Origin of the sequence: Paenibacillus sp. 2TAB19, assembly GCF_052115185.1 — a bacterium.
In the GTDB taxonomy this organism is placed as follows: domain Bacteria; phylum Bacillota; class Bacilli; order Paenibacillales; family Paenibacillaceae; genus Pristimantibacillus.
This window is the reverse complement of record NZ_JBFRGE010000022.1, coordinates 1-90,378: the sequence shown is the minus strand read 5'-3', so window position 1 is coordinate 90,378 and position 90,378 is coordinate 1. Positions and strand designations below refer to the sequence as shown.

Annotated in this window: 85 protein-coding genes; 23 read left to right on the top strand and 62 right to left on the bottom strand. The window is 50.0% G+C overall.

From position 1 onward, the window contains the following. Nucleotides 1-439 precede the first annotated feature (439 nt). Both AB4Z33_RS12445 and AB4Z33_RS12440 read right to left on the bottom strand, forming a co-directional pair. Complete coding sequence (locus AB4Z33_RS12445) at nt 440-841, bottom strand: hypothetical protein (protein ID WP_442050243.1); 402 nt, start codon at nt 839-841, stop codon at nt 440-442. A gap of 443 nt (nt 842-1,284) precedes the next feature. After that, nucleotides 1,285-1,866, bottom strand: coding sequence for a TetR/AcrR family transcriptional regulator (locus AB4Z33_RS12440; protein WP_442050242.1), 582 nt, complete (start codon nt 1,864-1,866; stop codon nt 1,285-1,287). A gap of 336 nt (nt 1,867-2,202) precedes the next feature. Between AB4Z33_RS12440 and AB4Z33_RS12435 the strand changes: the two genes are divergently transcribed. Continuing rightward, nucleotides 2,203-3,387 carry an MFS transporter gene (locus AB4Z33_RS12435; protein WP_442050247.1) on the top strand — a complete coding sequence of 395 codons (1,185 nt, stop codon included), beginning with the start codon at nt 2,203-2,205 and terminating at the stop codon, nt 3,385-3,387. Nucleotides 3,388-3,400: 13 nt separating this feature from the next. Here the strand turns inward: AB4Z33_RS12435 and AB4Z33_RS12430 are convergent, their stop codons facing one another. Further along, entirely contained in the window at nt 3,401-4,369 is a 969-nt protein-coding gene (locus AB4Z33_RS12430; RefSeq protein ID WP_442050241.1) for a helix-turn-helix transcriptional regulator, read from the bottom strand. Nucleotides 4,370-4,460: 91 nt separating this feature from the next. On the opposite strand from AB4Z33_RS12430, the gene AB4Z33_RS12425 reads away from it, so the two are divergent. Both AB4Z33_RS12425 and AB4Z33_RS12420 read left to right on the top strand, forming a co-directional pair. Continuing rightward, nucleotides 4,461-4,934 carry a hypothetical protein gene (locus tag AB4Z33_RS12425; RefSeq protein ID WP_442050240.1) on the top strand — a complete coding sequence of 158 codons (474 nt, stop codon included), beginning with the start codon at nt 4,461-4,463 and terminating at the stop codon, nt 4,932-4,934. A gap of 34 nt (nt 4,935-4,968) precedes the next feature. Beyond that, a complete protein-coding gene (locus tag AB4Z33_RS12420) occupies nt 4,969-5,445 on the top strand; it encodes a GyrI-like domain-containing protein (protein WP_442050239.1) in 477 nt (158 codons plus the stop codon). A gap of 196 nt (nt 5,446-5,641) precedes the next feature. Here the strand turns inward: AB4Z33_RS12420 and AB4Z33_RS12415 are convergent, their stop codons facing one another. The 15 genes from AB4Z33_RS12415 to coxB all read right to left on the bottom strand — a co-directional run bounded on the left by AB4Z33_RS12415 (nt 5,642) and on the right by coxB (nt 18,893). Next, complete coding sequence (locus tag AB4Z33_RS12415; RefSeq protein WP_442050238.1) at nt 5,642-6,877, bottom strand: CynX/NimT family MFS transporter; 1,236 nt, start codon at nt 6,875-6,877, stop codon at nt 5,642-5,644. A gap of 220 nt (nt 6,878-7,097) precedes the next feature. Next, nucleotides 7,098-7,664, bottom strand: a complete 567-nt coding sequence (locus tag AB4Z33_RS12410; protein WP_442050237.1) for a helix-turn-helix domain-containing protein — start codon at nt 7,662-7,664, stop codon at nt 7,098-7,100. A 109-nt stretch (nt 7,665-7,773) separates the two neighbouring features. Next, nucleotides 7,774-8,430 (bottom strand): DUF4085 domain-containing protein, encoded by a 657-nt coding sequence (locus AB4Z33_RS12405; RefSeq protein WP_442050236.1) that lies wholly within the window; start codon nt 8,428-8,430, stop codon nt 7,774-7,776. Nucleotides 8,431-8,644: 214 nt separating this feature from the next. After that, entirely contained in the window at nt 8,645-8,824 is a 180-nt protein-coding gene (locus AB4Z33_RS12400; protein WP_442050235.1) for a hypothetical protein, read from the bottom strand. Nucleotides 8,825-8,862: 38 nt separating this feature from the next. Continuing rightward, on the bottom strand, nt 8,863-10,182 hold the full coding sequence (locus AB4Z33_RS12395) for an ABC transporter permease (RefSeq protein ID WP_442050234.1): 1,320 nt from the start codon (nt 10,180-10,182) through the stop codon (nt 8,863-8,865). Beyond that, nucleotides 10,175-11,080, bottom strand: a complete 906-nt coding sequence (locus AB4Z33_RS12390) for an ABC transporter ATP-binding protein (protein ID WP_442050233.1) — start codon at nt 11,078-11,080, stop codon at nt 10,175-10,177. The genes AB4Z33_RS12395 and AB4Z33_RS12390 overlap by 8 nt, the downstream gene beginning before the upstream one ends. Nucleotides 11,081-11,097: 17 nt before the next feature. Next, nucleotides 11,098-12,012 carry an ABC transporter ATP-binding protein gene (locus tag AB4Z33_RS12385; RefSeq protein ID WP_442050232.1) on the bottom strand — a complete coding sequence of 305 codons (915 nt, stop codon included), beginning with the start codon at nt 12,010-12,012 and terminating at the stop codon, nt 11,098-11,100. A gap of 17 nt (nt 12,013-12,029) precedes the next feature. Beyond that, entirely contained in the window at nt 12,030-12,416 is a 387-nt protein-coding gene (locus AB4Z33_RS12380; protein ID WP_442050231.1) for a GntR family transcriptional regulator, read from the bottom strand. A 30-nt stretch (nt 12,417-12,446) separates the two neighbouring features. Continuing rightward, nucleotides 12,447-13,175 carry a hypothetical protein gene (locus AB4Z33_RS12375; protein ID WP_442050230.1) on the bottom strand — a complete coding sequence of 243 codons (729 nt, stop codon included), beginning with the start codon at nt 13,173-13,175 and terminating at the stop codon, nt 12,447-12,449. Between the two features lie 170 nt (nt 13,176-13,345). Continuing rightward, the gene (locus tag AB4Z33_RS12370; RefSeq protein WP_337099964.1) at nt 13,346-13,807 is read right to left on the bottom strand and encodes a DUF420 domain-containing protein; all 462 of its coding nucleotides are present in this window, start codon (nt 13,805-13,807) and stop codon (nt 13,346-13,348) included. Between the two features lie 59 nt (nt 13,808-13,866). Further along, on the bottom strand, nt 13,867-14,766 hold the full coding sequence (ctaG, locus tag AB4Z33_RS12365; RefSeq protein ID WP_442050229.1) for a cytochrome c oxidase assembly factor CtaG: 900 nt from the start codon (nt 14,764-14,766) through the stop codon (nt 13,867-13,869). A gap of 211 nt (nt 14,767-14,977) precedes the next feature. Continuing rightward, a complete protein-coding gene (locus tag AB4Z33_RS12360; RefSeq protein ID WP_442050228.1) occupies nt 14,978-15,295 on the bottom strand; it encodes a cytochrome C oxidase subunit IV family protein in 318 nt (105 codons plus the stop codon). A gap of 3 nt (nt 15,296-15,298) precedes the next feature. Next, entirely contained in the window at nt 15,299-15,916 is a 618-nt protein-coding gene (locus AB4Z33_RS12355; protein WP_442050227.1) for a cytochrome (ubi)quinol oxidase subunit III, read from the bottom strand. After that, nucleotides 15,913-17,760, bottom strand: coding sequence for a cytochrome c oxidase subunit I (ctaD, locus tag AB4Z33_RS12350; protein WP_442050246.1), 1,848 nt, complete (start codon nt 17,758-17,760; stop codon nt 15,913-15,915). Before ctaD ends, AB4Z33_RS12355 begins: the two co-directional genes overlap by 4 nt. A gap of 80 nt (nt 17,761-17,840) precedes the next feature. Next, nucleotides 17,841-18,893, bottom strand: a complete 1,053-nt coding sequence (gene coxB, locus AB4Z33_RS12345; RefSeq protein WP_442050226.1) for a cytochrome c oxidase subunit II — start codon at nt 18,891-18,893, stop codon at nt 17,841-17,843. Nucleotides 18,894-19,260: 367 nt separating this feature from the next. Here coxB and AB4Z33_RS12340 point away from each other — a divergent pair, with 367 nt between their 5' ends. Beyond that, complete coding sequence (locus AB4Z33_RS12340; RefSeq protein ID WP_442050225.1) at nt 19,261-19,998, top strand: hypothetical protein; 738 nt, start codon at nt 19,261-19,263, stop codon at nt 19,996-19,998. Nucleotides 19,999-20,130: 132 nt separating this feature from the next. Here AB4Z33_RS12340 and AB4Z33_RS12335 read toward each other — a convergent pair whose 3' ends face one another. Then, nucleotides 20,131-21,108 (bottom strand): aldo/keto reductase family protein, encoded by a 978-nt coding sequence (locus tag AB4Z33_RS12335; RefSeq protein ID WP_442050224.1) that lies wholly within the window; start codon nt 21,106-21,108, stop codon nt 20,131-20,133. 150 nt (nt 21,109-21,258) lie between these two features. Between AB4Z33_RS12335 and AB4Z33_RS12330 the strand changes: the two genes are divergently transcribed. Beyond that, nucleotides 21,259-21,594: a winged helix-turn-helix transcriptional regulator gene (locus AB4Z33_RS12330; RefSeq protein WP_337099971.1), complete on the top strand. Its 336-nt coding sequence runs from the start codon at nt 21,259-21,261 to the stop codon at nt 21,592-21,594. Between the two features lie 63 nt (nt 21,595-21,657). Here AB4Z33_RS12330 and AB4Z33_RS12325 read toward each other — a convergent pair whose 3' ends face one another. The 3 genes from AB4Z33_RS12325 to AB4Z33_RS12315 form a co-directional block, all read right to left on the bottom strand. Next, nucleotides 21,658-22,530 (bottom strand): DUF421 domain-containing protein, encoded by an 873-nt coding sequence (locus AB4Z33_RS12325; protein WP_442050223.1) that lies wholly within the window; start codon nt 22,528-22,530, stop codon nt 21,658-21,660. A 454-nt stretch (nt 22,531-22,984) separates the two neighbouring features. After that, entirely contained in the window at nt 22,985-23,725 is a 741-nt protein-coding gene (locus AB4Z33_RS12320; protein WP_442050222.1) for a GTP cyclohydrolase II, read from the bottom strand. A gap of 101 nt (nt 23,726-23,826) precedes the next feature. Next, on the bottom strand, nt 23,827-24,579 hold the full coding sequence (locus tag AB4Z33_RS12315; protein ID WP_442050221.1) for an SDR family NAD(P)-dependent oxidoreductase: 753 nt from the start codon (nt 24,577-24,579) through the stop codon (nt 23,827-23,829). 412 nt (nt 24,580-24,991) lie between these two features. Between AB4Z33_RS12315 and AB4Z33_RS12310 the strand changes: the two genes are divergently transcribed. Beyond that, entirely contained in the window at nt 24,992-26,320 is a 1,329-nt protein-coding gene (locus AB4Z33_RS12310; RefSeq protein ID WP_442050245.1) for an FAD-dependent oxidoreductase, read from the top strand. Between the two features lie 339 nt (nt 26,321-26,659). On the opposite strand, the gene AB4Z33_RS12305 is transcribed toward AB4Z33_RS12310, so the two are convergent. Next, complete coding sequence (locus tag AB4Z33_RS12305) at nt 26,660-27,631, bottom strand: glycoside hydrolase family 43 protein (RefSeq protein WP_442050220.1); 972 nt, start codon at nt 27,629-27,631, stop codon at nt 26,660-26,662. Nucleotides 27,632-27,905: 274 nt separating this feature from the next. Here AB4Z33_RS12305 and AB4Z33_RS12300 point away from each other — a divergent pair, with 274 nt between their 5' ends. Further along, nucleotides 27,906-28,823, top strand: coding sequence for an ArsR/SmtB family transcription factor (locus AB4Z33_RS12300; RefSeq protein ID WP_442050219.1), 918 nt, complete (start codon nt 27,906-27,908; stop codon nt 28,821-28,823). Between the two features lie 82 nt (nt 28,824-28,905). Here AB4Z33_RS12300 and AB4Z33_RS12295 read toward each other — a convergent pair whose 3' ends face one another. The 13 genes from AB4Z33_RS12295 to AB4Z33_RS12235 all read right to left on the bottom strand — a co-directional run bounded on the left by AB4Z33_RS12295 (nt 28,906) and on the right by AB4Z33_RS12235 (nt 46,497). Further along, entirely contained in the window at nt 28,906-29,889 is a 984-nt protein-coding gene (locus tag AB4Z33_RS12295) for a carbohydrate ABC transporter permease (RefSeq protein WP_442050218.1), read from the bottom strand. A gap of 5 nt (nt 29,890-29,894) precedes the next feature. Further along, on the bottom strand, nt 29,895-30,773 hold the full coding sequence (locus AB4Z33_RS12290) for a carbohydrate ABC transporter permease (RefSeq protein WP_442050217.1): 879 nt from the start codon (nt 30,771-30,773) through the stop codon (nt 29,895-29,897). Nucleotides 30,774-30,775: 2 nt separating this feature from the next. Beyond that, nucleotides 30,776-33,148 (bottom strand): DUF5696 domain-containing protein, encoded by a 2,373-nt coding sequence (locus AB4Z33_RS12285; RefSeq protein ID WP_442050216.1) that lies wholly within the window; start codon nt 33,146-33,148, stop codon nt 30,776-30,778. A 9-nt stretch (nt 33,149-33,157) separates the two neighbouring features. After that, nucleotides 33,158-33,775 carry a YIP1 family protein gene (locus AB4Z33_RS12280; protein ID WP_442050215.1) on the bottom strand — a complete coding sequence of 206 codons (618 nt, stop codon included), beginning with the start codon at nt 33,773-33,775 and terminating at the stop codon, nt 33,158-33,160. Next, entirely contained in the window at nt 33,759-35,261 is a 1,503-nt protein-coding gene (locus AB4Z33_RS12275) for a hypothetical protein (protein ID WP_442050214.1), read from the bottom strand. Before AB4Z33_RS12275 ends, AB4Z33_RS12280 begins: the two co-directional genes overlap by 17 nt. A 13-nt stretch (nt 35,262-35,274) precedes the next feature. Beyond that, nucleotides 35,275-36,141 (bottom strand): carbohydrate ABC transporter permease, encoded by an 867-nt coding sequence (locus AB4Z33_RS12270; protein ID WP_442050213.1) that lies wholly within the window; start codon nt 36,139-36,141, stop codon nt 35,275-35,277. Between the two features lie 3 nt (nt 36,142-36,144). Beyond that, a complete protein-coding gene (locus AB4Z33_RS12265; RefSeq protein WP_442050212.1) occupies nt 36,145-37,110 on the bottom strand; it encodes a carbohydrate ABC transporter permease in 966 nt (321 codons plus the stop codon). Next, nucleotides 37,107-40,103 (bottom strand): extracellular solute-binding protein, encoded by a 2,997-nt coding sequence (locus AB4Z33_RS12260; protein ID WP_442050211.1) that lies wholly within the window; start codon nt 40,101-40,103, stop codon nt 37,107-37,109. Before AB4Z33_RS12260 ends, AB4Z33_RS12265 begins: the two co-directional genes overlap by 4 nt. A gap of 201 nt (nt 40,104-40,304) precedes the next feature. Beyond that, nucleotides 40,305-41,744: an ABC transporter substrate-binding protein gene (locus tag AB4Z33_RS12255; RefSeq protein ID WP_442050210.1), complete on the bottom strand. Its 1,440-nt coding sequence runs from the start codon at nt 41,742-41,744 to the stop codon at nt 40,305-40,307. Nucleotides 41,745-42,611: 867 nt separating this feature from the next. After that, nucleotides 42,612-43,538, bottom strand: coding sequence for a hypothetical protein (locus AB4Z33_RS12250; protein WP_442050209.1), 927 nt, complete (start codon nt 43,536-43,538; stop codon nt 42,612-42,614). Between the two features lie 21 nt (nt 43,539-43,559). Continuing rightward, nucleotides 43,560-45,818 (bottom strand): heavy metal translocating P-type ATPase, encoded by a 2,259-nt coding sequence (locus tag AB4Z33_RS12245; RefSeq protein WP_442050208.1) that lies wholly within the window; start codon nt 45,816-45,818, stop codon nt 43,560-43,562. Nucleotides 45,819-45,895: 77 nt separating this feature from the next. Beyond that, on the bottom strand, nt 45,896-46,096 hold the full coding sequence (locus tag AB4Z33_RS12240; RefSeq protein WP_442050207.1) for a copper ion binding protein: 201 nt from the start codon (nt 46,094-46,096) through the stop codon (nt 45,896-45,898). A 17-nt stretch (nt 46,097-46,113) separates the two neighbouring features. Continuing rightward, a complete protein-coding gene (locus AB4Z33_RS12235; RefSeq protein ID WP_442050206.1) occupies nt 46,114-46,497 on the bottom strand; it encodes a metal-sensitive transcriptional regulator in 384 nt (127 codons plus the stop codon). 247 nt (nt 46,498-46,744) lie between these two features. On the opposite strand from AB4Z33_RS12235, the gene AB4Z33_RS12230 reads away from it, so the two are divergent. Together AB4Z33_RS12230 and AB4Z33_RS12225 are read left to right on the top strand one after the other, a co-directional pair. Next, complete coding sequence (locus AB4Z33_RS12230) at nt 46,745-47,491, top strand: glycerophosphodiester phosphodiesterase (RefSeq protein ID WP_442050244.1); 747 nt, start codon at nt 46,745-46,747, stop codon at nt 47,489-47,491. 5 nt (nt 47,492-47,496) lie between these two features. Beyond that, nucleotides 47,497-48,699: an SLC45 family MFS transporter gene (locus AB4Z33_RS12225; protein ID WP_442050205.1), complete on the top strand. Its 1,203-nt coding sequence runs from the start codon at nt 47,497-47,499 to the stop codon at nt 48,697-48,699. A gap of 61 nt (nt 48,700-48,760) precedes the next feature. Here AB4Z33_RS12225 and AB4Z33_RS12220 read toward each other — a convergent pair whose 3' ends face one another. The 6 genes from AB4Z33_RS12220 to AB4Z33_RS12195 form a co-directional block, all read right to left on the bottom strand. Beyond that, nucleotides 48,761-49,627 carry a YitT family protein gene (locus tag AB4Z33_RS12220; RefSeq protein WP_442050204.1) on the bottom strand — a complete coding sequence of 289 codons (867 nt, stop codon included), beginning with the start codon at nt 49,625-49,627 and terminating at the stop codon, nt 48,761-48,763. Nucleotides 49,628-49,985: 358 nt separating this feature from the next. After that, entirely contained in the window at nt 49,986-51,089 is a 1,104-nt protein-coding gene (locus AB4Z33_RS12215; RefSeq protein WP_442050203.1) for a GerAB/ArcD/ProY family transporter, read from the bottom strand. Between the two features lie 41 nt (nt 51,090-51,130). Further along, the gene (locus AB4Z33_RS12210; RefSeq protein ID WP_442050202.1) at nt 51,131-52,348 is read right to left on the bottom strand and encodes a Ger(x)C family spore germination protein; all 1,218 of its coding nucleotides are present in this window, start codon (nt 52,346-52,348) and stop codon (nt 51,131-51,133) included. Nucleotides 52,349-52,351: 3 nt separating this feature from the next. Then, nucleotides 52,352-53,770, bottom strand: a complete 1,419-nt coding sequence (locus AB4Z33_RS12205) for a spore germination protein (RefSeq protein ID WP_442050201.1) — start codon at nt 53,768-53,770, stop codon at nt 52,352-52,354. 193 nt (nt 53,771-53,963) lie between these two features. Continuing rightward, on the bottom strand, nt 53,964-54,257 hold the full coding sequence (locus AB4Z33_RS12200; protein WP_442050200.1) for a hypothetical protein: 294 nt from the start codon (nt 54,255-54,257) through the stop codon (nt 53,964-53,966). Between the two features lie 72 nt (nt 54,258-54,329). Continuing rightward, nucleotides 54,330-55,157 carry an alpha/beta fold hydrolase gene (locus AB4Z33_RS12195; RefSeq protein ID WP_442050199.1) on the bottom strand — a complete coding sequence of 276 codons (828 nt, stop codon included), beginning with the start codon at nt 55,155-55,157 and terminating at the stop codon, nt 54,330-54,332. Between the two features lie 148 nt (nt 55,158-55,305). Between AB4Z33_RS12195 and AB4Z33_RS12190 the strand changes: the two genes are divergently transcribed. After that, the gene (locus AB4Z33_RS12190) at nt 55,306-55,740 is read left to right on the top strand and encodes an Lrp/AsnC family transcriptional regulator (protein ID WP_442050198.1); all 435 of its coding nucleotides are present in this window, start codon (nt 55,306-55,308) and stop codon (nt 55,738-55,740) included. A 169-nt stretch (nt 55,741-55,909) separates the two neighbouring features. Then, the gene (locus AB4Z33_RS12185) at nt 55,910-56,863 is read left to right on the top strand and encodes a TRM11 family SAM-dependent methyltransferase (RefSeq protein WP_442050197.1); all 954 of its coding nucleotides are present in this window, start codon (nt 55,910-55,912) and stop codon (nt 56,861-56,863) included. A gap of 11 nt (nt 56,864-56,874) precedes the next feature. On the opposite strand, the gene AB4Z33_RS12180 is transcribed toward AB4Z33_RS12185, so the two are convergent. From AB4Z33_RS12180 to AB4Z33_RS12170, 3 genes are all read right to left on the bottom strand, one after another. Continuing rightward, entirely contained in the window at nt 56,875-57,690 is an 816-nt protein-coding gene (locus AB4Z33_RS12180; RefSeq protein ID WP_442050196.1) for an alpha/beta hydrolase, read from the bottom strand. Nucleotides 57,691-57,729: 39 nt separating this feature from the next. Next, a complete protein-coding gene (locus tag AB4Z33_RS12175; protein ID WP_442050195.1) occupies nt 57,730-59,655 on the bottom strand; it encodes a methyl-accepting chemotaxis protein in 1,926 nt (641 codons plus the stop codon). 140 nt (nt 59,656-59,795) lie between these two features. Then, nucleotides 59,796-60,260, bottom strand: coding sequence for a divergent PAP2 family protein (locus AB4Z33_RS12170; protein ID WP_442050194.1), 465 nt, complete (start codon nt 60,258-60,260; stop codon nt 59,796-59,798). A 205-nt stretch (nt 60,261-60,465) separates the two neighbouring features. On the opposite strand from AB4Z33_RS12170, the gene AB4Z33_RS12165 reads away from it, so the two are divergent. Further along, nucleotides 60,466-61,158 carry a Crp/Fnr family transcriptional regulator gene (locus AB4Z33_RS12165; protein WP_442050193.1) on the top strand — a complete coding sequence of 231 codons (693 nt, stop codon included), beginning with the start codon at nt 60,466-60,468 and terminating at the stop codon, nt 61,156-61,158. Nucleotides 61,159-61,224: 66 nt separating this feature from the next. Next, nucleotides 61,225-61,653, top strand: coding sequence for a DMT family transporter (locus tag AB4Z33_RS12160; RefSeq protein ID WP_442050192.1), 429 nt, complete (start codon nt 61,225-61,227; stop codon nt 61,651-61,653). Between the two features lie 40 nt (nt 61,654-61,693). On the opposite strand, the gene AB4Z33_RS12155 is transcribed toward AB4Z33_RS12160, so the two are convergent. The 6 genes from AB4Z33_RS12155 to AB4Z33_RS12130 form a co-directional block, all read right to left on the bottom strand. Then, nucleotides 61,694-62,536, bottom strand: a complete 843-nt coding sequence (locus AB4Z33_RS12155; protein ID WP_442050191.1) for an MBL fold metallo-hydrolase — start codon at nt 62,534-62,536, stop codon at nt 61,694-61,696. Nucleotides 62,537-62,544: 8 nt separating this feature from the next. Then, nucleotides 62,545-63,306 carry an ABC transporter permease gene (locus AB4Z33_RS12150; RefSeq protein WP_442050190.1) on the bottom strand — a complete coding sequence of 254 codons (762 nt, stop codon included), beginning with the start codon at nt 63,304-63,306 and terminating at the stop codon, nt 62,545-62,547. A 3-nt stretch (nt 63,307-63,309) separates the two neighbouring features. Beyond that, nucleotides 63,310-64,047: an ABC transporter ATP-binding protein gene (locus tag AB4Z33_RS12145; protein ID WP_442050189.1), complete on the bottom strand. Its 738-nt coding sequence runs from the start codon at nt 64,045-64,047 to the stop codon at nt 63,310-63,312. Between the two features lie 65 nt (nt 64,048-64,112). Further along, on the bottom strand, nt 64,113-65,030 hold the full coding sequence (locus tag AB4Z33_RS12140; protein ID WP_442050188.1) for a DUF4275 family protein: 918 nt from the start codon (nt 65,028-65,030) through the stop codon (nt 64,113-64,115). A 212-nt stretch (nt 65,031-65,242) separates the two neighbouring features. Then, nucleotides 65,243-66,955, bottom strand: coding sequence for an ABC transporter ATP-binding protein (locus AB4Z33_RS12135; protein ID WP_442050187.1), 1,713 nt, complete (start codon nt 66,953-66,955; stop codon nt 65,243-65,245). Beyond that, nucleotides 66,939-68,783 carry an ABC transporter ATP-binding protein gene (locus tag AB4Z33_RS12130; protein WP_442050186.1) on the bottom strand — a complete coding sequence of 615 codons (1,845 nt, stop codon included), beginning with the start codon at nt 68,781-68,783 and terminating at the stop codon, nt 66,939-66,941. Before AB4Z33_RS12130 ends, AB4Z33_RS12135 begins: the two co-directional genes overlap by 17 nt. Before the next feature lie 222 nt (nt 68,784-69,005). On the opposite strand from AB4Z33_RS12130, the gene AB4Z33_RS12125 reads away from it, so the two are divergent. After that, entirely contained in the window at nt 69,006-69,539 is a 534-nt protein-coding gene (locus AB4Z33_RS12125; RefSeq protein WP_442050185.1) for a GNAT family N-acetyltransferase, read from the top strand. Between the two features lie 456 nt (nt 69,540-69,995). On the opposite strand, the gene AB4Z33_RS12120 is transcribed toward AB4Z33_RS12125, so the two are convergent. The 3 genes from AB4Z33_RS12120 to AB4Z33_RS12110 are packed head-to-tail and all read right to left on the bottom strand — an operon-like array spanning nt 69,996 to nt 74,071. Continuing rightward, complete coding sequence (locus AB4Z33_RS12120) at nt 69,996-71,009, bottom strand: zinc-binding alcohol dehydrogenase family protein (protein WP_442050184.1); 1,014 nt, start codon at nt 71,007-71,009, stop codon at nt 69,996-69,998. A 50-nt stretch (nt 71,010-71,059) separates the two neighbouring features. Next, nucleotides 71,060-72,580 (bottom strand): UxaA family hydrolase, encoded by a 1,521-nt coding sequence (locus AB4Z33_RS12115; protein ID WP_442050183.1) that lies wholly within the window; start codon nt 72,578-72,580, stop codon nt 71,060-71,062. Nucleotides 72,581-72,583: 3 nt separating this feature from the next. Next, nucleotides 72,584-74,071, bottom strand: a complete 1,488-nt coding sequence (locus tag AB4Z33_RS12110; protein ID WP_442050182.1) for a tagaturonate reductase — start codon at nt 74,069-74,071, stop codon at nt 72,584-72,586. A gap of 188 nt (nt 74,072-74,259) precedes the next feature. Between AB4Z33_RS12110 and AB4Z33_RS12105 the strand changes: the two genes are divergently transcribed. The 3 genes from AB4Z33_RS12105 to AB4Z33_RS12095 all read left to right on the top strand — a co-directional run bounded on the left by AB4Z33_RS12105 (nt 74,260) and on the right by AB4Z33_RS12095 (nt 75,652). Continuing rightward, nucleotides 74,260-75,114, top strand: a complete 855-nt coding sequence (locus AB4Z33_RS12105; protein WP_442050181.1) for a helix-turn-helix domain-containing protein — start codon at nt 74,260-74,262, stop codon at nt 75,112-75,114. A 118-nt stretch (nt 75,115-75,232) separates the two neighbouring features. Continuing rightward, entirely contained in the window at nt 75,233-75,400 is a 168-nt protein-coding gene (locus AB4Z33_RS12100; protein WP_442050180.1) for a hypothetical protein, read from the top strand. 57 nt (nt 75,401-75,457) lie between these two features. After that, nucleotides 75,458-75,652: a hypothetical protein gene (locus tag AB4Z33_RS12095; RefSeq protein WP_442050179.1), complete on the top strand. Its 195-nt coding sequence runs from the start codon at nt 75,458-75,460 to the stop codon at nt 75,650-75,652. A gap of 82 nt (nt 75,653-75,734) precedes the next feature. On the opposite strand, the gene AB4Z33_RS12090 is transcribed toward AB4Z33_RS12095, so the two are convergent. Next, nucleotides 75,735-76,646: an EamA family transporter gene (locus tag AB4Z33_RS12090; protein ID WP_442050178.1), complete on the bottom strand. Its 912-nt coding sequence runs from the start codon at nt 76,644-76,646 to the stop codon at nt 75,735-75,737. A 164-nt stretch (nt 76,647-76,810) separates the two neighbouring features. Here AB4Z33_RS12090 and AB4Z33_RS12085 point away from each other — a divergent pair, with 164 nt between their 5' ends. Beyond that, complete coding sequence (locus AB4Z33_RS12085) at nt 76,811-78,010, top strand: acyltransferase (RefSeq protein WP_442050177.1); 1,200 nt, start codon at nt 76,811-76,813, stop codon at nt 78,008-78,010. Nucleotides 78,011-78,310: 300 nt separating this feature from the next. On the opposite strand, the gene AB4Z33_RS12080 is transcribed toward AB4Z33_RS12085, so the two are convergent. Next, nucleotides 78,311-78,997 carry an SIMPL domain-containing protein gene (locus AB4Z33_RS12080; protein ID WP_442050176.1) on the bottom strand — a complete coding sequence of 229 codons (687 nt, stop codon included), beginning with the start codon at nt 78,995-78,997 and terminating at the stop codon, nt 78,311-78,313. 164 nt (nt 78,998-79,161) lie between these two features. Between AB4Z33_RS12080 and AB4Z33_RS12075 the strand changes: the two genes are divergently transcribed. Beyond that, the gene (locus AB4Z33_RS12075) at nt 79,162-80,145 is read left to right on the top strand and encodes a CapA family protein (RefSeq protein ID WP_442050175.1); all 984 of its coding nucleotides are present in this window, start codon (nt 79,162-79,164) and stop codon (nt 80,143-80,145) included. Here the strand turns inward: AB4Z33_RS12075 and wsfD are convergent. Continuing rightward, nucleotides 80,120-81,565 carry a glycan biosynthesis hexose transferase WsfD gene (gene wsfD / locus AB4Z33_RS12070; RefSeq protein WP_442050174.1) on the bottom strand — a complete coding sequence of 482 codons (1,446 nt, stop codon included), beginning with the start codon at nt 81,563-81,565 and terminating at the stop codon, nt 80,120-80,122. The genes AB4Z33_RS12075 and wsfD overlap by 26 nt on opposite strands. Before the next feature lie 168 nt (nt 81,566-81,733). On the opposite strand from wsfD, the gene AB4Z33_RS12065 reads away from it, so the two are divergent. Beyond that, nucleotides 81,734-82,621, top strand: coding sequence for a VOC family protein (locus tag AB4Z33_RS12065; protein ID WP_442050173.1), 888 nt, complete (start codon nt 81,734-81,736; stop codon nt 82,619-82,621). Nucleotides 82,622-82,635: 14 nt separating this feature from the next. On the opposite strand, the gene AB4Z33_RS12060 is transcribed toward AB4Z33_RS12065, so the two are convergent. After that, nucleotides 82,636-83,493, bottom strand: coding sequence for an AraC family transcriptional regulator (locus tag AB4Z33_RS12060; RefSeq protein WP_442050172.1), 858 nt, complete (start codon nt 83,491-83,493; stop codon nt 82,636-82,638). Between the two features lie 148 nt (nt 83,494-83,641). Here AB4Z33_RS12060 and AB4Z33_RS12055 point away from each other — a divergent pair, with 148 nt between their 5' ends. Next, nucleotides 83,642-85,726: a beta-galactosidase gene (locus AB4Z33_RS12055; protein ID WP_442050171.1), complete on the top strand. Its 2,085-nt coding sequence runs from the start codon at nt 83,642-83,644 to the stop codon at nt 85,724-85,726. A 442-nt stretch (nt 85,727-86,168) separates the two neighbouring features. On the opposite strand, the gene AB4Z33_RS12050 is transcribed toward AB4Z33_RS12055, so the two are convergent. The 3 genes from AB4Z33_RS12050 to AB4Z33_RS12040 form a co-directional block, all read right to left on the bottom strand. Next, complete coding sequence (locus AB4Z33_RS12050) at nt 86,169-86,693, bottom strand: YfiT family bacillithiol transferase (protein ID WP_442050170.1); 525 nt, start codon at nt 86,691-86,693, stop codon at nt 86,169-86,171. 376 nt (nt 86,694-87,069) lie between these two features. Beyond that, nucleotides 87,070-87,201: a hypothetical protein gene (locus AB4Z33_RS12045; RefSeq protein WP_442050169.1), complete on the bottom strand. Its 132-nt coding sequence runs from the start codon at nt 87,199-87,201 to the stop codon at nt 87,070-87,072. Nucleotides 87,202-87,394: 193 nt separating this feature from the next. After that, complete coding sequence (locus AB4Z33_RS12040; RefSeq protein WP_442050168.1) at nt 87,395-87,796, bottom strand: zinc ribbon domain-containing protein; 402 nt, start codon at nt 87,794-87,796, stop codon at nt 87,395-87,397. 74 nt (nt 87,797-87,870) lie between these two features. On the opposite strand from AB4Z33_RS12040, the gene AB4Z33_RS12035 reads away from it, so the two are divergent. Both AB4Z33_RS12035 and AB4Z33_RS12030 read left to right on the top strand, forming a co-directional pair. Further along, nucleotides 87,871-88,812 carry a ribose-phosphate diphosphokinase gene (locus tag AB4Z33_RS12035; protein ID WP_442050167.1) on the top strand — a complete coding sequence of 314 codons (942 nt, stop codon included), beginning with the start codon at nt 87,871-87,873 and terminating at the stop codon, nt 88,810-88,812. A 153-nt stretch (nt 88,813-88,965) separates the two neighbouring features. Further along, the gene (locus tag AB4Z33_RS12030; protein WP_442050166.1) at nt 88,966-89,859 is read left to right on the top strand and encodes a hypothetical protein; all 894 of its coding nucleotides are present in this window, start codon (nt 88,966-88,968) and stop codon (nt 89,857-89,859) included. 78 nt (nt 89,860-89,937) lie between these two features. On the opposite strand, the gene AB4Z33_RS12025 is transcribed toward AB4Z33_RS12030, so the two are convergent. Continuing rightward, nucleotides 89,938-90,243, bottom strand: a complete 306-nt coding sequence (locus AB4Z33_RS12025; protein WP_442050165.1) for a hypothetical protein — start codon at nt 90,241-90,243, stop codon at nt 89,938-89,940. Nucleotides 90,244-90,378: the final 135 nt, after the last annotated feature.

Below are 90,378 nucleotides of genomic sequence, written 5' to 3'. Positions count from 1 at the left end.
GATCTTGCAGTTCAGTACGTATCGAATCCAGAAATTAAAAGATAATAATTTCGTTAATGTGCTAATTGCTCTTAGTAAACGCACTTCTCCCCGGAGGTTTCTCTATCTAATTACGATACGCATGTAACCTAATACAAATAAAGACGGACAATCCCCAGAATTGACCGTCTTCACTAATACGCTATCATTTTTTTGCTAACCCTTTCTCTGTTGTATGAACAGACTTTGAACAAGGTCATATCCCAGGGCTTCCTGCAAAGGTAAAATGGCTGCTGAATCTGCTGCTGTAACTGAAGTATGAACCTTAGTTCCAAGTTTGCACAACATTATTGACGGCCGCAAAAAGGACTCCGCAGTTTTTTCCGCGGAGTCCTTAAGGATTGCCTTGTTATATTTTTTTACTGTGGTTGTAGCTGATTACGTACTATTCTCGTCTTATTTAAAGTGAATCTATATCTTTCCTGACTCGAATATCAATTAATTCGRAGTTTTCGTTAAAACCAAAATAGATTGTTACATCTGCTACAAAAAAATATAAATTCAAAAGACTACGATAATCTCCAGCATGAACTGAAAAGTGTTTTTCACCTACAGTTGTCTTTATGCCCAATTCACTATTATAACCATTTGCATCATCTATTTTGATATCTGACCATCCTTTCTTTCTCTTTGCAAAATCGATAGCTTCGTTCATATCGGTTCCCAATGGAATTTGAGTCAACAATTTTTCTCTTATTGTGTCTTCTGACCGAGTTAATGGGTTTAACAATACCCTCATACCTTCAATAAGTATAATGCCTATAACAATTATTATTATAAATAAAATTAGTTTTTTAATCATAATCACCCCACATTCTATACTCAATTTATTCTATTTAAATCATTAAATATAATTCTCGAGTAGACCAAAAGACTCTTTCCCTTACTTACTCTATTACTAAGTGTATCACAGCGATAATTTAGGAATAGTACCATCATTTTCTAGTACCGGACTTCTGTATCGTACGATGTTCTCCTACCAGTTGCTTCAACGAAAATAAAGAAGCAGAACCATTAAGACGGTTCTGCTCCTTGGTCATTACTCTAAAGTGTGCCGTTAGCGTAATGATTTAACCAATTAATCATTACTAAGGGTATCCCCCACTATTCCCGGTCCCAGGGATGACGAATGAATAGTGATCTGAATATTCCATCCAGCCCAGGGTCGCGAAATTAGAACGAACCTTCACCAAAAAGCAGCTTACATCTTCTGTTGATAGCTTAAGGGCACTTTATTTTTTAATTCTATCTTAATAATGCAAGTATTTCCTTTACAGAGTTATCAACAAACGATCGTTCTGGACGAGATTTCATAATCACAGTGATTCCTATTAACGATATGACTAGTGTCTGTGCTAAACTCTTTGCGTTAATAGCGGTATCAAGCTCACCTGAGCGCAAACCTCGTTCAATCGTTTCTTGAAATATTACCGAAAGATACATCTGATGTTCTCTTGTTAGGATTTCAAATTTCTCATCATGGGGCGAAAGTTCCACCATCGAATTGATGCAAAAGCACCCCCAGTTCGGACCACCTTCATATTCTTTTGCCACCATATTTTCAAAGAAGGCACGGAATGCCTCTTTAACAGAAGTACTATTTTGAAAATTGGCGCGAACATAGGCAGCATGGGAACTCGTATATTTGCGCAACGCAGCTTCAAATAGTCCTTTTTTGTCTCCAAAGGTGGAGTATATGCTTGGTCGCTGAATGCCCATTCTTGATGTCAAATCGCTTACAGAGGTAGCTTCGAACCCTTTTTCCCAAAATAGTTGCATAGCTGCATCCAATGCCTTTTCCTCATCAAATTCGCGTTGTCGAGCCATAACAATTCCTCTTTTCATATCGAACGGTATGTTATAATTTTATTGTGTGAAGAGTATTCTGTCAATAAGATTAACCTTTTACAGCCCATAGACCACGAATAGTGACAGGATAAAGAGTTTTCACTCTTTTGAGTCTAGCCTTCGCAGGAGTATCTTGACAGCTATCTTTTTTAAAGTTATATTTTTCAGGAAACATTTCATACCAATCAGTATTTTATTTTATAAATCCGATAAACGTAAACGGAGGCGTTATCTTTGGGAAAGATTGTTGATGAACCGAATGTCATTACCGTGGATTTCACAGACAGACACGTTGAACCAGCTCAAGAAGCGTTTATAGCATCAGAATCAGTACCCGCATCTTTAATATCTCATAAAGTGGCACTCTTATTTGCAATCGCCTGCGGACTGGCAGTCGCCAACATCTATTACGCGCAACCGTTGCTGGACGCAATTTCAAACGAGTTCGGTATTACTCATTCATCCGTCGGCATTGTAATTACAATCACTCAAGCGAGTTACGCACTCGGACTGCTATTGCTAGTGCCGCTCGGCGATCTGTTAAATCGACGTTGGCTGATCACCGGACAGATACTATTATCCGTGTTGGCTTTGATTGTGGTTGGCACCGCCTCCACCAGCATGGTGTTATTCATAGGCATAGCTGCGGTTGGATTGCTTGCCGTAGTGACACAGACGCTCGTTGCGTTCGCTGCAACCTTGGCTGCTCCAACCAAACGTGGCAGAACTGTGGGAGTGGTGACAAGTGGAATCGTTATTGGTATTCTAATAGCGCGAACTTTCGCTGGCGTATTAACGGATTTAGCCGGTTGGCGTTCTGTCTACCTTGTCTCTGCGGTATTAACGCTAATCATGGCATGCGTATTGTATCGGGTGCTGCCGCGTGATGAGCACAAAAGAGAATCATTATCCTACCTACAGTTGCTTCGTTCGCTGCTCACGATGTTCGCACAAGAACGAATCCTGCAAATTCGTGCCGTGCTAGCTTTGATGATTTTTACTGCTTTCAGTATATTATGGACTTCTCTCGTGTTGCCTCTCAGCGCTCCGCCCCTTTCTCTTTCACATTCTGCGATTGGAGCGTTTGGTCTCGCTGGAGTTGCTGGGGCATTAGCGGCAGCGCGAGCAGGTCGTCTTGCCGATCGAGGTTTAGGGCAGAGGACCACAGGAGTGGCACTAATTCTGTTGCTATTATCATGGTTGCCAATAAGTTATACTCAACATTCGCTTCTCGCATTAATCATCGGTATTTTCCTTCTTGACCTTGCAGTACAAGCCGTTCATGTCACCAACCAGAGCATGATCCTTACATTGATCCCCGAGGCACGCAGCAGGCTCACTGCTGGTTACATGATTTTCTATTCCGTTGGAAGTGCCACCGGGTCAATCGCATCCACCAGTATCTATGCTTACTCAGGCTGGAACGGCGTGTGCTTGTTAGGTGCAATTGTCAGTGCTTTGGCTCTTCTATTCTGGGCATTAACCCGACGCATTAAATGACTTCTGTTAAAAATCAAGAAAATCTTATATTGGATAAACGACCCTCCAAAATCAAGCGCAACTCTTCAGGAATACGCTCAAACACGACTCCTTTCCCCAAAAACAAAAGCCAATCCGCGTAATAAGACAGCGCCTCAACATCGGTCACATCCAACTGAACATTGAATATCCCGCTCGATTGAAACATTCCGGTAAAGGACAAAATAATCCCCGGCGGGTGCATGCGTTTAAAGCGTTGAATCCCGGTCGTATCGAGCTTCACAACAAGATTGGACTGACGTGAACCCATTCTTTTTTTGCTTAAAATCTCTTGCTCGGAGTACTTCATATCAAGCTCAGAAATTGCAGAATCCCGCAGCAAATCAACAGGCAGATAACGAAACTCATCCGTATCAAAATCATAAACTTCGACTAGCCATTGGGCGTTCGAGTTAAAAATATGAAGCAAATAAACGTCCAGTAACTGTGGCCATCCAAGACTCGGCTCATAATTCAAGCGTAAATGCTTATCTCGTACAGCAAGCGAAATCAACTGGTTTAGCTCCGCAGGCGCTGCATCATCGAGCTCCAAAAGATTCGGATTAGCAGGATTTGTATTTTCAAAAAGCAAGATATTATTCAGCTCGATCAGCTCGTCTTGCTGAGTTTGCGACGCGATGCCGATAAGTTTTTCAGTGATTGAGCGGCGATTTTGCAGATAAGGCAGCTGTGAATTTTTCGAAGCCATAAAACTGATAAATATCGCCTTCAGCTCATCTGGCGTGAAACGTGCTGCAGGTAAATACTGATTTTGTAGGACATTGTAGCCTCCACCGCGCCCCAGTTCGGTAGTCAGTGGAAAACCCATCGCTTGAATCTCATTAATGTCGCGGATCGCCGTCGCGCGGGAAATCTTGAACTCCCGCTGAATCTCGGCAATCGTAAAATGTGCGCGGTTATTGATATAGCGCATGATTAGGTTTACTCGCTCTGTTTTCTTCATGTTTTTATTGTATCAAAAAAGTATCATTTTTTGATACATTCGGCAAATAGAATCGATCTTGTAAAAGTAAGTTCACAAAGGAGAGAACAATATGCCTAATTACTCAATCAAAACGATCTCAGAAAACTACAAAATGACTGCTTTCGGTGTTTCATTTGAGGACTTCAACGACTGGGCAGGCAATTCAGCAAAAACGGCAGCGAAAAAGGCCGAAATCACTGAAAATGGCAAGCTTGCTGAACTTCTCGCGCTGGCTGACGGGCAAGAATATCAAATCAATTATGTTATCGACGGCAAGGCTTGGCGCGGTTTCGGCGTGATAGGGGATTTCAATTTGGATGACGCGGTCGTCCTCGATTTCCTCGCTGGCGACTACCTCGTTGTGCCTGGCACAGGCTCTGACAAAAACAGCCTTGCTGATGAAATCACAGGCAAAGTTTTCGGCGGCATGCTGCAAGAATTTACAGACTACAAATACGTAGGTCCCGGTAACTCAACATTCGTCAAAGCAGCTGAAAACGGTGAATTCTACGGTGAAATGTGGCTTCGCGCAAAAAAAGTCTAAAACTAATCTTTGTGATAATTTGAAAGGAGCTCACATGGCAGAATACACAATTGAACACAAAAAATCATTCACATTGACCGCATACGGTTTTTCAATCCAGTCCAATTTTCAAGACATGACAGCTTTGCAACAGGAAAAAGCCGAGTTTTGGGGCAGACTCAAGGCTGACGGGCGGTTTGCTAAGCTCAAAGACGCTGCAAAAGATGATCGTGAATGGTCAGTGAACGAGGTTTATCAAGGCAAGCCGTGGAATTATTTCGCGGTAGAAGCTGGAAAGATAGTAGCTGACGCAACGCGCATTATCGAGTTTCCAGAGAGCGAGTACATCGTGGTCGCAGGAAATGGTGACAAGGAAACTTTGTTTGATCAGTTGACTTACCTTGCTTTTGGCGAAGTGTTAGCCCGAATCACTGATTATGCTTACATCGGCGGTCCAAATGCCACCTATCGCAAAGAAAACGGCGAGGGCACATTCTACGGCGAGTTTTGGGTGCCTGTGGTTAAAAAATAACTTTTTCCTCTATTTACTGTCCGGTTGCTAAATTACACTGAACCCTCATAAGCACATAAATTACTAACCTCTTTTTAGTTGGCAGCACGGCAGCTCATCATGTGTGAGCTGCCATGCTGTCTTATTGGCTACAGTCCTCGTTAGGATTCCTGTATCTCTGCATTTCCCAAAGGAGTTAATGCACAGTCAAACATATTTATCGTCCTTTCCGTGGCAGTTCGAAACTATTTCGGCTACCTACAAAACGGTTTCTTGCTGCTCCTATACCGACTAAATAGAGTAGGACCGTAGCGCCAAGCAGAATGAAAAGTGGCAGATTCCAACTATTTGTTGTATCATGCAGAAATCCTATAAGGGTAGGACCAATTGCGGCAAGAAGATATCCGATCGATTGCGCCATGCCAGACAGTTCAGCTGCTTGATGCGCATTTTCAGTACGTAGACCGAAAAACATCATGGACAAACTAAAGGCGCAACCTCCACCAATTCCGAGTATTATAATCCACAACAGAATGATATTGGAGCTCCCGTATAGAAGTCCGAGCATTCCCGTCAAAAGCAGAATGATTGTGATCACCACTAACAAACGTTGACTAGACATGCGCCCAGCAATAACGGGGACAATAAAGGTAAAAGGAAGCAGAGCTAACTGCATTATCGAGAGGATCCATCCTGATTGGTTTGCGTCAATTCCTTGCTGCTTTAAAATTTCAGGCAACCAAGCGATCAACACATAGAAAACCATGGACTGTATACCCATAAACAAGGTTACTTGCCAGGCAAGAGGGGATCGCCAAACATTCACGTCGTTGCTGGCCATCTGTTGACTCGTCGTGATTGTTTTCTTCGTTTGATTTCTTAATTGGGGTAGCCAACAGAGAATCGATACAAAGCTTAGAATACCCCATATTCCCAATGCTCCCTGCCATTTTAGACCTGCGTTCACGGCTAGCGGAACACTAATTCCCGATGCGATTGCTCCGAATAAACTCATAGAAATGGAGTAAATACCTGTTATGGAGCCAATTTTATTTGGGAAATCCCTTTTGATTAAACTTGGCAATAATACATTACATACGGCAATTGCGAATCCAAGAATTGCTGTCCCAATATACAGATTAGCTGCACCAGATAAAGAACGTATTACAATGCCAACAGTCAAAAAAATTAGGGCAATCACAATGATACGTTCAACCCCATACCTTCGTCCTAATTTTGGTACTAGAGGCGATAGTAAAGCAAAGGCAAGCAAAGGTACCGTTGTTATCAAACCTGCTAATGTATTTGAAATACGAACGTCATCCCTTATGTGACTCACTAAAGGACCGACCGAGGTTAAGGGGGCACGTAAATTTGCTGCAATAACAATAATGCCGAGAATTATCAGACCTATAGAGGAGGGGATGGCATTTTTATTTTGTTTATTCGGCATTCTTCATTTCTCCTTCCTGAGTTCATACTTATCATTTGTTTCCTGCTGATTGAAAAACTATGAGATAACATCCGCGCGGACAACAAAAGTATATTATACTATACTATTTTTAACAAGAAGTTTTTTATAACATACTATTTATCGTCTGAAAATAAAAATACAACTCTGAATTCCCGTCATGGAATTCGGAGTTGTATTTAATAAGTGAAATTTTCGATTTTTAGAAACCATACTTTAAGGCTATATGGAGCACTGTTTCACTATTCGTATGATTGGTATAAGAGTGAGGACAATCCGCACGAAAACTGATCGTATCATATTGATTCAATGTGTAAATCTCTCCATTGACTTGAATTTCAATGGAACCAGTCATTACTGTCGCAATTTCAGTTGTATTCACATGATGACCTTCAGGGTGATACGAGCTATTCGGCTCTAAGTAAGCCCGACACATTTCAATATCGCTGCTTGCGTTTTTAAAAACTGGTTCAATGATCCAATTTTTTTGATCGTTAGAAAACCGCAGCCCTTCGCCTGCTCGATACAAACTAACAGGATCTTCTGATTTGAACAAAGCCAATAGCGGTAAAGATATGCCTTTTGAAATTTTCCATATAATCGCCAAAGTTGGATTTGTCTCGCCACGTTCGATATTCCCCAGAGTAAGCTTGCTTACTCCCGTTAATTCCGCTAAGTCGTCTAAGTTCATGTTTTTTTCTTTTCTGTACTTTTTCAAGGCACCGCCGATTTGTAATACAAGTTGTTTTGATTCATCGATTTCGTCCATTTGATATTCACCTCAACAACTAACAATTATAGCTAGTATACTGTTTATCTAGACTCTTTTCCATACAATTAGTATTGGATGGTGGACTACACTCCTACTTAACACTGAATTATGAAATGATCTCGATCGTAACGTTTTCAGCTGTGATTGTGAACTCCATTAAAGGACCATCTACTAACACATGTAGTTCAAAACCTGTTTCTGTGAGATAAACTTCATCGTAAAGCCAGCCACTCCCAACACTTAAGTTAGTAGGTTGAACCTGCTGCACGCCTGTAAAGGTTAGCCTAATATCCGTTAAATAATGATATCCGCCCGTACAATCCAATGTCATGATAAACTTGTCCTTCAAAGGTTTCTCAATCGAAGTTACTCGTGCATCGTGTAAAGACTTTTCATACAACTGAACAACATTTTCGGGGAGTGACTTTTTTATGGAGTTATAGTAGTTCCGATATGTAATTCCTTTTGTTTTTGCTCTCTCATCATACTCCAATAGCCATTGGTCAGCCATTTTTCTAAGTTCTTGGGAAGGAAATTGTGAATTTAACGTTCCGTCTTGGATATAAGGATGAAAGAACGCAGGAAGATATTTGAGTAAATCTGCTCTGCTATATTCCAAGTTGTTCTTACATATTTCTTTGAAGTTCAATCCTTCAGATTCATACCACGCAATGTCGTCATCCCAATCCTTCTCCGTTTCACGAAAAATCAAAAAACTTCTTATTTGCGATTCTTCATACCACTCTTTAGTGAAATATTTCATTCGTTCCTCCTAGTAAAGTTTACTTATTAAACATACGGCTTTCTAACACAAATAAAGACGGACAATCCCCCAGGATTGACCGTCTTCACTAATACGCTATCGTTTTTTCGCTAGCCCGCTTGCGCTCTAGTCCAAAACGGTATAAAGCATAGCAGACAAGAACCGCGCCAACGCCAGGCACAACACCTTAGACGAAGTCGGCGACGTTGGTCATTCACTTATTTTTCGGAGGTTTGGAGGCCGAAGCACCGAATGCTGCTCCCAATGCGACGCCAATGGCAATGCCAATCGCAATATTATCCATCGCCACGCCAATGGCGATACCGATCGCTATCCCTATTCCCATTCCCGAAGCGAGCTTCTTACTGCCATTGTTCTTGTTCTCTTCACTCATGACTTCAGCCTCCTCCTATTTTAAAGAAGCGACACCCATTAAATCTTATAAGCCTTCATAGCCTTGCGAATCTCTTTCCAACTCGGACGCTTGCCGTACATGAGTACGCCCGTACGGTAGATCTTAGCCGAGATCCATACCGATACGTAGATCGATACGAGCAGGATGCCGATGGATGTGAGCACTTGCCACATTGGCGGTTCAGTCAAGCCAAGGCGAAGCATCATGACGTATGGCGAGAAGAACGGAATGTACGATGTGACTTTCACGAGCATGCTGCCCGGGCTGCTGATGCTGAAGATCGTGATATAGAAGCCCGCAAGGGAGATCATCGTGATCGGCAGCACCGCCTGGCCAAGATCCTCCGTCCGGCTTACAATCGAGCCGACCGCCGCGAACAGCGTTGCGAACAGGAAGTATCCGGTCACGTAGAAGATCAGTGCATAAACAATGAGCGATGGATCGATCAGGCTGAAGTCGATGTCCAGATCCTTCAGCGTCTTGCTGTTATGCGGAAGGCTTACGTTAATAAGGATGACCGCTACGTAAGCAAAAACTTGAATCAACCCTACAATGAACATACCTAGAATTTTACCGAACATTTGCTTCAGCGGTGCGACGCTCGTAATGAGCAGCTCCATGACGCGCGAGCTTTTCTCAGCTGTTATCTCCGAAGCAATCAATTGACCTGTAATCATAATCGTCATGAAGAGCAAGATAACAAGCACATAGACGAAGCCCATATTCATGCCTTGCTCGGCAGGTGTCTTGCCTTCTCCAATACTGCCTGCACCCTCTGTTGCAGAGATTTGAACCGTTTCAATAGCTACCGGCGTGAACAATTGCGTTTTCTGCTCGTCGGTCAGGCCTGCGCTTTGCAGCGCCGCTTCCATACGAATCGCTTGCAAGGTGCTTTGAAGCGAGCTTGTAAGCTCCATCTCCATCAGCTTCTCCGACTTGTAGGTCATGCTTGGCAAGCCGCTCTCTGCTGTAACTTCACCGAATTCCAAGTAACCTTTAATGTCTTTATCCGTGATAGCTTTCTTAAGCTCGGCTTCGTTGGCAGCAGCGTCTCCTTTGTCCTGGAAAGGAATCAACTTAATTGACGCGTCTTCTTGAGCCTCATAATAAGCCTTCAATTGATCGCCTATAGTAGAACCTGCCGCAAGCTCCGACTGTGACGACTGAATATAACCGATGTTCGTTACTTTGTTACCGCCTCCGAATAACGAGAATATATACGGAAGATTAACAACTATGGATATAATTACAGCAATAATCAAAGTTGTGATCAGGAATGCCTTGCCTCTGAATTTGTTTTTAATCGTAAAGCCAACTACTGTCCAGAAGTTATTCATGGCCGTCACCGCCTACTGTTTTGATGAAAATCTCGTTTAACGTCGGTTCTTTGATCTCGAAACGCGTAATCGTCGTTTGACCGATCGCATGGTGCAAAATAAGTCCGCCTGTCGCTTCATTCGTTATACCAATCTCATAGCCATACTCATGACGCGTAACGCCGGTTACACCTGGAATTTGTTCCAGTCCCGTCACTTCGCTCTCCGTGCTCAGGATGACGCGTTCTTTCGGGAATTGCTTCTTAATTTCCTTCAAGCTGCCCTTCAGAACGGCGTTCGAACGGTGAAGAATCGTAATGTTGCGGCATAACTCCTCGACATGCTCCATACGGTGAGTCGAGAACAGAATGCTTGTGCCGGAATCCCGCAGCTCCTTAACCGTCGACTTCAGAAGCTCCACGTTAACCGGATCGAGTCCGCTGAAAGCTTCGTCGAGAATGATGATCTTCGGATTATGGATAACGGATGCGATGAATTGAATCTTCTGCTGATTGCCCTTAGACAGCTCTTCAACCTTCTTGTTGTAGTACTCCGGCACTTCGAACCGATCGAGCCAGCGCTTCAGGTTCGCATCTGCATCCTTCTTCGACATGCCGCGCAATTGTGCTAAGTATATGATTTGGTCGCTTACGCGAACCTTTGGATAAAGACCTCTCTCTTCAGGCAGATATCCAAGTCCTTTTAATTGCTCGTTGCTATATGGCTTGCCATGATAATAGATATTGCCCTCATCGGGATAAATAAGTCCTAATACCATTCGCATTGTCGTTGTCTTGCCCGCACCGTTGGCGCCTAACAACCCGTAAATTTCCCCTTCGCTTACCTCAAAGCTAATGCCGTTTACAGCTGTTTTCTCCCCATACTGCTTGACGATCTGCTCAACCTTTAATGGATTCATGTTATTGCTCCCCTCATTTAGTTGGATCTCGCGTTCAATCTATCTTTCATTAATAGAGCGGCCATAATTTCATCCAGCTCCATCGCTTGCCTGCTAACTAACGTAAGTCCTTGCTCGGAACACCATTGCTCGGCTTGCCCGGCTTGATTCGTCGTAATGCGGTAGGTTGTTCCCCCTGCATGCTCGACACCGCATTGCCCCGGCATCTTCGCTGCCACTTCAGCCGTTAGCTCATCTCCGCTAAGGAAGTAGATGAACCAGCTGCTGAACAGCTCATCCTTTTCATACATGCCGAGCACATGTCCTTGCGACATGATGACAATGTAATCGGCAAGGCGCTTCACTTCTTCGACGATATGCGAAGTCATCAGTATCGTCCGATCGCCGCGATCCATATACCGGTGCAGCACATCGATCATCGTCTTCCAAGCGAGCGGATCAAGTCCGGAGGATGGCTCGTCGAGGAGCAGAAGCTCCGGTCCATGTGCAAGGGCCAAAGCGAATTCGAACTTGCGCCGGCTGCCTTTGGACATTTTGCCAAGCATTTGATTCGGATCAACCTCTAGAACTCTCAGCAGCTCCTGATAACGGTTCACATCCCAATTGTCGTACCAGAACCGCTGAAATTCCGCCTTCTCGGTTGCTTTCATCTTCTCTTCATGCGTCCAAGACTCTTCCGGCAAGTAACCGATCCTCTTGTTCAGCTCGATATCCACGCCATTGCCTACCTGCTGTCCCAGAAGCTCAATGCTGCCTTCGTCCGGCTTGACCAAGTCGAGCAGCAGTCTGAAGGTCGAGCTCTTGCCGCTGCCGTTCGGTCCGACAATCGCGGTAATATAGCCTTTTGGAATCATAAGATCCATCGGTCCTAGATGAAAGTTCGAGCGTTTCTGTACGACGCCCTTCATCTTAACCGCTAACTCTTCTGTCATCGCAATAGCCTCCTGCCCTAATCAAAATGCTTATTCATCGCTTCCTTGAACAACGACTGAAGCTCCTCAACCGTACATTGAACTCGTTTGCCGGCGATAATCGCTTGCTCCATCGCCTCGGTCACGGCCGATAACCGGTGTCGATCGCGCTCCTGCTCGCCAACAAGGGCTACATAAGTGCCAGTTCCTTGCCTCGTTCGCAGCAAACCTTCTGTCTCCAAGTCACTGTATACTCGCTTAACCGTTATTACGCTGCACTTCACCGTTTGTGCCAATTCTCGAATCGATGGCAGCAGCGTGCCCTCTTGCAATTGTCCGCTTACGATCAAAGCCCGCAGTTGTACTTCTATTTGATGATAGAGCGGCTCGGCGCTTTGCTCGTTAATTTGTATGGGCAACCGCATGGCTTCACCTTCTTCTTAGTTTCAATTCATCTAGACGATATAGTTGCGCTTGGCAATTCGATTCGAAAGCACACGGTAACCGAGAGGAATCGTTATTGCAGAGATTGCTGGGGTAATAAGCGCAATCCACCATTTTCCCTCTTCGATCGCTTCCAATATGCCAATGACGATATTGCCTTGACCTAGCCAAGTTATCGTAATCGCAATACCTAGGAAGAGAATCGCTACCAAGGTACAAACAACCATATAGATTTTACCGCTGTACCCCATCTCCCAGTACACATAAGAGGTTGCAATCGTAAGCGAATATCCGAACCAGAACAATGCATACAAAGCGAAGTCGCCAAAATCGATAACTACGGAAGAAGCGAAATGAATGATGACATATTGCGCTACGAAATATATGAGCTGTGCTGCGAATAAAACAATTGTTAGTTGAATAAGTCGGCCTAATGCAATCTGCTGCGGCGTGATAGGCAATGTTCGCAAGTATGCGAGCTTTTTCGAGTAGGTATCCTTCTTGAAATAATTCATCATCGTGTTATTAAGGACGAAGCCCAGACAAGGCAGCAACGATAAGTAAATGAAGTCTGTGAGCCATGACATAGAGTCCTCTTCACTCTCAGTCAGTGAATCAATGAATACCGGAAGGGTGAACAAAAGGATGTATCCGATCAACGCCACCATTATAATGCTTCTCCATCGATCCCTCACTAACTCTTGCTTGGCAAGAAACCATGCGCCTTTCCATTTGCTCACCTTATTGGCTCCCCTCGATGTGTTCAGTAAGTATACTGTATATATCTTTATACACAGTATACTCACGATATACACAGTTGTCAATGACTTCCTTTTTATTTTTTTCAGCATAAAAAAAGGCACATCAGACGGATTATCCGCCTGACATGCCTGATTCACTTACACCTATATTAGCCGAAAATAGCGTCAAAAACCGGCTTCGTATGGCCGCCCGGATACATAAGGTACAGCAATACATATACCGCCGTGCCCGTAATCGAGGTTACGAACCATACCACCGAAGTTACTCTGCCCCACTTACGATGCTTCGCGAACTTCTTGCGGTAGCCCAGCGTCAGTGTCGTGATGCCGAATACCCCGCCGACAGTCGCCGTCACGATATGGAACAGCAAGAAGACGAGATAATAAGGCTTCAATTCATCCGGTCCGCCCCACTCCGTATTCCCCTGGAACACCGAACGCGATACATAAATAATGAAGAACAGCAGCGCCGAGACAGCCGCAGCGAACATAACCTTCTGATGCTGCTCCAGCTTGCGCTTAATCGCCAGACGCCATCCAATCGCGACAAGTATGCCGCTCAGAACGATAAAGAAAGTGCTAATTGAAGGCACAATCGTAAACTTATCCATTAATACCCCACCTATTGTAATCATAATAATATTGGTTCAGCACATGCCTTATCTATTCATTAAGCGGTGCCTGGATTAGGCATCTCATCCTCGGTATGCTCTTTCTTGAACCACTGCTTGAAAATATACGCAAGGATTATACCGTACATTAGCTCCTGAACAAGCTTCATAACGATACCGCCAAGCTGTTGATCCTCAACAACGTCCATCAGGTTGAAGAACGTCGGTCCCCCGCCTATGCCGCCCAGATCAAGAAGTCTGCTAGGGTCGCCGGATACGCAATAGCCCATAGCCGTTACCCATACGCTCGGATCGCTGTAGATTGCATACATAGAGTTTTTGGCAAAAATAATAAGAGCGCACGCAGGCGTAAGCAATACGCCGTTAGCGAACACGTAAGCCATCTTTTTCAGATCCGTCAGACGGCTCCATTCCGATACCGGACTTGTAATCTGCCACCACATCATGCATGAAGTAATGAACAGAATCAAATAATAAAGGCGATGAATGGTGAAATGCGTCATGACATAGTCATGAATCATCGGTACATGATAGATAGAGAACAACATATTGAACAAAACTAGCGTAATAATAGGATGCATCAGCTTGCTGAACTTGCTCCAGAAGGCAGCAGCGAACGCTCTACGCCATAGGAAGGCCGGTATAGCCAGCAGGAACATCGGAGGAACGATCAAGTAGGATATAGACATATTGACCATATGGAACGTGAACATCATATGGCCTAGGAGACTAAGCGGGCCGCCGTGTGACAAGTAGAGAAGCACAGCAGACGTAACGAACATCGTCTTCTGCAATGCCGTTGCCGGTGGTTCGCCGGGCATATGCTTAAGCCGCCAAGGGCCGATTAGATAGAAATAGAGAATGACAATCGCAGCCATTCCGAACAAAAAAAACGGGGTCCACAACTCTTCGAATGTGAAATACTCTAAGCCTAGCATCGTGGATACTCCTTTCTTTCACTTACTATTTCGAGCTTTAGCTGCATGTCAAGCGTAAACGGCTAACGCCGACCTCTGACGGCGTGTAGCATTCGTTTCGGGGAGAAGTATAGGCGTATGAATAAGAATAAAACTTATGCTTTCCTATATTTCTAGAAAAGAGGAGGGACCCAAGCCTTGGGACCCTCCTCCGATGAAATTCAACTGCGGTTTACCACCAAGCCCAATACTCCGCCATGATGACGCAAGTAAAGACGATGAATATTCCGCCCAATATTCCGATAAGCGCGAACGTATGTCCACGATCCTTCATATGCATCCAGAACGCCATCTGTACGAATACTTGCAAGAAAGCCGTTCCCATCAAGATGATGTAGATGAAGTCTTTGTTGATTTCTCCGCCGATTACTGCCGCGAATGCGACAAGCGTAAGCGCGAGGGAGAAAATAAAGGCGATGACGTGTTTCTTCGGTCCTTCGACCTTATGACGTTTGGTGCTTTCCTCTGTGGCTGAATGATTGCTTGCCATCGATTAGCCCACCTTTCCCATCAAGTACACGACGGTGAAGATAAATACCCATACGACGTCGATAAAGTGCCAGTACATGCTGGCAATATACACTTTAGGAGCCGTCGTTGTGTTCAGACCCTTCTTCCCTAATTGAATGATTAGAAGGGTAATCCACATGATACCGAATGCAACGTGCGCGCCGTGGAAGCCGACGAGCGTATAGAACGAGGAGCTGAATGCGCTCGTTGTAAAGCCGTGACCTTCATGAACGTAATGAACGAACTCGTAAATCTCGAGGCCAAGGAAACCTGCGCCTAGAACAACTGTAATCGCTAACCACGTCATCAAAGATTTCACTTGGTTGTTATGCAGCGCTTGAACGGCGAATACGCTCGTCAAGCTGGATGTCAGCAAGATCAACGTAGCTGCTGCTACGAGACCGAGCTTGAACAGCTCCTCTGCAGGAGGCCCGCTCAGTACTTGGTGGCGAAGAGCGAGGAACGCTGAGAACAACGTTCCGAACAAGACTGTTTCGCCGCCAAGGAATAACCAGAAGCCTAATACCTTATTGCGTCCCTCGAGGGTCGCCTTTTCGGGCTCATGAGGCAATTGCCCCTCTACATGCGAGTGTGCGCTCATGCTTTCCCCCCCTTGTCTTTGAGGATTTCTTCTTCTTCGATATGGAAGCCGTGATCATCGATGACCGAACGCAAGAACATGCATCCGAACAAGATGAGAAGGCCGATAATACCAACGCCATAACCTGCTTTGAATCCATCGAACAGGTTGCCCCAATCCGGTGCATACATGAAGCCTAGTGCTGCAATAAACAATCCAAGTCCCATAAAGAACGGTAGAATCGATGGCGATGGCATGTGAATCGGGCCAAGCGGCTCAGCAGGCGTCATACCTTTGTGGCCATCCATCTTCTCTTTCCAGTAAGCATCGTAACCGCGAACAAGCGGCGTTTGAGCGAAGTTGTACTCTGGAGCTGGCGATGGAATCGTCCACTCGAGCGTACGTCCGTCACCCCATGGGTCAGCAGGTGCGTTCTTCGGTTTGAACGCTGTCGTAACAATGTTCAAGAGGAAGAAGATTGTACCTAGAGCCATCAGGAACGCGCCGATCGTACTAATCAAGTTCATTTCATTGAAGCCAAGACCGTCAAGGTACGTCCAAATACGACGCGGCATACCAAGAAGACCAAGGAAATGCTGTACGAAGAACGTCAAGTGGAAGCCGATAAAGAACGTCCAGAACGTCAACTTACCAATTGTTTCGTTCAGCGCGCGGCCGAACATCTTCGGCCACCAGTAGTGAAGACCGGAGAAGATACCCAAGATCAGACCGCCGACGATAACGTAGTGGAAATGCGCTACGACGAAGTAGGAGTCATGATATTGGAAGTCGGCAGGTGCTGCAGCCAGCATGACGCCGGTAACACCGCCCATTACGAAGGTAGGTACGAAGCCTACCGCGAACAGGTTAGCCGTGTTGAATATAATCGAACCGCCCCACATCGTGAACAGCCAGTTGAAAATTTTGATACCTGTCGGTACCGCGATCAACATCGTTGCGATGGAGAACAGCGCATTCGCAACCGGTCCAAGACCTGTCGTGAACATGTGATGCGCCCAAACCATGAAGCCTAAGAAACCGATCAGGATTGTAGCGAATACCATCGAGCTGTAACCGAACAAACGCTTACGCGAGAATGTGCTTATTACCTCGGAAATAACGCCGAAGGCCGGCAGGATGAGGATATAAACCTCAGGATGCCCGAATATCCAGAAAATATGCTCCCATAGTACGGCATTACCGCCGCCCGATGGGTCGAAGAAGTTCGCGTCGAACAATCGATCAAACATCAGTGCCGCAAGGCCAACCGTAAGAGCTGGGAATGCGAACAAGATTAGAGCGGAAGTAATGAAGATCGTCCAAGTAAACATCGGCATACGCATGAATGTCATGCCTGGCGCACGCATGTTGATAATCGTAACGAGGAAGTTAATGCCCCCGATCAATGTACCAATACCTGCAACCTGTAAGCCTAGAACATAATAGTCGACGCCATGATCGCCATTGTATGTCGTGCCGGCGAGCGGTGCATAGGCTGTCCAGCCTGCATCCGGCGCGCCGCCGGTAAACCAGCTTACGTTAAGTAGAACGCCGCCGAACAAGAATGTCCAGAAACCAAGCGAGTTCAAGAAAGGGAATGCAACGTCGCGCGCCCCGATCTGCAAAGGCACGATCGCGTTCATAAGCGCGAACAGAATCGGCATCGCTGCAAGGAAGATCATCGTCGTTCCGTGCATCGTCAGCAATTCATTGAACGTATCAGCGCTTACGAAGTCATTCATCGGCTTCCATAGTTGAATCCGAATCAATAAGGCTTCCAAGCCGCCGACTAGGAAGAAAAATCCTCCCGCGAGCAAATACAAAATTCCGATTTTTTTGTGGTCAACCGTTGTCAGCCAGTCCATTAAACCGCTGTGACGTTTGACCGCATGCGTATGAGCATGAGCATGAGCCAAAGTAGGTACCTCCTTCAATCACCGATGATTTATTGTTCGTAGTCGAGAGTTAGTTTCGATAAGTAATCTGCAATGCCTTCGAGCTCCTGATCCGTTAGATCGTATGCTCCCGACATTTGGTTGCCCGGTTTCACGGCATTCGGATCTTTGATCCAACGATACAGGTTATCGTATACGGAACCCTCATTGCTATATTGCGGATCATCGGTATTAACAAGTATACCTCCGACGCTCTCGCGGCTGCCGATACCCGTTAAGTTAGGGAAGGCCGGTCCGCCTAGATCGCCCACTGCGTGGCAAGAAAGACACTTGCTTTGGAATGCTTCAGCAATAGCCGGATCGCTTGGCAAAGCTACCGGTTCTTGAATAGCAGCCGTCCAACGGTCGAACGAGGACTCGTCTACCGCTTTAACCTTGAAGTCCATCAAGCCGTGGGAAGGTCCGCACAGCTCGGCGCACTTGCCGAGGTAAACGCCTTCTTTTGGCGCCGAGAAATACATTTTGTTCACGTTCGCGCCAGGGTTCGTATCGATCTTGCCTGCAAGCGAAGGAATCCAGAACGAGTGAAGCACGTCTGCCGATTTCGCTTCGATCGCGATCGTCTTGCCTGTCGGAATAATAAGTTCTTGCGCTGTCTTAATGCCCAGCTCCGGATATTCGAATTCCCACCAGTATTGGTGCGAAGTAACGATTACCTTAACAGCCTCTGGGTCTTTGCTGTAGTCCTTAGACAAGTTGAATACCGATTGTACAGTCGGAACGCCTAGGATAATAAGCATGATGATCGGGATTACTGTCCAGATAATCTCCAGCTTATGGTTTCCTTCAACCTGCTTCGGAATCGTGTTGTCTCCCTTACGTCTGCGGAAACGAATAATTACATACAAAGAAATCGCAAATACGATTACAATCACGATCAGCATGATTGAAATCGCCAGCTTCATCAGTCCGAATTGCTCTTCCGCTACAGGTCCCTGGGGATTCAGCGTCGACAAATCTTCCCGTCCGCATGCCGCTAACACTAGCACCATCATGGCCATGAGCGGCGCAAGCCGTTTTACAAATTGCCACCGTTTCATCATTAATCAACCCCACTTTTGACGTTTTCGCAGCTACCTAATTTCGCGTGGCAAGCGGCTAACTGCGTGTTCTCACAGATGTTATTACAACTCCTGCAACTTAAATCACTTTATTAAATATAAAGTTGAAGCACCTATTTGTCAATGTTCCACAGAGAGTTCACAAATTGTTCTCAAAGCTGTCAAAAACGCGATATATAGGCGTTTTTGAGCTCTTGCGAACGTTGCCAACAGGCTGTCTCGGATCAGTCTTCCTACCCTACATTGTGCACCAAACCCATGGTCAATTATGTATGCGCGCCGAAACGTATATTTAAAGGCTCCCGGCAGAAGCTAAAGCCAATATCGTATGAATGGGGGGCGTCCTATTATGATGAAACGAATTGCCGCTTTATTATTGTCCGCTGCCGTTCTGTCGGCTGTCGCAACCGGCTGCAACTACGAGCAATTATCGCAGAACAGCGATTCCGATTACGGCAGCAGAGAAGCCGGTGATCCGAAGATGATTGGGAACAAAGCATTCGGCACGATGTCGACCAATCCATATCAGCATGACAATGCCTTTTTTGAATACAGCTCCAAAATATCGAATCAAGTATCCAGCCTTAACGGCATAGCCTCGGGTCTTGTATTCCTTACAGATAAGAACGCCTACGTCGGTATTATGCTCGACTGGTCGGCTGTCGGCACTCGCAGCTCCGGCGGCACGGTGGAGCAGGACAATACGGGTACGACGGAAGGCGTCTACAATCATGCAACAGGCAGCAACTACACGAATAGCCGAAGGCTGGCAGGTCCGTACAACTCATATTTCACCGTCAACGATTACAATAACTTGTCCGACGAGCTAAAGCAGACGATCGCGCTGAAGATACGGAAGATGGCCCCTGCTGTGCAGGAAGTCCATATCTCAGCCAACATGGAGCTCATCAATCACTTTAATGAATATGCGAAAATCGCCTGGGGCGGACGCTCGCTTATGCCGTCGCTCGACGAGTTCAACAACCTGGTCAAATATCATTTCGCAGGCGGTACGATCATGCCGAGGTCGATCTCCGATCCCATCGTCATTCCGCATCGTCAACAACGCAATAGGGGGGAACAATAGCTTTTCGAAAAAAATCTCTTCCTATATATAAGACAAAAAATCGCACAATTAAATGGAAGCGAAAAATAAAACAAGGCTCTCAGACAGGCTTATTGCAGCCTTGTTGGAGAGCCTTGTTCGTATTCAGCTTGCCTATCTCATTGGCGCGAAGCCGCTGATCTCCGACAATATATCCTCCGTACGCGCAAGCACCTCATCGGTTAAGTCCAGATCGATCGCTTTAATATTCTCTTCGATCTGAGAAGGACGGCTCGAACCGATAATGGCCGAGCTCACATTCGACTGGCGCAGCACCCAAGCGAGCGCGAATTGCGATAACGTAGCGTCAAGCTCTGCAGCCAGCTCCTCCAGCTTAGCCGCGCAAGCGAGTACATCCTCGCGCAAATAGCTGTTAATGACGCCGTTCGTCTTGTCGTTAGCCGCCCTGCTGTCCTGCGGAATCGCTTGTCCCGGCTTGTACTTACCAGTCAGAACGCCTTGCGCAAGCGGTGAGAATACAACCTGACCCATTCCCTCCCACTCGCATTGCTGAATGACGTTCTCCTTCTCGATATAGCGCTCGAACATATTGTAGATCGGCTGATTCGAGATCAGCGGACGCAGATTCAAGTTTTTGCCGATCGATGCTGCATCTGCAATCTGACCCGCTGTCCACTCGCTAACGCCTGCGTACAATATTTTGCCCTGAGCCATTAGATCGTCAAGCGCACGTAGCGTTTCTTCCACCGGCGTATCATTATCGAAGCGATGACATTGGTACAGGTCGATGTAATCGGTACCCAGACGCTTCAAGCTCGCATCGCATTGCTCCATAATATGTTTTCGTGACAAGCCCCTATCATTCGGCCCTGCTCCCATCGGGAAGAACAGCTTCGTCGCAAGCACATAGCTGCTGCGCGAATACGCTTTCAAAGCACTGCCCATCACTTCTTCCGCAGCCCCGTTATTGTAGGCGTTAGCCGTATCGAAGAAATTAATGCCCAGATCATAAGCTTTATGAATGCAAGCCTGCGCGGTTTCCTCAGCTGTTGCCGTACCGTATGTAAGCCAGCTGCCGAGTCCGATTTCGCTCACTTTAAGCCCGCTTTTGCCAACTCTTCTGTAATTCAAATGGATTCACTCCTTCTAATCTTTCCTCGTCTCACTAGTAGTGTATAGCAGTTCTAGCGATTAATAAAGTAGTGAATGTTTATTCATTTTATTAACTACAGTATATATACTATACTAATAGTAACTGATGGTAGGAAGGGAGCTGGCTTAGTGAGCGCACATAATTATGTACCTAAAGAGCCTGTTCAGATCGAATGCAATATTGAGAAAACATTGGATGTAATCGGGGGCAAATGGGCCTTTCTCGTACTGAGGGAGTTATTTTGCGGAACGAGGCGATTCGGTGAATTGCAGAGGCTTATCCCGTCGGTTAGTCCGAGAGCGTTAACAACTACGCTGCGCCATTTGGAGGAAAAGGGTGTACTTGAACGCAAAGTATTTCCGACTGTCCCTGTAACGGTAGAATATACGCTGACGCCAAAGGGCGAGGATCTAACGCATATTTTAAAAGAAATGAAGCTTTGGGCAGCCAGATGGACTGAGTAAACGATAAAAGCCTGACGATCCTTCTCTACTATAATAGTAGGATCGTCAGGCTTATTTTTTTTGCTATGGATTAGGGTCCCGCTCAGGCATCGAAGGGCTGTATCCCGCCTGGAATCGATCAAGCGCCGACTGATAGGCGCGGCGGTCGCCCTCATTGCGTGCTAACTCGCCAAGGCGCTTAAGCTCTGATTCGAATTGTTTGGACAAGGCATCAATCCGATCCTTCGGCTTCTTGCCGGCAGTTTCCCGGTTCGACCTTCCGTCGCCAGTCTGGATGTTCAATTGTCCATCGCTGTCGATCTGGGCAAGAAAAATACTTTCCGGCGTCAGCTTCTTTTTCTTCAGCTCGTGATGCAGCCATTCCAAGCTGTAGCCGCTCTCGTCAACCATATCAGTTAGCACCTGTCCATCGATAATGACCGTCTTGGCTTCTTTCTCCTTATTAAGCTTCCAGCCGAGCATGTCCGCCGTAAGCGGCTGATGCTCCTTCTTAAGTAATACATTAAGTTCACCGCTTGGCTCCATGACTGCAAACTCGACATCGGCAACCCGGTATACATCCTTTTTGCGCAGCTGCTCCAATAGTTCATCGAGCGTGAGTCGCTCCTTATGCAGATGCTTTTTATCGAGTTGACCGTCCTGAATGATGACTGTTCCTTTGCCATCAACAAAATCGCGAATAACTCTGCTCTTCATCGTTATATATTCCATTCCTACCGAGACACTAACCCAAACGATTAACGAAACGATGCCCAAATACCACAGATTATCCAAATCAAGTGAAACATAGGCTGCGATGTTACCAATAGATATGCCTGTTATGTACTCGAACAGCGACAGTTGCGAAATTTGCCTTTTACCCAATATTTTAGTCATCGTAAATAAAATAACGACTGATGCGAACGTCCGAAGCACTATCTCTAACCAATCTGGCATGTATACATTCCCCCTTCCCTCCTATCGTGTCCAAAATGACTAATGTCATTCTTTTTTTACATTTTCCGAAAAATATATTGCTTTTCCCTAGATATCTGTGTATAGTGTAGTGAATGTGTTATATTTAACCCTCAGCATATCCCCTAGTAGGATTCAACGTTTTCCTCAGATTTTGATTTCTGTGCTGTTAATTCTCAAACCAATTTTCGTGCTAATTTCTATTTCACACTGGCGCGGTCATCGGAGCCGCAAGGACGGAAGAGAGGTAGGGCTTTCGTTGTTTTAGGATGCGTAGTTAAGCAACTAAGAGTACATTTGCTGTTTGCTGTTAACATGGGGATTCCATACGACCTGTCACTCACGCATAGGTCCGGTTAAATATAAGCAATAATCAAGGGCTGTCCCGCTAGCAGATTTACTGCTGGCAGGGCAGCCCTGTCCAATTTATACGCTGCTAATCATTCGGACAAGCCGATACCGTAGTTAGATGTCCCGACCGATTAACCTTTGTATCCAGGTAGCGCTCGTTGTATTCGGATCTGTCGCCCCATAACGGAATTAGCTCCGTTACCGCCATGCCTGCTTCCTGCATCGCATCGCGCTTGCGCGGATTATTCGTTATAAGTGAAACGGGCTTGGAACGGAGCGCTTTCAGCACCTTAATCGCATCACCGTAATTGCGTACATCATCGGCAAAACCAAGCTTGAGATTCGCATCGACAGTATCATAACCTTTCTCTTGCAGCAGATAGGCCATTGCTTTGCTGAACAGGCCGATCCCCCGCCCCTCGTGATTAGCCAAGTAGAACAGAGCGCCTGCACCCTTCTGGACGATTCTGCGCATCGACTCATGCAATTGGAACCCGCAGTCGCAGCGCATGCTGCCGAATATATCGCCGGTATGGCAGATGCTGTGCATCCGAATCCATGCCTCGTCCGCTTCCTCGAAGTCGCCATACACAAGCACGCTGGATTGCTGCATCTCGGCAAGATTTACGGACGACAGCTTCTTAATGATCTGCTCCTCGTCCTCCAGCTTCTCTTCACAGCTCAGCCAGCAATACCACTGGAAGATCGCTTCTCCTTCGCCAAGGTGAACCGGCAGTCGAATCGGTCCGACCAAATAAATCATGCCCGTATCGCTCTCGATCGCCTTAATCTTATGATCCAATATCGACAACGCTTCATTATACATAAAGGTATGCTCCTAACTCTTCATAAGTACGATATGTTCTATTATGTTCGCCGCATGCAGCCCCTATGCCAAACTATTCAGATAGCCGACAGCTTGATGAGCTACTCTTCATAGATCATTTTTCGCGTCATGCCACCGTCGATGGTTAAGCTTGTGCCTGTTATAAAATCGTTCTGAGGGTTCGTCAAGTAGAGGCATGCCCGCGCAATATCGCTAGGCCGACCAACACGCTGAGCTGGGTGCTGCGTATGGTCCTCGGAACGAAGCTGACTGTAATCGCCGTTCTCAATCCAGCCTGGACATATCGCATTCACCGTAATGCGATCGGGCCCAAGCGATACGGCCAGCGCATGGGTCAGCGACAGAATACCTCCTTTGGAAGCGGCATACGCCTCCGAATTCGGCTCGGACATCAGCGCCCTAGTCGAAGAAATATTGACAATCGAGCCGCCTCCGCTTGCACGCATCAGCTTAGCAGCTTCCCTCGCGCATACGAATGTGCCGCGAAGATTCGTATTTATAACATCATCCCATTCATCAAGCTCTAGATCATAAGGCGACTTCCAAATGCCGAATCCCGCGTTATTAATGACGATATCAATCGTTCCAAGCAGCTCGCCGATCTGGTCAATCAGGGCAACAATCTGCTCCGGCTTGCTCATATCGGCCCCGTATCGGTGTGAATCGAAGCCCTTCTCCTGAAGCAGACTCGCGGTTTCTTCAAGCTTGTCCTCCAGCTTATCCGTAATCACAACGACAGCGCCCTGCTGCGCATAGGCTAGCGCGACAACGCGTCCAATGCCGCCGCCTGCGCCAGTAATTAGCACAACCTTACCCGTGAACGCATATTCCAAATTGGACCCTCCATTTCTCTTTTACGATTCGGTTCAGCCTATCTTTATTTTATACAATTCAACTGCCAAAGCGCCATCGCCGCCAAAACTTATTATGAGAAAAACTCCTATCGGAGTACTTCGAGGATGAGCGACCGCGTTTAAGCGGAAGTTTTTATCGCCCCGCCAATCAGAATGATCTCCTTACGCTTTATCACTGTAAAGCACTAGTGCTTTCTGATGTGGAGAAAAATATGTTTGTGAATTTTGTCACAATTTATTCATTGTCATTTCGTCGCGAAAGGAATATGATAATAGCAAGAAGCGGTTGTGAATGTTTTCACATTGTATAGTTGGTTGTGAATTAATTCACGATGTTAGGAGTCTTCCCTATCGGGAAGTCTGCACCCATACAAGGAGGCGTTTGAAGATGATGAAAATTGTTGTTGTTGGATGTACACATGCCGGAACTGCTGCTATTACTGAGATGGCCCGCCTTTATCCGGAGGCTGCTATTACCGTTTATGAAAGAAATGACAACATCTCCTTCTTGTCGTGCGGAATCGCTCTGAATGTTGCCGGTATCGTGAAGGACGCTAACCAGTTGTTCTACGCTTCGCCGGACCAGCTCGCAGCAGTTGGCGTAACAACCCATATGAAGCATGATGTGCTCGCCATCAATACGGATGCCAAAACGATCGAGGTTCGCAACCTCACTACCGGTGAAGCATTCGTCGATACGTTCGATAAGCTTGTCATGACAACGGGCTCGTGGCCTATCATTCCACAGATGGAAGGTATCGATCTTGATAATATCGTCTTATGCAAAAACTACAATCATTCGCAAACGATTATCGAGAAAGCGAAACATGCGAAACACATCGCCGTCATTGGCGCAGGCTACATCGGCATCGAGCTCGTGGAAGCATTCGAGGAGCTCGGCAAGCAAGTAACGCTAATCGATAATACGGATCGTGTATTGTTCAAATATTTGGATGAGTCGTTCACTACGGTCGTTGAGCAGCAATTCGCGGACATAGGCGTTACGCTTGCGCTCGGCCAAATGGTTACATCGTTTACCGGGGAAGACGGGCGAGTAACGAAAGTGAATACAACCGCCGGCGAATATGAAGCCGATCTCGTCGTACTCTGCATCGGTTTCCGTCCGAACACCGAGCTATTGAAGGGGCAGGTCGATATGCTGCCGAATGGAGCTATTATCGTAGACAGCTTCATGCACACAAGCAAACCTGATATTTTCGCCGCTGGCGACAGCTGCGCCGTTCATTATAATCCGACTGGACAGCACGCTTACATTCCGCTTGCTACAAACGCTGTTAGAATGGGAACGCTCGTCGTGAGAAATTTGGTGAAACCTACGGTTAGGTACTTGGGGACGCAAGGAACGTCGGGCATTAAGATCTACGATAACAATATTGCATCGACAGGCATGACGGAAGCGGCGGCTGTTGCTGCGGGCTTGAATGTGAAAAGTGTCACAATCGAAGACGACTACCGTCCAGCTTTCATGCCGACGCATGAGAAAGTATTACTCAAGGTTGTTTATGAGGCAGACGGCGGCAGAATCTTAGGCGCGCAAATCCTCTCGAAGGTCGATCTGACACAAGCGATCAATACGCTGTCGGTATGTATCCAGAACGAGATGACGATGGATGAGCTGAGCTTCGTCGACTTCTTCTTCCAGCCGCATTACAACAGGCCATGGAATCTGCTTAACCGGGCAGGGCTGCAAGCGATCTAGATCGTACTCAACACTCGGCACTCGACACTCGGAACTCGGAACTGTCTAACGAATCTAGGTAACTCTATTCATCACTTCTGTGCTCCAATCACAATCTAACGAATCCATATAGCCTTATTCTTCTACTTTGAGGTCGAGTTCGTTATCCCAAGGACAAATAAGAATATCTAGATTCTTATAAAGAGCGGAATTGGTTTAATATGTACAATAAGGTTAATAGGATTCCTTGGATGTGCACTAAATGTGTGTTAGAGGTGAGTTAACAACTAAAGAAAGACCTGCCGCATCTCATGCGGTAGGTCTTTCTTACTTTAGCTTCCTTCGACGGTCAGCGCATACTTACACGTTATCTGCCTCAGGCTTGCCGAAGTCCGGCGTTCCGTCACTGCGCCACTCGATTACTTTGGCGCGCGCATGGCGGTTCGGATCGAACAGCGGGTCGCAGTCGAGCTCCTTATAGCTGCGGGCGTGATAGATTAAGATATCCTGCATGCCATCCTCCGAAACGGTAAAGCTGTTATGCCCCGGACCGTACTGACTGGCGTCCGGATTGCTTGCGAATACCGGCATTTCTGACTTCGTCCAGGAAGCCGGGTCAAGCAGATTGCTTGTTTCAGAGGCAGTCAGCATCCCCATTGCATAGTTATGGTCGGTTGCGCTCGCTGAATATGTTAAGAAAATCCGTCCGTTGCGCTTCAACACAGCAGCGCCTTCATTGACGAGGAAGCCGATCACTTCCCAATCTAATTCCGGCTTCGTAATTCGCACCTGTTCGCTCCGCAACGTCCATGGATTGTCCATCTCAGCGATATATAAGTTCGTATTGCCCGCGATTTCCGGATCCTTCTGCGCCCACACCAAGTACTGCTCGCCATTATGCTCGAAGCTCGTCGCATCAAGCGAGAAGCTGTCCCATGCCGTCTTAATCGCTCCCTTCTCTACCCACTGGCCCTCTAGCGGATTGACCGCATCATTCTCCAGCACGTACATCCGGTGCGCGAAAGGATCGTCGACTCTTCCGGCAGCGAAGTAGATGTACCATTTGCCCGCAATATAATGAATTTCCGGTGCCCAAATATTTTTGCTCATCACACCGCTGTCATGCTTCTGCCAAATATCAGTTGCCGGCGCCGCAGTGAGCCCTTCAATCGTCGTCGCTCTTCTTAATTCAATGCGATCGTACTGGGGCACGGAACCCGTAAAATAGTAATACCCGTCCGTGTGCTTAAGCACCCATGGATCGGCGCGCTGCTCGACTAGCGGATTTCGATAAACCGTCTGCGTATTTCCAATTCCCTGTGTCGTTTCCACTCTATTATTTCCTCCAATTCCGATTCCAGTTAATTATTCACAGTTTTATTAATTGATTAATATTTTATATAATATCAAAGAAAATGTGTTTGTCAATTTACCTATTTACATATAAAATATAAGTATAAAAGAAGTGTAACAACGGTGATTCGACATTTATTTTTCGTGCCATTGGGCCTTTTAGCATTTGCTTCTCCAAGCACTTTCGCCTGATGTTAATCCGAGAACAAATTAATAAATCGCTGTTCACCAATCTTAGAGTGGAGTGAAGATTATGAAGATCGATGTTACGACTGCGCACCTGCCGATCTATGAAGCTCTGGCCAGCGATGTTCGTCTGCGTATTATTCAATTATTGTCGCAGCAGGAGATGAACATTAAAGATCTGGCGCAAGCCTTGGAGCTTAGCAGCCCGATCATTACGATGCATGTGAAGAAGCTCGAGAAGGCTGGGATAATCAGCTCCGAGATGATCTCGAGCGGCGGCGGCACGAAGAAGATGTGCAAACTTATTACGGACAGCATTGAAATCGATTTTCCATCCAAGAACCGCGCCGCCATGCGTACTTACCATGAGACGATTATATCCATCGGCCACTACACCGATTTCGAGGTAGAGCCTACATGCGGGCTGTCGACAACGACGAAAGTAATCGGCATGTTCGATGAGCCTCGATTCTTCCTCGATGCCGAACGGATTAACGCCAAGATACTATGGTTCACAAGCGGCTTTATCGAATATAAAGCAGCTAACTTCCTGCTTAAGAGCGAGAAGCCGAACGAGCTTGAGATTTCATTCGAGATCTCGTCGGAAGCGCCAGATGCCAATGAAAATTGGCCGTCTGACATCAGCTTCTACTTCAACGACGTTAAGATCGGAATATGGACGAGCCCCGGCGACTTCGGCGGAACAAAACGAGGCAAGTTCACTCCCGATTGGTGGTGGGATGCCGTCAACCAATACGGCTTGCTTAAGCGCCTGAAAATCAATAACCAAGGAACCTTTATCGACGGGCAGCAAATATCCGACGTAACGCTCGATCAGCTTGATGTGACAAGGAAACAATGGAAGTTCAAAATCGCGGTAGAAGAGGATGCCGAGAACGTGGGCGGCGTTACCTTGTTCGGTTCCGGATTCGGCAACTACAATCAAGACATCATTATGCGCCTGTATTACGAAAGAAATGAATAGGAGAAATACAGCTTAAGCCGCATTTCTCCCCATGCTCCTATCGGACGGTCTTCCATTATTGAAGACCGTCTTTTGCTTGCGGCTATTCGCCTGCAATACCTGCCCGCTCCACGCTCTCTACGAAATAACGCTGCGTGAACATATACAGCAGCAGAACYGGCAATATAGTAAGCATAACGCCAGCCATGATCTGATTTTGCAGCGTCGGCGCAAGCCCGATTGTGCTCGAAACGGACGTCGTAGCTTGCTGCAGATTCAGGTTCGCATTGCCGTTGAAGAAAGCCATATTTTGCGCCAGATTGAAGTACTCCGGCACGAGCAAATACAGGTTGGGCTCGAACAGATCGTTCCAATGCCAGACGACGGAGAACAGGAACACGACGAGCATCGCCGGCTTGGCGAGCGGGAACATGATCGTCCAATAGGTGCGGAATGCGCCAGCGCCGTCGATCCGCGCCGCCTCCTCTAATACATGCGGAAGCCTGCTGTAGAACTGGATAAAGATAAGGACGAACAACGAGCCTTTTAGCCCATGACCCAGAATAGCGGGGACGATGAACGGCAGATGCGTGTTGACCCAGCCCATATCTAGAAACAGCTTGAACAACGGCACGACGAACGTCTGCGGCGGCACCAGGAAGGTAAAGACGACTAGTGCTAGGAACAGCGCCTGACCAGGAAACCTATACCGGGCAAAGCCATAGCCTATGAGCGAGCAGCTAAGCACCTGAAGAATCGCGCTCCCGAACGAAATAATGATGCTGTTCAGCAGTCCCGGCCAGAAGTTGATCGCCTCCAAGGCGATATCGTAGTTCTGCAAGCTGAACTGTCTAGGAATCCATTGAATCGTCGCATCGGCAACATCCTCCGGCCGCATAAGGGACTTAGAGACCATATAGAGCAGCGGATAGATGAAGACGAACGCCAAGCTCAAGATGACCATGTAATAAAATACCGTTCCGATAATGCCGCGGCCGCGCTTGACCCAGGTTACTTTCCAGACGTCCTTCGCCTTACTCTGCAAATCGGTATATTTGCTTGTTACGCTAGTTGAATTGATCGACATCGACTCTACCTCCTGCCTTCGCTCGCCGATAAGCTTCTGCGGAAGATAAAGAAGACTATCGCCAATATAATGGATATGACTACGAAATAAATCCAGCCCATCGCCGAACCGTACGCATAGTTGTTCGACTTGAACGCAATGTTGTTAATGTAGTCCATGATCTTATTGTCCGGCTTCGTGAATGAGTTGACGATGCTGTACAGCGTATTGACGAACAGCATCGGCATAATCATCRGGAACGTAATTTTCCAGAAGCTTTCCCACTTCGTCGCTCCATCACACTTCGCTGCTTCGTAGAGCGATGGAGAAATCGTCTGCAAACCCGCGATGAAGATTAATATCTGAACGCCGGAATCCCACATGACCATCGTCAGCGATTCCGCATACAGAAGCAGCGGTTCGAGAATATCKTCGGGGATGAAGGCGTTCAGCTTCGTATAAAGATCCGATTGATAGAAGATCGGCAACTGCGCCGYGCCTTGCTCCAGCAGCTCTCGCAAGATAGCGCCGGAAGCTATAATGACCGGCAGGAAGAAGATGCCGCGAAACAGCATCCTGCCCCGGAACTGGCGATTAAGCAGCAGCGCGCTCATCATTGAAAAGATAAGGATCAGCGGCACTTGCGTCAGCATCGTCGTTACCGTGCTCTGCAGAAATGGACGGAAATCGATATCCGTCGCGAACGCCGCCCGGTAATGCTCGAAGCCTGCATAGGTTGCAATAAGGCCGTGCTGCGTCACCTCTAGGTTATTGAACGAGTAGTAGAGCGATACGCCCAGCGGGTACAGCATGAACAGCAGAAACCCGATGATCCATATGGAAATGAACGAGTAGCCTTCCAAGATGTGACGGCCTCTCATCGAGAGCCCAAATTTTTTGCCCATGCTCATTCCCCTCCGTTCTGCATCGCGTAGCCCGCTGCCGGTACCGCTGTGCCGTCTATGGTCACAGCCGCTTGGCCGTAGTTGACAATGACCTTCGTGCCGTTCGCGTACGTCGTGCGATAGACATCCTTCGCAAGCTTCTCATGGTCCACGATCGCTTGGCCCGAGATGGCTGAGTAGATCGGCGCAAGCGCCTCATACTCCTGAACCGCCGCATCAATCCATTGCTTGTACTCGGAGCTCCATAAGCGATCCTCCATCGTTCGTTGCAGCTTGGAGGTCGATTCGTAAGTCAGCTCCAGACTCGGCAACGCTCCGTATTCYACCATGCGCAGCAGCTCATTATTCCAATCGTCGCGCAGATTCATCGCACCCGCCGTATAAGGTACCAAGCCGCGAACCGCGATTTGATAGAAAGGAACGGTCTCATCGTTGTAGATGAAATGGCTGGAATCGAGCGGCGCTCCATCGATGCTGTCGATATGGCCAAGCATATAGCCGAAGCCGTAATCGACCTTCGCGCCGCCAAGCTTCTCGCGCGCCGCATCGATAGCGTTGACCCAAGCGGAAGCCGTTTTGTCCCGCGACAACGGCGACTTGCGATCGAGATCGGAATAAAGCGTATCGCCCCAATAATCGAAGTGTACGCCGGCGACGCCAAGCTTCTTATAGCTGTCCAACTCCTTGTTCAGATGCCTAGCAATGACACGCTCAGGCTTCATCCAATAGAACATTCGGCTATCATTGTTCCATCTGCTTCCGATGAAATAATCGGTGCTCTCCGCCGCTTCGCGGTCCATGCCGCGAATGGCGTCCTTGCTTTTCTTCATGCCGTCGCTATCCGAATAAGCACGGGCATAATTGGCTTCGAGATACAGCTTCACGCCTTTGTTGGCGGCATACGCGGCTAGGTCCTTCAAATTCTTCGAACCGCCGAGCTTCTTCTCGACCGGGAAGTGGTCGGGTTGATCGCCGTACAGACCGTCCTCCGACCAGCCCGAGAACGTAAGCTCCAGATTGCGTATCCCCTTCTGCTCGAAGGTATCGATGATCACGCGCGCTTCATCGAATGTCGTCATCGAGATGAAGGTATCGCCCAGCACCTCGTCGCGCAGAATGCCGCCCATCAGCTTAACCTTGAATGGAGCTGCGCTACCGCTTGGCTCTGACGGCAGCACGCCCTGCACGTTCTGCAAGTAAGCACCGTACGCCTGCGCCATGCCGACATAACCAGCTTTCTCGTCTTGCAATAGCATGTAGCGCACTTGGCGGTCGCCTTTGATCCAATCCCCTTGGAAAAACGGAATTTGACCGGATGTGCCTATGAAAATAATATCGTCCCAGCGATATACGAACTCCGTCGACGTGCGGTAATAATCGATCGCACGGATGCCCGACGGCGTCCCATTCACCTTCGCATCGTATTGACCCTTCGTCACGATGCCGAGCGAGCCGATGCCGTTCCGGTAATTGCCGAATACAGGCAACGCAATACTCTCCTTAGGCGCTGGGCTTTGCCGCCATATTTCTTCGATGATGTTCTCGTTCGTTCGCGAGAGATAGGCCGGATCGGCACCGTAGATCATCTCGGAGTAACCTGCGAAATATTGCGGGTGCGTTTCCTTATAATTCATGAGCGCGCCGGAGCCGTCCGGCAGGAACAACGCCCCTTCGTCGGTCTTTGCCGCGGCATTCCAGAACGGCAGCGGCTCGATGCTGACGAACCGGGCAACCCCCGTTTCCTTAATCGAGCTCTCGGGAATCGTCACCTCGAAGCCGTCCTCAAGCAGCCGGTATTCCATGGCGAACTCAAGCTTTTCCTTCGTATACGTAAAGGTGATTCGAGCACCTCCGTCGATTGCCTCGATGGACAGCTTGTTCTCCTTCTCTTTCGCCAAGTACGTTTGGACGGTATCGACCCCTTCGGTGTACTTCACATGGGCGGCAGAGTCCATGAACTTCTTGTTGTTCGGCATCGTCGTACGCGGCAACTGCGGCGTACCGAGCCATTCCTTCTTCGTCTTGTTGTCGACAAGACGAATGTTGCCCGTCTTCTCGTCGATATACATCGTATACGCATCGTTCGATGCGATTTCCTTCACCGCCGATACGGGGTACAGCTTCACCTCGCCCGTATCTTCGCCTTCCACAGGCGTATCCGATGCCGTATCGGCCGGCGTATCCTCTTCCACGGGCTCTTCAGCCGGCTGTTCCTCCGCGGCCGCACTCTCGTCGCTGCCCGCGCTTGCCTCTGTGTCGCCGGCATCCTGCTCCGCCAGTACCCGGATGTCGCCTTCAGCGGCCCCGAAGTGAGGGAAGATGCTGACAACGAGCAGAAGCGCAGCCATGATGAGCCATTTTCGTTGTTTCCTCATTTCGTTCACCTACCTCCGGAAGTTGATTTCTTTGAACAGATCTACCACAAAATTAATCAGCTGATTCATCAAGCCGAACATCAATATGCCGACAAACCATATGATTAGGACGCCGACGACGCTAAGGAACGTAATCCACAGCATCTTGACGATCTCAAAGTCGTGAATGATCCTAACCTTAAGCAGCAGCAGCCAGCCGACCCAATAGATCGTGAAGTTGATCAAAAAGTTATAAATCGAATTTTCGTCCAGCGCGATAAAATTGGTCATCAGCGTAATCGGCACAATGAAGATCGCATACGGCACGAACGCGAATGCGCTGCCTACGAACACCTCTTTGAACTTACCCTCGCCTTCGAGAATGGCGCTGACCGCCCAGTTCGCAACCGTCCAGGTCAGCCACGGCGCGATCATCCAAATGAATTCATGCAGGAATGAAATTTCGTAAGGCTCTCTTGTCTCGAACGCGTAACCCGTAACGAGAATGGCAGCCATTCTTGCGATATACGTCATCGCCATGACGATGATCGCATCTCTCCACCGGATACGACCAGGCTCTTGAATGTCATGAAAAAAGTCGATCGGGTGCACGAGCACCTGCCGCATCAATCTAAACGTTGCGATCATGGGGCACCCCTTCCTTAATCAACCCGACTCTAGCGGTGCGGCGCACGGCTAGAAAAGCCGTCTGCCTTCTCCATAAGAGCGGAATCAAATACCGCAGCAGAGCGAATAACGCGATCAGAATCAGACAGATCCACCCGAAGTGCTCGCGAATATACTCTTTCCTGTATTCCTTGAATGCGAGCGAGTAATCGCCGCGGGACCTTGCCAGCTCGAAATACGTCATCGCATCCTTGTAGTTCTCCGCTTTGTAGAGCGACTTCCCAATAGCAAGGTAGGCGAGGTCGAAGTTGACGTTATAGCGCAGCACTTCATTCCACATGCCTTCCGCCTCTTTGTAGCGACCGTCGACGAACAGACGCGACGCATCGTGCACGAGATCGGCGAACGGCGTCGTGCGGAACAGATCGATCCGATTGCGCCCTTTGTCCACGACGTATACGATTCCGTCGTCCGACTGGTCAAGGCTCGACGGCGTAATGAACAAGCCGTTCTGATTGCCGAGGCCGCCGAAGACGAACAGCAGATTGCCTAACTTGTCGTATTGATACACTTTGCTTGATTGCAGATCGAGCGCCGTCATAACGCCGTCCTTGTCGACGGCAATATCGAGGAACGAAGGCACCGAGAACGGACCTGCGTCGAAGCGTCCGCCGTAACGGCGCTCTCCGATATTAAGCGTATCCACGCCTACAGGCGAGAGCCGCTTCAACTGATTCGTTTCCGTACCGAGCGTTGACGTATAGATAAAGCCTTCGGCGTCCTGGACCGCGTTCGAGAATTCGAGCGGCTTGACGACAGCAAGCTTCGCTTTCTGCTCGTCCGTCGCGATCAAATTATCGATCAAGCGCTTCCAACTGAACCCGATATGATTCGCGCCGTAGAAGCCTTTGAACTTCCCGTTCGGATCAATCTGAATGAGACCTTGCGTATTGCCGTCGCTGACGACGAACATGTAGTTCCGCTTGTCGACGAGCAGCTTGGAAGGCGAATACGAGAATGTCGCGCCAAGCAGCGGATTGTCCGGCTTGCCGTACGCCTTCATGAACTTGCCTTCTTTGTCGTAAATAGCGATGCGCTGGTTCTTCGTATCGGCGACGAAGATCGTGCCGTCCGGCTTGACGAATACGCCCTTCGGTTCATTCAGCATACCGTCGCCTTCCGGATCGCCGACAATCTTGATGACGTTATTGTCCTTATCCAGGTGGACGATACGGCTGTTGCCCGTATCAACGACGTAGACCGTACCGTCATCGCCAAGAAATACGTCTTCCGGCGCAACGAACGGCCCTGATGACAACTCATAGCCGTCTATCGAGCGCTCGTACACATAACCGTTAATCGAATGAACGTCTTGCCTTAGATTGTTGATCGTGTACCCGTCATATGGCGTAGCCGCAAATGATTGAACCGGCGGCAATGCGGTAAGCAGCATCGCTACGGCCAGCGCCGTACCGATGACGTATCGGAATTTGGTCAAATGGTTCATCCCGGTTGTCCCCCTACTCTTTCAGACCTGAATGCGCCATCGTCTGCAGCACCATGCGCTGCGTTACGACAAAGACGATAATCGTCGGGATAATCATCAGCAAACTGGCTGCTGCCAGCGTGCCGACGCGCGCAACGACGCCGTAACCGCCGCTGATCGTCTGGATCGCAAGCGGCAGCGACTTCATATCCTGATCGGTCGTGTATACCATGGCCGGGTAAGGGTCGTTCCAGGCGGAGATGAAGCTGAACAACGCAAAGGTAGCGATAGCCGGCTTCAGCATCGGCATGATGACGCTCCAGAACACCTTCCATTCGCTTGCGCCGTCGATCCTCGCCGCTTCGAGCAGCGCATCCGGAATTTGGCGCAGGAATTGCGTCATCAGGAACATGCCGATAGGCGCAGCCAAGTACGGCAATATCATCGCCCAATAGGTATTAATAAGTCCGATCTTGCTAATGAGCAAGTATTGCGGGATCTGCACGACCATCGGCGAGAACATGATCGCCAGCACAACCATATTAAAGATCGCGCCGCGGAACGGCATGTTGTGCTTAGCCAGTGGATAAGCAGCCATCGCGGAGATTAATATCCCGAAGCCGACAATGCAAGAGCTGACCAGCAGGCTGTTGAAAATAAAGCGCGAGAACGGAACGCTTGTCGTTCCGGTTATAAGCAGCAAGTCGCGAAAATTGACCAAGGTCGGATTGTTCACGAAAAACCGCGGCGGAAACAGGAATAGCTCGCTCGTGGGCTTAAAAGCCGTCGAAACCATATACACGAGCGGTGCAAGCATCAGAAGACCGAACAATGTTAGGAATAGATAGAGGAAGATGCCGCCCCAATCGATTCTCCTGCCTTTTACTGCGCCAGTCATCATGGTTCAGTCCTTTCCTAGCCATCTGAATATGAGACGGTTCAGGCCGATCATCATGCAGAACAGCACAACCGCGATCGCTGCCGCATAACCCATCTCAAATTTGATAAAGGCGTAATCGAATAAATGCGTCAATATCGTATGTCCGGCATATAGCGGGCTCGGCAAGCCGACAAGCTGTACGCTGACGTCAAATACCGTAAGCGAGGATACGACCTGAAGGACGGCTCCAAACAGCAATTGCGGCTTCACGGACGGAATCGTAATATAGAACAGCTGCTGCCATCTATACTTGATGCCGTCGATGCCGCCTGCCTCGTACAGGTCCTTCGGCACGTTCTGCAGGCCGGCAAGGAAAGCAAGGAAGCCGACGCCCATAGACATCCACAGCGACACGATAACGATGACGGGTACAATCGAATTAATATTTTGCAGGAACAAATACGGCTCGTCGATAATGCCCAACTGCGTCGCGAAATAATTCAGCAGCCCCTTGCGGTCGCCGGCGAACAGATAGAGCCAGACGACGGACATCGCCGTTGCGCTCGTAATGGACGGCGTGTAATAGCACAGCGTATAGAAAAACCGGTACTTCTGGGGTATTTGGCTTATCAGCCAAGCGAGCAGAAACGCCATCGCGTAACCGACAGGGCCGGTAATGAAAGCGAATTTGAGCGTAATGCCGATTGCCTTCAGGAAGATGTCGTCGTCGACGAACAGCAGCCGATAATTGGACAGTCCAATGAATCTCGGAGCTTCCAGGATGTTGTAATACGTGAAGCTGAGGAACACCGATGTGACGACCGGAACGATCGTGAACAGCGTAAACAATATAAGGAAAGGGGCGAGAAACAGGTACGATACCCTGTTTCTCTTCATTTCCTGCCAGAGCAGGCCGAGCTTTCCCTGCTTCTTCGGAAGGCGCTCGGCGCCGGCCGCCGGCCGGGCTGCTGTACTCGTCTCTATGCTCACGGGCTTACGCCTCCTTCTGCCGTTTTCTCTTGCGCGCTATCCTCGGTATTAAGGCCGAATTCCTCCCGCTTCTTGCGAAGCTCCTTATCGATTTCCTTAACGCCCTCTTCAACCGCTTCACGCGGAATCTTGCCATTCAATACGATTTGGTTCCAGATGTTCGCGATATGCCTTGTCGTGTAGTAGCCGCCGATAACGACCTCGCGTTCCTTGAACCATTCCCATTGCTCCAGGATGGCGTCGATGTCGGACGACTGCCAAGGCATGCGTTGCAGCGCCTCGATGTTTGCCGTGTTCCAGCGAGCCTCGACACCAAGCAGCGATTCAAGCTCCGAGCCGAAGCGCTCCTGCGTATCCGCGCTGGTCCACCATTTCAAGAACTCCCATGACTGATCTTTCATTTCCGTATCTTTGAAAATGATGCCCGTCTGAGCGAGACCGCCCGTGGAACGGTTGATCTTGCCGTCGGCCTGCTCGATGCCCGGCATCGGCTTCATGCCCCACCAGCCGGTAAGCTCTGGCGCCGCCGTCGACAGCAGCACGTAAGTCGAATAGTCCGCTACGCCGATCGGCATCTCGCCGGACCGGAAGCGGTTGTAGAAATCCGCCTGCTTCGAGATTTTGAAGTTCGTGAACAATCCCGTCCACAGCTTGAACGCTTCCATCGCCTCAGGCGAATCAAGATTCGAATATTTGCCGTCCTCACGATAGAATTCGCTGTTCTGCTGGAAAAGGAATGGAGCAAACTCATTGATTGCCAGAGCCGGATTGTTCGGCGCATGCGGGTAGAAGAAATCCATGCCRTTCTGCTGGAGCAGCGGGATGAGATCCATCACTTCCTGCCACGTATCCGGAATTTGATCCTCAGTAATGCCAAGCTGTTCCATAATGTCCTTGCGATAGAACAGCATATTGAAGTTCTGGTTCTCCGGCAGCGCATAGCTGCCGCCGTCATACTTGTAAGGGATGAGCGCTCCCGGTCTGAAGCGGCTCGCCACATCCTCGTAGTCGCTGAACTCCTCCAGATTGACGAGACCGTTACGCACCGCGTAGTCGATCGGAATCTCGCCCTCGACGCCAAGCGCTACGTCCGGCGCAAGACCCGACGTGCTCGCCAGCAACAGCACTTGCATCTGCTGTGCAGGAATCGTATTGACGTTAACCTTAATGCCCGTCTCGGTCGTAAAGTCCTCGTCGATCATCTGCTTAATGATGTCGACCCAGTCGCGTCCGCGCGCCACCCAAACCTCAAGCACCTTCTCATCCTCATACACGTTGCCTATGCCGCCGTAATTTTTCGTGAAGGAGCTCGCGAAGTCGTAAAGCATCGTTCCCGTTCTGGCGAGCGCGCCCGCATCCGGTCTAGGCCAAGCTTCGTCGGCCGACTTAACGATGAGATAGTCGAGCACCATGCTTTGCTTGCTAAGACCGTTCACCCATGTGCCGAGCGCCGCCTGCAAGTCATTGAACTGCAGCATGCGCGCAGGAATGGACTTCGTATCGCTAGCCATGCTAAGCAACACGTCGCGCGCCTCATAGAGCGTGCTCACTTCCGAGCTGCCTTCATTGACGCCAAGCTCATAGAGCCCTTTGATCGTATCGTCAAGCCGCTTCGCCATCAGTTGCAGCCTCGGAACGAGGTTGGTAATATTTTGTTCCAGACGCCAGTCACCGTTCGGATCGGGGTTCGTGCCCGTAACCTGTATAACCTCACGGCCGAGCAGCGACATCTTGCGAGTCGTATCCGTTACCGTCTCGAGCATCCGTCCAAGCGCGCCAATCTGAACTTCCATGCGGATCGTGTGCTTGCCCTGCTCCAGATAGAACAGATACGGATCGCCGTCCTTCGGTCCGAACTTCTTGACTTGCCATTCCGCCTTGTATGGGAATGACATGGCGTCCATCTCCTTGAACGGCAGCTTGCCGTCGATCTTAATGGAGCGCTGAACCGGCATTCCGTTCAGGAACCATTGTCCATACCTGGCGCCAAGCTCGTAGAGGCCGCTCTCCGGCACTTCAATCTCCCATTCCGCCCATTGCCCGCCGGTCCGCCAGCTGGCGCCGCCGAACGAGTTAAGCGCGATGGAATCCTTCTTGAACGGCTCCGTAGCCGGTTCGCGGTCTTCAATCCGCTTGAGCGTCGGATCGGATCTCAAGGTCGATAGCTCAGCCTGCGCTTTAATGAGCTGGTTCTCCATCTTCTTGTAGCCTTGCTTCTCATATGTAGCAAGCATCTCTTCATAAGTCGGCACATGCACCGGCGAGAAAATATTGATCGTGCCGATCGCCGCAGGCTCCCGCACCGCTTGGATGCGCAACGTATGCTTGCCCTTCGTCAGGTAGAAGCGGAACGGCTCGTATACCTTGCCTTCGGAATCGACGAAGTCGCGATATTGCCAGCCGGCGGTCTCCACCCTGCGCGGGTTGAACTCGTTGTCCTGGTTATCGAACCAAGGCTCGCCTTCTTCCTTCCACATCCTCTGGAACTCCAGCTTCTTCGCCTGGTAGAACGGATACTCCCCGTCGATCTGCACACTGCGAACAACGGCGGAACGCTTGCCCTCAAGCGCATAGTAGCTCATGCCCATTTGATAGTAGCCGTCCTGCGGCACCTCAAACGCATATTCAGCCCAGCTGTCCTCTTCAATGAGCGCTACGGAATCTCCCGCCAGGTCTCCAAGCCCGCTCTCCAGCCGTGTTCCCGATTCGCTGATCGCACTGTAATCGGCGGATTCGATCGACAGCTTGAAATCGGCCGCATCCTGCGCCCCCTGCTCATTCCAGCTGTCCGCATATTTATTAAAAGACGGCTCGAGCTTACCACCCGCGTCTTCACCTTCCAATATCGATGATTCATCAATACTTTCATCAATCGCAATGCTTGCCATTACGCTATCATCGTAGCCCCTTGAATTGTTCCACCAAATGACGAAGCAGACCAAAGCGACAATTACAACCAACGTTACCCTATACTTTTTCAGCCAACGAATCACCAAGGAGTACCCCCTTGCATACCAGCGTAAACGGCCGCCGTCGCATTGCGACGCAGCTTTCGTTCCGAATGAGTCTCATGCTTTCATGTTTACATGCTTCGCTAAAGAAACGGTAGACGCCGCATATCGCGGCGCCGCAAAAGTTTCGAGCGATAGGTCGAGCCGAAGCAGGGAGGCACGCATGCCTCCCATGCGAAAAACTTATTTCTGAAGCTCGCTAATCAGCTTATCTTTCTCCGCTTTCAGCTTGTTCTCGATATTTTCTTGCGCTTGTTGGATTGCCGTCTTGGAGTCGATATTTTTATCCAGCGCAGCGATAACGTTCTCAACCCATAGCGGCCAAGCCATGCCGTCAAGTCGCGTGTAACGTCTTACTGGGAGTTTGCTTGCAAGTTCATTGTAAAGAGCGATATCTTCTTGGCCGCCAAGGTACTCGTTCGTGTGTGTAATGTACCATTCTTGGCTTGTAATGTTTTTCCAGTCAGGCTGTACCGATTGCTCGATCCACAGCTTCCATGCTTCTTCAGAGGTTGTTATGAACTCTACGAATGCCCAAGCTGCTTCTTTGTTCGCGCTTTGCGAAGGGATAACGAACGTCGATCCGCCCATGCCTACATTCAAGCCGAAAGGCATCGTAGTCGCTCTCCATTTGCCGGATTGCTCTGGGAAGTTAATTGCAAGGTCGCGTGCGCCGTATGTTCCCGCAACGTACATCGGGGATTCGCCTTTCTTCACGCGTTGCTTGCCTTTGTCGCTGTAAATGCCGTCATGCGGAGCGATCTTAAGTTGGTTAACCTTTTTCGAAATATCAAGGAATTTCACGAATTCGTCTGTGTTGCGGACCCAGTTCATCTCATCATCATAGTAGCCAAGGGAATCGCCCAGCCAGTGAACCGGTGAATCGCGCCATTCCATCGAATACTTGCCGTTAGCTTTAAGCGTCTGTGCAAGCGTGAAGAAGTTATCCGGATCTTGAATGTATTCGCCGAGTTCAGCAGGGTCGGAAGGCAAGCCCAGCTCTTCGAAAATGTCTGCGCGGTAGTAAGTAACCGCCGGCGTAACATCCCAAGGCATGCCTAGCAGCTTGCTGCCGTCGATGGACGACCAACGATTCCAGTTGTACTCGGATACTAGATCTTGGTATTTGCCAGCGTCGTAAGGAGGCTGGAGCAAATCTTCAAGAACGCCGCCCGTGCTATACCGCGTGAACTGACCTTGCTCGACAAGCGCTACGTCTGGTGCGCCATTGCCCGCTGCAAGCGTCGTTTGCAACTTGTCATGCAAATCAGCGAAGGGAACGAAGATTGTTTTCAACTTAATGTTCGGGTATACGGCGTTGAACGCCTTCTGCAATTCTGCGTCCTTCTCTTTGTTGTCTAGGAACGTCCAGAACGTAACTTCACCAGAGAGAGCAGGATCGATAGCCGACTTGGCGATGCCGTCTTCTTCGACCGCAGCGTCGTTGCCGCCTTCGCCTTCTGCATTGCCCTCTGCGTTGCCGCCCGCATTGCTAGGCGCATTCGTCGCTTTCTCACCGGCGTTATTGCCGCCCGTGTTGGTCGTACCCGATCCGCTGGAGCATGCCGATACGAGCATAATAATCGCTAACACTAGAATGAAAGTGCTTGCAAACTTTTTCATTAGAAAATTCCTCCCTTGTCTTCTTCCGTCAATTCGTTTACACCGCTTGCTTGGATAGACGCAAAAATAATGGCGCCGGCGAGAACGTATAACGATCCGCAAATAAAGTAAACGTTTTCATTTACTACCGGCAATAAAGAGGTTAATATAAGGCTTATAGTCTTTCAAACGCGATGACTCCCATTGACTCCCTTTGTGGTTCTGAACCGATTAATAATTTCATTAACTGTATGACGAAGCGTGATTAGACCTATATGTTCCCGYTAACCATCGCATTCACCGCAGCTCACCTCCACCATCAGTAGCCGTTATGTTAATTGATTAATGATTTTGTTACATAAGTTATTCTATCATGAATTTCCCTGTTTTCAACCCCTAATTCCAGATTCTCGAAATAAAAGTTGTAAGCGTTTGCCATCCAGAGGCGGTTAATCGCCTTAAGTCCGCACCATTACTGGGTTTATTGGTGTTAAAAAGGTCATATAAAAACAGAATAAGCCGCCCAGTGGGCGGCTTATTCTGTTGATTTTCCGTGTTCAACGACGAGGTTTCGATTGAAACTAATCTTTTTCGATAGTGATTAACTTTTTTACGAAATAGGTCGTCACTTTTAGAACTTCTAGATGCGTACTAGCCATTTGATTGGATTTCATACATTCAAATGACTAGCAACGACAAGATATCAAAGTTTGATTGGATTTGGTGCAGTCAAATGGACGGTGAAAGGCTGTTGAGGGCTAAAATGCCGGGTTTGACTGTATGTTTTCCACTCAAAAGTAACTTTACAGGCAATTGGGACCGATTAGGCTGTATGAAATACAGGCAAAACGTAGGGTCAGTTTGGTACTGGAGTACCCAATAAGCTTCCTAGTCTACTGAAATCGTGAACGGCACGACAAAGGTATCGCCATTTCGTTGGAATTGACCCCATATCTTATATATACCCGCTTCTGGAAAAGTCGTATGGAAGGAGGCTTGAGGGCCGCTGCCTGCATCATCGACGGGATGCACATGCAGGTATTGTCCCAAATCTTCGCTGACGATGACGACATGACCGATAGCTCCCAAATACGGCTGCAGGTCGGTAATATCCGCTTTGCTCTGTTCATCCTTGAACGTGAAGGTTAGCTCGGCCTCTTCGCCCGCTTGATGGGAGGATAGCGATAATGAAGCTTCAATCCCTTCCACCGTCTTATTAAGCTGCTCATCTGGCGTCAACTTGCTTGCCGCCGCTTCGTCGCCCGCAGCATTCACATTCGCAGCAATGACTTCTCCCGAGCCTCCCGCCGGTATGAAATCCGCATACAGCTTATACGCACCGCCCGACGGAAAGACAAGCTCGACGTCGAACTTCCCATTCTCCTTATATTCGGGATGAACATGGTCGAAGTAAGACAGATCTTCGCTTACGACGATTAGATGCATCAGCTTCTCATGGTTCATGTCGAAACTATCGATTGGCTGCCCCTTTTTGTCGAAGACGGATACCTCGGCCTTCACCTTCTCGCCAGCAGCAATCCCGGTTGAGGGGAAGCTCCACTTTACAGCGGCATCATCTGATGCTGCTTCGCTCTCGGTCTGCCGCTCCCCTTCGCTTGAAGCTCCGTGACCTTCATGGCCGCCGGACGACTGTTCGCCGCCTTCCGCATTCACTGCGTCTGCTTCCTCATGCTCACTCTTATTATGACCGGCATGATTCTCTGCTTGACCGCAGCCTGCAAGGATTAGGCTGGTACTGATGATCGAAGCCCACGCTATCCGTTTGGCCAGGCTTATGCCTGCTGTATTATTCATCGTACGCGTACTCCCTTTCATCTATCTATCGATTCCATTCATTCGCTGCAGTCTTAGCGCATTCAATACGACCGATACCGAGCTAAGCGCCATTGCCGCCCCTGCAAGCCAAGGTGCGAGGAAGCCGGCAGCGGCAATCGGTATGCCGATCACGTTGTAAGCGAGCGCCCAGAACAGGTTCTGCTTAATATTCGCCATCGTCAGCCTGCTCATCTTAATCGCATCGGCTATGCTGTTCAAGTCGCCGCGCATTAACGTAATGTCCGCGGCTTCCATCGCAACGTCCGTGCCACCGCCTATCGCCATGCCAATGTCTGCCGCTGCGAGTGCCGGGGCGTCATTAATTCCGTCTCCCGCCATGGCAACCTTCTTGCCCTCGGCCTGCAGTCGCTGCACCGCCTTGGCCTTCTGCTCGGGCAGCACATCGGCTCTAACATGGTCGATGCCGACCCGCTCGGCTATCGCCTTCGCCGTTCGCTCATTGTCTCCGGTCAGCATCCATACTTCCAATCCTAATTGCTTAAGCCTTGCAATAGCCGCAGCCGAAGTGTCCTTCACCGTATCAGCTACGGCGACCATGCCAGAATAGCTGCCGTTAACGCTTATGAGCATGACGGTCTTGCCCGATGCCTCCAGCATCTCTTGCTCCTTGTATGCCGCTGACGCATCTACGTTCCGCATCTGCATCAGCTTGCGATTTCCTATTAACAATTGTTGCCCATCTACACTGGCTGCGATACCATGACCGGGTATCGCTTCGAACTGCTCCGATTGCGGAAGTTCGATCCCGCGGGACGTAATGCCCGACACAAGCGCCTCGGCTACAGGATGCTCCGATTGACGTTCCGCTGCGCCTACAAGCCGCAGCAGTTCTTTCTCTTCATACGAACTCGAACTCGCGATAATAATGTCTGTCAGTTCGGGCTTGCCCTTCGTAATCGTTCCCGTTTTATCGAGAACAACCGTATCTATGCGATGGGCGCTCTCTAGATGCTCGCCGCCCTTGAACAATATGCCAAGCTCAGCGGCGCGGCCGGAGCCGGCCATAATCGACGTTGGCGTTGCAAGACCCAATGCGCATGGGCAAGCAATAACGAGTACGGCAATCGCTTTCTCCAGCGCATGTGCGAAGTTGCCAGGTTCAATGAATGCGAACCAAATGATGAACGTCAGCACGGCAAGACCCACTACGATCGGGACGAATATGCCCGATATGCGATCGGCTACCCGCTGAATCGGCGCTTTCGACCCTTGCGCCTCCTCAACTACCCGAATGATCTGAGCAAGCGCCGTATCCTTGCCGATTCTCGTCGCCTTCATGCGCAGCGCGCCGTTATTGTTGATCGTTGCTCCGATGAGCGCATCGCCTTCGCGTTTCTCGACGGGCATGCTCTCGCCGGTCAGCATTGATTCATTGACTGTCGATTCACCCGATATCACAATGCCGTCAACCGGCACTTTCTCGCCCGGTTTAATAATAAGCACATCGTCTACCGTAACATCGGTAATAGCGATCTTCTGCTCAAGCCCTTCGCGTATAACGGTTGCCTCTTTCGCCTGCAACCCCATTAGTGTCTTGATCGCCTCTGAAGACCGGCCCTTCGCCAAGCTTTCCAGAAGCTTGCCAAGCACGATCAGCGTGATCAGAACCGCGCTCGTCTCGTAGTAAAGCTCGATATTATGCGCTCCGTGCCCAGCCATCGACGGCTTCAATGTTTCTAGTGTGCGATACAAACTGTAAAAGAAAGCCGCCGATGTCCCTAACGATACAAGGACGTCCATATTTGCGCTGCCGTTGCGTAGAGCCTTGTATGCCCCGACGTAGAACGGCCAGCCGATAATGAACTGCACCGGCGCGGCAAGCGCGAGCTGGAACCAAGCGTTCATGAACAGCTCCGGCACGGGCACGAACGACGTCATGGCGAAATGACCGGCCATCGCCCATAATAGCGGCAGCRACAAGAGGATGGACACGCCCAGCCTTAGTTGCTGCTTGCGAATTTCGCGTTTCTTATAGTCACCTTTCTCAGCCTGCGCCTGCTTCACGACGCCATAACCGAGATCGATTATTTTCTGCTCCAGCCTGGCGCTGTCCTGCTTGCCAGCATCATAGACGACGGAGGCGCGCTCTAGCGCCAGGTTGACGGTAGCCTCGACCCCTTCCATCCGATTAAGTCCCTTCTCGATCCGATTCGCGCATGCCGCGCAAGTCATACCCGTAATTTGAATGCTTTCCAGCACCTTGCTCATTTTGTTTGCACCGCCATTTCGCATACCCATATGGGGTATATTTTAAAGTAAAAATAGGGAGGCCTAGGCAGCCTCCGTCTATACTATTGAACTAGTATTGATTCGTCTTATACAACGTCGTAGCCTTGGTCCTCGATAGCCGCTTTGATCGCGTCTAACGACACTTTCGCCTCATCGTATTCCACCGATACCTTCTTGCTTGCCAGATCGACCTTGCCTGCGGCTCCGGCGTTGCCGACCGCCTTCTCTACCGCGCTAACACAATGTCCGCAAGTCATGCCCTCTACCGTAAGCGTTACGTTTGTCATTATCATTACCTCCCAAATTATTTCATTAATTTCTGAACCGTTGTCAGAAGCTCGTCAATCACTTCGTTCTCGCCTGCCTGGATACGTTCAACGATGCAGCTCTTCATATGTCCTTCAAGCAAGAGCTTGCCGACGCTGTTAAGCGCCGATTGCACTGCCGCTATCTGATTAAGCACGTCATCGCAATACGTATCCTTATCAATCATCGCCTTAACGCCACGGATTTGCCCTTCGATCCGGTTCAACCGAGTCGTCAGATTCGCCTTCATCTTGTCCGAGTGGTGGCTCTTGCGCTCCGTCTTCGAGCCGCAGTGCTCGCCTCCCGCTTCCGGCGCGGCGCAGTCAGTAGCGTGCGCATGCTGATGATTATGATTCGCGTCTGTCGCTTCTTCCTTCGCCATATACATACCTCCATGGGGTATATTTGATAATTGCATCTTATCATACCCGGCAGGGGTATGTAAAGCCTGATTTCTTTTCCGCAAAATAGGGTGTAAAAGAACCGATACATAACTCTTGCTATTTGCTTCATTTCAGTTACTATTATTGTGAAAACGTATTCTTCCGTTCCATCAGCACTTCTAATATTGCGGTAACAAACGTCAGTTATAGTTGAAACAAAACGTACACAACAATCAGAAAGGGTGAATCACGATTACAACGCAGCTCATTAACTTTGCCCACCGCGGGGCGAGCGCCTATTGTCCGGAAAATACGATGGCGGCATTCGTCAAAGCACTGGCGCTTGGCGCGACAGGGATCGAAACCGATGTACAACGAACAAGGGACGGAAGACTCGTCCTGATCCATGACGAATCGCTCGCGCGTACGGCAGGCCTGAACCAATTCGTCAAGGATACCGATTATGACGATGTAGCACTGCTGGATGCCGGAAGCTGGTTCAATCCTGACTTCGCCGAGGAGAAAGTACCTCTATTGGAGCAATTGCTGGAGCTTGTGAAAGACACGGATACTATAGTGAACTTGGAGCTTAAGAACGGCGTCTTTCTTTATGAAGGCATGGAACAGCAAGTCATCGACACGGTGCGCACCTACGGATTAACCGATCGTGTTATTATTTCCAGCTTCAATCATTATTCGCTTGCCCTATGCTCGCAGCTTGCTCCGGAGATCCGTACCGGTATCTTGTATGTCGAAGGGCTGTATGAACCGTGGGCATATGCGAAGACGCTGCAGGCGTCGGCGCTGCATGCCAGTAAATATGCCGTATTGCCGGAGTGGGTAGATGCGGCGGCCGTGAACGGCATTGCCTATCACCCGTGGACGGTCAACGAGACTGCCGAGATGGTCAGCTTGGCTGAGGCTGGCGTCGCAGGCATCATTACCGATTATCCGGATCGACTCGCGCAGGTGCTGCAATCGAGAGGAGAGTAAYCGTCATGAAAAAAACGTGGCTGCTCGGCTTTGGTTTTTTTAGTATTAGCCTTACATGGGCGCTTTACAACGCATTTGTCCCTTTCTTCCTGGACAATTTCCTGTCGAGCGTGGCGCTGATTGGCTTCATGATGACGATAGACAACTACTTTGCGCTCTTCCTGCAGCCATGGATCGGCAATCGAAGCGACAAGACATACACACGATTCGGCAAGCGAATGCCTTACCTTATGATCGGCATGCCGCTGGCCGCCTTGTTCGCAGCGCTTGTTCCGTTCCACGTCAGCCTCATAACGTTAGTTACCTTCATGGTGCTCTTGAACTTGTCCATGAGTCTATACCGGTCGCCGACTGTCGCGCTGATGCCGGACATTACGCTGGACGGCAAGCGCTCGCAGGCAAACGGAATTATTAATTTCATGGGCGGCATCGGTGCGCTGCTTGCCTTCTTCGTAGGCTCGAAGCTGTATGACGCGGATCATTCCTTGCCATTTATTTCTTCGGCAGTGGTAACGATCATATGCTTATTCATCCTTATGGCGGTCATTAAGGAAAAACGCGATACGATCGCCTATATCCCTGCCGAACATAGAGAGAAGCTGTCGTTCAAGAGCGAGCTCAACCGTCCGACGGTGTTCCTGCTTGGCGCCATCTTCTTCTGGTTTCTCTCCTACCAGGGCGTTGAAGCCTTGTTCACTTTATACGGAGAGAAGCATCTTGGCTTAGAGGAAGGGGAGTCAGCCTTCTCGCTCGGCTTCTTCTCCCTGGCGCTCGTGCTTGCTGCCATCCCGAGCGGACTGCTAGGCCGCAGGTTCGGCAAGAAAAAGATCATCATGATCGGCGTTACCGGCCTCATTATTATTTTCGCTGCGATCACGTTCATCGATACGTTGCTTCCGCTGCGGCTGCTTATGCTGGCGGGGGGTATATGCTGGGCGATGATTAACATCAACTCGTATCCGTTCATTATCGGACTTGGCAAGGAGCAAAGCATTGGCAGACGTACGGGCATCTACTATGTGTTCTCGTCGCTCGCCGCGATCGCCTCGCCGCCGCTTATGGGCGGACTGATCGATCTGTTCGGCTACCAAATACTGTTCTACGTGGCGTCCGGCAGCATGCTCATCGCGCTCGCCTTTCTATTCGGCGTCAGTGACAAAGGGCTCTCCCGGGATGCAACAACGACAGGGCATTCAACGACGGTCTAGTCCCTTAAATAAAAAAATCCGAACCTGCGTCTCTCGACCGTGGTTCGGATTTTTTTCTATTTTAGTGGATGCTGCCTTTGGTGAAGCCGCCGCCCATAACGTCCGATACAGACTCGATGGCAATGAACGCCTTCGCGTCAATCGACTGCACGATTGATTTGAGCTTCGCAAGCTCCAGCCTTGTCACGACGCAATAGATCATCTGCGTCTCTTCCTTGGAGTAGCCGCCGCGCGCTTGGATCAGCGTCGTGCTCCGTCCAAGACGGTCCATAATCGCAGTCGATATTTCATCATGCTCGCTGGAGATGATCGTTACCGACTTCGATTCTTCAAGGCCTTCTACAACAATATCGATGACCTTAATCGCGATATAGTAGGTGAAGATCGAATACATGGCCGAATCCCAGCCGAATATGAATCCAGCAATAATGAACACGATAACATTGAAGATCATGATGATCTGTCCGACAGGCACGCGCATCTTCTTCGAGATCAGAATCGATACGATCTCCACCCCGTCAAGCGAGCCCCCGTAACGAATAACGAGACCGACACCTGCACCGAGAATAAGACCGCCGAACAGCACTGCAAGCAACTTCTCGTCCGTGAACGCTTCAACATGATGCAGCATGGCCGTCGTTACCGACATGAGTGCGATACCATATAACGTGGAGATCGCGAACGTCTTGCCGATTTGTTTATAACCTAGAATCAGGAATGGAACGTTAACAACGAATAAATAAAGCCCGATAGGCAATGGCGTCTTCGCTGCGAGCATGATCGATATACCCGCAATCCCGCCGTCAATCACTTGGTTCGGCACRAGGAACATCTCCAGCGCCACGCCCATCATGATCGAACCAACCGTAATAAAAATAAACCGTTTCAGGATCTCGCCAAACGATAATCCTTTATGTACTTTCGCCAATAGTCCAACCTCCAACATAAGAGTTTCTTATTAAAACTTTAGCACAAAAATGGTATTTATTCAAAAACGGATTCCGCCGTTGATAGGGCAGAACCGCATAATAGCTTGTCCTATGCGGCAAGTTAACTATAATCATATCCAATGAAAGGATGACCATCTATGAAGCTTTTCCTATTATTTTTGTTATACTGCGCTTCTAATATGGCTTACGATTACACAATGAATCTATTGGAAGGCATGACTTACGAAGAGGCGCTGCGAAGCCTATTCACGTATTTCGTCCGAATACCCGTCGATGAATGGCTGATCTTACTCGCGAGCGCCGTCATTTTCATTGGCAGTTGCGCCGCTCCTTCACTCAAGAAGCGGTTCGGTTCTGCCGCCTCATCCAACCCGCGGCAAGGAGAACAATCGGGAATGCCGACTGGAACACGAATGCCACATAAGGATTGATTATATATCCCTCGATGTAATTTTCTACGGAATTCTCCGCAACCATAATAGAGGAGAACATCACGATGCCCCCAAGCGGAATCGCGAACGTTTTTATACTCTTCAGCTTAAACAAATCGGTTACGGCCAGCACCGCCGCATAGAAATAAATGGTCGCCTTGAAGAAATAACTGATCATAAGCGACGATACCGAAATTCCATCCATTTTCTGAATGAAGTCCCCGATATTGATCTTCGATGTAACGGCAAACAGCGGAAATATGGAGCGGCTGAGCAGATCCGGTCCTAATACAGCTGCATTGAGCGCCATCGTATAGCTGATAATAAGCCCCGACAGGATCATTGCGGCAAACCCTACCTTGATACCCGACTTTTGAGCCCCGACTCCCAAATATTGAAAAAACATGGTGCATACAAACAGCTCGCCGAAAGGCAAAAAGTAAGTCAGAGGTACGGTGTTAATGACCGGTTTCCATCCGTTCTCCAGAACAGGAAGCAGATAATCGATTCGGATGATTCCGGAGAAGAATATAAATATATTGCCAATTAAGCCTAAAGCGAACAGCACCAGAAGAAAGGTGACAATCGTCCGCAGCATCGCATCGATCCCTAAATAAACGATATAGATCATCGCCACAGCCATTAAGGCAAGCAGCGCAACAAGCGGTGTTTCATCGAATACCGATACTTGTATCGTATTGGCGCAGCCGCGGAAGTTGCGTACACTTTGGTAGACAAAATGTACGCTGTACAGAAAGGCGATGGGCTTGCCTAAGAATGGACCTATGATCTTCGGAATATAGCTTGTCAGGGGCATAGTCGGGTACAGCCTATAGAGACCGCTGAACACAAAATAGATGACGATGCCCGGGATCATGCCTAGGAGAACAGCAAGCCACACGTCCTGCCGCGCCGACGATTGACCGACGCCAAGCGCAATGACGCCGCCCAGCTCGAACAATACAACTAGGCAAAAGAACTGGAACTTGCTCATTTTCGCCGCTTCCATCTACCGTCACCTCGCGTAACCTTCCTGCTGTCTGCTGCTACTTATTTCTTGATGCTGTTAATATACGATTTGCCTCTAAGACCTTGATTTCGAAGCTCAGTATGAACCGTTACTTGAACCTCGCTTCTGGCGAACGTATCGTTCCAATCGTCCTTTAGCCCTTCGCGCCATTTCTTTGGATAGGCACGCTTCATCACATTGCCGAACTTCAGTACATCGAGCCTATTCGTCTGCATATGCTTTACCGCCGTCTCCACCTCGGCTTTAATCGCAGTTTCCCATTCCTGCTCGAGGGTATCCAGCATTTCAGGCTTGTTCAGATCAAGTTCCGATTCATTTTCCGTAATGAAACCCTCCGCCCAGACATTCACATGGAAGACGGGCTTCCCTTGCACCAGCCGCGCCTTAACCTTCGTATTGCCGCGCGCCACTTCGATGCTGATTGCATCCTTTTTGTCGCCCGCCGCTACCAGCATTACAGAGCTTTTCATCTCGTTGCGCGTCCAGATGACGCCTCTTGCAAGCTCGCCGTCGATCCATTCCTTAAGCTTGCCTTTCTCGAATACCGCCATGCCTTGGATTGTAATGATAGCCTTCGGCTTTACCTGTTCCACGTTCTCGCGCTTCTGCGCCGCCTCGATAAGGCCAACAAGCCGGATGCCGCTGACGAGAAGCGTTCGCTCTTCTGACACCAACATACGGATTATATCGTCGATGTAAACCGTAATGCTATTCGACCATAGCTTCGAGGTGAAGCCCATCGTCCCGATAATCGAGTTGGCGGGCAGCTTCTCCATCGGCGTGAGCGTCTGCACGATCTGCGCCGCATCGACATCTCGCGAGACGAGCACCATTGACGTTAGCCGCGTCTCTCGCGAACGATCGAAGAAATCGAACAGCTCCTCGATTCCTTGCTTCGCCAGCGACTCGCCGATTACGATCAGCCTGATATGCGCAAAAAACAATTGCCGTGGCACTTTGCGCGACGTCTTGCGAATCGCCTCATAGATGGAGTTCCCCGTGCCGGAGTACACCATGATCGGCACCGCGTAGGAGCTCCCGCCGGCTACGAAACCGGGAGCGACGACGCCGGAGTTCGCAATCTGAAACGTAACCTTATATTTATTATTCTCCGCTTTGTCGATGCCCAGCGCCATCACGATAGCAAGCTCCTTCGGCTCGCGGCTGTTCCAACAGCCAGTTAGCATGGGCAGGCATAAGGCAATTAGTGCAGTTAGGAGTATAGCGCGTTTGAACATGCTCTACTTGCTCCTTCCCTTCCTTTGAATGGAGAAATACGGGCTGCCCAGTGACTGAAGACTCGATAGATGCGCCGTCAAAATAAATAAGCCGATTACGATGCCAAATAAACCGAACATCGAAGCCAGCATCATAAAGCCAAAACGCAAAATACGCACCGATATCGCGATACTGAACGCTGGAGCCGTAAAGCTCGCAATCCCGGTCGCAGCGACGACGATTACCATGGCCGCCGATACGATTCCCGCCTGCACAGCCGCTTGTCCCAATATCAATGCGCCGACAATAGATACCGCTTGCCCGACAGCTCGCGGCATTCTTACTCCTGCCTCCCGCATCAGCTCGAAGCTCAGCTCCATCAGAAGCGCCTCGACGATGACGGGAAAAGGCACGCCTTCGCGCTGCGCAACAAGGGAGATAAGCAGCGGCGTCGGAATCATCTCCTGATGAAAGGTCATCGCCGCTATGTACAGCGCGGGCAGCAGCATCGACAGAAAATAGCCGATGTAACGAAGCAACCTTATTAACAGACCAATATCAGCCCGCTGATATAAGTCCTCTACCGATTGAAAAAAGTGAAAAAACGTGATCGGCCCGATCAGCGCAAACGGAGTCCCGTCGACCAGCACGGCGATTCGCCCATCCATAAGATGCCCGACGACATCATCCGGCCGCTCCGTATTATACAACGTAGGAAAAGGAGTCAAGTGCTGGTCCTGCACATGCCTCTCGATCGTTCCCGTTTCCAAAATGCCGTCCTCTTGAATTGCATTCATGCGCTGTCGTAACTCCTGTATCGTCCGCTCATTCGCGATTCCCTTTAAATAGAGCATGGACACATTCGTAGCGGTCAGATTGCCGATCGAGAATCGTTCAAGCCATAACGTCTTATTACGAATACGGCGGCGGATTAACGATATATTCGTGCTGATCGACTCCGTGAAGCTGTCCTTCGGTCCGCGAATGACAAGCTGAGTCGTCGACTCCGAGATCGTACGCCATTCCATCCCTCTCGTCGATACGACAATCGCATCCGTACAGCCGTCGATGAACAATACGGCATCGCCTGCTACGGCAGCATCGACGACCATGTCCCAGTTCGGCGTAACGATTGTGCTGCTTGCCAGCGCAGCCCTCGTTGCCGCCCATTCTAACGGCGCCGCATTGCTGTCATCGATACCGGTTCCGTTCAGATCTGCTCCGAACAGCTTCTCGATCAAATCTTCTACCGCTTGCTCATCTGCCAAATTCGTATTGTAGACAGCAGCAGCACTAAATATAGGGTGATGGCTGCGCGTGTATGATCGAATGACATAATCCGGACTGTTGCCAAACTCTTGTCTCAGTCTTTCTATATTTAGGGCAAGCTGCTGGTCGAATGCGTTCTCTTCCCCTGTTGTTTGCTGCTTCTGCAACGCCATTACATCACCCCTGAGGAGTATTCCCTTGAACAAATGGGTGTATGCACCTTTTATTCCATATGCGCCCTTAAGCTCGATCCACTCCAAAAAAAAGACACGTCCCTGCGCACATAGCATTAGTTAGCTATGCTCTCGCGGAATCGTGTCTTTTTCAGTTATGAATTACTTCCTTTGCTGCCGGACTGTCTGCCGCTTAATCAATGTAGCCGGCGAGACCCTTGTCCGTTAAGTAGTCCATCTCGGCGTCAAGAATCGATTCTACTTGAAGCTCATTGAGCTTTACATCGCGGCGGCCGAGAATATAATCGACCAGATCGTCGCTGTCGATATCTACCTCGCCTTTGGCATTTGCTTTGGCGCTATTAATAAACGCCTGGGCATGTCCAAGCACCAGCTTAACAGCCGCTGCTTCAAGTCCTGTCTCCTCCGTTATATATTGAAGCAGCTCCTGCTCGTTTACTTGCTCTCCCTGTTGCTCCTTGCTCATTTCTTAATCATCTCCTCATTGACTTCACTGCCCCTATTGTAACATATTGCTCGTTATTTCTTGCAATAAGGGTCAATCAATAAGAAGGAATTCGAACACTGCATGAAGGAATTCGGTTTCATACTCCACATTCGACATATGAACTGCAGGCAGCATGACGAGCTTCGCATTCTTTACCGCATCGGCGATCCATTCGCTGTGGCTGGGAAGCGTCACTGTATCATATTGTCCGGCAATGACCAGAGTCGGGTTGTTGATAAGCGTGACCGTGCGGCGCATATCCATGTCGCGTATCGCGGCCCAGCTTCCCGCGATTCCCTGCGGACGAGTAGCAAGAACCATGTTGCGAAATGTCGTGACGAGCGTATTCTCCGACTCCAGCATATGCGAAGGGAACCAGTTCTTCATGAACATATCGGCGAACTCGCTCAGGTTCTCAGGTTGCAGCACAGAGGCGATTAGCCCCTCCCATTGCTCGGGCGGCCCCAGGTAGGAGGCGGTATTGCTCAGAATCAGACGATGGATCCGCTCGGGAGCATAGATGCCAAGCCATTGTCCGATAACACCCCCTAGAGACAGCCCAAGGAAATGCACGCGGTCGATATGAAGCGCGTCGAGCAGTTCGATTACGTCTCTTCCCAGTCTATCGAACGAGTACGGACCATCAGGCGTATCCGAGTCTCCATGACCACGGTAGTCGTAGCGAAGCACGCGGAAATGGCGGGTAAATTCAGCTAGCTGGCCATCCCACATGTTCATCGTGGTGGCGATAGAATTCGCTAGCATCAATACGGGTTTATCGGCCGCGCCTTCGATTCGATAAGCAATCCGAAAGCCATCTCCAGTTGTAATAGAGTTTATCTCATCAGTCGTTCTGCTTTCGTTTAATTTTATAGCCATCGTTCTCATTCTCCCTTACTGGTTATTAGTGACATTTTATTGGAATTAACCTACAATTTGAATGAGATTATGAAGGCGTTTGGGGCCTGAAAACTTAATTCTATCGTTGTTTCCGGATCCTAACTTTATAAAATGAGGTGCTCTGATTATGGATCAGATCGATTATAAGATTTTGTCAAAACTTCATGACAATGCAAGAATGACTATTTCCGAGATGAGTCGAATGATCGCGATGTCACAGCCAGCCGTAACGGAACGGCTTCGGAAGCTGGAGGAGCAAGGGGTCATAACGGGGTATCGAGCCGAGCTCTCCCCATCTAAGCTCGGCAAGTATACAACCGCGTTCGTGCTGTTTAAGTCGAACAACTGCAAGGAGTTTGAAGCTTTTGGCGAGTCGGCCCCTGAGATCATCGATTTTTATAGAACCAGCGGAGAATACAATTATTTAATGAAGGTTGTAACCGAAACAAGCGAAACGTTGGAAATCTTCCTTGAAAATTGCAACGCCTTCGGGTTTTCATCGACCCTTGTCGTTCTCTCTACAAGATTCGAGGATAAAAGTCTTGTCCCACGCACGCAATAAATCGGTCAACAAACGAACAGACAGTCTGTCCAGTGGGACGACTGTCTGTTTTCGCTTATCTGCTATTCGATAAACACTTTTGCTTTTTGCGCCGTTAGAAGCTATCGTTGTGTCATACCTTAAATTTATAAATGAATGTGATAACGATGATGAAGAGGATGCGAAACCATTGACAGTTAACGAACAGTCGCCATTATTCATATACACCTATGCCTACCGTGAAGAGGAGCAATCCTTATGCCGTCTCGAGATGCGTTCCTTCTTCGGGGAAGACACCGAGGCTAGCCTTATCGCCAGTCCGATCGAGGTTCATCCCGACCGCAGCCCGTTTCTGAAAGAACGAATCGAGGTGATTTACGCAAGCGAGCAGCTCGATGAAGTCGTCGAGCTCGCGAAGCAGATTCATATGGGAGATGCGACCTTCAAGGTGATTTTCGTCAAAACCAATGATCTTGACGCCGCTGACAAGTGGGATTATGACAGACAACGCGGCATTGAAAGAGACATCGGTCTAAGCATTGAGGGAGAAGCTGATGTTCACCGTCCTGACGTCACATACGGACTTGTCACCTTAGGCGGACGCTGGTACTTAGGCTACTACACCAAGAGCAAAGCGATATGGCTCGATCACATGAAAAAGCCGCAAAATTATTCCATTGCGCTCAGTACGCGAGTCGCGCGAGCGGTGGCCAATATTGCAGTGCCGAAGATTGAGGGCGTGAAGGTCATCGATCCTTGCTGCGGAATAGGAACGGTGCTTGTTGAAGCGTTGTCGATGGGGATCGATATCGAGGGCAGCGATTACAACCCTTTCATTGCGAAGGGCGCGCGGGATAATGTCGCTCACTTCGGTTACGTTACCGACGTGGCGTTCAGCGATATTGCCGATATAACCAAACATTATGATGTGGCGATTATGGACATGCCCTATAATCATTTCTCGACCTCGACGCCCGAAGCGCAGTTCAGCCTGCTCCAGCAAGCTCGCCGAGTCGCGGACAAAGCCGTTATTATTACGGTCGATACAATCGACGAAATGATTGCGGACGCCGGATTCGTCATACGAGATCGCGGCATCGTCCGCAAAAGCCATTTCATTAGACAAGTGATCGTCTGCGAATAGCGCTTTCGATGCTATTCGAAGCCGTTATAGGCTAGCCACGAAGCGCAGGCATCCGTCCACCCGCGAGTATGAAGCTCATCTTCGGCTAGACCTAGACCATGCTTGCCCTTCGCATACACATGCAGGTCGAACAAGACGCCATGTTTGCGCAACGCGCCAGCCATCAACAGGCTGTTCTCTACCGGTACGCCTGCGTCGTCTGACGTATGCCATAGGAACGTCGGCGGCGTATCGGCCGTTACGTTCAACTCCGCGCTATGACGCTCCTTCATGCCGTGATCGGAGCTCGCCGCCTCACCTAAAAGATTCGATCTTGATCCGGCGTGCGTATACGGATCGGTCATCGTAATGACAGGGTAACAGAGAACGAGCAGATCCGGCCTGCTCGACTGACGTTCAATAGGATCCTCCGCCTTCGGATTGCCTTGGTCGTAATCCGTCCCTGCATTCGCCGTCAAGTGACCCCCAGCAGAGAAACCCAGCAAACCGATTCGATTCGGATCAACGCCGAAGCGCTTCGCGTCATATCGTACCGATCTTATTGCACGCTGAGCGTCTAACAGCGCGCAAGGGTATTGATATGGCGCTACCCGGTAGCGCAGAACGAACGCGGAGATGCCAAGTGTATTCAGCCACTGGGCAATTGGCTCGCCTTCATGATAAGCACGCATTCCGTAACCTCCGCCGGGACAGATAACGACGGCCGGGCGATTCTCTCCAGGTACCAAATACGGTGTTATGGCTGGACGATCTTCCTTCGTATCACCCTTCGCATACGGCGCTCCATATGGCCATAACCATTGTTCTTCTTTCTCCTCCATTTTCATCAAGTCCCCCTCTTTCCCGTCTGTTGTTGCATGATCGGCTTAGAGCTTGAACTTGCCAAGCATGAGCTGAAGCTCTTCCGCCATGCCGGACAACCCTTCGGAGGAAGCTGTAATTTCCTCCATCGCGGCCAATTGCTCTTCCGCCGATGCTGATACATTCTGCGTGCCGGCCGCATTTCCTTCTGCAGCGCCAGATATTAGCGAGATCGATTCCACCATTGTCGATGTGTCGGAAGCCACTTGCTTCGCAGCAACCGATACTTGGCTAACCTGCTCAACGACATTGCCAACTGAGAACTTAATATTTTCGAACAATGCGCCCGCTGAATCAATGACTTCAATTCCTGACTTCACTTCTTTCGTAGCATGGCCGATCGTCTGTTCCGTTACATTTATGCCGCTTTGCACCGATTGAATGATCGTCGCAATACGCTCCGCAGCATCGCTCGATTGCTCGGCCAGCTTCCTAACCTCTTGCGCGACGACCGCGAAGCCCCGCCCGCTTTCTCCTGCTCTTGATGCTTCAATCGCTGCGTTAAGCGCCAGCATATTCGTCTGCTTCGCAATCGAGGTAATGAGCTCCACGATGCCTTGGATTTCCTTAGAGCTCTCGCCAACGTGATGGAATTCCGTCGACAACTGATTCACCGTCTCTGCTATCATCCCCATCTGACCGATGGCTCCTTGAATCGCCTTCTCGCCTGCGGATGACACCTCATAGGTCGACGTTGCTTCGTTCGCAACGTTGTTGCTCAGATCGGCAATGTGGGTCACATGCTCCAATATGCCCGAAGCAAGCTGATGGCTTTGTTCAACGGATACTACCTGCTGCTCCGTACCGGACATGATCTGTTCGATCGAAGTGGCGATGTAGGAGGTTGCGTCTGAGGTCTGTCTCGCGCTGGCTGACGTTTGCTCTGAAGCCGCAGCCAGCTGGAACGATGTTTGATTCACATCCGACAGCGCCCGACGCTGCGAGGCAAGCATCTGATTGAAGCTTATGCTTGCCTGCGCGATCTCGTCCTTGCCCTTCGTGGCAAGGCTTTGGGTGAGGTCGCCTGTCGCAGCCGCTTGAATAGCAGTGTTCAGCTTCCGGATCGGACGAACGAGCGTCTGCGATAAGAAATAAGTGACAGCGATTCCGATAATCACGAATAATAGCGACAGCCACACGGTATTCGTTAACAGCGTTTGCACCCCGTCGTCCAATTCATCCTTAGGCGCGCTAACGAGCAGCACCCAGCTGTTGAATGTCGTTGTGTAGTAACCGATATAGTCTTTTCCGTCATGGCCATATTCAAGCTTGCCTTTCTCACCGCCGAGCGCCTTCTGATAAGCGTCCTCGACTTCTAAGATTCCATAATCCTTGATGTTCTTCGTCATGATGTTATCTTTGTCCGGATGCGCGACCGTAACGCCGCCGGCATCGAACATAGAAGCGTAACCCGTCTCGCCGAATTGCTCTGCAGAGACAGCGCTAAGCAGATCGTCGATTGCAATCGACGAAGCAAGGAATCCGGCAGGCTTGTCCTGAATCATGATCGGAGCGGCGATGACGATAGCGAGCTTGCTGTCGATCTTGTCGATCAGCGGATTCGATATAGCGATCTTCCCTTCGCTCAGATCCTTTATGTATGGGCGCTCGGACAAATCCACCTGAGCGCCTGCATGAGAAATGGAGGTTTTGCCTATCATGTCAGGCGAATACACCATCGACTTAAGCTCAGGGGTACTCGCTACTGCCGATTGAATGAATGCAAGCTCCTTCTGATTGTCCCCGTAATAGGATGCCGAGTTCTTGGCGAACGTTTCGAGCAATTTCATTTTCACTTGCAGAAAATTCTCAATATCGTCCACGATAAGTCCCGAACGCAAAGCAATTTCCTTATCCGTCTGCTCGTTTATCAGCTTGGACGTTGCCAAGAAATTCGATAAACCTAGTGCTGCTAACATAATGATGAGCAAGGATGAAATAAAAATAATAAGTTTGGACTTTAGGCTCCTCATAGATGCACCGATCTTTCCATAAATGATGTAAATTAAGCGTAAAGCCTCAATTGCTATGGAATATATCGACAGTATTCTACATATTTTTTATATTTTTATTATGTTCTTCGAGCCGTCAATGCGCCAAGGCAACCAATTAGCGCGCCTAACGCGGCGCCCGCGTACACCTCTCTCGGCTGATGACCTAGACTTTCCTTCAAGCGCTCGCTTCTCCGCGTATGATACACGCCGGGATGACCGCCTGCCAATCGCTCTACATCCGCATCCAGATCATTCACTTGTATGGCGATCTCTCCAGCATGTCTGCGAATATTCATCGCATCATACATCACGACAATTCCTAGCATAGCGCTTATGGCGAATTCAGGCGTCTTTACTCCGTATTTCGTTGCCGTATACGCAGCCAAGGCGCTGACGCCGCTCGAATGAGAGCTTGGCATGCCTCCCGAGCCGATTAATTGGCGAAGATCCCATACTCCGGTCGTCGCTTTATGCAAAGGAAGCTTCAATACTTGCGCCGTACCTACCGCAATTAATGCCGTCACTAATCCTCTATTTGTCATGTCATCATGCCCCCTTATCGTCACTCCTTGCTTCATTTTCAGCTTGCCCTGCCGGTCTTCAAATCATGAATCGAACTTGCCGCTTGTAGGCGGCTGTATTAGCGTGTTATTTTTTTTGTGAATCATTTAGGACATATGTCCTTTTGAATAACAGCTGCGATTTCTACAATGAAAAGCAAGCGGCAGAGTGGAGGAGCTTACAGCAATGGAACAAGATCATTCCCGTATCGCCCAATATGTGAAGGCGCATCGGCTGGAAGCGATATTCGATGAAGAGACGATTAAGGAAATGAAGCTGCTGACCTATGAGAAGGGGCAAGCGTTATGCGCAGCGGGAGATCAGCTTCAGCATCTCTACTTGCTCGTGAAAGGCAAGATTAAAGTGTACACCTTGCTTCCGAACGGAAAGTCTGTCCTTCTTCGGTTCAACGAGCCGCTCGCCGTCATCGGCGACATGGAGCTTATGACGGGCTATCCCGTACGCTGTACCGTAGAATCGGTTGGCCAAAGCTTATTCATAGCCATTAAGACGGATGTGTTAAGAGCGCGTTCCTGTCACGATCCCCGGTTCCTAACCTATATCATCCAATTGCTCAGCCATAAGCTCTATACAGCCGCGAACGCCTCCAGTCTTAATCTGCTCTATCCGGTCGAGAACAGGCTCGCCAGCTATTTGTTGTCGATATCACCGGAGGCTTGCATTCAGCCAAAGCGCGATGAGATGAGAACAGAGAAGCTCACTGAGCTTGCCGAGCTGCTCGGAACGAGCTATCGTCACTTGAATCGAATCATTACGAAGCTAGAGAAGGAAGGTGTCATTACGCGCAAGCGCGGAAGCATCGTTATTCGGGATATGCAGCGAATGAAAGAGCTGGCTAGCGGCAATCTTTATCAATAAAGCACAAAGTATGAAGGGTAGTAATCAGACTGAAGAGTCGTGCGAGAATAAGAGGAGGGATAGCTAATGATGGGCATCATCTATTCATTGCTTGGCGGCATCTTCGTCAGCATTCAAAGTGTCTTCAATACGCGATTAAGCGAGAAAGCCGGCTTCTGGATGACGAATACATTCGTACACGGAACCGGCTTCGCTCTATCGCTTCTGATCATGCTGATGTTAAAGGATGGCAGCTTCTCGAAGCTATTGACCGTTAATAAGCTGTACTGGCTTGGGGGCTCACTCGGCGTCATCATCGTCTTCTCTGTCATGAAGGGCATTACAGCGCTTGGCCCGGCCTACTCGGTTGCCTTGCTGCTCATTGCACAGCTTATCGTTGCGCTGCTAATCGACAGCTTCGGATTATTCGGAATCGAGAAAGTTCCTTTTACGATGAATAAGATGTTCGGCATTGCCATTATGATTGCCGGCGTTATCGTGTTCAAGCTCAAGTGAGGGAGAGGGAAGACGCCCCCTTGGCACGTACTGCGTTCAATTACTTCATGTAAATAAACCTCTCGCCAGGCGCGAACATATGGAACTTCTGCGCCCGGTAATTCTGATACACATAATCGACAAAGTAAGCCGGATTCTCATCATTGTGCGGGAAAAGGCCGTAATGCATCGGTATGAGCAGGTCTGCTTGAATCTGGACAGCAATCTCAACGGCCTCGCGATAGTTGCAGTTGCCGACGATTCCTGCGGAATTGCGGACGAAGTCGCGCCCGTTAATCGGCAGCATCGCGATATCGATAAGCTTAGGTCTAAGCCACTCCACTAGCTCAGGGAAACCGACCGTATCTCCCGCATGGTACAGCTGGATGTCGCCGAAGCTGGCAACGAAGCCAAGAAACTTATGCTCGCCCGCTTCGTCCGTCTCGAATTGCTCATGCTTCGCGGCATGCGCCTCCAGCTTCAAACCTTCCGCTAATTCAAGCGACTGTCCATGAGATATGCCGATTAGCTGCTCATCGCAGAAGCCCCATTCCTTCATAAGCTCAAGATGCGCTTTCGGCACGATGAACTTCGTCGCTTGCGACTGTCCAATCGCTTGCAGCGTCTGCTTGTCCATATGATCCTCATGATGATGCGAGCATACGACATAATCGACAAAGCCGCACTGAGACGGCGCAAGCGGCGGAGCGAATGCGCGCGACCATGGCGGCCCGCTGCTCTCGAATACCCAATCGCTCAAGTAGGGATCGAACAGTATCGTGTGCTCCCCCCATATCACCAGGAAACCTTCCTGCCCCAATGCCCATAACGACAGCGCCTGATCCGTAAGCTTCGTCCTCTCGATCTGACTTAGCAGTTCATTCCCGCTTTTATATACGTTCATTTCAACGATCATCCTTTTTGTACTGGAATTTGAAGCCGCAGATCTTTTGTAAACCACAACCGATAACTGAGCAAGCTCAGAATAATGCTCGTCACTGCCGCCGAGCTGGCGAAGGCGAATACGATCAGAATCTGGTAGCGCACCGCATCGACCGGGTCCGCCCCCGCGATAATCATGCCTGTCATCATGCCCGGAAGCTGAACGAGGCCGACGGTCTTCATCCCGTCAATCGTCGGAATCATGCTCGACTTGACAGCCCGCTTCGTAACGCCGGCCATCGCCTGCTTCGCCGTTGCGCCTAGCGACAGCAGCACCTCGATCTCGCCTTTGGAGGCTTCCACCTCCTGCTTCATCTGATTGAGGAAGAGACCCGCTACGACCATCGCATTGCCGATCGTCATCCCGCTGATTGGAATGATATATTGCGCCGTTGCTTCGATAATCCCGAAGCCGATCAGCAGTCCCATCATGAGCAGCTCCGTCGTGCCGATCGCTACGGCAACCCGCCATACAATCCGCCTCAGGCCTGCCCCTCTCTTCGCGGCATTCAAGCAAGCGATCGTAAGCATGAATATAACGATGAGAGTAATCAGCAGCATATTTTTCGTATGGAACACGTATTGCAGCACATACCCTACGAGCAGCAGCTGTACCGCAGAACGTATCGTGCCGATTGCAATGTCCCGTTCCAGGCCAAGCTTCTGCCATACCGATACCAGCATGGTTATCATAACGAACAGCAGCGTAAAGCTAAKCGCTAAGAATGACATCCGCTATTCCCCGCTTTCCGAAGCGCGAACATACTGGCGTCCCGCTTCTGTAGCTGGCTGCTGAAAAAAAGTGTCCGAGGCGCCTTGCTCCAGCAGCGTCCCCTCTGCCATGAACCATACCGTGCGGCTTACTTGAAGCGCCTGCTCCAAGTCATGCGTCACCCATATAAGCGTCGTCCCCTCTTGGCGATGCCATTCGAGCAGCACATCCTCCACCCGCTGCTTGCTCGCCTTGTCGAGGGAGGCCGTCACTTCATCGAGCAGCAGCACCTGCGGGCGCAGCAGTAACGAGCGGAGCAGCGATACGCGCTGTTTCTCGCCGCCTGACAGCTCGGACGCTTTCTTCGCGGGATCGAGCCCGTCAAGTCCCAGTTGCTCCCGCAGACGATCAGCAAGCTGTCGGTCATAGGACTTTGAATGAAGTTGGCTTGCCGTCCTTAAGTTATCGTCAATCGTTCCCGGCAGCATCACCGACTGCTGAGCTATGTAACACACATTCATCCGCCATAGCCGCGAATCCGTCTCCGCCTGCGGTTTATTCTGGAAGCGTATCTCGCCCCCGTCCGGTGCATCCAATAAAGAAACAATGCGGAGCAGCGTGCTCTTCCCTTGCCCGGATACGCCTAGCAGCGCAACGCTGTCGGGCTCGGTCACCTCGGCGTTCACGCCAGTGAACAAGGGGGTATTCTCGTCCCCGTTCCGGTATTTCCTTACATCCGCCAGCTGCAATATCGGAACCATAGCATCCCTCCGTTCTGTCATTCCATTATAGCAACAAGGGGAACGGCAGGGTCAAATGCTATGCTTTATTGCTCTCGAAGATAGAAGTACGGCCCCAAATCAGATTCATGGGTATTCACGTACGTCCATCTGAAATCTCGATCCACCACGTATACATCTTGTTCCATGCGCAAGAGATCTGCGGTTAGACGAGACGCGTCAGCTATGTACAGTACATGATCTCGGTTCTGATAAAAGAGGTAGCACTCTCCCTTATCCTGTGTATGGAACGCATCCTCCGCCTCAGCCTCCGCAAGGCCAGACAGCTTCTTATAACTAAATAAATGCCATAAGTATTGCTCCAAATAAATTTCCTTCTTGAATGTTTGATCTATGCCTCTGGCAAAAAGCCACTCCCATCTGTCCCTCAGTTCCTGCGCCTTGTCCCTCTCCAAAGTGGCATGTATGCCTTTCTCTTCAAGACGATACAAATAACCAAGCATATATGTTTCTTGCATCGCGTTCGGTTCACCGAAAAGCCAATGTTTGACCTTTCGCCTAACCTCTTCCGTTGATTGCACCAGCAGTTGGTGAAGATCGCCCGCGTGCCTTAACACGATCTCCGGCGATTCGATCTTGGCATCGGCCGCAAGAAAACCTTCGGGCAAACCCATCCGATCATATTCGGATGCCGCGCCGAAATATTCGAACAGCAAGCGGAATGACCCGTCTTTAATGCTATCATCGACCACTTCTTCAATATGCCGTCTGCTAATCGTGTCGACGATAACAAGCGGATTAGCGGCGGGCCACATATACTTGCAGTTACCCCGGTTTATCATATCCTCACGAATCGACTGAATATTTTTGAGTGTGTAAAAATGGCACAGCCAGCGCGATGCATCAGGAAACGTCACGATGACGCTAACGTTCGCGTCGTCGTCCCCCTCTATCCAGCTCCAGCCTTCTCCATCGATTTCAATATGTCTTTTGTTCGAAAACATGCTTGTCCTCCCTGCGCGAAACTTGATAGGCATAGACTCCCTATACCTATGTTGGATTTGTGCGCTTAACCTAAATTTGTCGTTATCTATATTGAACGATTATGGTCCTTAGGTTGTTTCACAAATCCAACAGATTGCTTGTGCGATTGGTAGGCATAACAATAGACGCATGCCATCGATGACATGCGCCTATACGTATTTTCCTATTTTAGTTATTGCTGCGCCGTAAGCAGTTGCTGATAGACGCGTCCCCTCGTCAGCAGCTCGTCATGCGTGCCGGTCTCGGCAAGCGATCCTTCATCCATGACGAAAATAATGTCCGCGTTCTCGATCGTTGACAGACGGTGCGCGATCATGATCGTCGTCAGCCCCTGTCTCCGCTCTTCGAGCGCCGCAAGCAGCTGCCGTTCCGTCTCCAGATCGAGCGCCGAGGTCGCTTCGTCGAGCACTAATATTTGCGGATCGCCGACGATCGCTCTCGCGATAGCGATCCGCTGGCGCTGGCCGCCGGACAGCTTGATGCCCCGCTCCCCGATATTCGTGTCGTAGCCTTCCGGCAGCGACAGGATGAAATCATGAATTTGTGCGATGCGGCAGGCCTCCTCAATCTCCACCTCCGTAGCCACCGCTCGGCCAAGCATCAAATTTTCTCTGATCGTATCGGAGAACATGTAGGGATCTTGAAACACGATCGCTACGTTGCGCGACCACTGCTCGCGGTTATAACGCTCCGCATCCTCGCCGTCCAGCAGCAGCTTGCCTGCCGTCGTATCATAGAAACGAATAAGAAGCTGTGCGATTGTCGACTTCCCGCCGCCGCTCGTGCCTACGAATGCAATCTTGCGTCCGATAGGCAGCTCCGCGCTGAAGCCTTGGATGACCTCTGGCAGGTCAGGCGAATACCGGAAGTTCGTCTGCTCGAACGACAGAGTCTCGATTCTGTTGTCCATCGCCTTCTCGCCGGGATCATGCTGTTCCAGCGATAAAATACGTTGAACCCGATCCACGTTCGCCATCTGCGACGATAGATTCATGAAAAATTGGAAGAAGTTATAGAAAGCATCCGATAGCTGCGTGGAGAACTGGAACAAGATAACGAATGTTCCGACCGACATCCGGTTATCGATAAGCTGCAGTCCTCCGTAGCCGAGCACAAGGAGTCCAATGCCCCATTTCAGCGGATCGCTGTACCGCACTTGACGGTTGATGAGCTTGCCTTCCTCCATCACCCTGTCGAAGTACTCCGAGAACATTTTCATATATAGCTGCTCTTCCCACTTCAATCGATGATAGGCAACGACCTCGCGCGTCGACGCAACGCCTTCCTCGATTTGGACGAGCAGCGCAGCCCGCTTCTCTGCTACTTGCCGAGCCGCTGCCTTAAGCTTCGGAGTGAAGTAATAACCGATCAGCACATAGATGGCACACAGCCCTACGATCATAAGCAGCAGCATCGGACTCGACAGTCCGATAATCGTCATGAGGATGCATAGATTGATTGCTTCCTGAATGCCCCGCGGAATTTGCCAGCCGAGCACGCTCGCGCTTAGGAACAGATCCTGCGTGAAGGTGTACACGTATTTGCCCGTACGCTCGCTTTGGAACTTCTCCACTGGCACGTGCTCGAGACGCTTCAACATGCGGCTGAGCAATAATCGGCTCGCTTTGAACTCGTTCTTGATGAGCCTTCGGCTCGTTACGGTGAACATAAGCGCGTACACCGTGCCTGTCAGAGCGAACACCCCGATGACGATGGGCAGCAGCTCATACCTGCGCTCGCCGAAGACGTCGTCGATTAATATTTTTTGGATATAGACAAGCGTATAGTTGGATACCGATTCAATGGCGAGATAGAGCAGCGCAATCAGATACGCCCCGCGCAGCATGATGATATGGGATGTAATGAACTTAACGTACTTCTTCATGTGTCAGCCTCTCTTCCGTTAGACCCGACTGTCCTGCTTCTAGCTGGTAGAGCAGCCCTCGGCGAGCGATCAGCTCGTCGTAGCTGCCGGCTTCGGCAACCCGGCCCTCATGAATGACGACGATCGTGTCAAAATGCTTAACCGTCGACAACCGATGTGCGATTGCAATCGTTGTCCGGCCTTCCAGCACCTCATCGAGCGCCCGCTGCACCTCGGCCTCGCTCACGTTATCGAGCGAAGAGGTTGCCTCGTCGAGCAAAATAACTGCCGGCTGCTTCGCGAACATGCGCGCAATCGAGATGCGCTGCTTCTGCCCGCCGGACAGCTTCATGCCGCGTTCGCCAACGAGCGTGTCGTAACCCTCCGGCAGCAGCATGATGAAATCATGCGCGTAGGCGGCTTTCGCTGCGGCAATCACTTCCTCGTCTGACGCTTCAGGCTTGCCGAAGCGGATGTTCTCCTTGACCGATGAGCCGAACAGATAGGTCTCTTGGAACACATAGCCGACCGACTCTCGCAGCTGCCCAAGCGTCATTTGGTTAATTGGTACGCCGTCCAGCCTAATGATGCCGGAGGTTGGGTCGTAGAACCGGCCGATCATTTTGAACATCGTCGTCTTGCCGTTGCCGCTCGCTCCGACAAAGGCGACCTTCTCGCCCGGCTTGATCTTGAGACTGAAGCCGTTAATGACGGGCGGCTGCTCCGGATATCCGAAGTACACGTCCTCGAACGTCAGACCTCCGCGTACTTGCTCCAGCCGGGTAGGCTCCTCGGGGTCGTCGATCTCGATATTCTTATGCATGAATTCAAATAAGGGCACAGTCTGATGAATAACGAGCTTCTGTTCTGTGAGCATCGTCACGAGCATCGTGAGGCGGAACATCGTCGTCATATACAGTAAGGTGAAAGCGATAAAGCCTCCGAGCGTAATCCAGTTGTTCTTCAGCGAATAGTAGCCGAGGATGAACAACGCGACGGCGCCTAGATAGAAGGTAAACCGCCGGAAGCTGCCGCGCCCGAAGCTGTACGTAGAAGCGAGCAAATAATAGTGCGACCAATTCTTATGCTTGCCGAGCGTGCGCTCATGGTACCAAGGCTGCGAACCGTAGGCTCTGAATTCCCGCATACCCGATATCGTCTCGTATATGGATTGGTTATACTCGATTCTGGAATGGCCGCCCATTCGGCCATATTGGGAGGCCTTCCTCTCGAAGTAAGGTCCGAATAAGTAATAGAGGGCAAAGGTCGGAAGCATGATGACCGACAGCCACGGACTAATGGTCAGCAGCATCACGATCGCAACGGCGACGAACAACAGGTTGTCGATGACGCCGGGCAGGAAGTTACGGTATATTTTCTGAACGGATGCGACCTCGGAGTTGAACATCGATAGCGTCTCGCCTGCGGGATGACGCTCGTAATGCGCGAAGCCAAGCTTGCGCAAATGCTTGAAGATCGCCGTCTGCATATCGCGCGAGGCGAGCTCGCCGATCGTTCTTTGCAGCAGGTTGCGATAGTTTTTGGCGATCAGCATAAGAAGATTGACAATTGTAAGCGCTGCAATAATAGTGAAAAATAATGCCTTATCCTTGTTCACGACAACATGGTCAATTACGTATTGAATCATCTTCGGCGTCAGCGTCTCACCGCTCACCGCCATAATGCCGCATACGGCTAGCCATGCTATCTGTTTTTTGAACGGCAACGCGAACTTGAGCGCCCATATATAGGAGCGCTTCGACAGCTCCATATTCGTCTTGTGCTGCGCCTTGTCTGCCTGCCGTCGTTCCTTGATGCTCTCCGATGCTGTAGCACGGTTGTCGCGCATCGTTATCCCCCCCTGACTAGTCCTGTCATGATGTGTTTTTAAYACCCTAATTTTTGGTAACAGAAGTACATCTTAATTCCGCTGCCTAGCTTTGTCAATGTACAAAACAGCTATATAAATGGTTTACCGATTGCACAATTATGGCCGATTGTTTCCAGCTGTCGGAAGGATTCAAYGTATAGATCGCGAATGGTGGATAATGACAAATAGGAGGCGATATTCTTGGGAATAAGAGAAGCTTCTATTGAAGACACCGCTGCTATTGCACAGGTTCATGTGGATAGCTGGAGAACGGCTTATCAAGGCATCATATCTGATGAATACTTGGCTAATTTGGATGTGAAGGCGAGGGAGGCTGGCTGGATTCGTTTCTTCGAGCAGTCTAATCGGAGCAGCGTCATCTACGTGGCCGTGAATGAGGCTGATTCTATTGTCGGCTTCATTAGCGGCGGAGCGACAAGAAGTCCCGAATACGGCTATGATGCTGAATTGTATTCGATCTATCTTCTAAGCAGCTACCAGGGCCAAGGCATCGGCGCAAGGTTAGCGGAGGAGATAGTCGACTATTTTCGCCGGATGGGCTATCGCTCGTTCATGTTATGGGTGCTGGAGCAAAATAGCGCGGTCGATTTCTATAAACGGCTGGGAGGGGAAGTGTTCGATCGCAAGGAGCTTGTGATTGGAGAAGAAACATTCATCGAGCTTGCAGTCGGTTGGAAGTCGCAACACGAAAATAACCACAGTCGAACTCCGTAAATGTTATGCATTACAAGCTCGAAATAGCCAAAAACTTCATTGCATAAGATATGCAATGGCTGATGTTTACTGGGATAAGCAGAGCGGAGATAAGCTGGCGACTGCTGCGATTTAGTGGCGATGATGGAGGACGGCTCCTATGGCGTCGTTCGTTACGGACCCTAGCGACACGATTGGGCCGCATTCCGACCCTATTGGCTGGTTGCGGACCGAGGAAACCTTAATAGTACCCTTTCTCGTCCATTACGTGCTGATTGTCTTTGAAAGAGTCCAATGAGTCCGTAATGAAAAGAATCGGAGGAGAAAAGATCAATTAAGGTCACTAGGGTCCGCACTACGTCGAGGAGACACGCCGGCAACCAAGCGTATACGGCTACCGCCATTCCGATATTTGAACAAAGACAAAAAGGCCCTCAGCGGGCCTTTTGTCTTGTTATTCGCAATATGACCTTACAATTACAGCTCGGTCATCGCCTTAATGACCTTCGACTCCGGCTTCAGCAGGTCGTCGAAGCGAGCCGGCAGCTCCGCGAACGGGATGCGGTGCGTAATGTAGCTGCCAGCGTCGATGCTGCCGCTTTGGACGGCGGCTTTAACTGCGGCGAAGTCTTCCGGCGTCGCGTTTCGGCTGCCCATGAGCGTAATCTCGCGCTTGTGGAAGTCTGGATCGTTGAACGTTAGATCCGCCTTCACGAGGCCGACATACACTAGCGTTCCGCCATGCGAGACGAAGTCGAACGCGCCCTGCATCGAACGCGCGTTGCCGGTCGCATCGAACACAACGGTCGGATAATCGCCGTCCGTCAGCTCCGCCACTCGCGCTTTCGCATTTTCTAGCGCGTTAACCGTCTCGTCTACTTTCGCCCACTGTCTGCAGAAGGCGAGACGCTCCTCCTGAATATCCATCRCGATTACTTTCGCGCCTTGATGCTTCGCGAATGCCATGACGCCAAGGCCGATTGGGCCTGATCCGATGACAAGCGCCGTATCTCCCTCGCCAAGACCAGAGCGGCGCACCGCATGCGCGCCGATGCTTAGCGGCTCAAGCAGCGCCGCTTCATCCAGCGACAGCTCGTTCACGACAAGCAGATGCGATACCGGAACGGCGACACGCTCGCGCATGCCGCCATCGATATGGACACCTAGCACCTTCATATCGGTACAACAGTTCGTTTTCCCTCTTCGGCATGCAACGCAATGGCCGCAGTGCATATAAGGAATGATGCTAACCTGATCGCCGACCTTCACACTGCCGCTCGAATCATCGACTTGCTCTACGATGCCGGAAAGCTCATGCCCGAGCACTCGCGGATACGTGAAGAACGGTTGATTCCCCTTGTAAGCATGCAGATCCGTACCGCAAATGCCGATCCGGCGAATTCGGACGATAGCTTCTCCGTGTCCAAGAGAGGGTTCATTATGCTCCACTAATTCCAGCTTATCTATTTGTTCACAGATGATCGCTTTCACCTTACTCCGCCCCTTTATAACGTCATGTCTGTCTTTCGCATTACTTCGTCCTACAAAATAACGCCGTCCTTGAAAATCGCGATCTCCTTAAATCCGTTGCGCTCATTGTGCGTCTGCKACTCGCCGGATGCTAAGCGGATGAGCTGCTCCCATAGCTCATCGGTCATCGACTCCATGCTCATATCCTCAAGCAGTCTGCCTGCATTGAAGTCGATCCAGTTCTTCTTCCGCTCGGCAAGCTCGCTGTTCGTCGCGATCTTCACCGTCGGCACCGGTCCGCCAAAAGGCGTGCCTCTGCCCGTCGTGAACAGGACGATGTGCGCCCCGCCGGCGGATAATGCCGTCACCGATACCAAGTCGTTGCCGGGCGCTTCAAGCAGATTAAGCCCGGTCTGCGTTACGCGCTTGCCGTAAGCAACGACGTCCGTCACCGTAGCATGACCGCCCTTCTGCGTGCAGCCAAGCGACTTTTCTTCCAGCGTACTGATGCCGCCCGCTTTGTTGCCCGGCGACGGGTTCTCATAAATCTCCTGGTTATGCTTCATAAAATAATGCTTGAAATCGTTAATCAAATGAACGATATCGCCGAATACTTGCTCATCCGCCGCGCGGTTCATCAGAATCGTCTCGGCGCCGAACATCTCCGGCACTTCCGTGAGAATAGCCGTGCCGCCGGCACCTATGAGCCGATCGGACACCGCGCCGACAAGGGGATTAGCCGTAATGCCGGACAGGCCGTCCGAGCCGCCGCACTTCAGGCCCAGCTTCAGCTTCGATACGGGAACAGGCTCACGCTTGAACTTCTCCGCATAGAAGACCAGTTCATCGATCAGCTCCAGCGCTTCCTCGATCTCGTCCTCCGCCTCCTGCGACTTCAGGAACTTGATGCGCTCTGGACTATGCTCGCCGATCGCCGCCTTGAAAGAGTCGATCTGATTGTTCTCGCAGCCAAGTCCGATGACGAGCACGCCCGCCGCATTCGGATGATTAACGAGCGAAGCCAGCAGCTTCTGCGTATGAACGAGATCATCGCCAAGCTGAGAACAGCCGAACGGATGCGCGAAGTGGAATACGCCGTCAACGCGGCCGTCATAGATCGTGTTCGCTCTTCTCGCAACGATCTCGCACGTCTTATTAATGCAGCCTACCGTATTTATGATCCATATTTCATTGCGAATGCCAACCTCGCCATTGTCTCGCACATAACCTTGAAACGTCCGATGGGCATAGGAAGCTTCCGCTGACACAGCCTTCGCCGCTTCACGCGCCGCTGGCTCGTACGTATAATCAAGAACCCCTTTGAGTCCCGTCCCCATATTGTGCGTATGCACCCAGCTGCCCGGAGCAAGATCGGCTTTCGCCTTGCCTATGGAATAGCCGAACTTCAGGACGTCTCCGCCCTTTCTTACCGGCTTCGTCAATATTTTGTGACCCTTCGGCACTTCTTCAGATACTTCAAGCAACACCGGCTTCCCTTCACGCTCTTCGAGAGTCAGCGTTTCCCCCTTGGCGAAAGGTTTAATCGCAATAATGACATGATCGTCCTCATGCAGTCTAATCCAGCTGTTCATCACTCATGCCTCCATTTCTGCAATGATTGCGGCAAGCGCTGTGGCGAGCTGCGGATGCGCGGCTGCCAAGTCCTGCCCCCATATATCGCGAAGACCAAGCAAACTTCCTACCGTCTGTTCCAGCGGCCAGTCTTCAGACTGCGCCTTCGCCCATACCGCAGCAATGATATCCAATTGATCTGCATCGTCACGAACCCTATAGGGCTCGCCAGCAAGCGTATTCCCTCTAAAACCATCGCTAACACGCTCCACTTTGTAATAACGAAGCAAACCTGCGAATCCTTTCATAAGGCCATCCGGCAAAGGCTCCCCGCCTTCCGCATAGTACAGCAGAGTAGGCAGAAGCCTAACTTTGAATTTGCTCAGACTATTCATGGCAATGTCGGCAAGCCTGTGGAAAATATACGGATTCAGAAACCGTTCATATACCGCATCCGCATAAGCTGCAAGCTCCTCCGCGGCTATCGGCAGCGCCGGAATAATCTCCTTCTCTACGGTCTCGCGAACGAGCTTGCCAAGTGTGTCATGCTCCATCGCTTCTCTAACCTGTGGAATGCCGTACAGCAAGCCAAGCGGCGTCATCAACGTGTGTGCTCCGTTCAGGATGCGCACCTTACGAAGCTGATACGGCTTCAGATCGTCGACCCAGTGGACGTTAAGCCCCGCCGCGCGAAGCGGCAACAGTCGCTCAAGCTCCTGCTCGGCTTCTATGGCCCAGAAGTGATACGGCTCAGCCGTCGTCAGCATCGGATCGGAGTAGCCCCATTCGTCGAACCACGCATCCGCCTGCTCTGCATCGGGATAACCCGTCACAATGCGGTCAACAAGCGAGTTCAGAAACCGGTTATGTTCGCGAATCCATTGCTTGAACGCCTCTGGAAATCCCCAATCTTCGCTGTAGCGAAGCACGCAGTCGCGCAGCTCGTCGCCGTTGCGCTCCAGCAGCTCGCACGGCAAGCACACGAGACCGCGAGCCGGATCTCCTTCAAAAGCAATATACCGCCGGTACAAAAACTGAGCCAGCTTGCCGGGATACGATTGAATCGGCTGCCCGTCAACAAGCCCTTCCGGTCTATAAGCAAGTCCTGCCTCCGTCGTATTCGATACGACGACCTCAAGATCCTCGCTTTCCGCCAGCGACAGCCAAGCATCCCAATTCGAATACGGATCGAACACCTGTGAGAATACTTGAATCACTTCGGTGCGCGAGACGCGCTCGCCCCGCTCCAATCCGCGGATTACCAGCGTATACAAGCCGTCCTGCGCTGCCAGCGCGTCGATCTTCGGCTTGCCTCCAGGGCGCGGCTGCGTCACTGCAACCGCCCCGTCGTATAACCCTTGCCTCCGGCATTCATGCAGCATCCAATCTACAAATCCGCGAAGGAAGTTACCCTCGCCGATTTGAAGCACTTTAATCTTGCTGCTCGCAAGCAGCTCACTTGCCTCCGCCTGCTTTGTATGCAAAACCTTGCGGTTCATTATCGTTGTCATTGTCTATCAAACTCCTTCGTATTTGGATACGAATCATGGTGGAACATTATCTGCCTTCTCCTTCATTATAAAAAACAATATCAGTGCATGAAATGTTCGGAAAGCGCTTATTTGTACTCTTTTTTGATATTTGATACAATCTCATTGACTGTTTAACGACACCCATTTGGAGGTATCCATCTGAACCGATGAACCCCTATCGCAAGCAATTCGACGCCAGCACCGCCTTTCCGTTCGAATACGTCTACCGCGACTCCAAGAGTGCGCAGAACGAGCTGCCGGACCATCTGCATGACTGGCATGAGATCGTCTACATCTATAGCGGCAGCGGCACCTTCTTCATTGATCAGACGTTCGTCGCCGCCGAGCCCGGCGATCTGCTGCTCATTCCCGGCAATACGATCCACCGCTCATTCCCTGATGCTGTCGATCCGAAGCTGTCGACCGCCCTCTTCTTCAGCGGCACGCTCGTTCACGGCTCGACGCTCGGCGATACGTTCTCCTATATGCGCTGCTTCGAGCTTGCGAAGCGGCAACGTCGCTATAAGCTGCTGACTACGGATGCCGAGCGCGAACAGATCGAATCCTTTATCGAAAGCATTCATAGCGAGCATAAGGATAAAACTCCGGGCTACAGGCACGCTTCGCTCATCCAACTGCAGCAGTTGCTGTTGCTTGTCAACCGAATGATGAGCGCTACCGAGCAATTCCAAGCAGCTTCCTCGATCGCGCCGCATTGGATGACGAGTATCCTCGCGTTCATCGACAAGAACTTGGGTGAGCCGCTCGGGTTAGCCCAGCTTGCCGCGCGCGCGGCCGTTACCCCCGCGCACTTCTCGCGTCTGTTCAAGAAGCTGACCGGCCTTAACGTCACCGAATACGTAACGACGAAGCGCATTATTCGCGCGAAGGAGCTGCTTGCCGAGACAGACTCGCCTATCGCTGAGATCGCGCAGCTGTGCGGGTTCGAGAGCTTGCCCCATTTTCACCGCATGTTCAAGAAGATGACCGGCTTAACCCCCGCCCGTTACAAGAAAATCTAGCTGCTCTGCCGTGCGAATATGGCTCATATAGACGGTGTTGGTTACTTGCCGTTACGGCACGTCCGCCTCCCACATATGCTGTAGTTCAACACCGATCCGTACGGCAAGGAGGTTGTACATGCTTCGTTCGAATGTGAAAACGTACAAATATCGCGTCGGCAAAAATAAATATCTCGTCATCAAAATCGAGCAATTGGCATCAGCCAAAGCGTTCGACGGCAACGTCCTTGCGAGCAACGCGCTTAATGTGAAAATCTTCAAGACGGAAAAGCCAAGGCGCCGCTAGTCACTCCCGCCTGACAGAGTCATGAAGAGCATGCTCCGTAAGAAAGGGGGTGACCGCATGAAACCGAATAAACGCAAGCATTCACGTCAGACGAATACGACAAAATGGTCTAACGGCACGACGAACGTTCATGTGAAGCAAGGCGCCAACGCTACGATTAATCAAGGCGGCAACGCATTCGCCATTAACGCTTCGGAGATTGGCGTCGTTCGCATTCGTCCTGGAGCACAAAGCGTGCCGACTCGCAGCTAATAAATACAAAAAGGACAGTCCTGTACCCGCCTTAACGGCGGTTAACAAGGACTGTCCTTTTTAGTGTTACTATTGCATTCCCTCACGCTCCGAACAACCGCATTAGCACGATGCCGGCAAACGCCAGCACGATACCGATCAGCTTCGTACGAGAGAATACTTCCTTCACGACCAGTCTCGTATACAGCAGGACGATCAGCACATTAAGCGCCGTCACTGCGGATACGAGTCCCGCCTTGCCCAAGTCGAAGGCGGTCACGATGAACATCATGCCAACGACGTTCGTGATGCCGACCGCCATGCCAACGAGAAACGTCCGCCGCGGACTCCAGGCCTCGCCCTTCATCTCGCTTGCCGCCGCCACGACGGCTACCTCCTCACCGTCACGCGCTAAACTGCCTTGCTCGCGCTGACGGTCACGCAGCCACCAGACACCGAAGCAGCTTGCGCCGGTGACGAACATATAGAATAGCGTCGGGAACAGCTCCGCTTCCAGCAGCGTCGACCATTTGCCAGTAAGATCATTGCCCGCGAACAGCAGCATCGCTAGCAAGCCCCACTGAGCGCCCTGCAGGTTGCGCAGCGAAATATCGTTCGAATACCGAACGAGCAGGATGCCGCCAACGATAATGGCGAAGGCGATCAGTTGCATCGCGTGCAGCCGCTCGTTCCATATCGCGAAGGCGACGACAACGACGACGATCGAGGGCAGCGCGGTCAATATCGCCACCAAAGATGCTTTACCTACGGCGAACCCTTTGAACATGCTCGCATTCGCGCCGAACGAGAACAATCCCATTTGAATGCCGACGAGCGCAGCCGTCGACCAATGGGACGAATATAGCAGCGCGCACACGATGCTTATAACCGCACCCATCGTGAAGGTGCCGCATAACAGCAAATTGCGGTTAAGCGGTTTTTGACTTGTATAATGATAGAGGATGCCTCGCAAGCCGAAGCTGAATGCTGCAAGGACCGAATACGTCAACCACATGAGTTACCATTAGACCCCTTCCCTAAATGCCCTGTTGTCGTGTTCTATCATAGCAGGCGTTAGCGAATTTGTCTGCTGGTTCAATTGGAATCCTTGCCTTTTTATTGTATAATACTACCATTGATAGGATTAAGAGTTTGACTCACTAATTAAAGGGGATTCTCATGCCGTTAGTACAGACAACAAAAAAACCATATCTGCCCGAGCTCGACATTGTCAGAGCAATCGGCATTATGGCGGTCGTTATGATCCACTCCACTTCGTCGGCTGTGAGCAGCTACGACCATTCTTCCTCCTTTTATCCGGTTTATGTTTTTCTCAACCTGTTCTCCAAATTTGCCGTGCCCGTCTTCATCTTCTTAAGCGGTTTCGTACTGTTCTACAACTATTACGGGAAACCATGGACGTTAAGAACGACCGGGCAATTTTACAAAAAACGCATTACGAAGCTGGCTATTCCGTTCGTCCTATTCTCATTTCTATATTGGGCTTTCGTTAAGCTGGTCGGTCCGGGCTTCGTCGATCTGAAGACGTTTATCGGTTATTTCACCGATCCCATATTTTGGGACAAGCTGCTAATCGGCAAAACGTATACGCATCTGTATTTCATCGTCATCATCATTCAGTTCTATCTGCTTGCGCCTCTTTTGCTAAGCACCCTTAAGCGATTTCCCTCGCTTGGCAATCATATCGTCTGGATCGGATTGCTCGTACAGTGGGTGTTCATCTATAAGATTGTACCTATGTTCCATTTGAAATATGCCGCTAGCTATTCGCTAACCTATATGTTTTATTTTGCGGCAGGAGCGTTTATCGGAATCCATTACTTGAAGCTGGCAGGCTGGATTAAGATTCAGAAGCAGAATGCCTCGGCTGGCAAAATAGCAGCTTGGATCGCGCTTTGGACGTTGTTCCTAGGCAGCGGCATCTATATGGTGATGAACGGCTATCATATGAATGTGTATGGTCATTTCCTTATTACGTCGAAGCAATTGGAATACGTAAATGAGGTGCAATGCGTAACGGCAGGCCTCGTGCTCATTCAGCTCTCGCACTGGATCTACGACAGGTGGAATAAGGTATTCGTTCGCGCGCTCCTTCATATCGGTGCAACGTCCTTCGGCATCTACCTGCTCCATCCTATCGTTACCTACTACAACCGGCTCATGCCAACTGGCGGAAGCTCGCTTCTCTACCATCTCTCGATGGCAATAGGGTTCCTCATTGCCCTTATCCTCCCATGGCTGATTGTTTCGCTTAGCGCGAAATGGAAGTGGCACTGGCTGCTGTTCGGTCCCCTTCCAACGAATAAGCAAACCGCGCCTTATAGCACTGCACCTCCCGGAGCCACAACAACCTTATAGGCAAAAAAAAGAAGAGGCTGCTCTCAGAAGCGGCCTCTTCGCTATCTTGCAATTAACAGGAGTTTGTACCTCTAATTCAGCAACTATAACATGTATACAACCATTAACGCCTTTTTCTCCCGTTATTCCCTCCATTTCCATGCTTGGGCAATAAAATGGTCAATAATAGCGGGATAAATTCCAGTTATTTGATCAATCGCTTCATTTCTGCTGAAATTAACGGGATGAATTCCAGTTATTTCACTACAGGAGCTATGCTGCTTGCCAATGACCTCGCAATAACGGTCAACACGATTACACCTACGCTTGCACGATCACATACTTCGCCCGTACGGACGAGTTAACGGTAAGCGTCCCTGCCTCAATCGGCGTCGCAACGCTGTCCGCGGCGAATGATGCCGCCTTGAACATCGGAATCGGGCCGCTCGCCCGAGGCAATTGCTGTACTTCGAGCGGCACGCTCGAAATGACGACGCCGAGCGTCTGCGCCACTGTGATCGCTCGCTGGGCGGCATCTCTTACCGCATTCGACAGCGCTTGGTGCTCGTAGAGCGCAGGCTGTGAGGTTGTCAGCCGAATGCTGGTCACGGAATTAGCTCCGCTTGCGACAGCAGCATCTACGACAGCGCCAGTCTGCGCGACCTGATCCACCGTTACTTGCAGCATATTGGTCACCTGATAGCCGCGAAACACCTGCTTCCCATCAACGAAATCATACATCGTATCGATTCGGTAATCCTGCGTCTGCAGCTTCTCGCGAGGGATGCCAAATTCTAGCAGCGCTTCAATAACCTCAGTAGCAATCTTCGCATTGTCCGCTTGAACGCTCTGAAGCTCAGTTCCTTCCGTGACTACGCCAAGATCGATGATAGAACGGTCGGCAGGCGCCGTAGCTGTTCCTTCTCCGATCACCTCAATCGTCCCTGGATTTCTCTGCACGAATGCAGGTGCAACGCCTCCCATGGGCGTTCCTCCATATCCGTTCATGTGCCAGCTCCCTTCTACTTCCAAGCTATTTGCTGATTACTATGGGTCTATACACTCTAACGAATTGCTCCATATATATGTTTCACCCTCCTAGTCGTATACCGCGCGCACGGTACGCCTGTTCGAATAAAGTATTACATCTTGTACTTGGGAGAGGTGAACCATTGACTACCATTACTATCGGTGCGATTGGCGATTTGCTTATGAAAAACCCGATCATAGATTCTGCTAGAATCGGGCGAACGAACCGTTACGCCTTCGGCCCTATATTCGCGGGCGTCGCTCCTCAACTGCGCAACAACGACTTGCTTATCGGCAACCTGGAGACGACATTCTCGGGCACGCCATGGTTCGGCAGCAATCCGAATCGGGTAGGCCGATACGAGCTTCGCAACAAGCGAACCGGCAACCCGCTGTTCAACTGTCCCGATGAGCTTGCTTCCACGCTGAAAAAAACAGGCTTCCACGTCATGACGACGGCCAACAACCATTGCGCCGACGGCGGCATGTATGGGCTGAACCGGACTTTAGGCATTTTGGACAGCCTAGGCATTAAACATACGGGCACAGCAAGATCATTAGAAGAATCCCGCGGACAGCTCATTATGCACGTCAAAGGCATCGATATCGGCATTCTATCCTATACGTACGGGACGAATCGTATGCCAGTTTCTCAGCCGCATAAAGTTAATCTTATCGAGCCTCGGCGAATTGCCGCAGATATCGATCGAATCCGGAGGAAGAGCGACTTTGTGATCGTCTGCCTTCACTTTGGAACGGAATACCGCACCCGGCAAAACGCCGAGCAGCGCCGCCTCGTCGCCTTATGCTTCAAGCATGGCGCGAACGTCGTATTAGGTGCTCACCCGCATGTGCTTCAGCCCGTAGTGACAAGCAAAGTGAGAGACAAATATGGCGTAGTCAAGACGAGAGTCGCAGCTTACTCCCTCGGCAACTTCCTCTCGCATAAGCTGCATAACAGGATAGATACGATTCGAGCGATGATCCTTAAGCTTACGATTACGAAGGATGCGAAGGGTTCGACTGACATCGTAAGGGTGGGCCGTATTCCAACGATAGCTAGATCTTTTAAGCAGAATGGTCAAAAAACGTTCAGACTCGTCACGGAGTCTCGCGGCCGCCGATAGTGCGTAGCGACAAGACTCGGCTCGTCAGTATCGCTAATAAGTAAACAACACCAACAGCCAGCATCATATCAAAGCATACGTTGAAGAGAAACAGATGCTTGCCGAGATCGGCCTCACCGTCCCCCAGCAGCGGCACGCCCATGCCGAACAAGCCAATAAGGCCAAGACAAGCGAATATATCGATACGGGCGCGCTGTCTCTCCGCAGGGCGCCGCGTATATTCATAGACGATGCCGGCATAATAAACGAGATAGATTAAGCAAACAAACCATAATTTATTCGGTACAAAGTCATGCTTGAACTCGCTCCATAAACTGAACGTATATGCGATTGTGCCATATGGCTTTCCTTCGTCCTTGTCATAGCTTCCCAGATAGTAGGGTCGGATGCTCATCCCGCTCTCTGCACCGCGCTCAAGCTTCTGAAGGAAGCGGCCCGGATGCTTCATATAGTAGAGCAATACGTCCTTGTGACTCAGCTTGCTGTATAGATACTCTGTCAGAATAGGGTCATTTTGTTTAATAGCCGTATCGGTCTGAAAATAATTCGTTCCTGCCAGCACCTTGAACGACTCCGGCAGTCCAAGCTCCTTAAGCGCACCATCCGGATCGGGAGAATCCTTCAATATACCGTAGAACACGGTCTGATACAGGTTAATATGCTTCAGCCGCTGAGGTGCGGCTATATACATAACGGCCGTTGCGATCAACAGGACGGATGAGCCGATTAGAATCATTTTGCGCCATCGCTTGTCCTTGCGCAGTGCCCAGAACCTGGCCGCTATGAGGATCAGCAGCAATCCGATTGGAGCATTTTGCAGCTTCGTGCAAATAAGGCAAAAGCAAGCGATGAAGAACAGCAGCAGCAGCTTGCGTGCCGTTGTATCACTTGTCGCAACCGCTAGCGCCAGCCCAAACGTCAACAGCATGAAGATCAGCGTAACAGCTTCGCCGAAGAATGAATTGAAATAAGCGATATAGCCGATATCGAGGAAAACAAACGTCGCTATAACCACGATAACCCCATTTAGAAGTGGCCAGCGCGTTTTGTTGTATTTCATCCATATAACGAGAGCCGCAGCATATAAAAGACTGTACATAGAGGATAATACACGGATATCAAAATAGGAGCTATTGATAATCCGGCCTATAAATCCGGCAATCATGACGATAATAATCTGCGTCGATACATAGCCGCTCCATAACATTTTTTTGTAGGTGTAATCCGTATGGGCGAAGCCAAAATAGGTTTCTTGGTACGATTCACCCTCCGCATATCCGATGCCCCCTGCCCACATAATACGGGCGAAATCGCCGTTATCTGCGAGTCCGACAATCGGGCCCAGCATCAGAATGCCGCCAAGAATAAGTATTGCGGCCAAAGTGATGGCCCATTCGTTAGTAAATCTGAACTTATTCAATAGAACCTCCCGATTTGATGAAATGAGAACATTATATTAGCATTCCCAATTCATGAATGGGTGAAGCAGGGAAGTTTCAATTGCACACTTCACTTTAACAACTAATAGTTATACACTTATTATAAGTAAGTAGTCGATTATGAAATTTCATTAGGAGGGAGCAGCGAAATGACGACTCAACTAAATCAATCGATTTCACTCGGCGAGGTTAAGCTGCGAGTTAGCAATCTTGAGCGTTCGATCCGCTTCTATGAGGATATTGTAGGATTAAAGCTGCTCGTGCACAGCGATGATGGTCAATCTGCCATGCTTGGCGTAGCGAGCGAAAATGAAGAAGCCGCTAAAATATTGCTCGTGCTGGAAGAAATCCCGAACGCCGTCATTCCAAGAAGACGTTCACATGCCGGGCTGTACCACTTCGCTCTCTTGCTTCCTGATCGCAAGTCGTTATCGCTTGTTGCCCGCCATCTAACTTCTGCCGGTATTCCCATCGGACAAGCCGATCATCTTGTGAGCGAAGCGCTTTACATCTCCGATCCCGATCATCACGGCATTGAAATATATGCCGACCGCCCTCGCGAGGAGTGGCAGCGTGACGCCAAAGGAGATTACGTCATGGCTAACGCCCCGATTAACTGGGATAGCCTGCTTGCAGCAAGCCAAGGGGAACATTGGAGCGGACTGCCGTACGGAACTGTCATGGGCCATATCCATCTTCATGTCACCGACCTCGGGTCATCGCGTGCTTTTTATATCGACAAATTCGGCTTCGACATCGTCGGTGACTACAAGGAAACGATGCAGGCACTGTTCATATCCGCCGGCGGTTATCATCACCATATCGGGATGAACGTATGGGCAGGCGTCGGCGCTAGCTTGCCAGGGGCGGATTCCGTCGGATTAGACTACTATACGATTGTGTTCCCTAATGCGGAAGCTCGCAAGCAGTTGCTAGAGCATCTGCGCAGCAGCGGTATTACGGTTACAGAGAGAGGCGAAATCGCCATCGTTTATGATCCGACTGGCATCGAGATTCGCCTGCGGTATCGCAGGTAACCAGTTGGAACGTTCTATGTCCTGCCCGCGCTTTGTCCGCGTATCGTACGATATTGCTTCGGAGAAACGCCTTCCGCCGCTCGGAATACACGGATGAAGTAGCTCGTCTGCGAAAAGCCCGTTCGGGCGGCAATTTCCGTTATCGGCAGCAAAGTGGTGGCGAGCAATAGCTTCGCTGCAACGAGGCGGCATTCCGTCACATAATGATTCGGCGTCTTGCCCATTACCTGTTGAAACAACCTCAGAAAGTGAAACGCGCTGTAGCCCGATAGCGCCGCCATACGCTCAAGCGTCCAGCCTTCTTCGCAGCGATGGCGGATTTGGTCGGCTGCGGCGCGAATCACGTTTTGCTTCTCCAATCCAGCCGAGCCCTCGAGCCGCACCGAATGCTGAGCGAGCTCCACTAATATTTCGTAGAGCAGCGCCGATAGACGCGGCTCATTCCTCGTTTCGAACGGACGGCATAGCCCGTACATCTCCTCCGTTAGCTGCTTGAACCTCTCCTTGTTGGAGAAGGTGAAGAACCAGCTCCCGAAATCCTCTGCTTCCCTCAGATGAGGCAATTGAATCGTTGTGTCAAAATGAATCCACCGCACATCCCAAGTATCCTCGGGGATCGTCCCGTATTGCTGGTAAGCGCCGCGCGGAAACAGGAATCCGTCTCCCGCCCTCAGCAGCAGCTTTTCGCCTCCTGTATTGTTCACTGCATACCCGCTTCCACTAAAGATGAAATGCAGATTGTAATCCATCATTTGTCCTTGTTCTCTTCGCTCAGCATGCTGTGGATAGTCGTTGTACCTTCCGAGCGAATCCGGGTAGCACACATATTCAGAGAACGCCGGCTTCGGTAATACGAAATGCTCCAGCATCATATAGCCTCCTTGGTCCAACTCCGCAATATTCTAATATCGATAGCAGTATATTATCATTTACGATTCTACATATCGTTTTTACAATGATTAATATACACTACAACCGCAATATAGTCACACTAGAGCGATATCCAAGGAGGAAGTTACATTGAATATAACGAGTACTAACCCACATGATAAAGCGCTGGAGGAGTTCAAGCTAGGCGTCTGCTATTACCCTGAGCATTGGAAGGAAGAGCTATGGGAGGACGACTTCCGCCGGATGCGCGAGCTCGGCTTCACGGTCATCCGAGTTGCCGAATTCGCTTGGTCAATCTTCGAACCGCAAGAGGGCGTATTTGAATTTGGACTATTCGATCGCGCGCTTGATCTAGCGCATAAGCATGGTCTGAAAGTGATCCTCGGCACGCCTACCGCTACGCCGCCAGCTTGGCTGACACACCGTTACCCTGAGGTGCTTAACGCCACGGTAGAAGGCGTCGTCATGCAGCATGGCCTTCGCCGCCACTATAACTACAGCAGCCCGAAATACCGTGAGTTGTCCGCCATTATTACACGGAAGATGGCCGAGCAATATAAGAATCATCCGGCAGTCATCGGCTGGCAGATCGACAACGAGTTCAACTGCGAGATCGGAGAGTTCTATGCGGAAGCGGATCATATTGCCTTCCGCGCTTGGTTGAAGGCAAAGTATGAAACGCTGGACCGTCTGAATGAGGCATGGGGGACCGTGTTCTGGAGCCAGACGTATTCGGACTGGGAACAAGTATTTCTTCCGCGAATCGGTCCAGGAGGCAAGCAGCCGAATCCGCATCTGGCGCTCGACGAGAAACGGTTTATTTCCGATAATACGATATCATTCGCGAAGGTTCAGGCCGATATTTTGCGCGAGCTAGCTCCGAACCATTGGGTAACGACGAACGGCTTGTTCGGGCATCTTAATAACCACCAAATGACTGATGAGCTGCTCGATTTCTTCAGCTACGATTCATATCCGCAATTCTCGACTATTTACTTTGATCCGAACGAGGTCAATCCGCTCGCCGACAGAGGCTGGAGTCAATCGCTCGGCGCTGTTCGCTCGATCTCACCGAACTTCTGCATCATGGAGCAGCAGGCCGGTCCGGGCGGCTGGGTGAACAAGATGGATATGCCGTCTCCTAAGCCGGGACAAATGCGTCTATGGACGTATCAATCKATCGCGCATGGCGCGAATATGGTGCTTTACTTCCGCTGGCGGACAGCGACGTTCGGCACCGAAATCTATTGGCATGGCCTTAACGATTACCACAACCAGCCGAATCGCCGCGTGCGCGAGGCCGGTCAGATCGGCGCAGAGCTCGCTGCTGCCGGCAACCGTATCGCCAGCACCCGCTACACGGCGAATATCGCTTTGGTTCGCGATTACGACAACGAGTGGGATGGCGAATACGATATTTGGCATGGGCCGTTCGCTTGGGCCAGCGGCAAGGCGTGGTTCAAAGCTTTGCAATATCGCCACATTCCTAGCGATACGTTATTCATGCGCGCAGGGACAACTCTTGCCGAATTGCAGCGCTATAAGGTGCTTGTCTATCCGCATCCGACCATTATGCGCGACGAAACGGCCGCGTTGCTGGAGCAATACGTGAGAGAAGGCGGCATCGTCATCTTCGGCTGCCGTACCGGATACAAGGATGAGCGCGGTCATTGCTATATGCGACCATTCCCAGGCGCTGCGGCCGGGTTATGCGGTATTTCCGTAGAAGAGTTCACGATGGTTAAGGGAACTCGCGCACCTATGTCGATGACCTGGGAGCAGAAGTCTGCGAGCGGCGAATCGGTTGTGACTGGCGCAGACTCGTTCAACGATGTGCTGCTGCCTGAGGCTGATACGGTAGAGGTGCTTGCAAGGTATGCGAGCGATCATTATGCGGGCAAACCTGCCGTCACGCGCAATCGCTTTGGCGCAGGCGAGGCATGGTACTATGGCGCGGTGTTCAACGATGCAGCAGCAGATCAAATTATCGATCTGCTGGGGCTTGCATCGCCAACGCAGGAATGGCTGCAGCTGCCGATGCAAGTCGAGCTTGCGGTGCGCGAGGACGAAAGCGGTCCGCTCCACTTCCTGCTCAACTACAGCGAGCAGCCGGCTGTTGTCACGATCAGCCAGCCGAAGACCGACCTGCTTACAGGGCGGCAGCTTAGCGGCGAGGTTACGCTCGAAGGTTACGGCGTTGTTGTATTGAGCTAACTACAGGTAATAAATAAATCAAGAAGCCTCCAAGGCTGCTAATGCAGCTTTTGGAGGCTTCTTGGCTTCTTCACCTATTTTTCGCATTCATCGCCGAGAATAAGACGAACTTCCCATCTTATCTCTTCAAAGTAACCCATGCTTTCGCGAATAGGAAAGATTTCTCATCCTATTCCATCCACCAGCACGGCTTTCCCTTCAACTTGCCCATTCCACGTCAATCATAGGATGGATTTCCCATCCTGTCTCTTCCCAGTAACCTATGTTTGCGCGAATAGGCGGGATTTCTCATCCTATTCTGTTCACAGTCGGCGCCAGCCTACTCCATTCGCATTCCTTAAGGAGAATAAGACGAACTTCCCATCCTATCTCCTCACTGTAACCTATGTTTGGGCGAATAGGAGGGATTTCTCATCCTATTCTGTCCACCATCGGTGCGCGCCTATATGTTAAGTCGATCTCGAAGCGATGTAATGTGCGCAACATGATGTTTACCATGCCAAGCATACAGTCCAAGATTATAGTCAAGACGGATCGTCTTCTTCGATTCCGGATGAATGAACGAACGCTCGAAATCCGCTTCTTTCATCACCTTCAACAACACAACCCATCGCTTATGCAGCGATTCCAGCAATGCAATGGAGACCGCGATGTCTAAGCTTACCGAATCCTCAAGCTCCGCCCAACGATCCTCGTAATAAGGCTTAATCGTCGGCTCGTCCTCAGTCAGCGCAAGCTTGAATCTCGTCAAACTATTCATATGGCTGTCCGCCAGATGATGCACGACCTGACGCAACGTCCAGCCTCCGTCACGATAGGGCATATTCAATTGCTCTTCGGTCAAGCCTGCAACGGCATCCACAACTCTCGATGGCAGTGACTCAATTTCGCTAATCCATTGCTCTCTCTGAGACGTGGAGCATTCTCCTTCAAACTCGAATTTTCCAATCGGGTATCTAAGATCCATGTTGTTCCTCTCCTTCGCTATATGCCTAGTATCGAAATACAATCATACGTTTGAAAAGTTTGTTTGATCCATTCTATGAATTCTTCCAGTAGTGCAGCTAGCTTTTCACATGCGGATGGCATATCCGCTACGAATTCATCCTTAGTACTAAAAAATATAAATCCGATATGTTCTTCTAATTGCTCCACCTGGGGGCATTCAATAAAAAGAGCTTCATATCCTCTAGATGTAATATAATCTTATCCCAATTCTCCATTGAACCATAAAAAAGACCGATGTTTCGTTCCAACACTTCCCCGTGTAAGGACCAGGCAACACTTCAATATAGCATGTGCCTTCTAGTTCCCGTAAATCATAGATGATATTCATACGGAAATCACTTCATCTCCTCCAAGCGCATCTGCACGCTTCTCTCCTTAAACCCTAACGATACCCAGAACTTCCGACCGGCTTCATTCCAATCCATCACTTCGATATCTATGATGCTTGTACCCAGCTGCTTCGTCAACAGTTGAAAGGCTGCCTAACCATAGCCGACTCTTCTACAGTGCCGACCTATAAAAAAATGTCGCAAATACAACGGCTCTCTCGCATGGTCGACCAGCGCATAACCTCTGCCGTCGCCATTTTGCTGAAAGCAGATCCAGATCATCATCCAAGCCCATTCGAACGGTTAGCCCCTCTATCAATCCAAATCACCCTTAAAATAAAATGTCCAAACCCGTTCCGAGCTTGCCGCTCTTCTTCTGGCGCAAAATATCCGGATCGTAAACCTCAACATATCCGCAATCCAGACAGGAGACAAATAAATAATGGTTATGCTGGATATCCATCAGCTTGCTGAGCCCCGTACCGGTCATCGCAACCTCCTTGATGCTGCACTCCTCACACTTGCACTTCACGCATGTAAAGCGGCTTATGATGTGATCCTCCACGCTGAGCGACAACTCCTGCTCGGCTGGATCTTGTTGCCCGCCATCGATTACTTCGTCTACAACATCGTCAAAATCCGTTTCCTGAACCTCATACAAGCGTTGTCGGCACTTCGGGCAACGTTTGTTCACGATCTCAACTTCGTTATGACACCAAGGGCATTCGATCATAATGATTTGTTCTCCCTTCCTTAGTTTGTTATGATTGAAAAAAAGAATGCTGTCTTTCATTAGGAGGATCACAGGTGCAAAAGGTCAAAATATTTTCCGGTTCCTCTAACAAACCGTTAGCTGAACAATTGTGCAAAGAGCTGAACATTCCGCTTGGAGACGTCGCTATATCCCGCCAACAAAGCGGCGAGATTCATGTTTCCTACGGCGAGTCCATTCGGGCATGCGACGTGTTTATCGTCCAATCGCTGTCCCATCCCGTTAATGAACATTTAATTGAAATGCTCATTATGGTCGACGCCGCCAAACGCGCATCCGCCAAAACGGTCAATATCGTTATGCCCTACTATGGCTATGCCCGGCAGGAACGTAAGTCTGCGCCTCGCGAACCGATTTCAGCCAAGCTCGTTGCAGATGTGCTCACCACAGTCGGCGCGAATCGCATTATAACCGTTGATTTGCATGCCGACCCGATTCAAGGATTTTTCGACATACCGGTCGATCATTTGACCGCGCTCGATTTAATCATTGACTATCTAACACACAAAAAAATAACGAACCCGGTTGTCGTCTCTCCCGATGCCGGACGGGCAACTACCGCCGAGAAACTGGCAGGTCGTCTGAATTGTCCGTTCGCAATCATGATCAAAAACCGTCCAGCCCACAATCAATCCGAGATTACGCATATTATCGGCGATGTCGAAGGCATGACGCCGATTATCATTGAAGATTTGATCGATACGGGCAGCACGATCGTCAATGTCGTCGAGGCGCTTAAGAAAAAAGGCGCTCACGATGCTTACATATGCGCAACCCATGGCGTGTTCTCAGACAACGCGATTGGCAAGCTGACGCATCCGAATATTCGCGAGGTCGTCATTACGGACACGATCGCCATTGACGAGAACCATTCCGATAAATTCATCGTGCTTCCGATGTCGCCGATTATCGCAACAGCGATTAAGATTATTACCGAAGGCGGATCGATAGCAACGTTGTTTAAATCGGGTTCGTAAATGTTCGGAATAAGCTGTCCCTAGGCAGATAAAATCTACTTTGGGGCAGTTTTTTTATACCTAGAATGTGGAAGGTTAAAAATTATTAATCGGACATTACCCCCTATATCCGCTATGATGATCGAAAGTTTAATCGTAGAGGGGGCAACCATGATGGAGAAAAAACGTTGTTTATTTTGCAGCGCTCTCGTATACGTTGCAACAGAGAGCGATTATGACATTTACAATGACTGCTATTGTGCGCCTGACGGCAATTACAGTCTTCATAGAGAAAGCTATGAGCTAATCCATGCCTTGTCGAATCCGATTAAGATGCAGCTCTATACAAGTATATCCGGCTATATTCGCGAGATGACCGATTGCGGCGAGTCTGTATCACTGACATTCGAAGACTTGGATTCGATTCGCAATAGCTCTGCCATACCGGTTTCCGTAGAGGAGAAGGGCGCACGCTTGCTCCAATATTTGTACAGGCATTCCGACAAAGCCGGAGATGCGGTTATGATCCATCCGCTAAGCCAACACTTTAATTTAACGTATTCGCCTACCATGCAAGAGCTTGTGTATATCATCGAGAAGCTAAGAGAAGAGCAGCTCATCGATCGGGAAGGTATGAGATTCAAGCTGACTGAGAAAGGCTGGAGCGAGGCAGTGACGAGAGCCGCAGGCAGAAAGATGAAGCCTTGTTTCGTCCTGATCGCCGGCAGCCCGGATGAGTATGCCGACTGGTCAGATAACTTATTGCCCAAGCTGGAGCAGTGTGGATACTTGCCAAGGTTAGTCAATTATTCCGGCCACAGGCGCGAGGATCATCCTACGCCTCAGCAAATTGCGGAAAGCAAGCTCGTTATCGCTGACGTTAACGCCGATGCGCCTGAACTGTTTTTTGATGCGGGATATGCAAACGGCAAAAAAATCAACGTCGTATGGACGATTAACCACAGTCGCGTAGACGCCAGTCAAATTGTCCATCATTCGCTCATTCGTCCAACCGTATGGGAAACGACGGATGAGTTGGGTGCGATGCTGCAGCAAAGACTGAGTTAACGGAACCTCGATCGACATTCATCCTATTGGGAAAAAAACCAACTCTACTGAACGGGTACAGCAGAGTTGGTTTTTTTCTTATTTTTGTATTTTGAAAGTGAATTTCCAATCGGCGCTATTGCCCGAATATCTTCCTCTATTTTCCGTTACCGTTACCTTTAATGATTTGCTTATCGTTTTCGTTACGTTAGCCGCTTTGACGGACAACGTCGCAGTTCCCGATTCAGGGATCTTATCCTGCTCCTCGGCGTACGCTTTAAGCTTGATGCTGTCTGTCGTTTTCAAGGTCAGCGTAACCGTGCTTCCTGTTTTGACTTCCTTACCATTCACATACGCAGCCGCATACCACTCATTGCCTACATGGTTATTTTCAACTAACTCCATGCTCACTAATGTTACCTTTAACTTCACTGTTTTCGCTTCTGCCGACACCGGATGCACTAGAAGCATGGATATCAGAGAAAAAACTGCGATACTTTTCAATAATTTAATCAATGAGATTGCCTCCCTCATATATAC

Coding starts and splice junctions, on each gene's coding strand:
- AB4Z33_RS12440 (WP_442050242.1), bottom strand. CDS start 1,866: ATGGCTCGACAACGCGAATTTGATGAGGAAAAGGCATTGGATGCAGCT.
- AB4Z33_RS12430 (WP_442050241.1), bottom strand. CDS start 4,369: ATGAAGAAAACAGAGCGAGTAAACCTAATCATGCGCTATATCAATAAC.
- AB4Z33_RS12425 (WP_442050240.1), top strand. CDS start 4,461: ATGCCTAATTACTCAATCAAAACGATCTCAGAAAACTACAAAATGACT.
- AB4Z33_RS12420 (WP_442050239.1), top strand. CDS start 4,969: ATGGCAGAATACACAATTGAACACAAAAAATCATTCACATTGACCGCA.
- AB4Z33_RS12415 (WP_442050238.1), bottom strand. CDS start 6,877: ATGCCGAATAAACAAAATAAAAATGCCATCCCCTCCTCTATAGGTCTG.
- AB4Z33_RS12410 (WP_442050237.1), bottom strand. CDS start 7,664: ATGGACGAAATCGATGAATCAAAACAACTTGTATTACAAATCGGCGGT.
- AB4Z33_RS12405 (WP_442050236.1), bottom strand. CDS start 8,430: ATGAAATATTTCACTAAAGAGTGGTATGAAGAATCGCAAATAAGAAGT.
- AB4Z33_RS12400 (WP_442050235.1), bottom strand. CDS start 8,824: ATGAGTGAAGAGAACAAGAACAATGGCAGTAAGAAGCTCGCTTCGGGA.
- AB4Z33_RS12395 (WP_442050234.1), bottom strand. CDS start 10,182: ATGAATAACTTCTGGACAGTAGTTGGCTTTACGATTAAAAACAAATTC.
- AB4Z33_RS12390 (WP_442050233.1), bottom strand. CDS start 11,080: ATGAATCCATTAAAGGTTGAGCAGATCGTCAAGCAGTATGGGGAGAAA.
- AB4Z33_RS12385 (WP_442050232.1), bottom strand. CDS start 12,012: ATGACAGAAGAGTTAGCGGTTAAGATGAAGGGCGTCGTACAGAAACGC.
- AB4Z33_RS12380 (WP_442050231.1), bottom strand. CDS start 12,416: ATGCGGTTGCCCATACAAATTAACGAGCAAAGCGCCGAGCCGCTCTAT.
- AB4Z33_RS12370 (WP_337099964.1), bottom strand. CDS start 13,807: ATGGATAAGTTTACGATTGTGCCTTCAATTAGCACTTTCTTTATCGTT.
- ctaG (WP_442050229.1), bottom strand. CDS start 14,766: ATGCTAGGCTTAGAGTATTTCACATTCGAAGAGTTGTGGACCCCGTTT.
- AB4Z33_RS12360 (WP_442050228.1), bottom strand. CDS start 15,295: ATGGCAAGCAATCATTCAGCCACAGAGGAAAGCACCAAACGTCATAAG.
- AB4Z33_RS12355 (WP_442050227.1), bottom strand. CDS start 15,916: ATGAGCGCACACTCGCATGTAGAGGGGCAATTGCCTCATGAGCCCGAA.
- ctaD (WP_442050246.1), bottom strand. CDS start 17,760: ATGGACTGGCTGACAACGGTTGACCACAAAAAAATCGGAATTTTGTAT.
- coxB (WP_442050226.1), bottom strand. CDS start 18,893: ATGATGAAACGGTGGCAATTTGTAAAACGGCTTGCGCCGCTCATGGCC.
- AB4Z33_RS12340 (WP_442050225.1), top strand. CDS start 19,261: ATGATGAAACGAATTGCCGCTTTATTATTGTCCGCTGCCGTTCTGTCG.
- AB4Z33_RS12325 (WP_442050223.1), bottom strand. CDS start 22,530: ATGCCAGATTGGTTAGAGATAGTGCTTCGGACGTTCGCATCAGTCGTT.
- AB4Z33_RS12320 (WP_442050222.1), bottom strand. CDS start 23,725: ATGTATAATGAAGCGTTGTCGATATTGGATCATAAGATTAAGGCGATC.
- AB4Z33_RS12310 (WP_442050245.1), top strand. CDS start 24,992: ATGAAAATTGTTGTTGTTGGATGTACACATGCCGGAACTGCTGCTATT.
- AB4Z33_RS12300 (WP_442050219.1), top strand. CDS start 27,906: ATGAAGATCGATGTTACGACTGCGCACCTGCCGATCTATGAAGCTCTG.
- AB4Z33_RS12280 (WP_442050215.1), bottom strand. CDS start 33,775: ATGATCGCAACGTTTAGATTGATGCGGCAGGTGCTCGTGCACCCGATC.
- AB4Z33_RS12275 (WP_442050214.1), bottom strand. CDS start 35,261: ATGAACCATTTGACCAAATTCCGATACGTCATCGGTACGGCGCTGGCC.
- AB4Z33_RS12270 (WP_442050213.1), bottom strand. CDS start 36,141: ATGATGACTGGCGCAGTAAAAGGCAGGAGAATCGATTGGGGCGGCATC.
- AB4Z33_RS12255 (WP_442050210.1), bottom strand. CDS start 41,744: ATGAAAAAGTTTGCAAGCACTTTCATTCTAGTGTTAGCGATTATTATG.
- AB4Z33_RS12250 (WP_442050209.1), bottom strand. CDS start 43,538: ATGAATAATACAGCAGGCATAAGCCTGGCCAAACGGATAGCGTGGGCT.
- AB4Z33_RS12240 (WP_442050207.1), bottom strand. CDS start 46,096: ATGACAAACGTAACGCTTACGGTAGAGGGCATGACTTGCGGACATTGT.
- AB4Z33_RS12235 (WP_442050206.1), bottom strand. CDS start 46,497: ATGGCGAAGGAAGAAGCGACAGACGCGAATCATAATCATCAGCATGCG.
- AB4Z33_RS12225 (WP_442050205.1), top strand. CDS start 47,497: ATGAAAAAAACGTGGCTGCTCGGCTTTGGTTTTTTTAGTATTAGCCTT.
- AB4Z33_RS12215 (WP_442050203.1), bottom strand. CDS start 51,089: ATGGAAGCGGCGAAAATGAGCAAGTTCCAGTTCTTTTGCCTAGTTGTA.
- AB4Z33_RS12210 (WP_442050202.1), bottom strand. CDS start 52,348: ATGTTCAAACGCGCTATACTCCTAACTGCACTAATTGCCTTATGCCTG.
- AB4Z33_RS12205 (WP_442050201.1), bottom strand. CDS start 53,770: ATGGCGTTGCAGAAGCAGCAAACAACAGGGGAAGAGAACGCATTCGAC.
- AB4Z33_RS12200 (WP_442050200.1), bottom strand. CDS start 54,257: ATGAGCAAGGAGCAACAGGGAGAGCAAGTAAACGAGCAGGAGCTGCTT.
- AB4Z33_RS12195 (WP_442050199.1), bottom strand. CDS start 55,157: ATGGCTATAAAATTAAACGAAAGCAGAACGACTGATGAGATAAACTCT.
- AB4Z33_RS12190 (WP_442050198.1), top strand. CDS start 55,306: ATGGATCAGATCGATTATAAGATTTTGTCAAAACTTCATGACAATGCA.
- AB4Z33_RS12180 (WP_442050196.1), bottom strand. CDS start 57,690: ATGAAAATGGAGGAGAAAGAAGAACAATGGTTATGGCCATATGGAGCG.
- AB4Z33_RS12170 (WP_442050194.1), bottom strand. CDS start 60,260: ATGACAAATAGAGGATTAGTGACGGCATTAATTGCGGTAGGTACGGCG.
- AB4Z33_RS12165 (WP_442050193.1), top strand. CDS start 60,466: ATGGAACAAGATCATTCCCGTATCGCCCAATATGTGAAGGCGCATCGG.
- AB4Z33_RS12160 (WP_442050192.1), top strand. CDS start 61,225: ATGATGGGCATCATCTATTCATTGCTTGGCGGCATCTTCGTCAGCATT.
- AB4Z33_RS12155 (WP_442050191.1), bottom strand. CDS start 62,536: ATGAACGTATATAAAAGCGGGAATGAACTGCTAAGTCAGATCGAGAGG.
- AB4Z33_RS12145 (WP_442050189.1), bottom strand. CDS start 64,047: ATGGTTCCGATATTGCAGCTGGCGGATGTAAGGAAATACCGGAACGGG.
- AB4Z33_RS12140 (WP_442050188.1), bottom strand. CDS start 65,030: ATGTTTTCGAACAAAAGACATATTGAAATCGATGGAGAAGGCTGGAGC.
- AB4Z33_RS12135 (WP_442050187.1), bottom strand. CDS start 66,955: ATGAAGAAGTACGTTAAGTTCATTACATCCCATATCATCATGCTGCGC.
- AB4Z33_RS12130 (WP_442050186.1), bottom strand. CDS start 68,783: ATGCGCGACAACCGTGCTACAGCATCGGAGAGCATCAAGGAACGACGG.
- AB4Z33_RS12110 (WP_442050182.1), bottom strand. CDS start 74,071: ATGACAACGATAATGAACCGCAAGGTTTTGCATACAAAGCAGGCGGAG.
- AB4Z33_RS12105 (WP_442050181.1), top strand. CDS start 74,260: ATGAACCCCTATCGCAAGCAATTCGACGCCAGCACCGCCTTTCCGTTC.
- AB4Z33_RS12100 (WP_442050180.1), top strand. CDS start 75,233: ATGCTTCGTTCGAATGTGAAAACGTACAAATATCGCGTCGGCAAAAAT.
- AB4Z33_RS12095 (WP_442050179.1), top strand. CDS start 75,458: ATGAAACCGAATAAACGCAAGCATTCACGTCAGACGAATACGACAAAA.
- AB4Z33_RS12090 (WP_442050178.1), bottom strand. CDS start 76,646: ATGTGGTTGACGTATTCGGTCCTTGCAGCATTCAGCTTCGGCTTGCGA.
- AB4Z33_RS12085 (WP_442050177.1), top strand. CDS start 76,811: ATGCCGTTAGTACAGACAACAAAAAAACCATATCTGCCCGAGCTCGAC.
- AB4Z33_RS12080 (WP_442050176.1), bottom strand. CDS start 78,997: ATGAACGGATATGGAGGAACGCCCATGGGAGGCGTTGCACCTGCATTC.
- AB4Z33_RS12065 (WP_442050173.1), top strand. CDS start 81,734: ATGACGACTCAACTAAATCAATCGATTTCACTCGGCGAGGTTAAGCTG.
- AB4Z33_RS12060 (WP_442050172.1), bottom strand. CDS start 83,493: ATGATGCTGGAGCATTTCGTATTACCGAAGCCGGCGTTCTCTGAATAT.
- AB4Z33_RS12050 (WP_442050170.1), bottom strand. CDS start 86,693: ATGGATCTTAGATACCCGATTGGAAAATTCGAGTTTGAAGGAGAATGC.
- AB4Z33_RS12040 (WP_442050168.1), bottom strand. CDS start 87,796: ATGATCGAATGCCCTTGGTGTCATAACGAAGTTGAGATCGTGAACAAA.
- AB4Z33_RS12030 (WP_442050166.1), top strand. CDS start 88,966: ATGGAGAAAAAACGTTGTTTATTTTGCAGCGCTCTCGTATACGTTGCA.
- AB4Z33_RS12025 (WP_442050165.1), bottom strand. CDS start 90,243: ATGGAGTTAGTTGAAAATAACCATGTAGGCAATGAGTGGTATGCGGCT.